Annotated in this window: 109 protein-coding genes, 2 tRNA genes, 2 pseudogenes and 1 riboswitch (1 of these 114 running past the window's edge); of the genes and pseudogenes, 60 read left to right on the forward strand and 53 right to left on the reverse strand. The window is 72.3% G+C overall.

What is annotated here, in order from left to right; translation table 11 throughout:
• The 3 genes and pseudogenes from ABZS77_RS20080 to ABZS77_RS20090 form a co-directional block, all read right to left on the reverse strand.
• A pseudogene (locus tag ABZS77_RS20080) lies at positions 1-593 on the reverse strand (transketolase); the annotation flags it as partial.
• 51 nt (positions 594-644) lie between these two features.
• A complete protein-coding gene (locus tag ABZS77_RS20085; RefSeq protein WP_354825042.1) occupies positions 645-1,049 on the reverse strand; it encodes a MarR family transcriptional regulator in 405 nt (134 codons plus the stop codon).
• A gap of 630 nt (positions 1,050-1,679) precedes the next feature.
• Positions 1,680-2,084: a YjbQ family protein gene (locus ABZS77_RS20090; RefSeq protein ID WP_354824709.1), complete on the reverse strand. Its 405-nt coding sequence runs from the start codon at positions 2,082-2,084 to the stop codon at positions 1,680-1,682.
• Between the two features lie 199 nt (positions 2,085-2,283).
• Between ABZS77_RS20090 and aceE the strand changes: the two genes are divergently transcribed.
• Positions 2,284-5,022, forward strand: coding sequence for a pyruvate dehydrogenase (acetyl-transferring), homodimeric type (gene aceE / locus ABZS77_RS20095; protein ID WP_354824712.1), 2,739 nt, complete (start codon positions 2,284-2,286; stop codon positions 5,020-5,022).
• Positions 5,023-5,193: 171 nt separating this feature from the next.
• Here the strand turns inward: aceE and ABZS77_RS20100 are convergent, their stop codons facing one another.
• A complete protein-coding gene (locus ABZS77_RS20100) occupies positions 5,194-5,640 on the reverse strand; it encodes an SRPBCC family protein (protein WP_139585931.1) in 447 nt (148 codons plus the stop codon).
• Between the two features lie 188 nt (positions 5,641-5,828).
• Here ABZS77_RS20100 and ABZS77_RS20105 point away from each other — a divergent pair, with 188 nt between their 5' ends.
• From ABZS77_RS20105 to gltX, 3 genes are all read left to right on the forward strand, one after another.
• The gene (locus ABZS77_RS20105) at positions 5,829-7,178 is read left to right on the forward strand and encodes a GH1 family beta-glucosidase (protein ID WP_354824716.1); all 1,350 of its coding nucleotides are present in this window, start codon (positions 5,829-5,831) and stop codon (positions 7,176-7,178) included.
• A complete protein-coding gene (locus ABZS77_RS20110; protein WP_354824718.1) occupies positions 7,175-8,449 on the forward strand; it encodes an MFS transporter in 1,275 nt (424 codons plus the stop codon). The genes ABZS77_RS20105 and ABZS77_RS20110 overlap by 4 nt, the downstream gene beginning before the upstream one ends.
• 87 nt (positions 8,450-8,536) lie before the next feature.
• The gene (gene gltX / locus ABZS77_RS20115) at positions 8,537-9,946 is read left to right on the forward strand and encodes a glutamate--tRNA ligase (RefSeq protein ID WP_354824721.1); all 1,410 of its coding nucleotides are present in this window, start codon (positions 8,537-8,539) and stop codon (positions 9,944-9,946) included.
• A gap of 64 nt (positions 9,947-10,010) precedes the next feature.
• Here the strand turns inward: gltX and ABZS77_RS20120 are convergent, their stop codons facing one another.
• Positions 10,011-10,613: a copper resistance protein CopC gene (locus tag ABZS77_RS20120; protein ID WP_354824724.1), complete on the reverse strand. Its 603-nt coding sequence runs from the start codon at positions 10,611-10,613 to the stop codon at positions 10,011-10,013.
• 252 nt (positions 10,614-10,865) lie between these two features.
• Here ABZS77_RS20120 and ABZS77_RS20125 point away from each other — a divergent pair, with 252 nt between their 5' ends.
• Positions 10,866-11,516, forward strand: a complete 651-nt coding sequence (locus ABZS77_RS20125) for a hypothetical protein (protein ID WP_354824727.1) — start codon at positions 10,866-10,868, stop codon at positions 11,514-11,516.
• A 40-nt stretch (positions 11,517-11,556) separates the two neighbouring features.
• Here the strand turns inward: ABZS77_RS20125 and ABZS77_RS20130 are convergent, their stop codons facing one another.
• Both ABZS77_RS20130 and ABZS77_RS20135 read right to left on the reverse strand, forming a co-directional pair.
• Positions 11,557-11,886 carry a hypothetical protein gene (locus ABZS77_RS20130; RefSeq protein ID WP_354824730.1) on the reverse strand — a complete coding sequence of 110 codons (330 nt, stop codon included), beginning with the start codon at positions 11,884-11,886 and terminating at the stop codon, positions 11,557-11,559.
• 101 nt (positions 11,887-11,987) lie between these two features.
• Positions 11,988-12,527 (reverse strand): hypothetical protein, encoded by a 540-nt coding sequence (locus ABZS77_RS20135; RefSeq protein ID WP_354824733.1) that lies wholly within the window; start codon positions 12,525-12,527, stop codon positions 11,988-11,990.
• Positions 12,528-12,728: 201 nt separating this feature from the next.
• On the opposite strand from ABZS77_RS20135, the gene ABZS77_RS20140 reads away from it, so the two are divergent.
• From ABZS77_RS20140 to fabF, 7 genes are all read left to right on the forward strand, one after another.
• Positions 12,729-13,922 (forward strand): histidine kinase, encoded by a 1,194-nt coding sequence (locus ABZS77_RS20140; RefSeq protein WP_354824736.1) that lies wholly within the window; start codon positions 12,729-12,731, stop codon positions 13,920-13,922.
• Positions 13,919-14,608, forward strand: a complete 690-nt coding sequence (locus ABZS77_RS20145) for a response regulator transcription factor (protein WP_354824739.1) — start codon at positions 13,919-13,921, stop codon at positions 14,606-14,608. Before ABZS77_RS20140 ends, ABZS77_RS20145 begins: the two co-directional genes overlap by 4 nt.
• 27 nt (positions 14,609-14,635) lie before the next feature.
• Complete coding sequence (locus ABZS77_RS20150; RefSeq protein WP_354825045.1) at positions 14,636-15,928, forward strand: helix-turn-helix domain-containing protein; 1,293 nt, start codon at positions 14,636-14,638, stop codon at positions 15,926-15,928.
• Between the two features lie 78 nt (positions 15,929-16,006).
• A complete protein-coding gene (locus ABZS77_RS20155) occupies positions 16,007-16,951 on the forward strand; it encodes an ACP S-malonyltransferase (RefSeq protein ID WP_354824743.1) in 945 nt (314 codons plus the stop codon).
• Entirely contained in the window at positions 16,948-17,892 is a 945-nt protein-coding gene (locus ABZS77_RS20160; RefSeq protein WP_354824746.1) for a beta-ketoacyl-ACP synthase III, read from the forward strand. The genes ABZS77_RS20155 and ABZS77_RS20160 overlap by 4 nt, the downstream gene beginning before the upstream one ends.
• Before the next feature lie 87 nt (positions 17,893-17,979).
• Entirely contained in the window at positions 17,980-18,219 is a 240-nt protein-coding gene (locus ABZS77_RS20165; RefSeq protein ID WP_053653162.1) for an acyl carrier protein, read from the forward strand.
• 2 nt (positions 18,220-18,221) lie between these two features.
• Positions 18,222-19,448 carry a beta-ketoacyl-ACP synthase II gene (gene fabF / locus ABZS77_RS20170; RefSeq protein ID WP_354824749.1) on the forward strand — a complete coding sequence of 409 codons (1,227 nt, stop codon included), beginning with the start codon at positions 18,222-18,224 and terminating at the stop codon, positions 19,446-19,448.
• 52 nt (positions 19,449-19,500) lie between these two features.
• Here fabF and ABZS77_RS20175 read toward each other — a convergent pair whose 3' ends face one another.
• On the reverse strand, positions 19,501-19,719 hold the full coding sequence (locus ABZS77_RS20175) for a hypothetical protein (protein ID WP_354824752.1): 219 nt from the start codon (positions 19,717-19,719) through the stop codon (positions 19,501-19,503).
• A 138-nt stretch (positions 19,720-19,857) separates the two neighbouring features.
• On the opposite strand from ABZS77_RS20175, the gene ABZS77_RS20180 reads away from it, so the two are divergent.
• Positions 19,858-20,523 (forward strand): lipoprotein, encoded by a 666-nt coding sequence (locus ABZS77_RS20180; protein ID WP_354824755.1) that lies wholly within the window; start codon positions 19,858-19,860, stop codon positions 20,521-20,523.
• Positions 20,524-20,544: 21 nt separating this feature from the next.
• On the opposite strand, the gene ABZS77_RS20185 is transcribed toward ABZS77_RS20180, so the two are convergent.
• Positions 20,545-22,281 carry a glycoside hydrolase family 3 protein gene (locus ABZS77_RS20185; protein ID WP_354824758.1) on the reverse strand — a complete coding sequence of 579 codons (1,737 nt, stop codon included), beginning with the start codon at positions 22,279-22,281 and terminating at the stop codon, positions 20,545-20,547.
• Between the two features lie 82 nt (positions 22,282-22,363).
• Positions 22,364-22,855 (reverse strand): DUF3145 domain-containing protein, encoded by a 492-nt coding sequence (locus ABZS77_RS20190; RefSeq protein ID WP_203175116.1) that lies wholly within the window; start codon positions 22,853-22,855, stop codon positions 22,364-22,366.
• A gap of 307 nt (positions 22,856-23,162) precedes the next feature.
• Here ABZS77_RS20190 and ABZS77_RS20195 point away from each other — a divergent pair, with 307 nt between their 5' ends.
• The gene (locus ABZS77_RS20195) at positions 23,163-23,492 is read left to right on the forward strand and encodes a hypothetical protein (protein ID WP_354824761.1); all 330 of its coding nucleotides are present in this window, start codon (positions 23,163-23,165) and stop codon (positions 23,490-23,492) included.
• 112 nt (positions 23,493-23,604) lie between these two features.
• On the opposite strand, the gene ABZS77_RS20200 is transcribed toward ABZS77_RS20195, so the two are convergent.
• Complete coding sequence (locus ABZS77_RS20200) at positions 23,605-24,246, reverse strand: carbonic anhydrase (protein ID WP_354824764.1); 642 nt, start codon at positions 24,244-24,246, stop codon at positions 23,605-23,607.
• A 148-nt stretch (positions 24,247-24,394) separates the two neighbouring features.
• On the opposite strand from ABZS77_RS20200, the gene ABZS77_RS20205 reads away from it, so the two are divergent.
• From ABZS77_RS20205 to ABZS77_RS20225, 5 genes are all read left to right on the forward strand, one after another.
• Positions 24,395-25,333 (forward strand): alpha/beta hydrolase, encoded by a 939-nt coding sequence (locus ABZS77_RS20205; protein WP_354824767.1) that lies wholly within the window; start codon positions 24,395-24,397, stop codon positions 25,331-25,333.
• A gap of 108 nt (positions 25,334-25,441) precedes the next feature.
• Entirely contained in the window at positions 25,442-27,559 is a 2,118-nt protein-coding gene (locus ABZS77_RS20210; RefSeq protein WP_354824769.1) for an AAA family ATPase, read from the forward strand.
• A 108-nt stretch (positions 27,560-27,667) separates the two neighbouring features.
• Positions 27,668-28,585 carry a cation diffusion facilitator family transporter gene (locus tag ABZS77_RS20215; RefSeq protein ID WP_354824772.1) on the forward strand — a complete coding sequence of 306 codons (918 nt, stop codon included), beginning with the start codon at positions 27,668-27,670 and terminating at the stop codon, positions 28,583-28,585.
• 142 nt (positions 28,586-28,727) lie between these two features.
• Positions 28,728-28,859: riboswitch (cyclic di-AMP (ydaO/yuaA leader) on the forward strand.
• 56 nt (positions 28,860-28,915) lie between these two features.
• Positions 28,916-29,929 carry a hypothetical protein gene (locus ABZS77_RS20220; RefSeq protein WP_354825048.1) on the forward strand — a complete coding sequence of 338 codons (1,014 nt, stop codon included), beginning with the start codon at positions 28,916-28,918 and terminating at the stop codon, positions 29,927-29,929.
• Between the two features lie 119 nt (positions 29,930-30,048).
• The gene (locus ABZS77_RS20225; protein ID WP_354824774.1) at positions 30,049-30,648 is read left to right on the forward strand and encodes a hypothetical protein; all 600 of its coding nucleotides are present in this window, start codon (positions 30,049-30,051) and stop codon (positions 30,646-30,648) included.
• A gap of 184 nt (positions 30,649-30,832) precedes the next feature.
• Here the strand turns inward: ABZS77_RS20225 and ABZS77_RS20230 are convergent, their stop codons facing one another.
• On the reverse strand, positions 30,833-31,300 hold the full coding sequence (locus tag ABZS77_RS20230) for an SRPBCC family protein (RefSeq protein ID WP_354824777.1): 468 nt from the start codon (positions 31,298-31,300) through the stop codon (positions 30,833-30,835).
• Positions 31,301-31,471: 171 nt separating this feature from the next.
• Between ABZS77_RS20230 and ABZS77_RS20235 the strand changes: the two genes are divergently transcribed.
• Together ABZS77_RS20235 and ABZS77_RS20240 are read left to right on the forward strand one after the other, a co-directional pair.
• Entirely contained in the window at positions 31,472-32,449 is a 978-nt protein-coding gene (locus tag ABZS77_RS20235) for a PfkB family carbohydrate kinase (protein ID WP_354824780.1), read from the forward strand.
• Positions 32,446-33,273, forward strand: a complete 828-nt coding sequence (locus ABZS77_RS20240; RefSeq protein WP_354824783.1) for a 5'/3'-nucleotidase SurE — start codon at positions 32,446-32,448, stop codon at positions 33,271-33,273. Before ABZS77_RS20235 ends, ABZS77_RS20240 begins: the two co-directional genes overlap by 4 nt.
• Before the next feature lie 8 nt (positions 33,274-33,281).
• Here the strand turns inward: ABZS77_RS20240 and ABZS77_RS20245 are convergent, their stop codons facing one another.
• Positions 33,282-33,644 carry an STAS domain-containing protein gene (locus tag ABZS77_RS20245; protein WP_354824785.1) on the reverse strand — a complete coding sequence of 121 codons (363 nt, stop codon included), beginning with the start codon at positions 33,642-33,644 and terminating at the stop codon, positions 33,282-33,284.
• Positions 33,645-34,006: 362 nt separating this feature from the next.
• On the opposite strand from ABZS77_RS20245, the gene ABZS77_RS20250 reads away from it, so the two are divergent.
• The 5 genes from ABZS77_RS20250 (at position 34,007) to ABZS77_RS20270 (ending at position 37,065) form a co-directional block, all read left to right on the forward strand.
• Positions 34,007-34,150: a hypothetical protein gene (locus ABZS77_RS20250; protein ID WP_167517312.1), complete on the forward strand. Its 144-nt coding sequence runs from the start codon at positions 34,007-34,009 to the stop codon at positions 34,148-34,150.
• Between the two features lie 133 nt (positions 34,151-34,283).
• Positions 34,284-34,682 carry a hypothetical protein gene (locus tag ABZS77_RS20255; protein ID WP_354824788.1) on the forward strand — a complete coding sequence of 133 codons (399 nt, stop codon included), beginning with the start codon at positions 34,284-34,286 and terminating at the stop codon, positions 34,680-34,682.
• Positions 34,683-35,276: 594 nt separating this feature from the next.
• Positions 35,277-35,963, forward strand: a complete 687-nt coding sequence (locus tag ABZS77_RS20260) for a BON domain-containing protein (protein WP_354824790.1) — start codon at positions 35,277-35,279, stop codon at positions 35,961-35,963.
• Positions 35,964-36,028: 65 nt separating this feature from the next.
• Positions 36,029-36,520 (forward strand): redoxin domain-containing protein, encoded by a 492-nt coding sequence (locus ABZS77_RS20265; RefSeq protein ID WP_354824792.1) that lies wholly within the window; start codon positions 36,029-36,031, stop codon positions 36,518-36,520.
• Positions 36,517-37,065, forward strand: coding sequence for a thioredoxin domain-containing protein (locus ABZS77_RS20270; RefSeq protein ID WP_354824795.1), 549 nt, complete (start codon positions 36,517-36,519; stop codon positions 37,063-37,065). Before ABZS77_RS20265 ends, ABZS77_RS20270 begins: the two co-directional genes overlap by 4 nt.
• Positions 37,066-37,077: 12 nt before the next feature.
• On the opposite strand, the gene ABZS77_RS20275 is transcribed toward ABZS77_RS20270, so the two are convergent.
• The gene (locus ABZS77_RS20275; protein WP_354824798.1) at positions 37,078-39,864 is read right to left on the reverse strand and encodes a LuxR C-terminal-related transcriptional regulator; all 2,787 of its coding nucleotides are present in this window, start codon (positions 39,862-39,864) and stop codon (positions 37,078-37,080) included.
• 144 nt (positions 39,865-40,008) lie between these two features.
• On the opposite strand from ABZS77_RS20275, the gene ABZS77_RS20280 reads away from it, so the two are divergent.
• The 5 genes from ABZS77_RS20280 to serS all read left to right on the forward strand — a co-directional run bounded on the left by ABZS77_RS20280 (position 40,009) and on the right by serS (position 45,318).
• Entirely contained in the window at positions 40,009-40,449 is a 441-nt protein-coding gene (locus ABZS77_RS20280; RefSeq protein WP_354824801.1) for a hypothetical protein, read from the forward strand.
• A complete protein-coding gene (locus ABZS77_RS20285; RefSeq protein WP_354824803.1) occupies positions 40,446-41,594 on the forward strand; it encodes an alcohol dehydrogenase catalytic domain-containing protein in 1,149 nt (382 codons plus the stop codon). Before ABZS77_RS20280 ends, ABZS77_RS20285 begins: the two co-directional genes overlap by 4 nt.
• A gap of 40 nt (positions 41,595-41,634) precedes the next feature.
• Positions 41,635-42,831, forward strand: coding sequence for a saccharopine dehydrogenase NADP-binding domain-containing protein (locus ABZS77_RS20290; protein ID WP_354824806.1), 1,197 nt, complete (start codon positions 41,635-41,637; stop codon positions 42,829-42,831).
• A gap of 42 nt (positions 42,832-42,873) precedes the next feature.
• Complete coding sequence (locus tag ABZS77_RS20295; protein ID WP_354825051.1) at positions 42,874-43,938, forward strand: MerR family transcriptional regulator; 1,065 nt, start codon at positions 42,874-42,876, stop codon at positions 43,936-43,938.
• Positions 43,939-44,034: 96 nt separating this feature from the next.
• Positions 44,035-45,318, forward strand: a complete 1,284-nt coding sequence (gene serS / locus ABZS77_RS20300) for a serine--tRNA ligase (RefSeq protein ID WP_354825054.1) — start codon at positions 44,035-44,037, stop codon at positions 45,316-45,318.
• On the opposite strand, the gene ABZS77_RS20305 is transcribed toward serS, so the two are convergent.
• The 4 genes from ABZS77_RS20305 to ABZS77_RS20320 all read right to left on the reverse strand — a co-directional run bounded on the left by ABZS77_RS20305 (position 45,304) and on the right by ABZS77_RS20320 (position 49,959).
• Entirely contained in the window at positions 45,304-46,227 is a 924-nt protein-coding gene (locus tag ABZS77_RS20305; protein ID WP_354824808.1) for a cytochrome c biogenesis protein CcdA, read from the reverse strand. The two genes, serS and ABZS77_RS20305, sit on opposite strands and share 15 nt — an antisense overlap.
• Positions 46,224-46,751 (reverse strand): redoxin domain-containing protein, encoded by a 528-nt coding sequence (locus ABZS77_RS20310; RefSeq protein WP_354825057.1) that lies wholly within the window; start codon positions 46,749-46,751, stop codon positions 46,224-46,226. Before ABZS77_RS20310 ends, ABZS77_RS20305 begins: the two co-directional genes overlap by 4 nt.
• A gap of 119 nt (positions 46,752-46,870) precedes the next feature.
• Positions 46,871-48,337: an NADH-ubiquinone oxidoreductase-F iron-sulfur binding region domain-containing protein gene (locus tag ABZS77_RS20315; RefSeq protein ID WP_354824811.1), complete on the reverse strand. Its 1,467-nt coding sequence runs from the start codon at positions 48,335-48,337 to the stop codon at positions 46,871-46,873.
• Entirely contained in the window at positions 48,334-49,959 is a 1,626-nt protein-coding gene (locus ABZS77_RS20320; RefSeq protein ID WP_354824814.1) for a hypothetical protein, read from the reverse strand. Before ABZS77_RS20320 ends, ABZS77_RS20315 begins: the two co-directional genes overlap by 4 nt.
• A gap of 279 nt (positions 49,960-50,238) precedes the next feature.
• Between ABZS77_RS20320 and ABZS77_RS20325 the strand changes: the two genes are divergently transcribed.
• Both ABZS77_RS20325 and ABZS77_RS20330 read left to right on the forward strand, forming a co-directional pair.
• Complete coding sequence (locus ABZS77_RS20325) at positions 50,239-51,684, forward strand: alpha-amylase family glycosyl hydrolase (protein ID WP_354824817.1); 1,446 nt, start codon at positions 50,239-50,241, stop codon at positions 51,682-51,684.
• 86 nt (positions 51,685-51,770) lie between these two features.
• Positions 51,771-52,682, forward strand: coding sequence for a L,D-transpeptidase family protein (locus ABZS77_RS20330; RefSeq protein ID WP_354824820.1), 912 nt, complete (start codon positions 51,771-51,773; stop codon positions 52,680-52,682).
• 93 nt (positions 52,683-52,775) lie between these two features.
• Here the strand turns inward: ABZS77_RS20330 and ABZS77_RS20335 are convergent, their stop codons facing one another.
• Genes ABZS77_RS20335 through ABZS77_RS20350 form a run of 4 tightly spaced genes read right to left on the reverse strand, consistent with a single transcriptional unit; the run spans position 52,776 to position 56,251 of the window.
• The gene (locus ABZS77_RS20335; protein WP_354824823.1) at positions 52,776-53,399 is read right to left on the reverse strand and encodes a response regulator transcription factor; all 624 of its coding nucleotides are present in this window, start codon (positions 53,397-53,399) and stop codon (positions 52,776-52,778) included.
• Positions 53,396-54,523, reverse strand: a complete 1,128-nt coding sequence (locus ABZS77_RS20340) for a histidine kinase (RefSeq protein ID WP_354824826.1) — start codon at positions 54,521-54,523, stop codon at positions 53,396-53,398. The genes ABZS77_RS20335 and ABZS77_RS20340 overlap by 4 nt, the downstream gene beginning before the upstream one ends.
• Positions 54,524-54,549: 26 nt before the next feature.
• The gene (locus ABZS77_RS20345) at positions 54,550-55,350 is read right to left on the reverse strand and encodes an ABC transporter permease (RefSeq protein ID WP_354824829.1); all 801 of its coding nucleotides are present in this window, start codon (positions 55,348-55,350) and stop codon (positions 54,550-54,552) included.
• A gap of 1 nt (position 55,351) precedes the next feature.
• Entirely contained in the window at positions 55,352-56,251 is a 900-nt protein-coding gene (locus ABZS77_RS20350; protein WP_354824831.1) for an ABC transporter ATP-binding protein, read from the reverse strand.
• 148 nt (positions 56,252-56,399) lie between these two features.
• Between ABZS77_RS20350 and ABZS77_RS20355 the strand changes: the two genes are divergently transcribed.
• Together ABZS77_RS20355 and ABZS77_RS20360 are read left to right on the forward strand one after the other, a co-directional pair.
• Entirely contained in the window at positions 56,400-57,263 is an 864-nt protein-coding gene (locus tag ABZS77_RS20355; RefSeq protein WP_354824833.1) for an alpha/beta fold hydrolase, read from the forward strand.
• Positions 57,264-57,303: 40 nt separating this feature from the next.
• Complete coding sequence (locus ABZS77_RS20360; protein WP_354824836.1) at positions 57,304-58,449, forward strand: site-2 protease family protein; 1,146 nt, start codon at positions 57,304-57,306, stop codon at positions 58,447-58,449.
• Here the strand turns inward: ABZS77_RS20360 and ABZS77_RS20365 are convergent.
• Together ABZS77_RS20365 and ABZS77_RS20370 are read right to left on the reverse strand one after the other, a co-directional pair.
• A complete protein-coding gene (locus tag ABZS77_RS20365; protein WP_354824839.1) occupies positions 58,434-59,708 on the reverse strand; it encodes an FAD-binding protein in 1,275 nt (424 codons plus the stop codon). The genes ABZS77_RS20360 and ABZS77_RS20365 overlap by 16 nt on opposite strands.
• On the reverse strand, positions 59,705-60,457 hold the full coding sequence (locus ABZS77_RS20370) for a hypothetical protein (RefSeq protein ID WP_354824842.1): 753 nt from the start codon (positions 60,455-60,457) through the stop codon (positions 59,705-59,707). The genes ABZS77_RS20365 and ABZS77_RS20370 overlap by 4 nt, the downstream gene beginning before the upstream one ends.
• Before the next feature lie 119 nt (positions 60,458-60,576).
• On the opposite strand from ABZS77_RS20370, the gene ABZS77_RS20375 reads away from it, so the two are divergent.
• On the forward strand, positions 60,577-61,002 hold the full coding sequence (locus ABZS77_RS20375) for a hypothetical protein (RefSeq protein WP_354824845.1): 426 nt from the start codon (positions 60,577-60,579) through the stop codon (positions 61,000-61,002).
• A 13-nt stretch (positions 61,003-61,015) separates the two neighbouring features.
• Here the strand turns inward: ABZS77_RS20375 and ABZS77_RS20380 are convergent, their stop codons facing one another.
• Positions 61,016-61,945 carry an LLM class F420-dependent oxidoreductase gene (locus tag ABZS77_RS20380; RefSeq protein WP_354824848.1) on the reverse strand — a complete coding sequence of 310 codons (930 nt, stop codon included), beginning with the start codon at positions 61,943-61,945 and terminating at the stop codon, positions 61,016-61,018.
• Between the two features lie 100 nt (positions 61,946-62,045).
• Here ABZS77_RS20380 and ABZS77_RS20385 point away from each other — a divergent pair, with 100 nt between their 5' ends.
• Both ABZS77_RS20385 and ABZS77_RS20390 read left to right on the forward strand, forming a co-directional pair.
• Positions 62,046-62,357, forward strand: coding sequence for a metalloregulator ArsR/SmtB family transcription factor (locus ABZS77_RS20385; protein WP_354824851.1), 312 nt, complete (start codon positions 62,046-62,048; stop codon positions 62,355-62,357).
• On the forward strand, positions 62,358-62,876 hold the full coding sequence (locus ABZS77_RS20390) for an SRPBCC family protein (protein ID WP_354824854.1): 519 nt from the start codon (positions 62,358-62,360) through the stop codon (positions 62,874-62,876).
• A 36-nt stretch (positions 62,877-62,912) separates the two neighbouring features.
• Here the strand turns inward: ABZS77_RS20390 and ABZS77_RS20395 are convergent, their stop codons facing one another.
• Positions 62,913-63,950, reverse strand: coding sequence for a hypothetical protein (locus ABZS77_RS20395; protein WP_354824857.1), 1,038 nt, complete (start codon positions 63,948-63,950; stop codon positions 62,913-62,915).
• Positions 63,950-64,219 (reverse strand): hypothetical protein, encoded by a 270-nt coding sequence (locus ABZS77_RS20400; protein WP_354824860.1) that lies wholly within the window; start codon positions 64,217-64,219, stop codon positions 63,950-63,952. The genes ABZS77_RS20395 and ABZS77_RS20400 overlap by 1 nt, the downstream gene beginning before the upstream one ends.
• Before the next feature lie 539 nt (positions 64,220-64,758).
• Here ABZS77_RS20400 and ABZS77_RS20405 point away from each other — a divergent pair.
• From ABZS77_RS20405 to ABZS77_RS20415, 3 genes and pseudogenes are all read left to right on the forward strand, one after another.
• Positions 64,759-65,961, forward strand: a complete 1,203-nt coding sequence (locus ABZS77_RS20405) for a hypothetical protein (protein WP_354824863.1) — start codon at positions 64,759-64,761, stop codon at positions 65,959-65,961.
• A 160-nt stretch (positions 65,962-66,121) separates the two neighbouring features.
• Positions 66,122-66,601 (forward strand): hypothetical protein, encoded by a 480-nt coding sequence (locus ABZS77_RS20410; protein WP_354824865.1) that lies wholly within the window; start codon positions 66,122-66,124, stop codon positions 66,599-66,601.
• A gap of 76 nt (positions 66,602-66,677) precedes the next feature.
• Positions 66,678-67,820, forward strand: a pseudogene (locus tag ABZS77_RS20415) (MFS transporter); the annotation flags it as partial.
• A 937-nt stretch (positions 67,821-68,757) separates the two neighbouring features.
• Here the strand turns inward: ABZS77_RS20415 and ABZS77_RS20420 are convergent.
• Entirely contained in the window at positions 68,758-69,546 is a 789-nt protein-coding gene (locus ABZS77_RS20420; protein ID WP_354824867.1) for a helix-turn-helix transcriptional regulator, read from the reverse strand.
• A gap of 63 nt (positions 69,547-69,609) precedes the next feature.
• Here ABZS77_RS20420 and ABZS77_RS20425 point away from each other — a divergent pair, with 63 nt between their 5' ends.
• From ABZS77_RS20425 to ABZS77_RS20435, 3 genes are all read left to right on the forward strand, one after another.
• A complete protein-coding gene (locus tag ABZS77_RS20425) occupies positions 69,610-70,443 on the forward strand; it encodes an SDR family oxidoreductase (protein WP_354824869.1) in 834 nt (277 codons plus the stop codon).
• Between the two features lie 136 nt (positions 70,444-70,579).
• Complete coding sequence (locus tag ABZS77_RS20430) at positions 70,580-71,524, forward strand: RNA polymerase sigma-70 factor (protein WP_354824871.1); 945 nt, start codon at positions 70,580-70,582, stop codon at positions 71,522-71,524.
• 82 nt (positions 71,525-71,606) lie between these two features.
• Entirely contained in the window at positions 71,607-72,794 is a 1,188-nt protein-coding gene (locus ABZS77_RS20435) for an FAD-dependent oxidoreductase (RefSeq protein ID WP_354824874.1), read from the forward strand.
• Positions 72,795-72,860: 66 nt separating this feature from the next.
• Here ABZS77_RS20435 and ABZS77_RS20440 read toward each other — a convergent pair whose 3' ends face one another.
• Entirely contained in the window at positions 72,861-73,022 is a 162-nt protein-coding gene (locus ABZS77_RS20440) for a hypothetical protein (RefSeq protein WP_354824876.1), read from the reverse strand.
• 69 nt (positions 73,023-73,091) lie between these two features.
• Complete coding sequence (locus ABZS77_RS20445) at positions 73,092-74,102, reverse strand: helix-turn-helix transcriptional regulator (protein WP_354824878.1); 1,011 nt, start codon at positions 74,100-74,102, stop codon at positions 73,092-73,094.
• A 542-nt stretch (positions 74,103-74,644) separates the two neighbouring features.
• Between ABZS77_RS20445 and ABZS77_RS20450 the strand changes: the two genes are divergently transcribed.
• A complete protein-coding gene (locus ABZS77_RS20450) occupies positions 74,645-74,959 on the forward strand; it encodes a PqqD family protein (protein WP_354824881.1) in 315 nt (104 codons plus the stop codon).
• 200 nt (positions 74,960-75,159) lie between these two features.
• On the forward strand, positions 75,160-76,143 hold the full coding sequence (locus ABZS77_RS20455; protein ID WP_354824884.1) for an AraC family transcriptional regulator: 984 nt from the start codon (positions 75,160-75,162) through the stop codon (positions 76,141-76,143).
• Positions 76,144-76,192: 49 nt separating this feature from the next.
• On the opposite strand, the gene ABZS77_RS20460 is transcribed toward ABZS77_RS20455, so the two are convergent.
• Both ABZS77_RS20460 and ABZS77_RS20465 read right to left on the reverse strand, forming a co-directional pair.
• The gene (locus ABZS77_RS20460) at positions 76,193-77,389 is read right to left on the reverse strand and encodes a serine hydrolase domain-containing protein (RefSeq protein WP_354824886.1); all 1,197 of its coding nucleotides are present in this window, start codon (positions 77,387-77,389) and stop codon (positions 76,193-76,195) included.
• Between the two features lie 120 nt (positions 77,390-77,509).
• Positions 77,510-78,589, reverse strand: coding sequence for an aldo/keto reductase (locus ABZS77_RS20465; RefSeq protein ID WP_354824889.1), 1,080 nt, complete (start codon positions 78,587-78,589; stop codon positions 77,510-77,512).
• A gap of 82 nt (positions 78,590-78,671) precedes the next feature.
• Between ABZS77_RS20465 and ABZS77_RS20470 the strand changes: the two genes are divergently transcribed.
• Positions 78,672-79,562 carry an AraC family transcriptional regulator gene (locus ABZS77_RS20470; RefSeq protein WP_354824891.1) on the forward strand — a complete coding sequence of 297 codons (891 nt, stop codon included), beginning with the start codon at positions 78,672-78,674 and terminating at the stop codon, positions 79,560-79,562.
• Positions 79,563-79,565: 3 nt separating this feature from the next.
• Here ABZS77_RS20470 and ABZS77_RS20475 read toward each other — a convergent pair whose 3' ends face one another.
• Positions 79,566-80,726, reverse strand: coding sequence for an epoxide hydrolase family protein (locus tag ABZS77_RS20475; RefSeq protein WP_354824894.1), 1,161 nt, complete (start codon positions 80,724-80,726; stop codon positions 79,566-79,568).
• Between the two features lie 171 nt (positions 80,727-80,897).
• Here ABZS77_RS20475 and ABZS77_RS20480 point away from each other — a divergent pair, with 171 nt between their 5' ends.
• Entirely contained in the window at positions 80,898-81,338 is a 441-nt protein-coding gene (locus ABZS77_RS20480; RefSeq protein WP_354824896.1) for a hypothetical protein, read from the forward strand.
• A gap of 53 nt (positions 81,339-81,391) precedes the next feature.
• On the opposite strand, the gene ABZS77_RS20485 is transcribed toward ABZS77_RS20480, so the two are convergent.
• Entirely contained in the window at positions 81,392-81,697 is a 306-nt protein-coding gene (locus ABZS77_RS20485) for a hypothetical protein (RefSeq protein WP_354824898.1), read from the reverse strand.
• A gap of 107 nt (positions 81,698-81,804) precedes the next feature.
• Here ABZS77_RS20485 and ABZS77_RS20490 point away from each other — a divergent pair, with 107 nt between their 5' ends.
• Complete coding sequence (locus tag ABZS77_RS20490; RefSeq protein WP_354824901.1) at positions 81,805-82,350, forward strand: AAA family ATPase; 546 nt, start codon at positions 81,805-81,807, stop codon at positions 82,348-82,350.
• 221 nt (positions 82,351-82,571) lie between these two features.
• Here ABZS77_RS20490 and ABZS77_RS20495 read toward each other — a convergent pair whose 3' ends face one another.
• The 4 genes from ABZS77_RS20495 to ABZS77_RS20510 form a co-directional block, all read right to left on the reverse strand.
• Positions 82,572-82,781, reverse strand: a complete 210-nt coding sequence (locus tag ABZS77_RS20495) for a HEAT repeat domain-containing protein (RefSeq protein WP_354825060.1) — start codon at positions 82,779-82,781, stop codon at positions 82,572-82,574.
• Positions 82,685-83,362 carry a HEAT repeat domain-containing protein gene (locus tag ABZS77_RS20500; protein WP_354824904.1) on the reverse strand — a complete coding sequence of 226 codons (678 nt, stop codon included), beginning with the start codon at positions 83,360-83,362 and terminating at the stop codon, positions 82,685-82,687. Before ABZS77_RS20500 ends, ABZS77_RS20495 begins: the two co-directional genes overlap by 97 nt.
• 228 nt (positions 83,363-83,590) lie before the next feature.
• Positions 83,591-83,950 carry a hypothetical protein gene (locus ABZS77_RS20505; RefSeq protein ID WP_354824907.1) on the reverse strand — a complete coding sequence of 120 codons (360 nt, stop codon included), beginning with the start codon at positions 83,948-83,950 and terminating at the stop codon, positions 83,591-83,593.
• A gap of 149 nt (positions 83,951-84,099) precedes the next feature.
• Positions 84,100-84,285 carry a hypothetical protein gene (locus ABZS77_RS20510; protein ID WP_354824910.1) on the reverse strand — a complete coding sequence of 62 codons (186 nt, stop codon included), beginning with the start codon at positions 84,283-84,285 and terminating at the stop codon, positions 84,100-84,102.
• A gap of 672 nt (positions 84,286-84,957) precedes the next feature.
• Between ABZS77_RS20510 and ABZS77_RS20515 the strand changes: the two genes are divergently transcribed.
• Together ABZS77_RS20515 and ABZS77_RS20520 are read left to right on the forward strand one after the other, a co-directional pair.
• Positions 84,958-85,212 carry a type II toxin-antitoxin system prevent-host-death family antitoxin gene (locus ABZS77_RS20515; RefSeq protein ID WP_354824912.1) on the forward strand — a complete coding sequence of 85 codons (255 nt, stop codon included), beginning with the start codon at positions 84,958-84,960 and terminating at the stop codon, positions 85,210-85,212.
• Positions 85,209-85,583, forward strand: a complete 375-nt coding sequence (locus ABZS77_RS20520; protein WP_354824914.1) for a type II toxin-antitoxin system VapC family toxin — start codon at positions 85,209-85,211, stop codon at positions 85,581-85,583. Before ABZS77_RS20515 ends, ABZS77_RS20520 begins: the two co-directional genes overlap by 4 nt.
• A 389-nt stretch (positions 85,584-85,972) precedes the next feature.
• Here the strand turns inward: ABZS77_RS20520 and ABZS77_RS20525 are convergent, their stop codons facing one another.
• The 3 genes from ABZS77_RS20525 to ABZS77_RS20535 all read right to left on the reverse strand — a co-directional run bounded on the left by ABZS77_RS20525 (position 85,973) and on the right by ABZS77_RS20535 (position 88,692).
• Positions 85,973-86,653: a hypothetical protein gene (locus tag ABZS77_RS20525; protein WP_354824916.1), complete on the reverse strand. Its 681-nt coding sequence runs from the start codon at positions 86,651-86,653 to the stop codon at positions 85,973-85,975.
• A gap of 351 nt (positions 86,654-87,004) precedes the next feature.
• Entirely contained in the window at positions 87,005-87,850 is an 846-nt protein-coding gene (locus ABZS77_RS20530) for a protein phosphatase 2C domain-containing protein (RefSeq protein WP_354824919.1), read from the reverse strand.
• Complete coding sequence (locus tag ABZS77_RS20535; protein WP_354824922.1) at positions 87,850-88,692, reverse strand: sigma-70 family RNA polymerase sigma factor; 843 nt, start codon at positions 88,690-88,692, stop codon at positions 87,850-87,852. Before ABZS77_RS20535 ends, ABZS77_RS20530 begins: the two co-directional genes overlap by 1 nt.
• A gap of 150 nt (positions 88,693-88,842) precedes the next feature.
• Here ABZS77_RS20535 and ABZS77_RS20540 point away from each other — a divergent pair, with 150 nt between their 5' ends.
• The 8 genes from ABZS77_RS20540 (at position 88,843) to ABZS77_RS20575 (ending at position 95,531) form a co-directional block, all read left to right on the forward strand.
• Positions 88,843-89,268 (forward strand): hypothetical protein, encoded by a 426-nt coding sequence (locus ABZS77_RS20540; protein WP_354824925.1) that lies wholly within the window; start codon positions 88,843-88,845, stop codon positions 89,266-89,268.
• A gap of 88 nt (positions 89,269-89,356) precedes the next feature.
• A complete protein-coding gene (locus ABZS77_RS20545) occupies positions 89,357-89,815 on the forward strand; it encodes a hypothetical protein (protein WP_354824927.1) in 459 nt (152 codons plus the stop codon).
• Between the two features lie 3 nt (positions 89,816-89,818).
• Positions 89,819-91,249 (forward strand): FtsK/SpoIIIE domain-containing protein, encoded by a 1,431-nt coding sequence (locus ABZS77_RS20550; RefSeq protein WP_354824930.1) that lies wholly within the window; start codon positions 89,819-89,821, stop codon positions 91,247-91,249.
• A complete protein-coding gene (locus ABZS77_RS20555; protein WP_354824933.1) occupies positions 91,246-91,860 on the forward strand; it encodes a DUF2637 domain-containing protein in 615 nt (204 codons plus the stop codon). The genes ABZS77_RS20550 and ABZS77_RS20555 overlap by 4 nt, the downstream gene beginning before the upstream one ends.
• Complete coding sequence (locus tag ABZS77_RS20560) at positions 91,857-92,501, forward strand: GGDEF domain-containing protein (protein ID WP_354824936.1); 645 nt, start codon at positions 91,857-91,859, stop codon at positions 92,499-92,501. The genes ABZS77_RS20555 and ABZS77_RS20560 overlap by 4 nt, the downstream gene beginning before the upstream one ends.
• Positions 92,498-94,216 carry a replication initiator gene (locus ABZS77_RS20565; RefSeq protein ID WP_354824939.1) on the forward strand — a complete coding sequence of 573 codons (1,719 nt, stop codon included), beginning with the start codon at positions 92,498-92,500 and terminating at the stop codon, positions 94,214-94,216. The genes ABZS77_RS20560 and ABZS77_RS20565 overlap by 4 nt, the downstream gene beginning before the upstream one ends.
• Entirely contained in the window at positions 94,213-94,401 is a 189-nt protein-coding gene (locus ABZS77_RS20570) for a helix-turn-helix domain-containing protein (RefSeq protein WP_354824942.1), read from the forward strand. Before ABZS77_RS20565 ends, ABZS77_RS20570 begins: the two co-directional genes overlap by 4 nt.
• 113 nt (positions 94,402-94,514) lie before the next feature.
• A complete protein-coding gene (locus tag ABZS77_RS20575; protein ID WP_354824945.1) occupies positions 94,515-95,531 on the forward strand; it encodes a tyrosine-type recombinase/integrase in 1,017 nt (338 codons plus the stop codon).
• A 14-nt stretch (positions 95,532-95,545) separates the two neighbouring features.
• On the opposite strand, the gene ABZS77_RS20580 is transcribed toward ABZS77_RS20575, so the two are convergent.
• The 4 genes from ABZS77_RS20580 to ABZS77_RS20595 form a co-directional block, all read right to left on the reverse strand.
• A tRNA-Ile gene (locus ABZS77_RS20580) sits at positions 95,546-95,622 on the reverse strand.
• A 122-nt stretch (positions 95,623-95,744) separates the two neighbouring features.
• Positions 95,745-96,983, reverse strand: a complete 1,239-nt coding sequence (locus tag ABZS77_RS20585; RefSeq protein ID WP_354824948.1) for an NAD(P)/FAD-dependent oxidoreductase — start codon at positions 96,981-96,983, stop codon at positions 95,745-95,747.
• Entirely contained in the window at positions 96,973-99,090 is a 2,118-nt protein-coding gene (locus tag ABZS77_RS20590; RefSeq protein WP_354824951.1) for an MMPL family transporter, read from the reverse strand. Before ABZS77_RS20590 ends, ABZS77_RS20585 begins: the two co-directional genes overlap by 11 nt.
• 158 nt (positions 99,091-99,248) lie before the next feature.
• A tRNA-Asn gene (locus ABZS77_RS20595) sits at positions 99,249-99,324 on the reverse strand.
• A gap of 261 nt (positions 99,325-99,585) precedes the next feature.
• On the opposite strand from ABZS77_RS20595, the gene ABZS77_RS20600 reads away from it, so the two are divergent.
• Complete coding sequence (locus ABZS77_RS20600) at positions 99,586-99,990, forward strand: hypothetical protein (protein ID WP_354824954.1); 405 nt, start codon at positions 99,586-99,588, stop codon at positions 99,988-99,990.
• Between the two features lie 78 nt (positions 99,991-100,068).
• Here the strand turns inward: ABZS77_RS20600 and ABZS77_RS20605 are convergent, their stop codons facing one another.
• The 8 genes from ABZS77_RS20605 to ABZS77_RS20640 all read right to left on the reverse strand — a co-directional run.
• The gene (locus tag ABZS77_RS20605; protein ID WP_354824957.1) at positions 100,069-101,076 is read right to left on the reverse strand and encodes a sugar phosphate isomerase/epimerase family protein; all 1,008 of its coding nucleotides are present in this window, start codon (positions 101,074-101,076) and stop codon (positions 100,069-100,071) included.
• 212 nt (positions 101,077-101,288) lie between these two features.
• Positions 101,289-101,783, reverse strand: a complete 495-nt coding sequence (locus tag ABZS77_RS20610; RefSeq protein WP_354824959.1) for an ATP-binding protein — start codon at positions 101,781-101,783, stop codon at positions 101,289-101,291.
• A 187-nt stretch (positions 101,784-101,970) separates the two neighbouring features.
• Positions 101,971-104,085, reverse strand: a complete 2,115-nt coding sequence (locus ABZS77_RS20615; RefSeq protein WP_354824962.1) for a ThuA domain-containing protein — start codon at positions 104,083-104,085, stop codon at positions 101,971-101,973.
• A gap of 75 nt (positions 104,086-104,160) precedes the next feature.
• Positions 104,161-107,016, reverse strand: a complete 2,856-nt coding sequence (locus ABZS77_RS20620) for a PQQ-dependent sugar dehydrogenase (RefSeq protein WP_354824965.1) — start codon at positions 107,014-107,016, stop codon at positions 104,161-104,163.
• A gap of 224 nt (positions 107,017-107,240) precedes the next feature.
• Positions 107,241-108,308 (reverse strand): polyprenyl synthetase family protein, encoded by a 1,068-nt coding sequence (locus ABZS77_RS20625; protein ID WP_354824968.1) that lies wholly within the window; start codon positions 108,306-108,308, stop codon positions 107,241-107,243.
• On the reverse strand, positions 108,305-109,726 hold the full coding sequence (locus tag ABZS77_RS20630) for a nucleotide pyrophosphatase/phosphodiesterase family protein (RefSeq protein WP_354824970.1): 1,422 nt from the start codon (positions 109,724-109,726) through the stop codon (positions 108,305-108,307). The genes ABZS77_RS20625 and ABZS77_RS20630 overlap by 4 nt, the downstream gene beginning before the upstream one ends.
• Positions 109,723-110,922: a metabolite traffic protein EboE gene (gene eboE, locus ABZS77_RS20635; RefSeq protein ID WP_354824973.1), complete on the reverse strand. Its 1,200-nt coding sequence runs from the start codon at positions 110,920-110,922 to the stop codon at positions 109,723-109,725. The genes ABZS77_RS20630 and eboE overlap by 4 nt, the downstream gene beginning before the upstream one ends.
• Positions 110,922-111,521, reverse strand: the 3' portion of a protein-coding gene (locus tag ABZS77_RS20640) for a TatD family hydrolase (protein WP_354824976.1). 258 nt of this gene lie beyond the right edge of the window; only the last 600 of its 858 coding nucleotides appear in the window; its start codon lies off the right edge, out of view — the gene reads right to left on this strand; the stop codon is at positions 110,922-110,924. The genes eboE and ABZS77_RS20640 overlap by 1 nt, the downstream gene beginning before the upstream one ends.

Below are 111,521 nucleotides of genomic sequence, written 5' to 3' on the forward strand. Positions count from 1 at the left end.
ACCACTCTCTTCCGATCCCCCTCCCCCGGGTCGCCGGCCGCCTCGCGGTCGCCGGCCGCCTCGCGGTCAGCGGCTCGCCTCGGTTCGGCGGCCAGGAGCCGGTCGGTGGCCGACTCCCGATCGGTGACTCGCCTCGGTTCGGCGGCCAGGAGCCGGCCGGTGGCCGACTCCCGATCGGTGACTCGCCTCGGTTCGGCGGCCGACTCCCGGCCTGCGGCCGGCTCGGGATCGGCCGGCGGCGTGTCGTCGGCGGCCTGGGCCGCCCGCACGCAGTAGAACGCCCCGGAGCGGTAGTGCAGCAACGCCGGGTCGGTGGGGCGCAGCGCGGCGGCCACCGCCGCGTTGCCCTCGTGCCCGGCCGAGCCGATGGTGTAGAAACCCTCCCCGAAACTGCGCAACCACCGACCGGCGAGGTCGAGCTGACGGCTGGTCACCTGCGCGTCGAACAGTTCCAGCAGGCGCGCGCCGGTCAGCGGGGCGTCTTCGGTGACCGGGTCGGCGGGGTCACGCCTCCGCTGCGCGGCCGGCAGCGCCGCCAGCGTCTCCCGGAACCGGTCGTCGAGATCTTGCGGGGTGGTCACGTCCGACAGCATTACCGACGCGGGCCATGCTCGCCCAGTGGGACACGGCCGGCGCCTGTCGACTCACGCCGGGTCGCACGGCTCCGGACAGCCGCCGTCGGACACCTTCCACACCAGGTCACGCAGGGTGGACAGCTCCCGGTCGCTCAGCCCGGCCAGGAGTCGGGAGTCGGACATCACCTCGGTCACCCGATCCCGCACCCCCCGGCCGTCACCGGTCACCACGAGCGTCTTCTGCCGCCGGTCGGCCGGGTCGGTACGACGCTCGACCAGGCCGGCCTGCTCCAGCTTGTCGACGAGCGCCGTCACGTTGGACCTGTCGCAGCCCAACCGCTCGGCGAGGTCGCGGGCCGGCAGCGGCCGGTCCGGGTCCAGTTCGTGAAGCGCCCGGGCGGTGGCCGGGGTCAACCCCAACTCGGTGAACGCGGCGCCCTGCCGGTGTCGCAGCGAGGCCGTCAGGTGTGCCATCCGGCGCACCACGTCGGCCGCGAGGTCGGACCGGTCCACCGGTCGACCCGCCGCGGAAACCACCTCCGGTGCCACCGCCACATCGTACGCACCACGACGGCCGCCCAGCTCAACGATCAGGTTGGACCCCGCCGCCCCTCGGCCGATCATCAAAAGGGGGCGGGCACAGCCGGCGGATCGCGCGCACCGCCTCGGCGAGGCATCGGCGCAGGCGTGGAATCGGCGCAGGTGCGGCCCCGGCCAGGTACGACCCGGCGCAGGTGGGGCCTCGGCACGCGCCGGGACCGCACTTCCCGGGACGTTGCGCGGATCTCGGGGCGGCACGGCGGCCATGATCGCGCTGCGACTTGAGGCGGCACGGTGGTCCTGATCGCGCTGCAGGTCGGGCGGCACGGCGGCCATGATCGCGCTGTAACAGGGAAATAGTGGCCTCCTCTCCGCCTGACACCACTACATCCAGGATCGAGCACGATCTTGGCCGGCGGAGCGCAGGCGCTGGTGGGAGCCTGAGGCGCCAGCGCGCGTGGAAGCGGGCGCGGGTGGAAGCGGGCGCGGGTGGAAGCGGGCGCGGGTGAAAGCGGGCGCGGAGCGGAAGGCGCCAGGCGCGAGCGGGAGCGGGAGCGTCAGGCGTCAGGCCGGGAGGAACGAGAAGCGGACCTGGCGGGTCGGGTTGTCGCCGTTGGTGTCGACCAGGCAGACGGACTGCCAGGTGCCCAGGGCCAGCCGACCGCCGAGCACCGGAAGCGTCGCGTACGGCGGGACGAAAGCGGGCAGCACGTGGTCGCGGCCATGGCCGGGTGAGCCGTGGCGGTGCCGCCAGCGGTTGTCGGTGGGCAGCAGCGCGTCGAGTGCGGTGAGCAGGTCGTCGTCGGAACCCGAGCCGGTCTCGATGATGGCCAGGCCGGCTGTGGCGTGCGGCACGAAGACGTGCAGCAGGCCGTCGCCTTCGCCGGAGACGAACTCCTGGGCTTCGGCGGTGATGTCGCGGACGGTCGGCCGGGAGCCGGTCTGGACGGTGATCACGTCACTGCGCATACGTCGCATTCTGCCGCAGTGCGGGTCGGACTTCGACGGCGCGGCCGACGCTCGGCGACCCACACCGACCGTCGCGTTAAGTTACCGACGGGTACCTGTGTCGCTCATCGCGTCGGGGGGACCTAGACGTGACGAGGGGTGCCACCAGGGGGCAGGATGGCGCTAGAGACCTATCCCACACACAACCGAGGGAACGCCTGTGGCTACGGAACGCAAGCGCCCGGTGATCAGCGACGGCCTACCGAGCCAGCTTCCGGACATCGACCCTGAAGAGACAAGCGAATGGGTCGAGTCGCTTGATGGTGTCATCGACGAGCGAGGCGCCAAACGCGCCCGGTACGTCATGCTGCGCCTGCTGGAGCGGGCTCGCGAACGCCAGGTCGGGGTGCCGCCCCTGACCACCACCGACTACATCAACACCATCACTCCGGAACGCGAGCCGTGGTTCCCGGGCGACGAGCACGTCGAGCGGCGGATCCGGGCGTACGTGCGCTGGAACGCGGCCATGCTGGTGCACCGGGCGCAGCGCCCGGAGATCGGCGTCGGCGGGCACATCTCCACCTTCGCCAGCTCGGCGTCGCTGTACGAGGTGGGCTTCAACCACTTCTTCCGGGGCAAGAACCACCCGGGCGGCGGCGACCAGATCTACTACCAGGGCCACGCCTCCCCCGGCATGTACGCGCGGGCGTTCCTTGAGGGCCGGCTCAGCGAGCACCAGCTCGACGGGTTCCGCCAGGAGCTGTCCCACCCGGGCGGCGGCCTGCCGTCGTACCCGCACCCGCGGCTCATGCCGGACTTCTGGGAGTTCCCCACGGTCTCGATGGGTCTCGGCGGTCTGAACGCGATCTACCAGGCCCGGTTCAACCGGTACCTGCAGCACCGCGGCATCAAGGACACCTCCCAGCAGCACGTGTGGGCGTTCCTGGGCGACGGCGAGATGGACGAGCCGGAGACGCTGGGCGCCATCGGCGTCGCCGCCCGTGAGGAGCTGGACAACCTCACCTTCGTGATTAACTGCAACCTCCAGCGGTTGGACGGCCCGGTCCGTGGCAACGGCAAGGTCATGCAGGAGCTGGAGGCGTTCTTCCGGGGCGCCGGCTGGAACGTGATCAAGGTGGTCTGGGGCCGTGAGTGGGACCCGCTGCTGGCCGCGGACACCGACGGCGCGCTCGTCAACCTCATGAACACCACGACCGACGGTGACTACCAGACGTACAAGGCCGAGTCCGGCGCGTACGTGCGGGAGCACTTCTTCGGCCGTGACCCGCGTACCCGCAAGATGGTCGACCCGCTGAGCGACGACGAGATCTGGAACCTCAAGCGGGGTGGGCACGACTACCGCAAGCTCTACGCGGCCTACAAGGCGGCCACCGAGCACACCGGTCAGCCCACGGTCATCCTGGCGAAGACGATCAAGGGCTGGACCCTCGGCTCGCACTTCGAGGGCCGCAACGCGACCCACCAGATGAAGAAGCTGACGCTCGAGGACCTGAAGACCTTCCGCGACCGGCTCTACCTGGACATCCCCGACTCGGCGCTGGAGGAGAACCCCTACCTGCCGCCGTACTACAACCCGGGTGAGAAGTCCGAGGAGATCCAGTACCTGAAGGAGCGGCGCCAGCAGCTCGGCGGGTACCTGCCGTCCCGGCGGACCAGCACCAAGCGTCTGGCCATCCCCGGTCCGGAGCGGTTCGCCGACGTCAAGCGCGGCTCGGGCAAGCAGAAGGTGGCCACCACGATGGCCTTCGTCCGCCTGCTCAAGGACATCATGAAGGACAAGGAGTTCGGCAAGCGCTGGGTGCCGATCATCCCGGACGAGGCCCGTACCTTCGGCCTCGACTCGATCTTCCCCACCGCGAAGATCTACTCGCCGCACGGCCAGCGCTACACCTCGGTCGACCGGGAGCTGTTCCTGTCGTACAAGGAGTCGACGACCGGGCAGATCCTGCACGAGGGCATCAACGAGGCCGGCTCGGTCGCCTCGTTCACGGCGGCGGGCTCCGCGTACGCCACCCACGACGAGCCGATGATCCCGATGTACATCTTCTACTCGATGTTCGGGTTCCAGCGGACCGCCGACGGGCTGTGGGCGGCGGCCGACCAGATGGCGCGGGGCTTCCTGCTCGGCGCGACCGCGGGCCGCACGACGCTCAACGGTGAGGGCCTTCAGCACGAGGACGGCCACTCCCTGCTGCTCGCCGCCACCAACCCGGCGGTCGTCGCGTACGACCCGGCGTTCTCCTTCGAGATCGCGCACATCATGGAGAACGGCCTGCACCGGATGTACGGGGACGCGCAGGAGAACGTCTTCTACTACCTGACGGTCTACAACGAGCCGATCCTCCAGCCGGCCGAGCCGGACGGGGTGGACGTGGAGGGCCTGCTCAAGGGCATCTACCGCTACTCGCCCGCGCCGCAGGTCGACGGCCCGAAGGCGAACGTGCTCGCCTCCGGCACCGGCATGCAGTGGGCGCTCAAGGCCCAGCAGCTGCTCGCCCAGGACTGGGGGGTGGCCGCCGAGGTCTGGTCGGTGACCTCCTGGACCGAGCTGCGCCGCGACGCGGTGCAGGTCGAGGAGTACAACCTGCTCAACCCGGGCGCCGAGGCGAAGGTCCCGTACGTCACGCAGAAGCTCGCCGAGGCCGACGGGCCCAAGGTCGCGGTCAGCGACTGGATGCGGGCCGTACCGGACCTGATCTCCCGCTGGGTGCCCGGCGACTACACGTCGCTCGGCACCGACGGCTTCGGCATGTCGGACACCCGGCACGCGCTGCGTCGGCACTTCCACGTCGACGCCGAGTCGATCGTGGTGGCCACCCTGCGGCAGCTCGCCCGCAGCGGCGCGGTGCCGGCCACCGTGCCGGCCGAGGCCGCCAAGAAGTACGCGATCGACGACGTCAACGCGGCCCCGGTCGGAGAGACCGGCGGCGACAGCTGACACCCGCACGACACGAGGGCCCGGCGCGGTGCGCCGGGCCCTCGTCCGTACCCCTCCCGTGCGCCCCGCCCGTGCGCGCGATCAAGGGGTTGTGGTGGGGGACGCGGTGGTGAAGTCACCTCGTTCCGGGCACCACACGTCCGTGACCGACGCGCACGGGGACGGGCAGGGTCAGCCCACGGCTGCCAGGTCGGTCAGGCGGGCCAGCGAGTCTTCCAGGTCGGCGCCCACCCGGCGCAGGCCGAGGCGCAGCAGTGCCGCCTTGACCGGGCCGGCCGGCCAGCGGACCACGATGAGCCGCACGATGGTCCCGCCCTCCTCCTCGTCGGGAGTGAGCTGGACGTAGATCTCGGTGCGCGCCTCCGCACGGGCACCGGCCCCCTTCGCCCGTTCCCGCCAGCCGATCAGCGTCGGCTCCTGATAGGCGATCACCTCGGCCTCATGCGCCGAACCGCGCCCCGCCTGGACCAACTGCCGCCGCCCGAAGCCCTCTCCGGAGAGCACTTCGGCCGCGCGGACTCCCGCCAGCCAGGCCGGCAACTGCTCGGCCCGCTGGACGACGTCCCAGACCACTTCCATCGGCGCCGCCACGTGCGCACTGCGTTCCACGAGGATCATTTCCGTCTTTCCTCCAGTGAGGACATCCCACGATATCGGCACTCTATGCGCTAAATCGGACTTACCTGGACGGGTTCGGAAAAAGACACGCCGATCAACCATTGCGGAATGCGCCAGCCCGGCCTATGGCGCATTCATCGACAGCGCCCTAGAGTCCCGAACACGTTTCACATTGACCGGGAGGGCGCATGCCGACCGCACCGATGCCCGAGTTCCCCGCCGGCTTCCGTTGGGGCGTCTCCACGTCCGCCCACCAGATCGAGGGCGCCACCACGGCCGACGGACGCGGACCGTCCATCTGGGACACGTTCGCGCACTCCCCCGGCCGGATCGGCGACGGCAGCAGCGGCGAGGTCGCCTGCGACCACTACCACCGGTACGCCGAGGACGTCGCGCTGATGGCCGGGCTCGGCGTCTCCGCGTACCGGTTCTCCATCGCCTGGCCCCGCGTGCAGCCCACCGGCGCCGGCCCGGCCAACGCCGCCGGCCTGGACTTCTACGACCGGCTCGTCGACGAGCTGCTGGCCGCCGGCATCGACCCGGTGGCGACGCTCTACCACTGGGACCTGCCCCAGCCCCTTGAGGACGCCGGCGGCTGGCTGAACCGCGACACCGCCGCCCACTTCGCCGACTACGCCGACCTGGCCGCCACCCGTCTCGGCGACCGGGTCCGGCTCTGGATCACCCTGAACGAGCCGTTCGTCCACATGAGCATGGGGTACGGCATGGGCGTGCACGCCCCCGGCCGGATGCTGCTCTTCGACGCCTCCGGCGTCGCCCACCACCAACTCCTCGGGCACGGGCTCGCGGTCGCCGCGCTGCGCGCCCGCACCAGCAGCCCGGTGGCGATCGCCAACAACTACTCCCCCGTGCGGGTCCTCGGCGACAGCGACGCCGACCACGCCGCCGGGGCCGCCTACGAGGCACTGCACAACCGCCTGTTCACCGACCCGCTGCTCGGCCGCGGCTACCCGGACCTGCCCGGCTTCGACCCGGGTCTCGTCCACCCCGGCGACCTCGACACCATCGCCGCCCCGATCGACGTGCTGGGGGTCAACTACTACAACCCCACAGGTGTACGGGCCGCCGAAGAGGGCTCGCCACTGCCGTTCGACCTGGTGCCGCTGGACGGCTACCCGCGCACCGCCTTCGACTGGCCGGTGGCCCCCGACGGGCTGCGCGACCTGCTCGGCTGGCTGCGCGACACGTACGGCGACGCGCTGCCGCCCATCGAGATCACCGAGAGCGGCTGCGCGTACGACGACGTACCGGACGCCGACGGTCAGGTGGCGGACCCGGAGCGGATCGCGTACCTCGACGGGCACCTGCGCGCCGTCCGGGCCGCCATCGACGACGGGGTCGACGTGCGCGGTTACTTCGTCTGGTCGCTGCTCGACAACTGGGAGTGGGCCGAGGGGTTCACCAAGCGCTTCGGCCTGGTGCACGTCGACTACGCCACCCAGAGGCGTACGCCCAAGTCGTCGTACACCTGGCTGCGGGACATGATCGCGGCCAGCCGGCCGGGGTCGGCGCGGTGACCACCCTCGACCCGACGGCGTCGCTGCCGGCGGCGCTCGCCGAACCGACCGTGCCGGTGCGGCGCGGCTGGATCGGTTTGATCTTCGCCGCGAACCTCGGCGTCTGGATGGCGTTCTTCACGCCCATCCAGGTGCTGCTGCCGCAGCAGATCGAGCAGATCGCGCCCGGCGACAAGGAGAACATGCTGGCCGTGGTCACCGGCCTGGGCGCGCTGGCCGCGGTGCTGGCCAACCCCCTGGCCGGAGCGCTGTCCGACCGGACCTGCCTGCGGATCGCCGGCCGCGAGTTCGGCCGTCGGCACGTCTGGACCGCGGGCGGGGCGCTGATCGGCGCGGCGGCGCTCGTCCTGCTGGCCCAGCAGCGCACCATCCTCGGGGTCGCCCTCGGTTGGGTCGCCGCGCAGGTGTGCTTCAACGCGATGCTGGCCAGCCTCAGCGCCGCCATCCCGGACCGGGTGCCGGTGACCCAGCGCGGTGGGGTCTCCGGCTGGGTGGGCATCCCGCAGGCGCTCGGGCTGGTGCTCGGCGCGGTGCTGGTCACCGCCGTGGTCACCGGCAACGCGGCCGGCTACCTGGCGATCGCGGTGGCCATCCTGCTGCTGTCGCTGCCGTTCGCGCTGTTCACCCCCGACGAGCCACTGCCGCGTACGCACCGGCCGGCGCTGCGCGCCCGGACGCTGCTGGCCTCGATGTGGATCAGCCCGCGCCGGCACCCGGACTTCGCCTGGGCGTGGATCACCCGGTTCCTGGTCCAGCTCGGCAACGCCCTGGGCACCCTCTACCTGCTGTACTTCCTCACCGACGGGGTCCGCTACCCCGACCCCGAGGGCGGCCTGCTGGTGCTGATCCTGCTCTACACGCTCGGCATGATGCTGACCGCCGTGGTCGCCGGCCGGCTGTCCGACCGCTCCGGGCGACGCAAGATCTACGTGATCACCTCGGGACTGATCATGGCGGTGGCGGCAGTGCTGCTCGCGGTCGCCCCGGTCTGGCCGATGGCGATCGTCGCCGCGCTCCTGCTCGGCGCCGGCTACGGCGTCTACCTCTCGGTGGACGCCGCGCTGATCACCCAGGTGCTGCCGAGGGCCACCGACCGGGCCAAGGACCTCGGCGTGATCAACATCGCCAACTCGGCGCCCCAGGTGCTCGGCCCCGCGCTCTCCGCGCCGCTCGTCGTCCACCTGGGCGGCTACCCGACGCTCTACGCGGCCACCGCCGCGGTCACCCTGCTCGGCAGCGCTCTGGTCGTCAAGATCCGTTCAGTGCCCTGACGTGTAAGGAAGGGCACCTTGTACAACACCAGGCGATAAGAAGGGGCCCTTCCTTACACGGTTGTCCGTCGCCGTAGGCTGGGGGACGTGACAGTACGTGTGCGTTTCGCCCCCTCCCCGACCGGTATGTTCCACGTCGGCGGCGCCCGCTCGGCGCTGCAGAACTGGATCTACGCCAAGCAGCAGGGCGGCGTGTTCGTGCTGCGCATCGAGGACACCGACGCGGCGCGCAACAAGCCCGAATGGACCGAGGGCATCCTCTCCGCGCTGGACTGGATCGGCATCTCCCGGGGCAGCTACGAGGGGCCGCACTTCCAGTCGGAGAACGCCGGCGAGCACCGCGCCGCCGCCGCCCGGCTCTACGAGTCGGGCCGCGCCTACTACTGCGACTGCACCCGCGAGGACGTCCAGGCCCGCACCGGCTCGCAGTACCAGGGCTACGACGGCTACCACCGCGACCTCGGCCTCGGCCCGGGTGAGGGCCGCGCGCTGCGCTTCCGTACGCCCGACGAGGGCCTGACCGTCGTGGTCGACCTGATCCGCGGCGAGCCCACCTTCGAGAACAAGCTCATCGAGGACTTCGTCATCGCCCGGGGCGACGGCTCGCCGGTCTTCCTGCTGGCCAATGTCGTCGACGACATGACCATGGGGATCACCCACGTGATCCGGGCCGAGGAGCACCTGCCCAACACACCCAAGCAGCAGCTCCTCTGGGACGCCCTCGGGGTCAAGCCGCCGGTCTGGGCGCACGTGCCGGTGGTGGTCAACGAGAAGCGGCAGAAGCTCTCCAAGCGCCGGGACAAGGTGGCCCTGGAGGCGTACCGGGAGGAGGGCTACCTCTCCGGCGCGATGCGCAACTACCTCATGCTGCTCGGCTGGGCGCCCTCCGGCGACCGGGAGATCGTCCCCTGGTCGGTCATCGAGGAGGAGTTCCGGCTGGAGGAGGTCAACCCCTCCCCCGCGTTCTTCGACGAGAAGAAGCTGCGCGCGTTCAACGGCGAGTACATCCGGGCACTGCCGGTGCCCGAGTTCATCGACGCCTGCCAGCCATGGCTGACCGGCACCGGGACCATCGCGCCGCCGCCGTGGCAGCCGCAGGAGTACGACGCCGACGCGTTCGCCGCCGTCGCGCCGCTGGCCCAGACCCGGATCGCGGTGCTCAGCGAGATCGTGCCGAATGTCGACTTCCTCTTCCTCGCCTCGCCGCTGATCGACGAGGCGGCCTGGACCAAGACCATGAAGGACGGCTCGGCGGAACTGCTGGACGAGGCCGTCGCCGCTTTCGAGGCGCTGGAGTCCTGGGACGCCGAGTCGCTCAAGTCGACGCTGGAGGCGGTCGGCACCGCCCGTGGCCTCAAGCTCGGCAAGACGCAGGCGCCGGTCCGGGTCGCGGTCACCGGCCGTACCGTGGGCCTGCCGCTGTTCGAGTCACTCGAGGTGCTGGGTCGCGAGCGCACCCTGACCCGAATCCGCGCCGCCCGCCTCCGCCTGCCCTGACCAGCCCTGACCAGCCCTGACCAGCCGCCGCGCCCGCCCGCCAGGGCGGGCGCGGCGGCTGGGCTTAGCGGGCTTGGCGGCGGCGGAGGATCAGGGCTGCCGTCAGTGCGGCGAGCACCACGAGGCCACCCAGCGCCCATAGCCACGGTCGTCCGCCCGAGTCGGACTGCTCCCCGGCTACCGGGGTCGTGGATGGCGTCGGGCTGGCGGGTGCGGCCGACGGCGGCACGGCGGACGGGTTCACCGCCGAGGGTGATCCGGCAGGGTTCGTCGGCGGGCCGGCGGCCGACGGCGTCGCGGACGGGTCGGCGGCGGTGCCGGTGGTGAGGGTGAACCGCACCTCGCCCTTGACCGGGTGCCCGTCGGCGGAGGCGAGCTGGTAGCCGACGATGTAGAGCCCCGCGGCGGCCGGTGTGAACGGCACCCGCACCCGGCTGCCGTCGAACGCCGGCGTCCCACCGGCGACCACATTGTCCGGTCCGGTTACTGTGATCTTCGTCGTAGTCGGTGCCGGCTTGGCCAGGAACCGTAGCTCGATCCGTGCCGGTGCCGTCGCGACGCGTGCGCCGTCACGCGGGTTGCTGCCGGTCAGCTCGTTGTGGGCGGCGGCCGGTGTCGCCGGCACCATCAACGACACACCGAACGCCACGCCGAACACCACTGGCACGACCCGTGCCAAACGTGTAACCCTGCCCCCCATGAACCCCTCCGTAAGGGTACGATCCGCCCGCTGATCAAACCGCTCCTCATTAGTCGAGCAGAGATCGCAGATAGTTCCAATTACTTGTTCCACAAGCTGCACTTCATCGACGTTCTGCGAGTGTGTGGGAGTGCGCCCGACCGTTCGGTCGGTGTCGCACCGGCAGACCGATCCGGACGTCACGACGAAGCCATCCATCGAACGGGGCGAGGAGGCGGGATGGTCCGACAGATGAGGCGGTGGGCCGCCGTACTGGCGGGCACGCTGGCGGCGGCACTGCTGTCGCTCGGCACCGCCGGACCGGCCGTCGCGGCACCGGCGCCGGCTCCCGCCGGGGTGGACATCGCCGGTGCGGGGCTGCCCGAGTCGCTGCGGCTGCGCGCGGACTCGCAGCCCGACCTCGTGGTCGCGGTGATCGACCAGGTCAACTTCCTCGGCCGTACCGGCGCTTCGGCCGGGCCGAAGGCGGCCGACCTCGGTCCGAAGTACACGGTCGTGGTGCTCGTCGGGGACACGCCGAAGCAGACGTACGACCTGTACCCCGAGGCGGTGGGTGGTCCGCGGATCTTCCGGCCGGCGAAGCAGCCCGACGGGCACAAGACCAGCGCCGGCTGGTTCCTCGGCCGGCTCAGCATGTCCGAGACGCTGCGTACCGCAGGGGTGCCGCTGGAGCGGCAGTTCGACACCGTCAGCGGTGGTGTGGGCGGCGGCGAGCGGGTGCTCCCGGAGGACACCCTCGATCCGGCCAGGGACCTCGACGAGGCACTTGGCGAGTTGCAGCGCCTGCTGCTGCTCAACGTCGCGGTGATGCTGACCATCACGGTCGGCCTCGCCGGGATCGCGCTGCTGATCCGCCGCCGCACCCGCTGAGTCGACCGGGCCGATCAGCCCACGTCAGCCGCTGGAGGGGTCAGCACCAGCGGCGCGGCGGGCGCTCGCGGCGGGTGATCCGCTGCCGGGGCCGGACCGGGCCGTGCCGGTGTGCGCCGGCCCACCCGGGCTGTTCGCTGAGGCAACCGGGCGGGACGTCCGCCTCCGACTCGGCGAGGGCCGCCGGCTCGCCGGAGCGCTGGCGCGGAAGCGGGGACTCGTCGTCGGGCCGGCCGGCGAGCGGCTCCACCGGGTGCGACGGCGCACCACCGACCGCCCGGCGGTGCTTGGCGGCCGACTGCGGGTCATGGTGCCCCGGCCGGCAGGGCTCGCCCTGGGCGCAGCCGTGCTCGGCCTCCCCGTGCGCCATCCCCGGTCTCCTCACGCTCACGCTCACCCGCGGGTGCTCCCCCGACGTGCCCTGCCACCGTACTGGCCGGGACCGACGGGCTTGCACGGCGTACCCCGGGGTCAGTGCTTCGCGCGGCGCGGGAAGATCGTCTCCCAGACGGGGAAGGCGACCAGCCAGATCACGATGGCGACGGTGAGCTTGTGGATCCAGCCCAGCAGCTCGCGGGTGCGGTCCGCGTCGCCCACCCAGAGGATCGCGGCGCCGAGCAGACCGCACGCGACGACCCAGCCGAGCAGCGCCTTGGCCCACTCGCGCCACTCGTAGCGGGTACGGGCCCAGCCGTGGCGGGGCGGCCGGACCGGCGGCGGGCCGCCGGCGAACCGGTGGGCGAAGCGCTGGTCCGCCCACCGCACCATCGAGTGACCGAACGCCACCGAGAAGCCGAGGTAGGCGGCGGCGAGACCGTGGCTGAACCCGGCGGTCGCCCCTCGACGCAGGTCGAGCACCGACGCGGCGAGCAGCGCGAGGTCGACGAGCGGTACGGAGACCAGCAGCGCCGCCCCGAGCCGGGGCCGTCGCAGCGGATAGCGGGCCACCAGCCCGGCGCCGAGCAGCACCCAGAACGCGATCTCGCATCCGATGATCACAGCGACCAGCACGTCGACCTCCCCGTCTTTGCGACCAGCGTGGCCGACCGGAGAGGCGTCGGCCTCGACGTGGGAGAGGAGATCGGGGTCCGCCCTTCGACGGACCCGCCTGATCGGCGCGCGGGCTCGCGTACCTCTTTCGGTGGATGGCGGGGCCGGCAGGTCCTCCCCCGGTGGGAGCCCGCGGGCCGGCGGCTGTGGTGGGATCGGAGCATGCGACCGCCATCGTGGCTCGGCTCCGGCACACCCGGCCGGGACCTCACGCTGGCGGGCGCGTCGCTGGCCGGCGGCCTGCTGCTGTACGGCCTGGGCATGCAACCGCAGATCAATCCGCACCCGGACGTGCCGCCCGCGGTCTTCCTGGCGCCCCTGTTGGCGGTGTGCGTCGCCGTCGGCCTCCGGCGGGCCGCACCGCGCGCCAGCCTGGCGGTGGGTACGGCGGCGCTGCTGGTGGACACGGCGCTGGGCAACTCGCTGGGCACGGTCGTGGTGTACACGCAGGTGCTCTACGACGCCTGCGTGTACGGCCCGCCCCGGCTGTGGCGGTGGCTGCTGCGGATCACCGTGGCGCTCAGCCTGGTCGGTGTCGTGGCCGGCGTGCTGGGTTTCGGTCAGTGGCGCGGTGCGGCGGTGGGGGTCCCGGTGGTGCTCGCCGGCCTGCTGCCGGTGCTGACGGGGATCAGCGTGCGGCAGTACCGCGACCAGGCGGCCGCCGAGCGGGCCCGGGCCGAGCAGACCGCCCGGCTGGTCGAGTTGGACCGTCGGCAGGCGGTCAGCGCGGAGCGGGCCCGGATGGCGCGGGAGTTGCACGACGTGGTGGCCAACCACCTGAGCGCGGTGGCCATCCACGCGACGGCCGCGCTGTCGGTGCCCGGGTTGGATCGTGTCCAGGTCGAGTCGGCGTTGCGGGTGATCCGGGAGAGCAGCGTGCAGGGCCTGGCCGAGATGCGGCAGATGATCGAGGTGCTGCGTGATCCGGGCACCGGTGGCGTGCCACCCGACGACGCGTTGGCCGAGACGGTCACCGCGCGGCTGGCCGAGGCGGACCGGCTGGTGGAGGGCATCCGGGCCGCCGGCCTCGCGGTGCGGGTCCGTACCGACGGGACTCCGGGTCGGCTGCCGGTGGGGGTGGACCTGGCGGCTTACCGGATCGTGCAGGAGTCGCTGACCAACGCGCTCAAGCACGGTGCCGGCGACGCGGAGCTGACCATCGCGTACCGGCCGGCGGAGGTCGTGGTGACGGTGGAGAACCCGGTGCGCCGCGACGGCGCCGGGCTGCCCGGCGCCGGTGCGGGGTTGATCGGGATGCGGGAACGCGCCACCCTGCTCGCCGGGCGGTTCAGCGCCGGGCCGCGGGACGGCCGCTGGCGGGTCCGGGCGACGCTGCCCACCGGGGTCGACGGGTGAGCGGGCCGGCCGGCGTCGGCCCGACGGAGCCTGCGGTACGGGTGGTGCTGGCGGACGACCAGCCGGCGGTCCGCGCCGGGCTGACGCTGATCCTGGCCGGCGCGCCCGGCGTCGACGTGGTCGGCGAGGCGGCCGACGGCGACGAGGCGGTCCGTCTGTGCCGGGAGCTGCGCCCGGACGTGGCGGTGCTCGACATCCGGATGCCGCGCCGGGACGGGATCTCCGCGACCCGGGCCATCGTCGCCGAGGGGCTCGCCGACGTGCTGGTGCTCACCACGTTCGACCTGGACGAGTACGTCTTCGGCGCGCTGCGCGCCGGAGCGGCCGGTTTCCTGCTCAAGCACACCGACGCGGCGGGACTTGTCGACGCGGTGCGGACGGTGGCGCGCGGGGACGGTGTCATCGCCCCCGCGGTGACCCGCCGGTTGATCGCTGCCTTCGCGTCGACCGCGCCGGGCGCGTCGAGGGCCGCCCACGCCGCGCTCGACACGCTCACCCCACGCGAACGTGACGTGCTGGCCTGCCTCGGGCTGGGGTTGTCCAACCAGCAGATCGCCGAGCGGCTGACGATGGCGGAGAGCACCACCAAGACGCACGTGAGCCGGATCCTGGCGAAACTGGACCTGCGCAGCCGGGTGCAGGCCGCGATCCTCGCCCAGGAGGTGGGCCTGCCCGCGCCGCCGTGACCGCGTCCACCCCGGCCCGACGGCGAGATCCAGGTCAGGGCGTGTCAGGCTAGGCCGGTGAGTACGCCGGGCGGTGGAGAGCTGACGGCCACGCTGCGCCGGATCGAACGCGCGGCCGGGGCTCTGGCCACCGCGAGCGTGGCCCGGATGGATGACAGCCTGCCCTGGTTCCGCGCGCTGCCGGCCGACCAGCGCTCCTGGGTGATGCTCGTGGCGCAGGCGGGCGCGCGGTCGCTCGTGCAGTGGCTGCGCGACGGCGGCGGCACGGCGGACAGCACCCAGGAGGTCTCCGACGAGGTCTTCGCCGCCGCCCCGCAGGCGCTGGCCCGGTCGATCACCCTTCAGCAGACCGTGGCGTTGATCAAGGTGACCATCGACGTGGTCGAGGAGCAGGTGTCCCACCTGGCCGCCGAGGGCGAGGAGCAGGCACTGCGCGAGGCGGTGCTGCGCTTCTCCCGGGAGATCGCGTTCGCCGCCGCCCGGGTGTACGCGCGGGCCGCCGAGTCCCGTGGCGCGTGGGACGCCCGGTTGCAGGCCCTGCTCGTCGACGCGCTGCTGCGGGGCGACTCGCCCGACGTGCTGGCCAGTCGCGCCGCCGCGCTGGGCTGGACGGACGCCCCGCCGGTCGCGGTGGCGGTCGGCCGCTCCCCCGGCGGTGAGGTCTCCGCCGTCCTGCACGTGGTCTACCGGCAGGCCCGCCGGATCGGCGTGGAGGTGATCGGTGGGGTGCACGGCGACCGGCTGGTGATCGTGCTGGGCGGCGCACCGGACCCGTTGACGGCGACGGCCAATCTGCTCGAGGCGTTCGGGGACGGTCCGGTGGTGGTCGGTCCGGCGGTGCCGAGCCTGGACGAGGCGACGGAGTCGGCGCGGGCCGCGCTGTCCGGCTTCCGGGCGGCACCCGCGTGGCCGACGGCCCCCCGGCCGGTGCCGGCCGCCGACCTGCTGCCCGAGCGGGCCCTCGCCGGCGACGCGGAGGCCCGCCGCCGGCTGCGGCACGACGTGTACGCGACGCTGGTGCGCGCCGGCGGGGAACTGCTGGGCACCCTTGACGCGTTCCTGGCCGCCGGTGGCACGCTGGAGAGCGCCGCGCGGGCGCTGTTCGTGCACCCCAACACCGTGCGGTACCGGCTGCGCCGGATCGCCGACGTGACGGGCTTCTCGCCGCTGGTGCCCCGGGACGCGTTCGCCCTCCAGGTGGCGCTGACCGTCGGCCGCCTGGATCCGGTCCCGGTGACGTCGGCGGTCCCGATTCAGACAATGACGCCGGGCACCCAGAAAACACCCCAAACAGATGACGACCGCCGACGATCTTTGTAGGAACCCTCCAAGGGTTCTAGTGCGGTTTGGTCGAGGCCGGCACCGCGTCGGCGGCGCTTATCCGGGAGAGTCATAGTCGTGCTCGCCGTACTTAGTCCCGGCCAGGGTTCTCAGAAACCCGGCTTCCTGACCCCCTGGCTCGACCTGACCGGCACCGAGGCGCGCCTGCGCTCGTGGTCCGCGCTGGCCGGGGTCGACCTGACGCACCTGGGCACCACAGCCGACGCCGACGAGATCAAGGACACCGCCCGCACCCAGCCGCTGCTCGTCGCCGCGGCACTGCTCGCCGCCGACCACCTCCCGCTCGACGGCGTGACGCTCACTGTCGGCCACAGCGTCGGCGAGCTGGGCGCCGCCGCGCTCGCCGGGGTGCTCACGGCCGAGGCCGCGATCACCCTCGCCGGCGTACGCGGCCGCGAGATGGCCGCGGCGTGCGCGCTGGAGCCGACCGGAATGGCGGCAGTCCTCGGCGGCGACCCGGACGAGGTGCTCGCCGCCATCGAGGCGCACGGGCTGCACGCCGCCAACCGCAACGGCGCCGGCCAGATCGTCGCCGCCGGCTCCCTGGACGGGCTGGGCAAGCTCGCCGCCGAACCGCCGACGAGAGCCCGGGTCATCCGGCTCCAGGTGGCGGGGGCGTTCCACACCCCGTACATGGCACCGGCCGAGACCGCGCTGGCCGCGGTCGCCGCCGGGATCACGCCCGCCGACCCGGCGCGGGTCCTGCTGTCCAACCTCGACGGCGCCGTCGTCGAGGACGGCCAGGAGATGGTGCGGCGCCTGGTCCGCCAGGTCACCGCCCCGGTCCGGTGGGACCTGTGCATGCGCGCGATGGCCGACCTCGGGGTGACCGGCGTGATCGAGCTGCCCCCGGCCGGCACGCTCGCCGGGCTTGTCAAACGCGAACTCAAGGGCGACGGAGCCCCGGAGATCGTCACCCTGAACACCCCGGACGACCTGCCCGCCGCCCGCGACCTGATCGCCCGGCACGGCACGCCCGCTCCCATCGGAGGTCTCTCATGACTGGCAGTCGCATCGTCTCGATGGGGCACTACCAGCCCGCGCGGGTCGTCACCAACGACGACATCGCCCAGCTCGTCGACACCAACGACGAGTGGATCCGGGACCGGGTCGGCATCGTCAGCCGCCGGATCGCCGACAGTGAGACCGTCGCCGACATGGCCGCCGCCGCCGCCGGCAAGGCGCTGGCCAACTCGGGCCTGAGCCCCGCCGACATCGACCTGGTCGTGGTGGCCACCTGCTCCTCGATCGACCGCAGCCCCAACGTGGCCTGCCGGGTCGCCGCGAAGCTGGGCATCACCGCCCCGGGCGCGTTCGACGTCAACACCGCCTGCTCGGGCTTCGCGTACGCGCTGGGCATCGTCGACCACGCCATCCGGGCCGGCTCGTCGCGCAACGCGATCGTCATCGGCGCCGAGAAGCTCTCCGACTTCACGGACTGGACCGACCGCTCGACCTGCATCATCTTCGCCGACGGCGCGGGCGCCGCGGTGGTGACCGCCAGCGCCGAGGACGAGCCGGCCGGCATCGGCCCGGTCGTCTGGGGTTCGGCGCCGGAGAAGAGCGACGCGGTACGCATCGAGGGCTGGCGCCCCTACATCCAGCAGGAGGGGCAGTCCGTGTTCCGGTGGGCCACCACCGCGCTGGCGCCGCTGGCCCTGAAGGCGTGCGAGCGCGCCGGGGTGGCCCCGTCGGAGCTGGCCGCGTTCGTGCCGCACCAGGCCAACTCCCGGATCATCGACGGCATCGCCAAGCGGCTCAACATCCCGGACGCGATCATCGCCAAGGACATCGTCGAGTCGGGCAACACCTCGGCGGCGAGTGTCCCGCTCGCCCTGTCCAAGCTCGTCGAGCGGCGGGAGGTGCCCTCGGGCGCACCGGTGCTGCTGTTCGGCTTCGGCGGCGGCCTGACCTACGCCGGTCAGGTCGTCCGCTGTCCCTGAGATCCCCTCGGGCGCGTACGCGCTCCAGGAGTGGCGGTCGGCGACGCCGGCCGCCGGACAACCCCCCGATGAAAGGAACCAACCGCAATGACCCGTGACGAGATCACCACCGGCCTCGCCGAGATCCTCGAAGAGGTTGCCGGAGTGAACCCGGACGACGTGGCCGAGGGGAAGTCCTTCACCGACGACCTCGATGTCGACTCGCTCTCCATGGTCGAGGTCGTCGTGGCGGCCGAGGAGAAGTTCGGCGTCAAGATCCCGGACAACGAGGTGCAGAACCTGAAGACCGTCGGGGACGCCGTCAGCTACATCGAGGCGCAGTCCTGATCATGAGTCGTCCTGACGTCGTCGTCACCGGGCTCGGCGCGACGACCCCGCTCGGCGGGGACGTCGCGTCGACCTGGGACGCCATGCTCGCCGGCCGCTCCGGGGTGAGTGCGCTCACCCAGGAGTGGGCCGAGCAACTGCCGGTCCGGATCGCCGCACAGCTGGCCGTGGAGCCGTCCGAGGTGCTGGACCGGGTCCGACTGCGCCGGCTGGACCGTTCCGAGGCGATCGCCCTCATCGCCGCCCAGCAGGCCTGGGCGGACGCCGGCCTCACCGACTCCGGCATCGACGGGGAGCGCCTGGCGGTCAGCGTCGGCTCCGGTATCGGCGGTGCCACCACCCTGCTCGCCCAGGACGACATCCTGGAGGCGTCCGGGCCGCGGCGGGTCTCCCCGCACACCATCCCGATGCTGATGCCGAACGGTCCGGCCGCGTGGGTCGGGCTGGAGCTGGGCGCCAAGGCCGGCGTGCACACGGTGGCGAGCGCCTGCGCCACCGGCGCCGAGGCGATCGCGCTGGGCCTGGACATCATCCGCGCCGGCCGGGCCGACGTGGTGGTGGCCGGCGGCACCGAGGCGGTCATCCACCCGCTGCCGATCGCCGGTTTCAGCTCGATGCGGGCCATGTCGACCCGCAACGACGAGCCGGAGCGGGCCTCCCGTCCGTGGGACACCGCCCGCGACGGCTTCGTCCTGGGTGAGGGCGCCGGCGTCGTGGTGCTGGAACGGGCCGACCACGCCGCCGCCCGGGGTGCCCGGGTGTACGCGCGTCTGGCCGGCGCCGGCATCACGTCCGACGCGTACGACATCGTCCAGCCGCACGCCGAGGGCGAGGGCGCCATCCGGGCCATCGCCAAGGCGATCGCGGACGCGGACGTGGCCAAGCGGGACATCGTGCACGTCAACGCGCACGCCACGTCGACTCCGGTCGGTGACATGCTGGAGATCGGCGCGCTGCACAAGGCGCTCGGCGACCACCCGGTGCTGGCCGCCACGAAGTCGATGACCGGTCACCTGCTCGGTGCGGCCGGCGCGCTGGAGTCGATCGCCACCATCCTGGCGATCCGCGACGGCGTCGTCCCTCCGACGATCAACCTGGACGACCCGGAGCCCGGCCTCACCCTCGATGTTGCCGCGCACAAGGCCCGGCACATGGAGATCCCCGCCGCGTTGAACAACGCGTTCGGCTTCGGCGGGCACAACGTGGCTCTCGTGTTCACGCGTCCCTGAGCCTGCACCGCGACGGGTCCCCTCCGCACCGGAGGGGGCCCGTCACGCGTTCTCATCCCCGGTTGCGGGGGTGTTGCCGCGCGACGCGCTCGTTGCCCCGGCGGTAGTTGCCCGTCCAGCGGGCCATCACCAACTGCGGGTCGTCGTCGACCTCGGCGAGGAACTCCGCCGCCCGGGCACCGCGCAGTGTGCTGGCCACCCGCCCGTGATGGGTGATCACCACCGTGCCGTCCGTACGGTGCACGAACCGGAATCCCTCTGCCACGCCCATCCGCTAAGGGTGTCAGAGCGACCGGGGGCGGGGCGACCCGATTCGGCCTCAGGCGCGGACCGCGTACCCGATTGACGTCCCCGTGCCGTACGGCTTTGATGGGCCCGACTGAAGATCGACTTACGGGGACTCGACACCATGGACACTCGTACCCGCGTCGCCGCGCTGGGCGCACTCACCCTCGGCCTGCTGGCCGGCTGCGGCGGGGAGGCCGGTGCGCCCGCCGGGCGGACCACCGGACAGCCGGCCCCGCAGGCCACCGGGGAGCCCTGGTACGACGAGGTGGCTCCGGCCCCGTCCAGCGGCACCGCCGGCGGTACCGGGTCGCCCTGCCCGGTGCCGGTCTCGTTTCCGCTGGCCGACGGGTGGACGGCGGAGGCGGTCACGGTCCCCGAGGGCGAGTTGGCCGAGCTGGTCGGCGCGGCGCTCACCAGACAGGGCGGCACCACCGCGCGCTGCGAGGTGGACGGGCGTCGTGCCGGCGGCGGATTCCTGCGGATCTGGGCGGCCGACTCGCCGACGGTCCCGCCGCGCGCCGTGCTGGAGGGGTTCGCCGCCGGCACCGGCGACACCGTCAGCGGCCAGCAGTTCCGCGACGTCCGGGCCGGCGCCTTCGACGCCACCGAGACCAGCTGGCTCACCACCAGCGAGCTGACCGGGGAGACCTCCCGGGCCTGGGCGCTCGCCGTCCGGTCGGCGGGGCAGACCCTGGTCTTCACGGTCAACGAGGGCCTCGTCACCGAACGGGACGACGTGCTGCCGGCGTACCGGCTCGCGGTGCGGGGCCTCGCGGCCACGACGTGAGGACGCCCGGGGCGGGCCGGCTCAGTCGCTGACGCAGGTGGTGGCGGGCAGGCCGGGCACCGTCACCGGTGAGCGGCCGCCCGGCCGGGCCTTGCCGGCCAGTACGGCGGCGAGCGCGGTCATCGACGCCCGGGTGGAGGAGTACGTGGCCAGCAGCGTCGGCGACGTGGCCTTGCCCAGCACGTACGGGGTGTCCATGGCGACAGTGACGGCGGCGTCGGCGCGCAGGTCACCGGCACCGTCGCCGTAGCCCACCAGGTGGACCACCGTGCCGCCACTGGGCTTGACCGACACGCCGGCCGCGGTCAGCGCGGCGGTGAGCGCCGCCCGGGTGCCGTTCCGGCCGTCCGAGGAGGTGACGGTCACCGGTCCGCGTACCGCGCCGCCGCAGGCGCCGCGCAGCACGGTGACGGCGCCGGCGGCCAGCGCCTCGGCGGCCGCGCGGTGCTCCGGGGTGTTGAGCGTGGACATCGGGGCGGCCGGCAGCGCGCCGAGCCGGAACTTCATGGTGAGCACCCGGGTGACCGCCTCGACGAGCCGGGCCCGGGGCAGCGACCCGCCGCGCAGCGCGGCGAGCAGACCGTCGTACGCCTGGCCGACGTTCGGGGTCATGAGGATGAGGTCGTTGCCGGCGTTCAACGCGCGGACGGCGGCCTCGCCGGGCGCCCAGCGCTTCGCGGGGGCCATGTTCATCCCGTCGGTGATCACCACGCCCTGGAAGCCGAGCTGGCCGCGCAGCACGTCGGTGAGCAGTTTGTGCGAGAAGGTCGCCGGGGTGCCCGGGTCGATGGCCCGCGCGTCCAGGTGCCCGGACATGACGGCCATCGCTCCGGCGTCCATGCCGGCGGTGAACGGCGGCCACGCGCCGCTCTTGAGCGCCGCCGCGGACTGGGTGAGCACCGGCAGGTCCTGGTGCGAGTCGTCGGCGCTGTGGCCGTGGCCCGGGAAGTGCTTGAGGGTGGCCGCGACGCCACCGGACTGGAGGCCCCGGACGGCGCCGCCGACCTGGGCCGCGGCGCGCTTCGGGTCGGCCCCGAACGACCGGGAGCCGATCACGGTGCTGCGGGTGGCGAGCACGTCGGCGACCGGGGCGAAGTCGACGTTGATCCCCATGGCGGCGAGTTCGGTGCCGGCGGCCCGCCAGGCGGCCTCGGTGAGCTTCGGGTCGCCGGCCGCGCCGGCCGCGAGGGCGCTGGGCAGCACGGTGACGCCGTCGCTGATGCGGGTGACCACGCCGAACTCCTGGTCGGTGCCGATCAGGAAGGGCGCCGGCCCGGTGGTGAGCCGGCCGGCGGCGGCGCGCAGTCCCGTGGTCAGCTCGTGCACCTGCTTCGGGTTGTCGACGTTCGTGGTCTCCTGGTTGCCCTTGGTCGGGTCGTCGGCGCTGAAACCGACCAGGATCAGCCCACCCAGCCGGTACTTGGCGATCATGTCGGCGGGGGTGTCGACACCCGCGAGGGCCCGGTTGCCGGCGGCCGAGCCCGGTGAGACCTTCGTCGCCGAGCTGCCGTACGCGTACGGCATCAGCACCTGGCCGACCAGATCCTCGTCGGAGAGCGTGGCGACAAGCGCGGCGGCGCGGGCGGCGGGGTCGCCGGACGGTGTCGTGGCGGGGGCGCCGGGGCCGGCGGACCTGCCGGTCGGGCCGGGCGTCGGCTCGGGACTGTCCGGGGTACCCGTGCAGCCGGAGACGAGCAGGGCGGTCAGGGCGGCGACGGCGACGCTGGCGCGTAGCGGGCGAATCGGCACGCCGACCATCCCACCAGTTCCCCCTTATCGGGGCAACTTGACCTTACCGGTCGGCGTCGGCGCCGCCCGGTGAGCGCCAGGGACGACCTGGTCAGCCGACCCTGGTGAGCAAGGTCACCGGCGCGCCGTCACCCGCGTACCGGTAGGGCTCCAGGTCGGCGTCCCACGCGGTGCCGAGCGCCTTGTCCAGGGCGTGCGCCAGCGCCTCCGGCGCACGGGAGCCGGCCATCAGCGCCCGCAGCCGGTCCTCGCCCAGCTGGATGTCACCGGCCGCGCCGACGGTCGCCCGGAACAGGCCACGGGCCGGCACGTACATGAACCGTTCACCGTCGGCGCCGGGACTCGGCTCCTCGGTGACCTCGAAACGGATCATGGGCCACTGCCGTAGGGCAGCAGCCAGCTCGGCGCCCGTCCCCGGACGACCGGTCCACCCGCATTCGGCCCGGCGGGCGCCGGGATCGACGGGCTGAGCCGTCCACTGCAGGTTGACCGGCGCGGCTAGGACGCGCGCGATCGCCCACTCGACGTGTGAGCACACGGCGAGCGGGGTCGAGTGGACGTATACGACGCCACGCGTTGGCACGGTGACCTCCCGGAGAGCGAGGTGCGTCTTCCCCTACGACCTCGTCCACCCGAGTGGTTGCTGCAACACATGATGACTCCTGTGACGGATGGTGCGCCAGGGAATCGGAAAAAACGCCGGGTGGAATAGCCGGACGGGTGGTCTCCGTTGCCTCTCAGGACACCGCGACGACCAGCCTGATGTCGTGGTCGTGTACAGTTCCACCGGCGGCTTCTGCCGCGTCACACCTTCGCGGGCCGAGTCAGAGTGGCCCGCACACAGCCCCCGGACGTTCAGTCCTCCCGTACGTCTTGCAAGGAGTACCTCCGTGGCGAGCAACACCTCTAAGACCGCGCGCGCGTCCGTCCGGGCCGGCCAGGCTGGCCAGGGTGGCGCCCTCAGCGTGCTGGGCGAGTTCAAGTACCTCATCCCGCTCAACGGCGGCAAGCACGCCTACGTGCGGAACCTGACCAACGGCAAGACCGCGCACCTGCGCACCGACTCCGACGCCTTCGTCGAGGAGATCCGGGTGCTGGCCGCCGCCGGTCACGCCGCCAAGATCCGGGCGGAGATCAACAACCTGGCCACCACCCACCCGAACGACGGCTGGGAGGCCACCGAGAAGCGTCTGGTCGCCGCCGGCGTCTTCGAGGGCTGATCTTCCCCCACCACAGCACCGCCGAACCGCCCGCCGGGATGACCCGGCGGGCGGTTTCGCGTCCGCGACCCGCCCCCGGGCCGTACCCGGAGCGGTCGACGGCCGCGCGGGTTCACGCCGGGTCGATCAGGGCGACCTCCCCGGTGGCCAGGTCGTAGAGGCCACCGACCACGGCCACCCGACCGGCGCCGATCGGCCCGGCCAGCAGGTCGTCGACCCGGAGCGCGTCCACCGTCCGCCGGACGTGCCGGCGGACCGCCAGGGCGAGCACCGCCGGGTCGTCCAACCCCACCTCCAGTACCGCCGGGGCGATCTCGTCCACCAGGTGGGCGAGCGAACCTCCGGGCCGCTCGCCGGCGCGCAGGGCGTCCACCGTGGCGCCCACCGCGCCGCACCGCTCGTGGCCGAGCACCATCACCAGAGGTACGCCGAGCTGACCGACCACGTACTCGATGGAGCCGCGCACCGCGCGGTCGAGCACGTGCCCGCCGGTGCGGATGACGCAGATCGCGCCGAAGGTCTGGTCGAAGATCGCCTCCAGCGGCACCCTTGAGTCGATGCAGCCGAGCACCACCGCGTACGGCTGCTGGTCGCCGGAGGCGGTCGCCGCGGCGGCCGTGACGTCGTGTCCGTGGATCGGCTGGCCGCTGACGAACCGCCGGTTGCCGCTGAGCAGGTCGGCCAGCGCGGCGCGGGGCGTGCCACCGGCCAGCCGCCCCGGCGTCGCGCCCGTGGGCGCTTGCGACGACCCCATGCCGTTCAGCTTGACCGCCGTCCGTGCTCCGCGGGCGGGGTCGGGAATGTTCGCCAGGGAGCGATTGACGTGGTCTGATGGCGGGTAGCCGGTGTTACCGCCGGGTATCCCGGTGCTGATGGTGGCGGGCGGCCCTGGGGAGGTGGCGATGCCGGAGCGTTTCGAGGTCGGTATGCCGGACGGTGTACGGCTGCACGTCGAGGCGACGGGGCCGGCGGACGCCCAGGTCACGGCCGTCCTGCTGCACGGTTGGACGCTTGACGGGCGCGCCTGGCACCGGCAGGTCGAGGCGCTCGCCGCCGACGGGGCGGTGCGGGTGGTTACCTACGACGCGCGGGGGCACGGGCGGTCCAGCTGCATGGAGCTGCCGACCGCCACGCTGGCCCAGCTCGGCGACGACCTGGCCGCGGTGCTCGACACCGTGGCGCCGACCGGGCGGGTCGTCCTGGTCGGGCACTCGCTGGGCGGCATGACGATCATGGAGTACGCGCACCGCCACCCCGCACACTTCGCCGCCCGCACGGCCGGGCTGGTCTTCGTCTCGACGACCGCCGAGGGGCACACGCACACGGCGTACGGGCTCTCGCCGCGCATCACCCGGCTGATCCGGCTCGCCGAGACCACCGGCGCCGGGGTGCTGGCCCGGTGCGGGTCCTGGCGGGCGCCCCGGGCGCTGCTGCGCGCGCTGCAACCGAGCATCCGGTGGATGCTCTTCGGCGACCGGTGCGAGCCGGCCGACATCCGGCTGGTCACCTCGGCGGTGGCCCGCGCCTCGCTGCGCTCGATCGGCGGTTTCCGCGCCTCCATCGGCGCCCAGCACCGCCTGGACACCCTCGCCGCGCTGGCCCACCTGCCGGCCGCCGCGCTGGTCGGCGATCGGGACCGGTTGACCCCGCCCCCGTGCGCCGAGTCGATCGCCGCGGCGCTGCCGGCCACCGAGCTGACCGTCTGCCCGGGCGCCGGGCACATGCTGATGATGGAACGCGCCGACGAGGTGAACTCCGCGTTGACCGGGGTCCTACGCCGCGTACTCGCCGGGGGGCCGTCCCCGACGCGGGGCGCGACTCCCGCCGGCGCGGGCGCCTGAGCCGCGTTCACGCACCTCGCGCGCGGCGGGCCGGGCCCGGGGCCGTACCCTTCTGCGGTTGGCCCGCGCGGTTCGCGCCGTCTGCCGGCGACATCGAAGGAGCGTGCGTTGACCGACCAGACCGCCCTGGAGCAGGAGATCGCCGTCGAGCAACGGCACCTCGACCGGGTGTACGCCCGACTGGCCGAGCTGCGCCGGTCGGCGGTACGCGCCGAGCGGGACGGCTACCGGATGGCGCGGGTGGGTACGTTCGGCGCGCTCGTCGAACGCGACGCGATGGTCTTCCACGCGGCGCAGCGGCGGCACACCCTGGACGCCGAGCACGAGGGGCTGGTCTTCGGCCGGCTGGACCTGCGGGACCGGCAGACGTTGCACGTGGGGCGACTCGGCATCCGCGACGAGGACGCCAGCACGCTCGTCGTGGACTGGCGGGCGCCGGCCGCCGCCGCCTTCTACCAGGCCACCCCGAACCAGCCGCTGGGCGTGGTGCGGCGACGCACCATCCAGTCCCGTGGGGAGCGGGTCACCCGCATCGAGGACGACCTGCTGGACCCGACCGCCGCGCCGGAGGGGATGACCGTCGTCGGTGACGGCGCGCTGCTGGCCACCCTGTCGCGGGCCACCGGCCGGGGCATGCGGGACATCGTGGCGACGATCCAGCGGGAGCAGGACGAGGCGATCCGCTCGCCCGGTTCCGGTGTGACGATCGTCGCCGGCGGTCCGGGCACCGGCAAGACGGCGGTCGCCCTGCACCGGGCCGCGTTCCTGCTGTACTCCGATCGCAGCCGGTACGCCGGCGGCGGCATCCTGGTGGTCGGCCCGTCGTCGGTCTTCGTCGAGTACATCGCCTCGGTGCTGCCGTCGCTCGGTGAGGACACCGCGACCCTGCACTCGTTGGGCACCCTCTTTCCCGGCATGACCGCCACCCGCACCGACCCGCCGGAGGTGGCGGCGGTGAAGGGTTCGCTGCGGATGCGCCGGGTGTTGGAGCGGGCGGTCCGCGACGCGGTGCCGGGCGGCCCGGGCGAGCTGCGGCTGCTGTACCGGGGTGCGCTGCTGCGGCTGGACCGGGCCGAGCTGGACGCGATCCGGGACCGCGCGCTGAACCGTGGCGCCCGGCGCAACGAGACCCGGCGGGCGGGCTTCGACGGGGTGTTCGCCGCGCTCTGGGCGCAGGCCCGCCGGCTGAACATGGGTCGGTTGCCGGAGCAGCGGGCCTTCGAGGACGAGATCGCCGAGCGTCCGGAGTTCCGGGAGTTCCTCAAGGCGTGGTGGCCGCGACTGCACCCACGGCACGTGCTCGGCTGGCTGGCCCGGCCGGACCGGCTGCGCCGCTACGCGGGCGGGATCCTCTCCGGCGCGGAGATCCGTCTGCTGGGCGCCGCGTACCGGGACCTGGACTCGGCCGGTCTGACCATCGCCGACGTGGCGCTGCTCGACGAGTTGGACGCGTTGCTGGGCAAACCGGTGCAGCCGGCGCGGGCGCGGCGCGACCCGTTCCAGCTCGCGGGCGGGGTTCGCGAGTTGAGCACCTTCGCCGACCGGCAGCGCGCCGCGCGGGCGGCGGCCCGGGAACGGCCGGCGGACTACCGGGAGTACGCGCACGTGGTGGTCGACGAGGCGCAGGACGTGTCGCCGATGCAGTGGCGCATGATCGGCCGGCGGGGCCGGTTGGCCTCCTGGACGGTGGTGGGCGATCCGGCGCAGACGGCGTGGACGGGTGACCCGGATGAGCTGACGCGCGCGCGGGACCAGGCGCTGGGCCGGCGCAAGCGGCACGATTTCACGCTCACCACCAACTACCGCAACTCGTCGGAGATCTTCGCGGTGGCGGCGGCGGAGATCCGCCGGCTCTACCCGGACCTGCCGCTGCCGACGGCCGTACGCTCCACCGGGGTCGACCCGGTCGAGTTGGTGGTGCCCGCCGCTGGGCTGGAGACGGCAGTCGTGGAGGCGGCCACCGGCCTGCTGGCGGAGGTGGACGGCACGGTCGGCGTGATCACGCCGGTCCCCCGCCGCGACGAGGTCGCCGGCTGGCTGGGCACGCTCGGCGCACCGCGCCTGCAGGTGGTGACCAGCCTGGAGGCCAAGGGCATGGAGTACGACGGGGTGGTGCTGGTCGCGCCGAGCGAGATCCGGGCGGATCCGGGTGCCGGGGTACGGACGCTCTACGTCGCGCTCTCCCGGGCCACCCAGCGGCTCACCACCGTCGACCCGACCGGCTGATCCGGCCCCGATGAGCACCGCCGGGGCGGCCGTCGCCGTACACTTGCACACATAGCAATGTGCGCATACATTTGACCGGGTCCCGGCTGGCGACGGAGGGTGGGTTTCGTGGGCGCAGGTCATGACCACCACCACGCGTCGGTCGCCAATGCCGCACACCAGCACCGGGGCCGGCTCTGGGCAGCGTTCGGGCTGCTCGCCGCCCTGATGGTGGTCGAGGCGGTGGCGGCCCTGCGCACCGGCTCGCTGGCCCTGCTCTCCGACGCCGGACACATGTTCACCGACGTGCTCGGCATCGGCATGGCACTCGCCGCGATCACCGCCACCCGCCGGGCCACCGGCGATCCGCAGCGCACCTTCGGGCTGTACCGCCTCGAGGTTCTCGCCGCCCTCGCCAACGCCGTCCTGCTCTCCGGCGTGGCGGTCTACGTGGTGGTCGAGGCGATCCGCCGATTCGGTGACCCGCACGAGGTGCTGGCCGGCCCGATGCTCGCGGTCGCCGTGCTCGGCCTGCTCGCGAACGTGGTCGCCTTCGCGCTGCTGCGCGCCGGCGCCCGGGAGAGCATCAATCTCCAGGGCGCGTACCTGGAGGTGCTCGGCGACCTCCTCGGCTCGCTCGGCGTGATCGGCGCGGCGCTGCTCATCACGGTCACCGACTGGTGGTGGGCCGACCCGCTGGTCGCGGTCGCCATCGGCGTGTTCATCCTGCCCCGCACCTGGCGCCTCGGCCGGGCCGCCGTCCGCATCCTCGTGCAGGCCGCCCCGGAACACCTCCAGGTCACCGCCGTACACGACCGGCTCGCCGCCGTACCCGGCGTGGTCGAGGTCCACGACCTGCACGTCTGGACGCTCACCTCGGGCATGGAGGTGGCCTCCGCACACCTGACCATGGAGCCCGGCGCGGAGGTCGGCACGGTCCTCAGCGCCGCGCGTACCGCCCTGCACGACGACTTCCGGATCGAACACGCGACGCTCCAGATCGAGCCGGCCGCCGCGCCCGGCGCCTGCGGTTCGGTCGAATGGTGACGGTGTTTCGAGAGGTACGCTCGCCTTTGTCCGAGTTTTTGGTGATGACGCACGCACCGTCCGTCACAACGGCTGCAGGCGCCCCACCGGCCCCGGTAGGCTCGGTCCCGGCCTCCACCAGGCGGCGCCCTCCCGGCGCCGGTGGCGGCCGCCGCCTAATCGCCCGAGCGGGCGAACCGGGGAACCACGTTCCTGGGGTGCATCCGCGTCAGCGGTAGGGATCTTCCGTCCCGAACCCGTCAGCTAACCCGGTCGGCGGCTGACGGAAGGACATGCGTAGTGGCACCAGCACGACCACCCGCCGCCCGCCTGGCGGCCCTGATCGTCGCGATGCTCGCCCTCGGCGTCGCACTCCCGGCCGGCGCGACGGCCGCTCCCCCGAACACCCAACGGGCCGCCGCGGCACCCGACAGCGACGAAGAGGGCGGCACCCCCGCGCTCCGCGCCCAACTGGAAGCCGCCAGCAAGGGATACCTGGACGCCAAGCGCGCCCTGGACACCTCCGTGCAGCGGCAGCAACAACTCACCACCCAGCTCAAGACCACCGAAGCCGAACTGGACGCCCGCAGCGGCAAGGTCGGCGAGATCGCCGGCGTCGCCTACCGCACCGGCCGCCTCGGCGCGATGTCCGCGCTGCTCAACAGCAACACCCCCGAAGGCTTCATGGACCGGGCCGCCGCCCTCGACGCGGTCGCCGCGAACGAGGACCGGGTGCTACGCGACCTGATCGCCACCAAGGACGAGGCCACCCGCACCCGCGTCGCCCTGGACGGCGAGATCCGCGAGCAGCGCAAGCAGGTCGCGGTGATGGCCAAACGCAAGGAACAGGCCGAACGGGCCCTGACCGTGGCCACCACACCCAAGCCGCAGACCACCTCCGACAGCGGCTCCAACCGGGGCACCTCAAGCGCGAACGCCACGGCCGCCCCGCGCAACTCCGACGGCTCCTGGCCCTCGGAGTCGTGCAGCGTCAACGACCCAACCCCGGCCAGCGGGTGCATCACCCCCCGCACCCTGCACGCGCTCAACCAGGCCAAGGCCGCCGGCTTCACCCGGTACGTCTCCTGCCACCGCTCCGGCGGCTCAGGTGAACACCCGAAGGGTCGCGCGTGCGACTTCGCCGCGCAGAAGAACGGCTTCGGCGGCGACGCCACCGGCGGCGACAAGACGTACGGCAACAACCTGGCCGCCTACTTCATCCGCAACGCCGACCGGCTCGCCGTCCTGTACGTGATCTGGTACCGGCAGATCTGGCTGCCCAGCAGCGGATGGAAGTCGTACAGCGGGGCGGGCGGCGACCCGTCCAGCGACCACACCAACCACGTACACCTGTCGGTGTACTGACCCCACCCGTGGCCGGCGTCCCGAACCGGGGTGCCGGCCACGGCTACGTCAGCGGGCGTACCCCGAATGCCGCCGACGGTCGGACGACCCGGCGGACGCCCGGCGGCAGCATCGTTCCCATGCGACTTCCGCCCACGGCCCGCAAGGCGCTGCTCACCCTGCACCTGGTCACCTCCCTCGGCTGGCTCGGCACCGACCTGGTGCTGCTCACCCTCGGCGTGGCGGTACAACGCGGCGCCGACCCGGCCGTCGTCTACCCGGTCACCGCGCTGCTCGGAACCGTGCTGTTCGCGCCGCTGAGCGTGCTGGTCTGGCTGATCGGCGTGGCCAGCGCACTCCTCACGCCGTGGGGACTGTTGCGCTACCGCTGGGTGCTGGCCAAGCTACTGATCACCACGGTGATGGTCGGGCTGGTCCTGTTCCTGCTCACCCCGAACCTGCGCCACGCTGGCATGCTTGGTGCCGCCCTCCCCGCCCGGGACCGCGCCGACCTGGTGATCGCCCCCGCCGTCTCGACCAGCCTGATGATCATCGCGACGGTGCTCTCCACCTACAAGCCGTGGGGCCGCCGCCCCACCGGCGCTGGTCGCGCCGGCCGGGCCGGCCGTGATCGCGCCGGCCGCGCACGACCCGCCACCTCTGCAGGATCCTTCGGACCCGCCGTAACCGCCGGTCCCACCGCGCCCGCCGACCATGATCGCGCTACATCCGGGATGTAGTGGCCTCGGCGTTGCGGGATGCCACTACTTCGTGGATCGAGTGCGATCTTGCGGGCTGCGGGTGTTCGCGGGGCGCGGAGCGGCGGGCGCGAGGGGCGCCGGGCCCGGGTGTTCGCGGGCGCGTAGCGGCGGGCGCGGGCGCGGAAGGCAGGCGCGGACAGCGGCCGCGGGCAGCGGGCGGGGGTCAGGCGGGGGTTGGGGGGTTGCTGGCGCGTTCCAGGGCCGCGCCGAGGCGGCTGGCGAGGGCGAGGTGGGCGGCGCGGGCCTGGCGGAAGGCGTACCGGAACAGCGGGGCGGGTGCGCTGAGGGTGATTTCGACGTCGACCCGGAGGAGGTTGTCCGGTTCGGCGCGCAGCCGGGTGTGGTTGTGCACGGTGGTGGCCGGCCACTGGCGCGCCACCATGATGATCTCGTCGGTGTCGCTGGTGAGCACGTCCGCCTGATACGTGGTCCGGAAGCGTAGCGGGCCGGCCACCAGCCGGTCGCTGATGGCGTAGCTGGCCAGGGCGCCGGGTCGGGGCGGCAGGCGGCGGACGTCGACGATCAGCGGATGCAGCTCGCCCTGCCGGGTCAGGTCGCTGAGCAGCGCGGCGGCGTCGGCGGGTGAGCACCGGGCTTGGACGGTGTAACCGAAGGTATCGCGCCTGAGCACACCGTCTCCCGCCGTCGCTGGTCGCCCGATCGTCCCGTACACCGATCGGGCTGGCAACGCCCGTCCCGACACCGACCGATGCCCGGTGATCAGCGACTTGCCCCATTAGGGTCGATTGATAGGGAATCACCGACGGTGACGGAGGGGCGGACTCGTGAGCGGTGACGAGCGATGAGTGGACACGTGATGGTCTTCGCGCCCACTCCTCAACTGACCGTGACCGTCGACCAGCCGAACGACCACACCGAACTGCACCTGCACCCCGGTGGGCAGGGGGTGTGGCAGGCCCGCATGGTGCTGTCGCTGGGGGTCGACGTGGTGCTCTGCGCGGCCCTCGGCGGCGAGATCGGCCAGGTGCTGGAACCGCTGCTGGTCAGCGAGGGGGTGGACCTCAAGGTGGTGGTCCGCGACTCCGGCAGCGGCGGGTACGTGCACGACCGCCGGGGCGGATCACGGCAGGAGATCGCCGACGTGCCCGGGCAGCCGTTGAGCCGGCACGAGCTGGACGAGCTGTACAACCTGGCGCTGGGTGAGGGTCTGCGAGCTCCCGTGAGCATCCTCAGTGGACCGAACGCGCCGTGGCTCGTACCGCCCGACCTGTACCGGCGCTTCGCCGCCGATCTCGGGGCCAACGGTGGTCAGGTCGTCGTCGACCTCTCCGGCGAACACCTCGGCGCGGTGCTGGACAGTGGGGTCTTCTTCCTCAAGGTGAGCCACGAGGAGCTGATCCGTGACGGCCGTGCCCGCAGCGACGAGATGCCGGACCTGACCCGGGCCATGTACGACCTGCACGCCTCCGGCGCCGAGACGGTGGTGGTGAGCCGGGCCGACCAGCCGGCGCTGGCGCTCATCGACGGCGAGTTGTTCGACGTGGAGATGCCCCGGCTGGAGGCCGCCGACCCGCGCGGCGCGGGCGACTCGATGACGGCCGGGGTGGCCGCCGTGGTGGCACGCGGTGGCGACATCCGGACCGCCATCCGTACCGGCGCCGCCGCCGGGGCGCTGAACGTGACCCGGCACGGCCTGGGCACCGGCCGCCTGGACTCGATCACCGGCCTGGTGGAGCGGGTGCGGCTGGTGCCGGCCGACAGCCGTCCGCAGGAGCGCACAACACCTGACGAGCTGGCCGACCGGGTGGTCGAACGATGACGCTGCGGGTCCTCGTCACCAACGACGACGGGATCGCCGCGCCGGGCATCCAGGCGCTGGCCTGGGCGGCGACCCAGCGAGGGCTGGACGTGGTGATCGCCGCGCCGCTGGAGGAGGCCAGCGGCACAAGCGCCGCGATGAGCGCGACGGAGCGCGACGGACGGGTGGTCGTGCACGAGCACCCGCTGCCCGACCTGGACGGCGTGCCGGCGTACGGGGTCGGTGGCACGCCCGGTTTCATCACGCTGATCGCGCTGCACGGGGCGTTCGGTCCGCCGCCGTCGGTGGTGCTCTCCGGCATCAACCGGGGCGCCAACGCCGGTCGCGCCGTGCTGCACTCCGGCACGGTGGGCGCCGCGTTCACCGCCGCCACGAACGGCTGCCGGGCGATGGCCGTATCCCTGGACGTCCTCACCGCCGGCGAGGCCACGGCCGCCAGCGGTGGCGCCGCCGTGGACGCCGCCGCCCGGGTACGTGACGCCGAACGGCACTGGAGCACCGCCGCGCGGGTCGCCCTCGACCTGCTCCCCCGGCTGACCGCCGCGCCGATGGAGAGCGTGCTCAACGTGAACGCCCCGGACCTGCCGCACGAGCGCCTGCGCGGGGTACGTCGCGGGACGTTGGCCAGCTTCGGTCAGGTGCAGATGACGGTCGCCGAGTCCGGGCACGGGTTCGTGCGTACCGCGTTGGAGGAGCCGGGTCAGGCCGCGCAGCCGGGCACGGACGTGGCGTTGCTGGCAGCGGGGTACGCGTCGGTGACGGCCATCCGCGCGGTGAGCGAGATGACCGACGTGGACCTGACCGGTCTGGAGGAGGAGCGCTGACGGGTCGCTCAGGCGCCGGGAAGCACCTCGGGGGTGGCGGCGCCGGCGAAGTAGGGCTCCGGGGCGCCGAACAGGCCGAGCAGACCCGTCACCCAGAGCTGCCGGTGCACGAAACGGCTCGGCTCGGTGACCACGAGCCTGACGCCACTGACCTCGGCGGTCTGGAAGCCGGCGACCATGGCGCTGATGCCGACGGAGTCGATGAAGGTGACCAGCCTCATGTTCAGTTCGATGCGGAGGGGGCGGCCCTTGGCCAGCACCTCCGCGATCGCCTCGCGCACCTCGTACGCGGTGTCGACGTCGATCTCACCTCGCGGGGCGATCTCCACCACACCACCGGACAGAACCGACTTCACGATCGACAGGCTCACGCGAGCACCTCCACCCGCCCGTCCCCCGGGCGCCTCATCAGTACGCGGGCCGCGACCGAGAGTATTCCTCCGACGGCCTCGGTCGCCACCCCTCGGGATGAGCAATTCGCGGATCTGGGCACATCAGGGCTCCCAGTTCCGAAATTTCTGTTATTCGATCATTCGGCGGCCGGTCGGAGCCGACGCGCCGCCGAACCAGGGTAGCGGTCCCGGTCCGCGCCGCCCGCCGACCCGCCGCCGCCCGCGTCCGCCCAGCGTGCCGCCGGCGTGTCGGGGGCCACGTGTCCGTACGGACGACCGCGGGGTTGCCGACCGCACCTAGCATCGGCCGGGGACACCCACCGTGACGGAGAGGACCTTCAATGATCAAGAGACTGGCCGGGCTGGCCGGCGTCGGCGTTCTGCTCGCCCTCGTACTGGCCTGCGGTTTCGGTGGCGGTGGCGACGATGACGACGACGATGACGACGACTTCGCCCGTGGCGCGGCCGTGGTGATGGTGCGCTGAACGGCGGCGAGCAGCGGACCGGGTTTGCGCCCGACCGGCACGGGGCACTGCCAGGAAGGCGAACCGTGACGCGCTGAACAGACGCCGAGGTCCGAAGTGGCCGGCGGATTCGGCACCCGAGGAGGTAACCACGATGTTCGGAACCAACCTGCTGGACCGCCGCAGCAAGCCGGAGCGGATCGCGGACCAGGCGTGGGAGCACCTGGTCTCCGCCGTCAGCTCCGCGGGGGACAGCGTCCGTGACACCGCCCGTTCGGCTCGTCGCAGCAGCGGCGACCTCGCCGACGGGGCCGGTGACCTGGTCGGCTCCGCGGCCGAGGAGGCGCGGCGCCGTGCCTCGCTGGCCTTCGACGCGCTCGCCGGGCGTCAGCCGGCGCTGCCCTGGACGCTGCTGATCGGCGCCGCGCTCGTCGGCGCGGCGGTCGGCTGGGCCGTCGGCTCCGCCGCCCGGGCCGCCGGCAGCCGGGACGACCGCGCCGTCGACGACGTGGAGTTCGTCGACGTGGACCGCCCCAACTCCCCCGCCGTCTGAGACAGGCCTTCCGCACGACACGCGTGAGCCCCGCTGCGACCACGGTCGGAGCGGGGCTCGTTCGTGCCCCGCTCCGACCCCTCCCCGGTCGCGAGCGGAGGGGGACGCGACGCGGGTTGGTCGGATGGGCCGGTCCGCCGGGTGCCGGACCCCTCAGGCGGCCCGGCGGACCGGTGATCTGGGTCGGTCCCGGCACACGGACGCGCTGACGAGACCTCTGCGCGGTTGGTGTCTTCTCGGAATGAGGGCCCGGGGGACGGGTCGAACTCCGATGGTGGCGCCGTGGCCCGGGGGACGGGCACGGCGGCGGGGGCACGACGGGGAAGGCACGGAGCTGCCCTTGCTCCCACCCGACGCGACGGCTCCCGATGTGGAGGAACTCGTTCACCGTAACCGATCGGCAACAACTTTGGAAGCGCTCCCACGATCGATGTCCATGACCGTCGTGGCCGCCCCACCACCGGCTGTGGGCAGCGCCGTCACCCACACCGGGCGAGGGCGGCTCACCCCGTCCGGCGGCAGGATCACATCCCGGCGGGCCTGCGGCCACGGTCGTCGGCCGGTCCGCCACCCGACGCACCGGAGGAGGGACAGATGGCCACCGCGACGATCAGCCGCACCGACCAGGACATCCAGTCCGCCGTACTCGACGAGCTGACCTGGGAACCACGCGTGCAACCGCACGAGATCGGCGTGACCGTCGGCGAGGGCGTCGTAACCCTCACCGGCCGGGTGGACAGCTACGCGAAGAAGTGGGCCGCCGAACGGGCCACCCACCGCGTCGTCGGAGTCCGGGCGGTCGCCAACGACCTGGCCGTCCACCTGCCCGGCAGCGCGGAACGCGCCGACCCCGACCTGGCCGCCGCGGCCGGCCACACCCTGGAGTGGGATGCGTTCGTACCCGTCGAGAAGCTCCAGGTGACCGTCTCGGCCGGCTGGGTGACGCTGCACGGCGAGGTCGAGTGGGAGTACCAGCGGCGCGCCGCCGAACGGTCGGTCGGTCGGCTCACCGGCGTACGCGGGGTGAGCAACGGAATCAGTGTGCGCCCGGCCGCGCCGCCGGACGGCCAGAACCTCGCCGACCGGATCGTCGACGCGCTCGCCCGCGCCGGAGCCACCGAGGCCGAACGGATCACCGTACGGGTGCACGGCGACACGGCGGTGCTCGCCGGGCTGGTGCACTCGATGCCCGAACGGGCCGAAGTGGAGCAGGTGGTCTGGTCGGCGCCGGGCATCCGTGAGGTGCAGAACCACATCGCCGTCGCCCCGGTGCTGCGCTGAGGCGTACGCGGAACCACCCGGGACGGGTGAGCCGACCTCACCCGCCCCGGGAGCAGGCTGGGGGCATGAGTGATCCGAACGGGCTGATCCAACCGGGGAGCCCCGCCCCCGGCTTCACCCTCGCGGCTACACCGGACGGGCACCAGATCGGGCCGGAGCAGTTCCGCGGCCGGCCGGTCGTGCTCGCCTTCTACCCCGCCGACTGGAGCCCGGTCTGCGGCGACCAGATGGCGCTCTACCAGGCGGCGGCGCCGGTGTTCGACCAGTACCAGGCAGCGGTCCTCGGCATCTCGGTGGACAGCATCTGGTCACACCGGGCGTTCGCGGAGGCCCGGGGCATCGAGTTCCCGCTGCTCGCCGACTTCGAGCCCAAGGGCGAGGTGGCCCGCCGCTACGGCGCGTACGCCCCGTCGGGTGAGGCGCAGCGCGCCCTGGTGGTGCTCGACCCCGCCGGGACGGTGGCCTGGAGCCTCCTGTCCCCGCCGGACGTCAACCCGGGCGCGGACGGCATCTTCGACGCCCTGGACCGGCTCCAGCAGGGGGTGATGGCGCGATGAGTACGCCACTTCAGGTCACCGCCCGACTCCGGGACCCGGTGACCGCCGAGGACCACGCCCGAGGGCCGGTCGACGCGCCGGTGACAGTCGTCGAGTACGGCGACTTCCAGTGTCAGTTCTGTGGCGCGGCGTACCCCAACCTGCACGAGATGCTGCGGCAGCGGGCCGACACGGTACGGCTGGTCTACCGCTACTTCCCGATCGCCAACGTGCACCCGTACGCCGAGCGTGCCGCCGAGACCGCCGAGGCGGCCGCGACCCGGGGACGGTTCTGGGAGATGCACGACTGGCTCTACGAGCACCAGGACCAGTTGGACCCGGTGCACCTCTCGCTCGGCGTCGAGCAGGTGGGCCTGCCGCCGGACGAACTGAACGCCGAGGTGCAGAGCCGGGCACACGCCGACCGGGTCCGCCGCGACTTCGTCGGCGGCATCCGCAGCGGCGTGAACGGCACCCCGACGCTCTTCGTCAACGAGATCCGGCACGAGGCCGGGTACGACCTGCCCGACCTGTTGGCCGCGGTGGACGCCGCCGCGAACGCCTGACCGCCCGACGGCTCAGAGGAGCCGCAGCTCGCGCGCCCGCCGGACAGCTTCACGCCGGCGGGTCGCGTCGAGTTTGCGGTAGATGTTGCGCACGTGCGTCTTCACCGTGTTGACCGACAGGGACAGTTCGCTGGCGATCTCCACGTTGGACAGGATGCTCTGTAGGTACCGCAGGATGGTCAGCTCCCGCTCGGTGAGCGGCTCGTCGAGCGTGCCTCCCGGCTCGGCGGGTGGTCGGGTCGGGGCCGGTTCGGCGTCCCGTACCAGGTCGCTGACGAGGGAGAAGTGCGCGGTGCCGGCGTCCAGGTGTGCGGCCAGCAGGTCGCGTACCGGCGTCTCGGCGCGGGTGAAGACCCGCCGGCAGCCCTGCGGGCCGGCGAGGTCGAGCACCTGTTCCAGGATCCGACCGGCGCGTCGGAGGTCTCCGCCCCGCTCGGCGAGGACCGCGTCCAGCAGGCCGGCGTCCAGGCGTACCGGTAGAGGCCACGCCTGGGCGTGCGGAGCCTGCCAGTCCGGCAGCGCCCGACCCGCGGCACCGGCGTCGCCGGCCCGCAGCTCCACCCGCGCCAGGCCCACCGCGAGCGTCGGGTCGTCGCCGGCCAGCAGCTCGCGGGCACCGTCCAGGTCGCCCCGTTCGGCCCGCAGCTCCGCCTCGGCGGCCCGCAGCAGGGCGGCAAGTTCGGCGGCGTCCGGCAGCTCGGTCAACGCCTCCCGCGCCCGCACGAGCAGCCGTTGGCCGGCCGCCGGGTCACCGGCGTCACCGTGCAGCCGCGCCCGGCACAGCGCGGCCACGGCCGCCGCCACCGGCTCGCCGTCCTCCGACTCCGGGCCGCCGGTCGCCGGGGTGGCCAGAGCGAGGTTCGCGGCCACCTCGTCGGGCTGGTCGCGGTGCAGCGCCACCACGGCCAACGCCAGGTACGCGTAGCCGCAGTCGAGGCGGCAGGACCAGCCCCGGCACGGCGGCATGCCCAGCGCGTCCCGGGCCGCCCGCTCCGCCGCGCGCAGGTCGCCGCGCACGGCGAGCAGCAGCGCGCAGCGGCTGGCGTCGACCAGTTCGGTGCGGGCCCGTCCGGCGTCCCGGGCCGCCGAGCGGGCCCGGACGAAGCGCACGTGGGGCAACGCGCCGGCGGCCAACTCCATCAGCCCCAGCGCGGTGCCGGTGAACGCCCGCAGGTCCGCGTCGTCGGGTGCGCCGCCGCCACCGCTCGTCGGCGCGGCGTCCGGCGTCCCGCTCGGGTCGGCCCCGGCGGGACGGGTCCGCAGCAACCGGGCTGCGGCAGCCCGCGCCCGCACCGGGTCGGCTTCCAGCCGGGCCACGGTCAACTCCAGCGCGGTGGCGAGCCGCAGGAACCGGTCCCGGCGGGGCACCGGCAGACCCCCCGCGTACGCGGCCGCGGTGCGCAGGTGGCCGGTGGCGGCCGGCAGGTCACCGGCGTACGCCCGCTCGGCTGCGCAGGCCAGGGCCACCTCCGGGTCGGCGCGGACCACCTCCGGCGGTGGAGACGGCGGCGGCGCAACGGCCGGCGTGTCCCGGTCGTAGCGGGTCAGCTCCGGCCAGTACGCGACGAACAGGTCGCCGGCCAGGTCCCATCGGCCGGCGGCCAACGCGTGCCGCAGACCGTCGGCCGGCCGACCGGCGTGGGCGTACCAGTCGGCGGCCCGCACGTGCAGCTCGCGCAACTCGTCGGCGGGCAACCCGGCCAGCTCGGCCCGGAGCAGGTCGGCCAGCAGCGGTTCGAGGCGGTACCAGGGTGGGCGGCCGTCCTCCCGGCGCAGCACACCACCCGACCCGGCCAGGTCGGCCAGGACCCGGGCGGCATCGGTGCGGCCGGTCAACGCCTCGGCCAGGTCGGCGCAGACCGTCTCGGCGAGGGTTGTGCGGCGCAGCAGGTCCCGATCGGTCGGGTCGATCGCCGCGAGCACCTCCTCCTGGAGGTAGCCGGCGATCTCCGGCTGGTCACCACCGAACTGGCCCACCCAGCGTTCCGGGTCGGCCTGCCCGCGTACCGCCAGGGCGGCGATCCGCAGCGCGGCCGGCCACCCGCCGGTGCGTTCGCGCAGCCGGTGCACCGCGCTCGCCGGCAGTGCCGCTCCGTGCGCGGTGAGCAGGTCGGCCACCTCGTCGTCGGTGAACGCCAGGTCGTCGGGGCCGATCTCGGTCAGCTCGCCCGCGAGGCGGAGCCGGTGCAGCGCCAACGGCAGCCCCGCCCGCGCCCCGACCACCAGGCGTAGTCGCTGCTCGGCGTGCCGCAGCAAGAACTCCAGGCCGGCCAGCGCCGCCGGATCGGTGATCCGGTGCAGGTCGTCCAGGACCAGCAGGACCGGCCGGTCCGCGGTGGCGAGGGCGGCGGCGAGGGCCTCCAACTGGTCGGGGCGGGGCGGCCGGTCGGGCACCGGGCCGTCGTCGTCGGGCCCGGTGGCCGCCCGCAGCGCCGCCGCGAGGTACGCCCACAGCCGCTCGCCGTCGTCGCCGGTCTCCACCGACACCCACGCCGGCTCCGGTCCGGCCACCGCCGGGGCCGCACCGGCGTCGGGCACCACCGGACCCGGCCCGGTCTCCTGGGCGGCACCGGTCAGCCGCACCCACGAGGCGAGCAGCGTCGTCTTGCCCCAGCCGGCCGGCGCGGCGACCAGGGTGACCGGCCCCGTGCTGCCCTCGTCCAGCAGGCGCAGCAGACGGGGGCGGGCCACCACCGACCCGGGTGGCGCGGCCGGCGTCAACCGGGACGCCAGCAACGGCCGGTCCGCCGTACGCCCCGGTGCCGTGCCGACCCGCGCGTGATCCTGCTGTTCCGGCACCCGGCCCCACCCCCAGCGACGCGTCCCACCCCCGGTCGGCGAGCGGTTACCCGACCGGGGCCGGTTCACCCCTTCCGGGCGAGCCCGCTTCACCCGGACGGGACCGACGATCGGGAACGTGGAACGGGAGGACGGGTGGGACCGATGCGACGGCTGACGCGGGTGGGAACCGCCCTCGTCGGCTCGACGCTGCCGGGGGCGGCGCGTCTGCTGCGCGTACCCCGGCGTCGCGGCCGGTCCGGCGCGGACGGCGACCCCGCCGCTAAGGGCCGGTGGGAGGTCGTGACCGTCGACCGGCCGCCGGACGAGGTGCTGCCCGGCGGCCGGTGGCCGGAGCCGCTGCGCCGCCTGGACGGCGCGGTCGAGGTGCGGGTGCGCCCGGCCCCGGGTGACCGGGGCACCGAGCTGGCCGCCCGCCCGCTGGTCGGGGCTACGCCGACCGTCGGGCTCGCCGCGCACCTGGTGGGCGACGACCCGAGGCTGCTGGTCCGCCGCATGTTGCGCCAGGTCAAGCAGCACGCCGAGACCGGCGAGGTGCTGCGCGCGGACCGCTCCGCGCTGGACCGGCCCGAGGCCGCCGGGTGAGGGCGCTGTGCTGGGTGGACGCGGGCGAGCTCGCGGTACGCGAGGTGCCCGACCCGGAGCTGCGCAACGAACGGGACATCATCGTCCGGGTTCGCCGGAGCGCGACCTGCGGTGCCGACCTGCCGTTGCTGGCGGGGCGGGATCCGCTGCTGCGCGGTGGCGACGTGCTCGGGGCGGAGTTCCTCGGCGAGGTGGTCGAGGCCGGCCCGGAGGTACGCCGGCACCGCAGCGGCGACCGGGTGGTGGTCGGCGCGGGTGTCGCCTGCGGCGGGTGCTGGTACTGCCGCGCTGGCCTGCACGCCTGCTGCGACAACGGCAGCGCCGACCCGGCGACCGTCGACGCCGGTTGGGGACGGTCGGACGCCGGCTGCTTCGGGCGGCCCCGCGCGGCGGGCGGCTTCGCCGGTGGCCACGCCGAGTACGTGCGGGTGCCGTACGCGGACGTGACCGCCTTCCGGGTGCCCGACGTGGTCGGCGACGACCGGGCGCTGTTCGCCGCCGACGCGGCACCGGCCGGCTGGCTCGCGGCCGAGCTGGGCGCGGTGCGGCCCGGTGACGTGGTGGCGGTCTGGGGCGCCGGCGCCGTGGGCCAGTTGGCCGCCCGGGCGGCGACGCTGCGCGGCTGCGCCCGCGTGGTCGTCGTGGACCGGCACGAGGAGCGGTTGCGGATGGCCGAGCGGCACGCCGACGCGGAGCCGCTCAACTACCGCCGCACCGACGTGTCGGCCGAGCTGCGGGACCGCAGCGGAGGGCGTGGACCGGACGTGTGCGTGGTGGCGGTCGGCGAACCGCACGCCCGGTCGGTGGTCGACCGTTTCGGCGCCCGGACCGGTGACCGCCCGGACGCCCTGCGCGAGGCGGTGTACGCCTGCCGCAAGGGCGGCACGGTGGTGGTGCTCGGCGGGACGGACGGGTTCGTCGACGCGTTTCCGCTGGGCGCGGTGACCGACAAGCGGCTCGCGGTGCGCGGGGCGCGGCGGCCGGACCTGCGGGACGTGCCGATGCTGCTGGACCGGATGGCCCGCGACGAGCTGCGGACCGAGCATCTGGCCACCCACCGGCTGCCACTGGAGGACGCCCCGCACGGGTACGCGCTGTTCCAGGAGCGGGCCGACGGTTGCGTCCGGGCGGTCTTCAGCCCGTGACCGTTGGGCCATCGGCGCGGGCGGATGGCAGACTCGCAGGATGGCTGGGGAGCGAACGTACGACGTGGTCCTGTTCGGGGCGACCGGGTTCACCGGTGGGCTCACCGCCGAATACCTGGCCCGCAACGCCCCACCCGGGCTGCGCTGGGCGCTGGCCGGGCGTAACCCGGACCGGCTCGCCGCCGTACGGGACCGGCTCACCGCGATCGACCCGGCCCTGGCGGACCTGCCGCTGCTGAACGCCGACGTGACCGACACCGACTCGCTTCGGGCGGTGGCCCGCGACGCGCGGGTGGTCGCCAGCACCGTCGGCCCGTACGTCCGGCACGGTGAGCCGCTGGTCGCCGCCTGCGCCGCGGCCGGCACCGACTACCTGGACATCACCGGCGAGCCGGAGTTCGTCGACCTGATGTACGTCCGCCACCACGCCGAGGCCGCCCGCACCGGCGCGCGGCTGGTGCACGCCTGCGGGTTCGACTCCATCCCGCACGACCTGGGTGTCTGGTTCACCGTCAAGCAACTGCCCGCCGACGTGCCGATCACCGTGGACGGTTACGTGCGCGCCGGTGGCCGGTTCTCGGCCGGCACGTACCACTCGGCGCTCACCGCGTTCTCCCGTACCGGGCAGGCCAGCCGGGCCGCCCGGGACCGCCGGGCGGTCGAGCCGCGCCCCACCGACCGCAGGGTGCGGGCGGTGCCCGGCCGGATGGGCCGCTCGGCGGAGCTGGGCATCTGGACCGTGCCGCTGCCGACCATCGACCCGCAGGTGGTCCGCCGCTCGGCGGCGGCCCGCCCGGAGTACGGCCCGGACTTCCGTTACCGGCACTTCGCCGCCATGAAGCGGCTGCCGACCGTGCTGGCCAGCGCGGTGGGGCTCGGCGCGGTGGTCGGCCTGGTGAAGCTGCCACCCACCCGACGGTGGCTGCTCGGTCGGCTCGCTTCCGGGCAGGGGCCCACCGCCGAGCAACGGGCGGCGTCCTGGTTCAAGGTCCGCTTCGTCGGCACCGGCGGCGGGCGGCGGGTGGTCACCGAGGTGGCTGGCGGTGACCCGGGCTACGACGAGACGGCGAAGATGCTCGGCGAGTCGGCACTGTGCCTGGCGCTCGACGAGCTGCCGCCGACCAGCGGCCAGCTCACCCCGGTCGCCGCGATGGGCGACGCGCTGCTCGACCGGCTCGTCCGGGCCGGGCTCACCTTCCGGGTGCTCAAGCAGGAGACGCTGGCACCCTCGGCTTGACCCTCGACCGGGTCGAGGGGGCAGGATGCCGGCGTGAGCGACCTGCACAGCATCGGTGAGCTGGCGAGGGCCAGTGGCCTGACCGTCAGCGCACTGCGCTTCTACGACTCGGCGGGGGTGCTGGAACCGGCCCTGGTCGACCCGGTGACCGGCTACCGCTGGTACACCGACGAGCAGATCGCCCCGGCCCGGCTGGTGGCCGGGCTGCGCCGGATCGGCATGCCGGTGCCGGAGATCGCCGCGGCGGTACGCGCCGAGCCGGCGGCGGTGCACCGGCTGCTCGACACCCACCTGCGCCGGTTGGTCGACGGGCTCGCCGACGCCCGCCGTGAGGTGACCCGGCTGCGGGCCATGGTCGACCCGGCCCGACCGGCCACCACCACGCTGCTCCTCTCCCCCGCCGACCTGGCCGGCGCGCTCGACGCGGTGCGCTTCGCCGTCGGCGTCGACCCGGAGCTGCCGATGCTCTCCGGCGTGCTCCTCGACGTGGAGCCCGACGGTGTCCGGCTCGTCGCCACCGACAGGTACCGGCTCGCGCTGGCGCGCTCCCGGGCCGATGTCGACGGTCCGCCGGTGCGGGTGTTCGTCCCCGTTGCCCTCGTCGACCAGCTCCGGCCGCTGCTCGACGCCGCCGACGCCTGGCCGGTGTCATTGACCGTGGCTGGCGCTGACCTGCGGGTGGTGGTGGCCGACCGGACGGTGACCGGCACCGCCCTGCCGTACGACTTCCCGGACTACCGCCGGCTGCTGCGCAAGGCTGTCGGCGAGCGGCCCACCGCCCGCCGGATCCTGGTCGACGTGGCCTCGCTGCGCGCCGCGTTGGCCGACCCGGCGGCCCCCACCGTCGCCCGCGACCACGACGGGACGGCCCACGAGGTCACCGTGCTCGGCGTCGACGACCAGGGCGGGCTTCGGCTGCTCCCCGCCGCCGACCTGGGCGCCGACGCGCTGCGGGTCGGCGTCAACGGCGGCTACCTGCTCGACGCGTTGGACGCGGCCGGCGCCCCCCAACTGGTGCTGGAGTTGGACGGGCCGGTCGCCCCGCTGGCCGTCCGGCGGCCGGACGACGCGGACACCTTCTCCGTGCTGATGCCGATCCGGCTGTAGAAGCGCGGTCGTCACTCCCCGTCCCGGGCCGAAAGGGGCACGACGGTAGCATCTGGTGGTTCACCTGTGACCCCGGACGGAGGCGTACGGAGCAGCATGCTCGACATGGAGTTGATCCGGAAGGATCGCGAGGCGGTGGCGACCGCGCTGGCGAAGCGTCTGGATCCCGCCGAGGTCACCCGTGCCCTGGACGAGATCCAGCGGCTCGACCAGGAACGACGCGCCCTCATCACGGAGATCGACGCCGAGCGGCAACGCCGCAAGGCCGAGGCCCGGGCGTACGCGCAGGCCAAGCGCGCCGGCGAGGAGCCGCAGGCCGCCGCGCCGGACGCCGAGCGTAAGCAGCTCGCCGAGCTGGAGTCCCAGCTGGACGAGGTGCAGGCCCGGCTGCGCGAAGCGATGAGCGAGCTGCCCAACCTGCCCAGCGACGACGTGGTGGCCGGCGGCAAGGAGGCCAACCGGGTCGTCAAGACCTTCGGCGAGCCACCGGCCATCGAGAAGGTCCGCGACCACGTGGAGCTGAGCCGCGCACTGGGTCTGGTCGACTACGAGCGCGGCGTCAAGCTCGGTGGGTCCGGCTTCTGGATCTACACGGGGCTCGGCGCGCGGCTGGAGTGGGCGCTGCTCAACTACTTCGTCGACCAGCACATCAGGGCCGGGTACGAGTTCCTGCTCCCGCCGCACCTGCTGCTGGACTCGGCCGGCTTCGCCGCCGGGCAGTTCCCCAAGTTCTACGACGACGTCTACCACCTGGACGCGGCGTCCGCCCCGCGCGGGCAGTTCCTGCTGCCCACCTCGGAGACGGCGATCCTCGGCGCGTACCAGGACGAGATCCTGGAGACCCCGAAGCTGCCGCTGAAGGCGTTCGCGTACACCCCGTGCTACCGGCGCGAGTCGGCCGGGTCGCACTCGGACGAGCGCGGCACGGTGCGCGGGCACCAGTTCAACAAGGTGGAGATCTTCCAGTTCACCCTGCCGGAGCAGGCCGACGCGGCACTTGAGGAGATGCTCGCCCACGCCGAGAGCCTGGTCGAGGGGCTGGGCCTGCACTACCAGCGCACCCTGCTCTCGGCCGGTGACGCCAGCGCGTCGATGAAGAAGACCCTCGACATCGAGGTGTGGATGCCGAGCACCGGCAAGTACAAGGAGGTGTCGTCGGTCTCCTGGGCCGGCGACTACCAGGCTCGTCGGGCGGCCATCCGTTACCGCGAGCCGGGCGGCAAGCAGACCCGCTTCGTGCACACCCTCAACGGTTCGGCGCTGGCCACGAGCCGGCTCTTCCCGGCCATCCTGGAGCAGTACCAGCAGGCCGACGGCTCGGTGCTCATCCCAGAGGTCCTCCAGGACCGCCTGGGAACAGACCGCCTAACCCCCCGCTGACCCACCCACCCCGCCCGTCGATCCTGCAGTTTCGGACCCGTTCTCTGCTGCTCTTGTCGCGGCAGAAACTGCAAGATCGCGGGATGGGGGGCGGGTTCGGGCTGCGTGTAGGAGCAGCAGGGCAACTAGGGCCGCCAGGAGCAGCGCCGGGCCGAGGCTGTCCAGGAACTGCGCCAGGGCGTGTTGCAGTCGGGACGCCGCCTGGATCACCGGGTCGTGCAGGGCGTCGCGGCGGCCGGCGGCCAGCCTCGCCTCGTACCAGCCGTACCAGGCGACGTAGCCCCCGGCGAGCAGCAGCACCAGGCCACTGAGCCGAGGCACCAGCGCGCCGGCGCCGCGCAGCCGGGCCACCAGGCCGTCGCGCAGCAGGGCCACGCCGAGCGCGGCGACCGCGACCACCAGACCCATCCCCAGGGCGTACGCCCCGAACAGTGCCAGCCCTCGCCCGGCCGACCCGGCCTGGAGGCTGGTCACCACGATGGCCAGGAACGGCGCGATGGCGCAGCCGAGCGACGCCAACGCGTACGCCGCGCCGAACAGCGCCATGGACGGCCAGGACCGGGTCAGCCGGGGCGCGCGGGCCGACCAGCCGGGGGCGGGCAGCCGCCGGCCGGCGAGCAACCAGCAGCCGGCCACCACCAGCAGCACCCCGAGCGTCACGGTCAGCCACGGCAGCCGGGGCCGCAGCCAGCCGGCAAGCGGCGCGAGCGCCAGGCCGAAGGCGCCGAAGACCAGCACGTACCCCAGGGTCAGCCCGGCCGCCGCGGTGAGCGCGCGGCCGACCGCGCCGCGCGTGTCCGTGGCACCGGCGACCAACAGCGAGAGGTACGCGGGCAGCAACGCGAAGCCGCACGGGTTGACCGCGCCGAGCATGCCGGCGGTCAGCGCGAGCAGCAGTGCGGCGGTCACGCCCCGGCCAGCGCGGCGACCTTGGCGGTGAGCGCCTCACCGTCCAGGAATCCCTGGTGCACGACCCTGCCGTCCCGGTCGATGATCACGAAGATGCTCTGTTCGGTCACCTTGAACCGCTTCCAGAGGGCGCCCTTGCGGTCGTCGATCTGCGGCGTTCCGGCGAGGTCGAACTCGGCGACGAAGTCCTTCATGGCCCGCTGTTCGCCGAGCCCGGCGACGCCGATGATCGGCACGGTGTCCCGGTAGCGGGGTGCGACCTCGGCAATTGTCCAGGCCTGGCTGGCGCAGGTGGCGCACCACGGCGCCCAGAACCACAGCACCACCGGCTTGCCGGCGAGCTGCGCGGCGTCGAACGCGGCGCCGGTGAGGGTGGTGCCTGTGAAGCGCAGAATGTCCGGGACCTGCGCCGCGGCGGCGCTCGGAGCGCCGGACAGTGCGGTGGTGGCAGGTGTCGCGGTGCCGGCGGCTGCCGGAGGGGGTGCCGCGGTGCCGGTGCAGGCGGCCGCGGCGAGCAGGGCCAGGAGCGGCACGACCGCGGTGCCTCGGCGTGGCCACCTTCGTGAGCGGCGCATCGGTCTCCCTCCACAGTCGTAAGGAAGGTGCCCTTCCTATACATGAGGCGTTAGAAAGGTGCCCTTCCTTACTCGGCCTTGGCGAGGCGCAGAGCGAGTTCCGGGCACACCTTGACCGCCTTCAACGCGCCCTCCCGCAGCCAGGTCGGCACGGGGGTGGGCGGGAACGCGGGGTATCCGTTCGCGTCGAGCCGGATGAAGTCCGGTACCACGTGCGCGCAGAGCCCGTGCCCGTCGCAGCGGGACCAGTCCAGGGTGAGTTTCTGCGGGTTGGCGTCGGGTGCGCCCGGCAGCCCCATCACGCCCTTGACCCGCCGGCCACAGCCGTCGCCGGTGCTGTGCAGCCGCAGGTCCTCGGTGAAGACCTCGATGGCGGAGAGCGCGAAGCGGGCGGTGCCGTCGGGGTGGCTGCACGCGCCCCGGCCCTTCACCTCGCCGGCGGCTGCCCGCACCACGTCCGCCGGTTGGCTGCCGGCCACGGCCAGGTCCACCGCGCGGGCCAGGTCCGGCAGGCCCATCTTGCACGGTCCGCACTGGCCGGCGGACTCGCCGGCGAGGTAGCGCACCACCTGGGCGGCCTCGCCGAGCGGGCAGGTGTCGAGCCCGAGGGGGACGATGATGCCGGCGCCGAGGGTGCCGCCGACCGCGGCGAGTCCCTTGCGGGACACCTCGGCCTTCTCCGCGGCCTCCGGGGTGATCCACTTGCCGTGGTAGCCGCCCATCAGGATGCCCTGGACGTCCGGCACTTCGCACAGGTCGAGGACGTCGCGCAGCGGCATGCCGGCGGTGCACTCCACCACGGCGGGTCGGCCCGCCGCGCCGGTGACGGTGAGCAGCACGGTGCCCGGCTCGTCGTCGGTGCCCAGCGCCGCGTACTCGTAGGGGCCCAGTCGCGCGCCGACGGCGAGCTGGGCGTACGTCTCGGCGTTAGACAGCAGGGTGGGCAGTCCGCCGACGCCGGAGTCGCTGGAACGCTTCTTGGTGCCCGGCGGGATGTGCGGCAGCCCGTTGATCCCGTTGACAAGCGCGCCGCCCTCGCCGGAGATGAACCGGTGCGGCACGGTGACGATCGTCGTCTGCACCGGCATCCGACGCTCCTCGAGGGCCTCCATCAGCGAGTCCCGGCCAACCCCGTCATCGGCGACGCCGATCACGATCTCGTCGGCGTCGAGCGCGTACGCGGCGAGCGCCGCGCCGTCGAGGATCAGGTGCGGGGCGCGGGTCAGCAGCACCTTGTCCTTCCAGCTGGCCGGCTCCCCCTCGGTGGCGTTGACCACCACGACGGCGGCGAGGTCCTGCCGCTCGCAGGACTCGAGTACGGCGCGCAGCTTGCGGGCGAACGGGAAACCGGCCCCGCCCTTGCCCTTGAGCTGCATGCCCTCGGCGAGCCGGAGTAGCTGCGCCGGTTCCATCGGGCCGACCGGTCCGTGCACCTCCTCGTGCGCGGCCAGGTCGAGCCGCCCGAACTCGGCGAAGCCGGCGGTCAGCCGGGGTTCGCCGACGCAGGCGACCGGGGGCACGGTCGTCCGCATCACTTGGCCTCACCCCGCAGCCCGGCCCAGTACGCCCCGTCCACGGCGTCCGCGTTGGCCTTGCGGCGTTTGGCGGAGCGGCCCTCGGCGCGGCGGGCGCGGCGGGACGCCAGGTCGACGAGGGTCGGGGTGTCGTCGACGGGAGGCGCGATCTCGTCCGGCACGTACCGGGCCGGCGGGCGCCAGTAGTCCGGCTCCTCCGGCAGGTCCTCCTCGACGCTGTGCCGACCGCTGCCGCTACGGGGCGCGGCCGAGATGGGGCCGGCGGAGATCGGCTCGGCGGAGACCGGGCCGGCCGAGATCGGGTCGGCGGCCTGCCACCGGCGCGGGCTGTCCCACGGCTCCTCGGGCTCGGCGACCGTCCGTTGTGGCGGCGCCGAGTAGCGGGTGCCGTCGTCCTCGGAGCGGGATCGGCGGCTGGCCCGCTCGGCGGCCGGCTCCTCGGCGCGGCGCCGCCGGGGCGGGGCCGTCTCCTCGTCCCGGTCGCGGGTACGCGACCCGCGTCGCCGGGTCACCGGCTCCTGCTCTTCCTCGTCGCGTCGACGGGTGACGGTCTCGTCCACGGCTCGGCGGGCCGAGCGGCGGGCGGCGGGTTCCGCCTCGTCGCGCCGGCGGCGGCTGGGCACCGGCTCCTCCTCGCGGCGGCGGCTGGGCCGCGCGGGCTCGGCGAGGGAGCCGGGTTCGGGCACCACCGGGACGGTGAACCGCTCGGGGTCGCGCCGCCGGGCGGCCGGTGGGGCGGTCCACGTGGCGGTGGTGGCCTCCGCCCAGGCGGGACGCTTGTCCGCGGTCGACTCACGGCGGCGGCCCAACCCGGCCAGCAGCGACCGGCCCCGGCTCTCCGTGCCGGGCCGGGCGGCCATGGCGGCGTTGCGCAGGGCCGCCTGGTGCTGTTCGCGGCTGCGCCGGCCGATGGTGACCGAGAGCCGTACCAGCAGCGCCAGCACGACCAGCAGGATGCAGCCGAGGTAGCTGAGGACCACCCAGGACTTCGCGGCCCGCCCGGCGTTGAGGCCGTGCAGGATCGCGAAGGGCCAGGACAGGTACGCGGTGGAGTGCAGGGTGCGCCACAGCCACTTCGGACCGACGCCGGCGAAGCGGGCCCGGATGATGCCGGTCCAGATCACGCTGACCATCAGCAGGGCGGCGACCGTGCCGAGCCCGACGTAGAGCCCTCGGCCGCCGACGAACGGCACCAGGGCGTCGGTGGCGGCGGCCCGTCCGGTGGCGATCTTGGTGAGGACGTGGAAGCCCAGCCCGGCAACGCCGAGTACGCCGGTGGCCCGGTGCGCCGACTGCATCAGCACCCGGTGCGAGATGCCCAGCACCAGCCGGTCGGTGGCGAGCAGGCCGAGCATCACGGTGAGGCTCAACGACACCAGGGCGATCACCCCGGCGAAGAACTCGGTGAAGAAGAAGCCGTACGCGTACGCCGTCTGACCGGCGCCGGTCAGCATGGTCGCCGCCCAGACGGCGGCGAGCGCCGACGCGATGAGCGCGGCGGTCGCGGACCGCGACCGGGTGCGTACGCCCCGACTGCTCTCGCTGGTCCGGACGGTGGCCGCCTTCTGGTTCTGCTGTGCCCGGGCCATCTGCTCCTCGATCGTCTCGCGGCGGCGTACCACCGGCCGACCCCTGCTCCCCCATCCAGTACGGACGGGCGGGGTCGGCGGATCACCGGTGGGTGAAAAATTCTGGGTCGCGATCGAACCGAGGGGCGTCGCCGTGCGTTGTGTCCGCCCAGGCGGTCGGGACTGGACAGCGACGGATGTCCATGCATTGACAGCCGTTGCAACACGCTTGTAATCTTTCGGCAAATTTCAGTCTGGGTTGCAAGATTCCGGCAACGTCAGGCTCTCCCCCGCAGCGCCCCACCCCCACCCCCGCTCCCGTCAGGAGTCCCGATGCACCGACGTCGACGCGGCTCGGCGATCCTCGCCCTCGGGCTGATCGCCAGCCTGCTCGTCCCCACCGCCGTGACGGCACCCCCGGCCGTCGCCGCCCCGTCCGGCACCAAGAAGGTCATCGTCCAGCTCTTCGAATGGAACTGGCCGTCGGTGGCCAGCGAGTGCCAGAGCACGCTCGGCCCCAAGGGCTACGGCTACGTCCAGGTCTCACCCCCGCAGGAACACGTGCGGGGCAACCAGTGGTGGCTGGCGTACCAGCCGGTCAGCTACCGGATCGAGTCCCGCAAGGGCACCCGGGCCCAGTTCCAGTCGATGGTGAACACCTGCCACGCGGCCGGGGTCAAGGTGATCGTCGACGCGGTGGTCAACCACATGTCCGGTCAGGACAACGGCGGCACCGGCTGGGCCGGGTCGCCCTACTCGCACTACGACTACCCGGGCATCTACCAGACCCAGGACTTCCACCACTGCGGCCGCAACGGCGGCGACGACATCGCCAACTACAACGACAGGTACGAGGTGCAGAACTGCGAACTGGTCAACCTCTCGGACCTGAAGACCGAGTCGGACTACGTGCGCACGAGGATCGCCGCGTACCTCAACGACCTGCTCTCCCTCGGCGTGGACGGCTTCCGGATGGACGCCAGCAAGCACATGCCGGCCGCCGACATCGCCGCGATCAAGAGCAAGCTGTCCCGCTCGGCGTACATCGTGCAGGAGGTCATCTACGGCGCGGGCGAGCCGGTCCAGCCGACCGAATACACAGGCATCGGTGACGTGCACGAGTTCCGCTACGGCAAGGACCTGGCCCGCGTGTTCCGCTCCGAGCGGCTGGCGTACCTGAAGAACTTCGGCGAGGGCTGGGGCCACCTGCCGAGCGCACCGGCCTCGGTGTTCGTCGACAACCACGACACCCAGCGCGACTCCGGCGGGGTGCTCACGTACAAGGATCGCGGGATCTACGCCCTGGCGAACGCCTTCATGCTGGCCTGGCCGTACGGGTCGCCGACGGTCATGTCCAGCTACACCTTCAGCAACCGGGACGCCGGCCCGCCGTCGGACGGCGCCAACAAGACCCTCAACACCACCTGCTACTCCGGCTGGGAGTGCGAGCACCGCTGGCCGGTGATCGCCAACATGGTCGGGTTCCGCAACGCCACCGAGGGCGCCGGCGTCGCCAACTGGTACGACAACGGCAACAACCACATCGCGTTCAGCCGCACCGGCAAGGGTTTCCTCACCGTCAACGACGAGGACTCCGCGGTGAACGGCCGCTCCTACTACACCGGCCTGCCTGCCGGCCGGTACTGCGACGTCATTCACGGCACGTACAGCGGTGGCACGTGCAGCGGCCCGGTGATCACGGTGGACGGTAGCGGCTGGTTCGCCGCGAACGTGCCAGCCCACGACGCGATAGCCGTCCACATCGGCGCCCGCGTCTAACCCCGCGCAAGGAAGGGCACCTTCTTATCGCTTTTTGTATAAGAAGGTGCCCTTCCTTGCATCCCTGCGTCCGATACAGTTGTTTCGTGTCGTTTGACCGGATTACTCCGTACCGCCGCCGCGCCGGCCTCATCGCCGCCGCCATCGCCGTACCCGCGCTGCTGATCGTCGCGCTGCTGGTCGGCAAGGCTCTCACCCCGCGCTCGACGGCCCCCGACGACCGACGCGTGGTGGCCGCCGATCCGACGCCCAGCAGCGTCGAGCAGAGCCCGGAGGAGTCGGTCCCGCCGGCCGCGCCCGCCCCGGACGGGCTGCCGGTGGTCGACTACGACCCCGCGCCCAAGGGCTTCCCCGCCGACCCGGCCACCATGGACACGACGCCGCTGACCGAGGGCGTGCACCCGACCCGGCGCGTCGCCGCGTACGACGCGCCCGGTGGACGTCCGCTGGCCTTCCTCGAACCGACGCTCGCCGGTGTCGAACTGACCGTGCCGGTCGCCGAGAAGCGGGCCGGTTGGACGGCCGTCCTGCTGCCGTCGGCCAACCGGCGGCTGGCCTGGCTGCCGCCCGGCGGGTTCGCCACGGTGCCGCTGCGCGACCAGATCGTGGTGGAGCGCAAGGTCCACCGGCTCACCTGGTACCGCGCCGGCAAGGCGGTGCGCTCCTGGAAGACCAGCCTGGGCCAGGAGGGGCAGGAGACCCCGCTCGGCCGCACGTTCGTCCTGGGCCGCACCCCGCCGCCGGAGCAGGTGTACGGCGGCGTGGACATCTACGCCCTCGGCTCGGTGCCGGACGACCCCGAGGCGGTGCCGACCGGGCTGCGCGGCGCGCACATCGGCCTGCACACCTGGTACAACGACGATGAGCTGGGCGAGAACACCACCAACGGTTGTATCCGGGTGACCCGCAGCGGCCAGCGGGAACTGCTCGCCGAGGTGCGTCCGGGCAGCAGCCTGGTGGTGGTCGATCAACTGCCCACGCCGCCGCCAACGGCCTGAGCGGCGCCGCCAACGGCCTGAGCGCCGCCCCGACGGCCTGAGCGCCGCCGCCGACGGCATGAGCGGCGCCCCCGACCGCCTGAGCGGCGCCGTTCACTCGCCGAGCAGCCAGCCGTTGCGCTCGGCGACGCGGACGGCGTCCGCCCGGTTGCGGCCACCGGTCTTGCCGATCGCCGCCGAGAGGTGGTTGCGCACGGTCCCCTCGGACAGGTGCAGTGTCGCGGCCAGGTCGGCGACGGTGCCGCCGCCCCGCGCCGCGCGCAGCACCTCGGTCTCCCGCTCGGTCAGCGGGCTGGCGCCGGTGGCCAGGGTCTCCGCGGCCAGCGTCGGGTCGACCACCCGCAGGCCGGCGTGCACCCGACGGACCGCGTCGGCGAGCTGCCGGGCGGGGGTGTCCTTGACCACGAAGCCGTTCGCGCCGGCCTCCATCGCCCGGCGCAGGTAGCCGGGCCGGCCGAAGGTGGTGACCACCAGCACGCGGCAGGTCGGCAGCGCGGTCCGCAGCGCGGCGGTCGCGGCGATCCCGTCCAGGCCGGGCATCTCGACGTCGAGCAGGGCCACGTCGGGCGTGTGACGCAGCGCCTCGGTCACCACCTCGTCGCCCCGGCCGACCTCGGCCACCACGGTCAGGTCCGGTTCCAGCGAGAGCAGCGCCGCCAGCGCGCCCCGGACCAGCGCCTGGTCGTCGGCGAGCAGCAGCCGGATCGGTGCGCTCACCGGGAGTCCCCCGGCGCGTGAACCCGCAGCAGGAAACCGCCGGACGGTCGGCGACCGACGGTCACCACGGCGTCCAACCGCCGCGCCCGCTCGCGCAGACCCACCAGCCCGTGGCCGGTGGTGTCGGGAGTGGACGGGCCGCGGCCGTCGTCGGCCACCTCGATCCCGTCCTGGTCCACCCGGACCGTGCAGCACCGCGCCCCGCTGTGCCGGACCACGTTCGTCACCCCTTCCCGCACCGCCCAGCCGAACAACCGGTCCCACTCCGCCGGCAGCGGCGGCACGTCGGCCGGCAGGTCCGCCGCGATGCCCGCCGCGGCCAGCGCGGAACGGGCGCCGGTCAGCTCCGCGGCCAGGGTCACCTCGCGGTACGCGCCGACGGTCTGCCGCACGTCGGCCAACGCGGCCCGGGCCAGCCTCTCCACCTCCGCGATCTCGGCGGCGGCACGGCCGGTGTCCACCTCGATCAGCCGCCCGGCCAGCTCGGCCTTGATCGCCACCACGGTCAGCGAGTGCCCGAGGATGTCGTGCAGGTCGCGGGCGGCGCGGGCCCGCTCCTCGGCGACGGCGAGGCGGCCGATCTCCCGCTGGGCGGCCTGGAGTTCGCTGTTGCGCTGGGCCAGCCGGGACACCCCGAACATGGCGAACGAGGCGAGCAGCACCGCCCAGACGATGCCGGTCTCGGTCCGCCACCCCGGTACCAGCCAGGAGGCCAGCGCGGGGGTGACCGCGCAGACCACCACGGCGGCCAACGCCTCCCACGCGGGCAGCAGGAACACCGCCGCGGCGGCCACGTAGACCAGGGTGGCCAGCCAGTCCCCACCGGTGCCCGGCATGCTGGCCAGGCCCACCGCGAGCAGCAGCGCCAGCCCGGACCGCGCCCGGCCCACCGGGATCGGCAGCAGCGACTGGCGCAGCCGGCGGGCCCACTCGAACAGCAGCACGTAGCCGACGCTGAAGGCGATCAGCGCCGCGACCCCGACGAGCCGGCGCCACAGCTCCGCCTGGTGCAGTGCGGTGGAGAGCGGCACGTTGAGGAAGAACAGCCACACCGCGGCGAGCAGCCAGCCGGTGAGCCGCCAGTGGCGGCTCACCGGCCGGGGCTGCCCGGGCGAGAGGTCCATCGGGTTCACGCTAACCGTCCCGCCGGTCAGACCCGCGCGGTGTCCCGGCGGAACAGCCGGGCCGCGCCCACCCCGAAGACCAGTGCCCAGACGACCAGGTTGGCCACCGCCGCGAGGCTCACCCCCTCGCCGGTGAGCGGGGCACGGGCCAGCTCGCCCATGCCGTACACCGGGGTGAACGTCGCGACCTGCTGGAGCACGTGCGGCAACACCTCGACGGGTACGAAGAGCCCGCCGAACATGGCGAGCACGGCCAGGATCGGTCCGAGGAACTGCATGACGTTCTCCGCCGGCACCAGGTAGCCGATGAACAGCCCGAACGCCGCGAACACCAGCGATCCGAGCCAGGCGGCCACACCGGACAGCAGCCAGACGTACGCCGGGATGCGGACGCCGGCCACGGCGCCCACCAGGAACTCGACGGCGACCGCGAGCAGGCCGAGGGTCATCGCGGTGATCAGCTTCGTCGCCACGTACGCGGTCGGGCGCAGCGGGGTGAGCCGCAGCTGCCGGCTCCAGCCCAGGGCACGTTCGGTGGCCACCGCGCCGCCCGCGCTCGTCGTCGCCACCATGGCCGCGTACACGGCCAGGCTGATCATGATGTACGCCGTCACGGGCCGGCCGTTGTCCAGGTTCTGCCCGCCCTGCGGCAGGCCGAAGATGAGGAAGAAGACACCCGGCATGATCAGCGTGAAGGCGAGGGTACGGCGGTTGCGCAGCACCCGGCGCAGCTCGATGCGCAGGACGCGCGGGGAGAAGCCGCCCAGCACGGGCAGCCGACGGTCCGGCTCGACGGTCGGGGTGGGCGTCGCCGACAGGGTGGTCATCTCAGGCTCCGGTCTGCGCGGTGGTCAGGGCGATGAAGGCGTCCTCGAGGTTCCGGGAGGTGATCTCCACGTCCCGGGCGTCGGTCCTGGTGAGCAGGTGCCGGGCGATCGCGTCCGAGTCGCCGGTGCGCACCAGCACGGTGTCACCACGTACCTCCACGGCGTCCACGCCCGGCAGCGCCGCGAGCGCGGCCTGGTCGGCGCCGGGCAGGGTGGCGCGTACCGTGCGGCCGGCGGCCAGGTTCTTGATCTGGGCGGTGGTGCCGTCGGCGACGACGCGTCCCTGCCGGACCAGCACGATCCGGTCGGCGTACGCGTCCGCCTCGTCGAGGTAGTGGGTGGCGAAGACGACGGTCCGTCCGGCGCGGGCGTCGCGGCGCAGTGCCTGCCAGAAGTCCCGCCGACCCTCGACGTCCATGCCGGTGGTCGGCTCGTCGAGCACCATCAGGTCCGGGTCCGGCAGCAGGGCCAGCGCGAACCGCAGTCGCTGCTGCTGACCGCCCGAGCAGCGTCCGACCATCCGCCCGGCGATGTCGGCGATGCCGGCCCGCTCCAGCACCTCGACGGCCGGCCGGGTGTGCCGGTAGAAGTGGGCGGTCATCTCGACCGTCTCGCCGACGGTCAGGTCCTTGAGCAGTCCGCCGGTCTGGAGTACGGCGGCGACCCGACCCCGGGCCACCGCCTCGTCCGGCGTACCACCGAGGACGCGGACGGTGCCCGCGTCCGGCCGCGCCAGCCCGAGCAGCATGTCGATGGTGGTGGTCTTGCCCGCGCCGTTCGGGCCGAGGAAGGCCACCACCTCGCCGGGCTGCACCCGCAGGCTCAACCCGTCGACGGCGGTGACCGCGCCGAAGGTCTTGGTGAGGCCGTCCAACTCGACGGCCGGATGCGTACTGGTCATGTCACTGATGCTCCGGCGGCGCGTACCCCCGTGCCCGGAGCGGCCGTCACGTCCCGACCGTGACATTTGTCAGGGGCGGTTCCCCGGGGTTTTTCGGCCCCGCAGCGGGTAACCGCCGGGCCGGACACGCGACACCGGGGGGAACGCGATGGGTGCCACGCCGCAGGGCCGGGTCGACACGGTCGTGCTGATCCACGGACTCTGGATGACACCGCGCAGCTGGGAGGGGTGGATCGAGCGGTACACCGCCCGCGGCATGCACGTGATCGCGCCCGCCTGGCCCGGCATGGACCGGTCCGTGGAGCAGTTGCGCGACGACCCCGGACCGATCGCCGAGCAGGGCATGGCCACGATCGTGGCGCACTACGACAAGATCATTCGGGCGCTGGCCCGACCGCCGATCATCATGGGGCACTCGTTCGGCGGCCTGTTCGCCCAGGTCCTCGCCGACCGGGGCCTCGGCGCCGCGGTGGTGGGGGTGCACCCCGCGGCGATCAAGGGCGTGCTCAAGGTGCCGCTGAGCCAGCTCCGCTCCGGCTTCCCGATCCTGCGCAGCCCCGCCAACCGGAGCAGGGCCGTCCCCTTCACCCCTGACGACTTCGCCTACACCTTCGGCAACACGATGAGCCGAGCCGACTCCGACCGGGCCTGGGAGCGCTACGCGGTCCCGGGCGCCGGGCGGGTGTTCTTCGAGGGCGCCTTCGCCAACATCGACCCGCGCTCACCCGCGCGGGTCGACGTCGGGCGCAACGACCGCGCCCCGCTGCTGCTGATGGCCGGCGGACTCGACCACGTGGTGCCGGCGTCGGTGGTCCGCTCCAACGCCGGGCTCTACCAGAAGTCCCGGGCGCTCACCGCGTACGAGGAGTTCCCCGGGCGGTCGCACTTCACCGTCGGGCAGGCCGGCTGGGAGGAGGTCGCCGACTACGCGCTGGACTGGGCGCTGCGCGCTGCGGCCCTGCCCCGGGAGGCGACCATCGCCAGCGAGAGCCCCCGCAGGTACGGGGCCTGATTCACGGCATGCCCGCGACCTTTGGGGGTATCTCCGTGGGATGAGGGCGAGTTTCCGGCTTGGCCGGGTCGCGGGGGTGCCGGTCGGCGTCAACTGGAGCGTGCTGGTCATCTTCGCGCTGATCGCGTGGGGGCTCTCCGCCAACCAGTTCCCCCGCTCGTACCCCGATCGCTCACCCGTGGCGTACGCCCTCGCGGGTCTGGCCGCCGCGGTGGTCTTCTTCGTCGGCCTGCTGGCCCACGAGGTGTCGCACGCGATCGTCGCCAAGCGCAACGGGCTGGAGGTCGACGGCATCACGCTGTGGCTGTTCGGCGGGGTGGCGGAGCTGCGCGGCGAGCCGCGCGACCCGGGGGCCGAGCTGCGGATCTCCGGCGTGGGCCCGCTGGTCAGCCTGGTGATCGGGGCGTTCTTCGGTGCCATCGCGCTGCTGCTGGCGTTGGCCGGGCAGGGCGGACTGCTCTTCGGGGCGGTGGCGTGGCTGGCCGGCATCAACGTGCTGCTCGCCGTCTTCAACGTCCTGCCGGCCGCGCCGCTGGACGGCGGTCGGCTGCTGCGCGCCGCCGTGTGGAAGGCCACCGGCGACCGGACCCGGGCGTCGGTGGTCGCCGCGCGGGCCGGCTGGGTGCTGGGTGTACTGCTGATCGGTCTCGGGCTGTGGCAGTTCCTGGCCGGGTTCGGCTTCGGTGGCCTGTGGCTGGCGCTGATCGGCTGGTTCCTGATCGGGGCGGCCGGCATGGAGGAGCGCCAGGCCCGCGCCGGCAGCGCGCTGCGCGGCATCCGGGTCGGCGAGGTGATGACCCCGCAGCCGCAGACCGCGTCGGCGGACATGACGGTCGGCGACTTCGTCGACCACTACCTGTTCGCGTACCGGCATTCGGCGCTTCCGCTGACCGACCAGGGCCGGCCGACCGGGCTGGTCACCCTGGACCGGGTACGCGGCGTGCCGGCCGACCGGCGGGGGTCGACCAGTCTGGCCGAGGTGGCCTGCCGGGCCGACCAGCTCGTCCTGACCCGGCCCGACGAGCAGCTCAACGACCTGCTGCCCCGGCTCAGCGAGTGCGCCGACGGCCGCGCCCTGGTGGTGGACGACGACGGCCGCTTGGCTGGCATCGTCTCCCCCAGCGACATCAGCCGCGCCGTCCAACGCGGCGCCATGCGCACACCGACCGGTCAGCGGGGCAGGTAGCGGTCCAGCAGGTCGGTGCGGAACTTGCCGGTGGGGTCCATGCGCGTCAGCAGGGCGGCGAAGTCGTCGTACCTGGGGTAGCGGGCGGCCAGCTCCGCCGGATCGGTGACGAAGACCTTGCCCCAGTGCGGGCGGGGAGCGAACGGCGCCAGCCGCTCCTCCACGGCGGCCAGGACCGGGAGCACCCGGGCGGCGTCGTCGATCCAGGTGAAGTGCACGACGAAGCTGTCCCGCCTGTGGTTCGGGCTGAGCCACAGCTCGTCCGCCGCGACCGTCCGCAACTCGCACACGTGGAGCACCGGGGCGATCAGGTGCGCCACCTCGTCCAGCGCGGCCAGCGCCTCGGTGGCCACCGAGCGGGGCAGGTGGTACTCGGACTGGAGTTCGTCGCCGCTGCTGGGCGTGAAGCCGAGCTTGAAGTGCGGCAGCCGCTCGTGCCACGGGCCGGGCACACCGAGCTGCGGTGTGCAGTTCTCCGCCGGCATGCCGAGCACCGGATGCCGGGGCTCGTCGGCGGCGGTGGTGCCGAGCCAGTCCGCGTCCGGTGGCGCCTGGTCCACCGCCTGCTTGCGCCACACCTCCCGCAACCGGGGCGTACGCCAGTCGGTGAAGACGCTCACGCTGTACGCCGAGCCCAGCGCCTCGTCCAGCGCCTCCCGTGCCAGGTCGAGGCGGACGTACTGGCGCAGCTCGAAGGCCGGCACCAGGTCCAGGGTGACCCGGGTGACCAGGCCCAACGTGCCGAGCCCGACCACCATGCCGGCGAACATGTCCCCGTCGGTGTCGCGGTCCACGTGCAGCAGGTCCCCGTCGGCGGTGACCAGTTCCAGGGCGGCGACGGAGGTGGCCAGGTTGCCGTGGGTCTGCCCGGAGCCGTGGGTGGCGGTGGCCACCGCGCCGGCCACCGAGATGTGCGGCAGCGAGGCGAGATTCGCCAGCGCGTACCCCTGGGTGTGCAGGTTCTGGGCGACGTCGCCGTAGCGCAGCGCGCCGGCGACGGTGACCCGCCGGCGCTGCGGGTCCACGTCGATGGTCGGCGGCAGACCGGCCAGGGAGACCAGGTCACCGTCGGTGTCGCCGAAGCGGTTGAAGGAGTGCCCGGTGCCGACCGCCCGGATCCGGTCGCTGCCGGCGACGAGTCGGCGCAGCTCGTCGGTGGACGTGGGCCGGTGGAACGCCCGCGCGCCGTAGCGCACGTTCCCGGCCCAGTTGCGGCGCGGCGCGTCGGCCGACGTGGCGTCCTGTCCCTGCGCGATCATGTGGCGGTCTCCCGGTCGGTGGACTGGTGGTCGGCCAGCACTGTGGCGAGGGCGTCCAGGGCGGCGTCGGCCTGGTCGGTGCCGTACCCCCGCTGGGCGATCGGCAGGCCGGCGGCGCGGACGCGGTCGATCTCGGTGCGGGCCGCCCGGCGGGCCGACGCGTCCTCAGACACCAGGGCGTCCTGGCCGCGCCGGATCAACCGGTCGACCTGGTCCATCCGGTATCCGCGCAGGCCGGTGGCCAGGTCCGGGTCGGCGAAGGCCGCGCGGCGCAACGCCTGCAGGTCCAGGAAACGGTCGCCGGCGTAGTGGGTGAGCGCGGCGGACACCTGTTCGGGCTGTTCGCGGACCTGGTCGAGGACGAGCAACTCGACGGCGGGCCGGCCGTCGAGCGGGTGCCGGGCGGTCGCCGGCCCGATCGTCACGTCCGGCGCGGGCACCAGCAGCAGCCGCGGCGGCTGCGGACGGCCGTCACGTCGGGGCGGCTCGTCGAGGACCAGCGCGCCGACCTCGGCCCACGGCAGCGTCCGGCGCAGGCCCGGCCGCCGGACGGTGAGCCCGTCCGCGCCGATGCCGAACCGGAACGGCCGCAGGGCGCTGACCAGCGCGACGCCGCCGAGGGCGATGGCGCCGACCGCGACGATCGTCCGGAGCAGGGCCCCGTCGCGGGGCAGGGCCAGCAGGACCACCCCACCGAGTACGCAGACCAGGGCGAGCACACGGGCGCCCCGACTCCGGCGCAGTTCCACGCTCGGACCCCCGTTCATGACCGTGGCGTCGGTCCCAGCATCCTCCGACAGACCGGGCGCCACGGACACCGGACGATCGGGCACGGTTGTTCTCGCCATCGTCGGGGAACCCTACGCCCATGAGCAGCTACCGCGATCCCGCCCCACGGGGCGACGTCTTCCCCTCGGAGGAGGAGCTGGACCCGACCGGCAGCGGGGTCGAGCAGGCCAGCGCGCCGCCGGCCGACGTGTCGGCGAGCCATCCGGCGCCCACTCCCGGGCCACGACCCACGCCGGCGCCCGCGCCCGCTCCGACGCCGGTGCCGGCGCCCGGACCGCCGCCGCGCTCGGGCGGCGGCGGCTCGCAGTCCATCGTGACCCGGCACCTGGACGGGTCGGTGGAGGTGGTCACCGACCTGGACGGTGACGGCGTGGCCGACATCGTCCAGATCGATGTGGACGGCGACGGGGTTCCGGACATCACCTACGTGGACAGTGATCGGGACGGCCGGCTGGACACCGTGCTGAGCGACCCGGGCGCGGTCGGCGCCCACCGGGGCGCCTGACCGGCCGCTCGGCTCAGAGCTTCGCCATCACCTCGCTGGCCACCAGTTCCAGGTGCGCCAGGTCGGTGAGGTCCAGCACCTGGAAGTAGATGCGCTGGCTGCCGGCCTCCGCGTACCGGCCGATGGTGTCGATGACCTCGGCGGGCGTACCGGCGACGCCGTTGGCGCGCAGTTCGTCCGGCTCCCGGCCGATCGCGGCGGCCCGACGGGCCACCTCGGCGTCGTCCCGCCCGCAGCAGAGCACCAGCGCGTTGGACCAGATCATCTCGGCCGGGTCGCGCCCGATCTCGGTGCACGCCGCGCGGACCCGGTCGAACTGCGCCACCGTGTCCGGCACCGACGCGAACGGCAGGTTGAACTCGTCGGCGTAGCGGGCGGCCAGCCGGGGGGTGCGCTTCGGTCCCATCCCGCCGAGCAGGATCGGCGGGCGGGGCTGTTGGACGGGCTTGGGCAGTGCGGGTGAGTCGACGACCGGGTAGTACCGGCCGTCGTACTGGAACCGCTGCCCCGCCGGCGTGTCCCAGAGCCCGGTGATGACGGCGAGCTGCTCCTCCAGGCGGTCGAACCGCTCCCCCAGCGCCGGGAACGGGATGCCGTACGCGGTGTGCTCCTCGGCGTACCAGCCGGTGCCGATGCCCAGCTCCACCCGGCCGTCGCTCATCTGGTCGATCTGCGCCACGGTGATGGCCAGCGGGCCGGGCAGCCGGAAGGTGGCCGCCGTCATCAGCGTGCCGAGTCGGATCCGGTTGGTGTCCCGGGCCAGGCCGGCCAGGGTGGTCCAGGCGTCGGTGGGGCCGGGGTCGCCGCTGACGTCGCCCATCTTCAGGTAGTGGTCGGATCGGAAGAACGCCCCGTAGCCGGCGTCCTCCGCGCAGCGGGCCACGGCGAGCAACTGGTCGTAGCTCGCGCCCTGCTGGGGTTCGGTGAAGATCCGCAGTTCCATGATCCCGAGCATAGGTAGCCGACCCGGCGCGCCGCTCCCGGACGGCGGGCCTCGTTCATATACCTTGACGGTCATATGAACGAGGAGGCATATTGGCCGGGTGTCCACCGACGCCTTCACCGTCCTCGCCGAACCCACCAGGCGCCGGATCCTCGACCAGCTCCGCGACGCCGAGCGCAGCGTCGGCGAGCTGGTCGACGGGCTCGGGGTCAGCCAGCCGGCCGTCTCCAAACACCTACGGGTGCTCCGCGAGGCCGGCTTCGTCACCTGCCGCACCGCCGCCCGGCAACGGATCTACCGCCTCGATGTGGGCCCACTGCGGGCCGTCGACGGCTGGCTCGACCCGTACCGCCAGCTCTGGACCCGGCACCTGGACGCCCTCGAACGTCACCTCGACAGTCAGGAGCAGTGAATGGACCGCGACGCGTTCCGCCCGAGCCCACCCGCCGACGCGCACGCCGACGGCACCACCCTCGTCCTCGTCCGCGACCTCCGGCACCCGCCGAGAACCGTGTGGGAGGCGCTGACCGACCCGGAACAGCTCGCGCGGTGGGCACCGTTCCTCGCCGACCGTGACCTCGGCGCCCCCGGCGCCGCCGTGCTCACAGTCGTCGACGGCGAGACGACCCAGCAGACCCCGGCGACGGTACGCCGGGCCGAGCCACCCCACCTGCTGGAGTACACCTGGGGCGACGACCTGCTGCGCTGGGAACTGGACCCCCTGGGCACCGGCACCCGGCTCACCCTGCGGCACACCGTCACCGACCGGGGCATGCTGCCGATGGTCGCGGCGGGCTGGCACCTCTGCCTCGACGTGGCCGACCGGCTGCTCGACGGCGACCCGGTCGGCCCGATCCGTGGCAGCGAGGCCAAGGACTTCGGCTGGTCCGAGCTGCGCGACGCGTACGCCGAACGGCTCGGCGAGGGCTGACGGCGGCCCCGGGCGAACCGGAGCCGCCGGGACCGCTCAGACGTACGGCCGGGTGGCGTACGCCGTCCGCAGCGCGGCCAGCCCGGCCGACTTGGGCGAGAGGGTGCCCCACCCGGAGTTGAAGTAGTTGGTCCGGACGATCCGCGGCCCACGCTCGGCGTTGAGCTGGGCGATGGCCGCGGGAACGGTGGCGATCCAGGCCGGCTGGTCGGGGATCTCGGCGGAGCGCACCCCCCACTCGGCGATGATCGCGGGTCGGGACAGCGCCACCGGCCCGAGGTCCGCCACCGCCCAGTCCTTGGTGCGGCGGAACCGGGACAGCGCGGTCTGCCCGGCGGCCGTGGCGTAGACGTTCCACTGAAGGAAGTCCAACCGGGACATCAGGGCCTCCGGGTGGGTGCGCTGGAAGCAGGCCCGGTCGAAGCCGGCGACCCCGACCGAGAAGGTGGTTCTGGGCGGCAGCGTCCGCGCCTTGAACCAGGTCAGGATGTAGTTCATCGCCTGCACGGCCCGCGCGTCCGACTCCGCCCAGGTGTACGCCTTGCCGTCCTCGGTGGTGCCGAACTCGTGATCGGTGTCCAACTCCGAGGCGAGCTGGATGTTCACCCCGAAGCCGAGGAACCGGTACTGCGCCAGGGCGCGGTGCAGCAACCCGTCGCACTGGCCCTTGAGCACCTGGCCGTACCCGTACGCCTTGGGCCAGGTGGTGCCGGGGCGCTGCTGGATGGTCATCGACGGCGCCGGCACGGTGTAGTCGGTGACGTCCACCCGGAAGCTCTGCGGCCCCGCGTTCGGGGCGCCGTAGTGCTTCAACTCCAGCACCATGTTCATCTGCACCCCGGCCTTACCGAGTTCGATCAGCCAGGGCCGGTTGTAGCCGGGGAAGATGTAGCCGTCGGCGAAACTGCGGTACTGGGTGAGCGAGCGGAAGTTCCCGCCGGCCATGTCGGCGGTCGGGTCGGCACCCCCGGAGAGGTAGTAGCCGCCGAGCACCGGCTGACTCAGGGCGTACTCGGCGGCGGCGCTCGCGGTGTGTCCGGCGGAGTCACGGACCTGCACGGTGACGCGCGGCATCACGCCACCGCCCGGTACTCGGCCACCGAGCCGCTGTCGGAGACCCGGGTCCAGGTACGCCCCGAGTCGTCGGTGACGGTCACGGTCAGCGGGTCGATGACGGCGGCGACCTTGACCGGTGCGCTGCTGTTGCCCTGCGCGTCGGTGACCACGATGGTGACGGTCAACGGCGTGGTGTCGGCGTCGGAGTAGGTGACGGTCAGCAGCATCTGGTCCCCCGGTGCGTACACCGGTTCGTTCAGGGCTGCGGTCACTGTCGGATTGGCCATGTCGGACCCTCTCTGCTTGGGTCCGCCGTGGGTCGGGGCGTACGGATGGACGACGCCGACCCCACGCGGAGTCCACGGTGGCGAAAGGCCGGCAGGCGCGGGGTGCGGCGGCGTGACCGCGAACGCGGCGGAGCCTGACTGCCGGGGTGATGACGTCCTTGTCCGGGTGGGCGGTGGCACCGCCGCGGACGCGCCCGCAGCGGGTGGAGGGCAGGCTGGGCCGGGGCGGACGATGCTGTCCGCGGCGTGCCCGAGGAATGGGATGTGACCCGACATCCGTCCGCCTCTACCCCCGCCTCAACAGTGCTCCACCAGGGGCTTTACCGTCTTGTCCGGTTTGCGACACTAGTGCCGACTTGTCGATAAAGGAGGGTCGACGGTGCGGCGCGGCGCCCGACCGGCGGACACATTCGTAGACTTGGACGGCAACTCGGCTGGATTGTGACGCTTTCCGTCGCCGATACCATGCGGTCGTCTCCGTCAGGCGCGACCGGAAAAGGTGCCGAGTGCTCAGGACGGCGAGAAGAGTCACCACGACGATGAGCATCTGGCGGCAGGGCCTCTGGCGGTACCGCCTGACCACCGCCGGCGTCGGCCTGGCCGCCCTCAGCGTGGCCACCGCCATGCAGAGCCCACCGCTGGCGCTCAGCGTGGTGGCGGCCACCGCCGGCGCGGTGGTGTCGACGCTGGAGATCCTCGCCAACCGTCGGCGGGCCCGACAGTTCCGCTTCCACCCCCGCGACGGCGACGACTACCGGGACATCGCCGAGCAGGTCCCCGAGCCCAGGCGGGTGCTGGAGAACGCGCACAGCACCGGCGTGCTGCACCCCGAGGTGAACGCCCGGCTGCGCGGGCAACGAATCCGCTGCGCGGTCGCCCCCACGGGTTACGTGCTCGGCCGTGACCTCCGGCGCTGGTCGTTCGACTTCCTGGCCCGACACGCCCGCACCGCCGCCATGCACAACGCGGCGGTCCTGGGCCTCGCCAGCGACCTGCCCGGCGGCTCCGACGACCCCGTGGTCACGCTGCGGCCGGCGCAGTACTTCGACTTCTTCTGCAGCAACCTCCTGGCCCCCTACGACGTGTACGAAGCCGGACGGGACACGTTGGCGATGCGCGGCCGGGACCTGATCCTCGACCATCGGGGCCGGCTGCGGAGGTTCGCCGACAGCCGCTTGGCGAACGTCGTGGGGGTGTCCACCCTCGCGTTCACCATCGACGGTCGCCTGCTGCTGGTGGCGCAGACCCGCGACAACGTGGGCAGCCCCGGGCTCCTCGCCCCGTCCGGCTCGGGCTCGCTGGAACCGCAGGACGCGACGGGGACATCCACGGCGCCGAGCCTTCAGGAGGTCATCGTCGGCGGTGCGCTGCGGGAGCTGCGCGAGGAGTGCCACCTCGAACCGCACGAGATCGCCGAGAGCACGGTCCTCGGGTTCGGACGATGGATGAGCCGCGGTGGCACTCCGGAGTTCTGCACCGTCACACTGCTCAAGGTCACCGCCGAACAGGTGTTGCGGCGCAGCGTTCGATGGGCCGAACGGCCGTACGTGGGCGAGGTGCTGGCGGTCCACGTGCCACCCACCGACGAATGGGACGTGGACACGCCGTTGGCGCTGCTACCCGCCGAGAAGCGGCACACCGCCTCCTGGCCGCTGGCGTTCAGCCTGGCCTGCCTCGCCGAGTGCATGACCGACGAGACGTGGCCGCAGCGCACCGCCGTGGCCGCGCTCGTCGACCAGTGACCGTCCCCCCGGGCACGCCGTGCGGGCGACCCTGGAACGGCAGGACCCCGTTCCGCCGCTCGGTGAGCACCGGCGGCGCCGATCGCACGGCGCTCGCGCCAGCGAGGATCCGGTCGACGTCTTCATGATCCGAAAGCCGATGTCAACGTAACGTTGACATGTGATGGCGGAGCTGGCCGAGCTGGCCGACGTCCAGGCCACCCGCGTGGGCCTGGACGAGCGGGAGTTGGACCTGATCGACCGGGCCCGGCACGGCGGTGCCACGTGGGCGCAGGTGGCGGCGGCGCTGGGTCTGGGCAGCCGGCAGGCCGCCGAGCAGCGCCGTCAACGTCTGGTGGTCGCGCGCAGGGCGCGACGGCAGCACCTCGACCTCGGCCTCCCGTCGCAGATCGTGGTGCTGCGCACGGCGGTGGCCGACCTCGACCGGTGGATCGCCGCGGACCGACGGTGGGACGGCCGGTTCCGGCGTGCGGCGCTCGTCCGCGGCACCGTGGACGCCGCCCTGGATGCGGCTCCGGGTCCGCTGTACGCGTTGGCCCTGCACCTCGTCGCCGACCTGGCCGGGGCGCACCAGCGGCTGCCGCCGCCGGTCCAGGCCGTCGAGGCACAGCTCGACGCCGCACTGTCAACTCTTCGTTGACAGCACCGCTGGCGTATTGCCCTCACCAGACTCAAGAGCCAGGGTGTGAGTCATCCCGGCTCACCCTGGAGGGCTCGTGCGCCGTAACGCGGGGGTGTTCGTGGCGATCTCGCTCCTGTCCGGCTTCGGTGGCAGCGCCATGTCGCTGGTCGCCGGCATCTGGATCCTGGACCTGACCGGCTCGACAAGCCTGGCGGCGCTCGCCGGCCTCTGCGTGTACGCCCCGGTGCTCGCCGGCCCGTGGCTCGGCGCGGTGGTGGACCGGGTGCCCCGGCGTCCGCTGGTCATCGGCGTCAACCTCACGCTGGCGGCCGTCCTGCCGGCACTCCTCGCGGTTCGCGGGCCGGGCCAGACCTGGCTGATCTTCGCAGTGTCGTGCGCCTACGGCGTCAGCTACGTCCTCATCGACGCCGGCGAGACCGCACTGCTGCCGTCCGCGCTGTCACCGTCGGAACTCGGTGACGTCAACGGGTGGCGCTCCAGCGCGCAGGAGGGCATGAAGCTCGTCGCTCCGCTGGCCGGTGCGGGCCTGTATGCCTGGCGCGGCGGTCACGCCGTCGTCGTGCTCAGCGCCGCGACGCCGGTCCTGGTCGCCCTCCTGTACGCGGCGGTCCGCCTGCGCCGGACGCCACCGGAGGGGCCGAGCCGCCCGGACCGGGGCCTGCGGGCCGGCCTGGCCGTCCTGGCCCGGCAGCGGGTCACCCGGGTACCCGTGGCGCTCGCCGCCGTGTCGATCGCCGTGTCCGGCTTCTCGACCGCGGCGATCTACGCGATCGTGGTCTCCGAGCTTCGCCTACCCACGACGTTCCTCGGGGTGCTGGCCAGCGCGCAGGGCGCCGGGTCCATCGCCGGTGGCCTGGTCGTCGGGCGGCTCATCAGACGTCGGGGGCCGGTCGGCGTCGGCGTGGCCGGTACGGTGCTGTTCGCCCTCGGCTGCCTGGCGCGCGGCCTGCCGTGGTGGCCGGTCACTGTCGGCGGGGCGGTCCTCGCCGGCGTCGGCCTGCCCTGGACCCTCGTCGCCGCGGTGACCGCCGTGCAGACGCACACGCCGACGCCACTGCTGGGGCGGGTCGCCGCGACGGCCAACACCGCGATGTTCGGACCGCTGGTCGTGGCGATTCCCCTCGGCTCAGCGGCCGTCCACCTCGGCGCCCGCCCGACGCTGATCGCCGCCGTCGTGATCTGCCTGACGGCCGCGGCCGCCGCGTCCCGTCGTCCGTGGCGCGACGGATCCGGAGTCACCGGCTGGCGGATCCGACCGGTCGCAGCGGGCGGTCCGGATTGGTGGCGAGGGCTACGCTGTGCCGCACTGGCGTCAGGAGGGCCAATGGTGACACGCGGTCTGCGACAGGTCGCGGTGGGCGTGCTCGGCGCGGTGCTGCTGGGAACGGCCGGCCTGAGCCTCGGTTCCTGGTACGGGGGCCGTGGCGTCACACCGCTCAGCCCCGACCAGGCGAAGAGCACGGCCGGCGAACTGCTCCCCGGCAGCGAGCCGATGGGCTCGTCCATCACGCGTGGCTACGGTTACGGCATCGTTCCGGCCGCCACCGACTTCGGATCGACGTCGATCGACTTCGACTACGACGGCGCCGCCGACTGCGCGCTCGCGGAGTCGTTCCACCGCAACGCCGCAGCGCACGGCTGGCAGGATCTGCGTCGTCAACCGGGCGAACCCTGCGACGGTTGGCAGGCCCGGCGTGGCGGACAGACCGTCACGCTCGACCAGCGCGACGACCTGACGAGGGTACGGATCGAGCCGGCGCCGCCGGACGGGTTCCGTGCCGCCACGCTGATCGGCATCGTTCTCGGCGCTGCCGCCGGTGCCGCGCTGTTCTGGTTCCTGGCGCGCCGACGCCCGCCGCTGTCCCGGTTCACCGGCACGCTCGTGGCGCTCACCCTCCTCCCCGGCGCGGTCCTCACCTGGCAGGCCCTGCTGCTGCACGGGCTCTCCCGGCCGGTGTGGCCGATCTGGCGGTCCCTCGCCCCCGTACTGGTCCCGTTGTCAGTCGTGCTGCTGCTGGTCGGGCTGCTCGTGCACCTGACGCGACGGGTCCCGGACGACGCCGGGGAGACCGTCCCGGCCGAACCCGCCCCACCCGCCCGGACACCGGCGGTGGGAAGCGACGCGTAACCGCGTCGGCCGGCTGGGCCACCCCTCAGAGGAGTCTGGCCAGGGCCTGCGCGGCGGGGGTTCCCGGAGCCGCCTGATAGGCGATGATCACCTGGCCCTCGGCGCCGGCGACGGCGAGCGTTTCCCGCCGCAGCGTGAGCGGCCCGACGACCTCGTGGTTGAAGCGCTTGACCTCGTCCCGCGTCGGCCGTACGTCGTACCCCGCCCAGACCTCGCGAAAGAGGCTGTCGGCCAACAGCGAGGAGATGAGCGCGGCCGTCGCGGGGTCACGCGGGTCGGCTTCGGCGCGCAGCGCGGCGGCGCTCTGCGCGGCGATCTCCGTCCAGTCGGGAAACAGCGTCCGCACGGCGGGATCGAGGAACATGCCGCGGACCAGGTTCCGACCGGGCGTGTACAGCGGGGACAGCGCCATGGCGAGCTTGTTGGCCGCCAGCACGTCGAAGCGGCGGTCACGGACGTACGCGGGTGTCTGACTCCACGAGTCGACGAGCTGCCGCACCGCGTCGGAGACCGCGGTGTGCCCGACCCCGGGCGGCGGCGCGGTGGTGGCGAGAGCGGTGAGATGTGCCCTCTCGTCACGATCGAGCCGTAACGCGTTCGCCAGGGCGTTCAACACCTGCGGTGAGGGGTTGCGGTCCTTGCCCTGCTCCAGCCGGGTCAGATAGTGCTGGCTCACACCCGCCAGGCGCGCCAGTTCGTCGCGGCGCAGCCCCGGTACGCGTCGACGCCCGAACGACGGCGCCCCGGACTCGTCCGGCCGGACCCGCCCGCGACGTGCCTTGAGGAAGTCGCCGAGCGCGTTCTCGCCCTTCATTCCCGCCAGCCTAACCCCGTCAGGGTGCTGGCAGCCCGGGGTCGGCCGACGCATGGTCGAGTCATGAAGACATGGTTCATCACCGGCGCGTCCCGCGGCTTCGGCCGCATCTGGGCCGAGGCCGCGCTCGCCCGCGGCGACAAGGTCGCCGCCACCGCACGCGACGCGAAGGCACTACAGGATCTGACCGAGGTGTACGGGGACCGCGTTCTGCCGCTGACCCTGGATGTGACCGACCGCCCGGCCGTGTTCGACGCGGTGTCCCGGGCGGCGGAGGCCTTCGGCCGGCTGGACGTCGTCGTCAACAACGCCGGCTTCGGACTGTTCGGCATGGTCGAGGAGACAACCGAGGAGCAGGCCCGCGCGCAGTTGGAGACGAACTTCTTCGGCGCCCTCTGGGTCACCCAGGCCGTCCTGCCGGTGCTGCGCGCGCAGGGCAGCGGTCACATCCTCCAGGTTTCCAGCATCGGCGGGGTGGGCGCCTTCCCCACCCTCGGGCTGTACAACGCGTCGAAGTGGGCACTGGAGGGGCTCAGCGAGGCGCTGTCCGCCGAGCTCGCCCCACTCGGCCCGAAGGTGACGATCGTGGAGCCGGGACCGTACGGCACCGACTGGTCCGGCGACTCGGCAGTGCACACCGAGCCGATCGCGGCCTACGAGCCGGTACGGCAGGCACGCCGGGCCGGGGCGACCGCCCGCACACCCGACGATCCCGCGCTGACCGCCGGAGTCGTCCTGCAACTTGTCGACACCGAGGAGCCGCCACTGCGCCTGTTCCTCGGGCCGTACCCGTACCTTCTCGCCGAGACGTTGTACCGGGACCGGATCGCCACCTGGAACGACTGGCGCTGGCTGGCGGAGCAGGCAGCGCCGGGCCGCGAGAACAACCCGGCCTGAGTGCCGCTCCCGTTCACCCCGTCGTGGCTGGCCGGACCGCCAGGGTCGCCCGGCGTGCCGCGCCCCGGGCTCCGGCCAGCGCGCGACTTCACGATGGCGTTCGGCATGCCTGGCGCGGGTGGTTAACTATCAGGCCATGCCGCTGCGTACGGACGAGGTCGAGTTGTTCGAGCGCTCCAGGCCCCGCCTGGAGGCGATCGCCTACCGTCTGCTGGGCTCGGCGAGCGACGCCGAGGACGCCGTCCAGGACACGTTCCTGCGCTGGCAGGCCGCCGAACGGGAGCACGTGGAGACGCCCGAGGCGTGGCTGACGAAGGTGCTCACCAACGTGTGCCTCAACCAGCTCACCTCGGCGCGCGCCAGGCGGGAGACCTATGTGGGCACCTGGCTGCCCGAGCCGGTCCTCGCCGGGGACCGGATGCTCGGCCCGGTCGACACGGTGGAGCAGCGCGAGTCGGTGTCGATGGCGGTGCTCACCCTGCTGGAGCGGTTGTCGCCGAACGAGCGCGCGGTGTACGTGCTGCGCGAGGCCTTCGGCTACCCGCACACCGAGATCGCCGACATCATCGGCGTCACCGAGTCGAACTGTCAGCAGATCTACCGCCGCGCCAAGCAGCACGTCGCCGCGGGCCGTGCCCGCACCGAGGTCGACGAGGCCGCCGCCCGCCGGATCGTCGCGGAGTTCCTCGCGGCGGCCAGCAGCGGCGAGACCCAGCGGCTCGTCGCGTTGTTGACCGACGACGTGACGAGCATCGGCGACGGTGGCGGCAAGATCCCGGCCCGGACCGCCCCGATCGTCGGTGCGCTGGCGGTGGCGAAGTTCCTGCGGGGCCTGTTCAAGCCCAGCGACGTCAAGCGGGACCTGGTGGGAGGCCGGCCGGCCCTCTACGTCCAGGTGGCCAACGGCAGCCCGGCGGTGGTGGTCGTGCTGGACGACCGGGTCGTCGGCGTCATGTCCCTGGAGGTGACACCGCAGGGCGTCGCGGACATCCGCAGCCAGGTCAACCCCGACAAACTCGAACGGGTCACCCGCCACTGGTCCGCCTCCGAGCACGGGGAGCCCCTCCTCCAGGTCTGGTGACCCAGGTCTCAGCCGACTCCTGTCAGCAATCGCGTCGCTGTCCGGTTCAGGAAGCGACCACGACCGAGACAGGAGTGCCACCATGAAGCACCGCATCGTCGTCCTCGGGGCCGGATACGCCGGAGCCACCGCCGCCGGTCGCCTCGCCCGGCGGCTGCACCCGGACGACACCGAGATCACCGTCGTGAACGCCGACCCCGACTTCGTCGAGCGGGTCCGCATGCACCAGCTCGCCACCGGGCAGGGCCTCAAGACCCACGAGCTGAGCAGGGTGTACGCGGGCACCGGCGTGCGGGTCCGCCAGGCCCGGGTCACCGCCGTCGACGTCGACCGCCGGACCGTCGCGCTCGTCGACGGCGACGGCGCCGACGAGCTGGCGTACGACACTCTGGTCTACGCCCTGGGCAGCGCCGCCGCCGACCACGGCGTGGCGGGCGTCGCCGAGCACGCGTACGACATCTCCGGCAGGTCGGCGGCGCTGCGGCTGCGCGACCGCCTCGCCCACCTCGGGGCCGGCGGGACCGTGCTCGTCGTCGGCGGCGGCCTCACCGGCCTGGAAGCGGTCACCGAGATCGCCGAGGCCCGGCCCGACCTCGACGTCGCGCTCGCCGCCCGCGGCGGTCTCGGCGACTGGCTCACCGCGAAGGCGCGGCGGCACCTGCGCGGGGTCTGTGACCGCCTCGGCATCACCGTCCACGAAGACACCGACATCGCCCGGGTCGACGCCACCGGCGCGGTCACCGCCGACGGCCGGGTGATCCCGGCCGAGGTGACCGTGTGGACGACGGGCTTCGCCGTCCACCCCATCGCCGCCGCGACGACCCTCACCGTCGCGGACACCGGGCAGATCGTCGTCGACGCCACGATGCGCTCCGTCTCGCACCCCGACGTGTACGCCGTCGGCGACGCCGGACTCGCCGAGGGGCCGGGTGGCCGGCCGCTGCGGATGTCCTGCGCCTCGGGCGTCCCGATGGCCTGGCAGGCCGCCGACGCCATCGCCGCGCGCCTGACCGGGCAGCGGAAGTACGCGAAGGCGCCGCTGCGCTACTTCAACCAGTGCATCAGCCTCGGCCGCCGCGACGGCATCATCCAGTACGTGACAGCCGACGACAGGGCCAAGCCGTCCTTCCTCGCCGGCCGGCTGGCGGCCCGCTACAAGGAGGTCGTCTGCAAGGGTGCGGCCTGGGGCATCGCCCACCCGGTGCTGTACCCGGTGCGCCGCCGCCGCATCGTCGCGACCCGGACGGAGACCGTCCCGACGATGTCGTGAGGTGTCAGGAGAACGTCCGGCGCGCCCACGTACGGAAGTCGGTGGTGGGCAGGCCGAGGGCGCGGGTCATCTCCGGTCGGGCGGACTGCCGTTCTCGTTGATCTGCTCGACCGCGGTGACCATGGCGGGCAGCAGGCCGTGCTCGACGGCCTGCTGCGGGGTGAGCACGGGCGCGGTGACCGCCCGGCCGGCGACCTGGCCCTCGCCCTGGAGGGAATACGCGGCCACGCCCACCGAGCGTGATCAAGACGGACGCGGTCAGTCGCGGCGCTCGACCCACAACGGAGCGGGGACTGCTCACGCGTCCCGTTCCGCCGACCTCGGCGCTCCGGCGGCCCGGAGGGTCTCGTTGGGGTGGCACCCGTACGCCTCGTGGTACGCCTGCGCGAACCGGCCGAGGTGCGCCCAGCCCCAGCGTCGGGCTGTCTGCGCTACCGTCTGGCCCGGTTCGGGATGTCGCAGGTCCCGGTGCGCCTGGCGCAGGCGGACCGAGCGCAGGAACGCCATCGGGGACTGACCCTGGTGCCGCCGGAACGCAGCCTGCAACGCGCGTTGGCTGATCTCGCAGGCGGCGGCGATCTGACCCACGGTCAATGGCTCGGCGGCGTGCGCCTCGATGAACTCGGCAGCCCGTCGCACGACGACGTGGCCGACATCCGACTGACCGGGAAGGTAGTGGATGGTCATTGTCGTGTTGGGAAAGACCGCGACGGCAGTGTTCGCCACGAGGTCCACCAGACCGGAGCGGGCCAGCGGGCTGGCGAGAACGGCGTCGACACCGAGTTGCTGCCGCGCGAAGGAGGCCACCGACTGCCACAGCAGGTCCATCTCCGAGGAGAGGGGCGCCAGCGCGGTGAACCGGAAGTTCGTGACGGGCAGACCCGTCCGGGCGGCGGCCCCGGCCGCGATCCTCGTCATCGGCATCCGGACCACGACGGACGTGATGTCGTCCACCATGTGCGACGCCCCCACCTCCGGGTAGCGGCCGGTCATGCCCGGTCCGAGGTGCAGTTCCTCGTTCATGGTGCGGACGGCGTACCTGCCGTGCGTCACGGTCACCGTGGCGAAGTCCGGATAGGGCGAGGACTCGGTACGGTTGCGCATCGTGTAGCGGGTCTCGCTGATGTCCAGGTCGTCGGCCCGCAGGGTGACCCGCCGGTATCGGAAGCCGGCCCGGGGCCCGGTGATCCGGGCCCGGTGTTCCCGGAACCTGAGGGCGATCAGATGGTGCCCCCTCTCCGGATCAGAGGTCTCCACCACGTCACGCGTCACAGCCTCGGGTCTGCCCTGGTCTGCCATCGCTGGCATCAGCCGTCACCTCCGGTGGACCGTCGCGGCCCAACCTGATTGAACGTGGCGATGAGGGTTGCGACCGTCCGAGTCGACGCGACACGCCGATCGACGACCCGATCCACTTTCCGTACGGGCCTGGCCGTTTCACGAAGGCGGGGTCGGACACACGACATTTCCGCGTAACAATCGCAGTCGATGCCCTCGCCTCTCTCGCTACCTCGGAGCCATCCGCCCGTCGACGGATCGGTGACTGCGTCGTCCGGGTTACCTGCCACCGGGCCGGAGCAGTCGCGTTCCCGACACAATGGCACGCCGGGCGGGCTCCGCCTCTCGGCCCTAACCTCTGCCTGTCCGAGCCACTCACCCTGGCACGGCGCACACGGCCGGCCGATCGGGGTCCGCGACGCTGCGACCCGATCGGCCGGTCCCATGTCCGTTGGTTCCGCGGGTCCGGTTGCCCGTCGGCCACGTTCGGGGAGGCAGACGTGCGGAGGTCCGAGAGGGCGGGGGCGGGATCGCCGAGCGGCAGCGAAAGTCCCCACCATGGAGGTGCCGAAGTGAGCTCCGAGCCATCGACCGTGTATCGCGTCCGAGGTGAGCGCGTCACCTGGCGTGCGGCCGGTGACCAGACAGTGCTGCTCGACATCCGCAAGTCCGTCTACCTGGCGCTGGACCGTTCCGCCGCCATGCTGTGGCCGCACCTCATGGCCGGAGCCACCGAGACGGACCTGGTCAAGGTGCTCACCGACAGCGGGACTGTGGAGCCCGCTCGCGCCCTCGCCGACGTCCGGGGGTTCCTCGCCGAACTTCAGGACATCGATATCATCGAACGCCTCGACGCCAGCCCCGGGGGCGGTCCGTCGCCGGCCTGACCAGGTCAGCACGGCCGCGTCACTCCCACCTGGGCGACAACCAGTCCACATGTCGACAATGCCTGGTACGCAGGGACCACGTCGGCCGACCCCCGGCTTCGTTGAGAGGAAGCAGCGCCGTCACGTCTCTTCCGCCCGGCTCACGTGGCCGGATGGATGTCACTGGTGGCGCTGTCTTGTCTGGGCAGGAGGGAGACACCGTGCAGCAGAACGCCGACACAGCACCCTCGATCATCCAGCACAGATTCTCCACAGACGAGGTGTCGCAGGCGCACGACGTGATAAGTCAGCGATGCGCGGGCCTCGCGCTACGACTGCGGGGCGTCGCCACGCCGTTCTCGTTCCGGGAGGAACTGATCGACGCCGGCCCGGTTCTGACCAGTCGGGTGCGGTGCGGCATGGACTTCGAGTTGCAGCTGGAACCGCTGAAGGACCTGCTGCTCGTCGCGGTCGTGAACGGCCGGACGGTGGTGCGGGACGGCCGGGATGAGGCACAGGCCGGCCCCGGAGGCGTACTCCTGCAACGGACCGGCCGGCCACTCACCAACGTCTGTGACCGATCCGAGCTCTACAACATCAGCCTGGACGCGCGCACTGTGACCGAGGCGGCCGTTGACAAGACAGGCATCGCGCAGCACCTTTTCCGGTTTGAGGCGATGACACCCGTCTCGGAGGAGATGGGCCAGTTCTGGCACGACACCGCGACACATCTGCATCGCCTGCTCACCGGCCCGGCGGAGCCGCTGCGAAGCCCGCTGGTGATCCACGCCGCCGCCGACCTGGCCGCCTCGGCCGCGCTGGCCGCGTTTCCGCACTCCGCGATGACCATGACGCACCGGCTACGGGTGGGCCAGTTGCCCGTCGGGCCGGTACGCCGGGCCGTGTCGTTCATCGAGACGCACTGCCGCGAGGCGATCACCCCCGTACAGATCGCCGAGGCGGTCCGCGTCACCCCCCGCGCGCTGCGGACGGCGTTCCGCCGGCATCTAGGCACCACACCCCGGGCGTACCTGTGGCGGGCGCGACTCGACGGCGCACACCAGGACCTACTCGCCGCCGATCCGGCCCGGGGTGACACCGTGGCCGCGATCGCGCACCGCTGGGGGTACCTGCGCCCGAGCCGGTTCGCGTCCGCTTACCGGGAGGCGCACGGCCGATCCCCCAGCGACACCCTGTACTCCTGATCCGGTCGGCCCGACTGCCTGGTGGCGCACCCGCCACCGGGCAGTCGCCTCAGCCATCGGTGGCGCAGAGCGCCGTCTCGACGCTCCGGTTCACCGCGCCCAGCATCTCCTCGCCGGTCGGCAGGCCGGTCACCGCGACGACGGCACTCCGGCCGTCCCGGGTGGCGAGGTTGCGGGTCTCGAAGCCCTGGATGTCACCACCGTGGCCCCAGGCGTAGCCGCCGCAGGGCAGCTCGTACCGGGCGACACCCAGCCCGTACGCGTACTCCCCGGTCGGCTCGAAGCCGGGCGCGGGCACCGTCGTCGTCAGGGCCGCCTGCTGCGCGGGCTTGAGCAGCCGGCCGCCCACCAACGCGTCGAAGAAGGTCCGCAGCTCGTCCGGGGTCGACACCAGTTGACCGGCGGACCAGCCCAGGGACGGGTCCATCTCGGTGACGTCCACCCACGGCGCGCCCGGAGCCACGGCGACGTAGCCGTGCGGGTGGGTGCCGCGCAGGCGCTGTTCACCGACGCCCGGCCAGTAGGTGTTTCGCAGACCGAGCGGCCTGATGATGCGGTTGGTGATCTCCTCGCCGATCGGCCGTTCGGTGACCTGCTCGACGACGAGCCCGGCGAGGACGTAGTTGGTGTTGCTGTACTCCCACTTCTCCCCCGGCGCGAAGTGCGGTGCGCCGGTGAGCGCCGCGTCGACCAGCCGGCGCGGCTCGTAGTACGAGTGGCTCTTGTCGACCAGGTCCTGCGGCCTGGTGAACAGCACGTCGTCGTAGTCGGGCAGGCCGCTCGTCTGTTGCAGCAGCTGCCGTACGGTGATCCTGCCGCCGTCGTTGCCGTTGCCGCGCACGACCCCGGGCAGGTAGTGCTCGACTGTGGTGTCCAGGTCGATGCGGCCCTCGCCCACCAGTTGCAGGACGACCACCGCGGTGAAGGTCTTGGTGTTGCTGCCGATGCGGACCTGGCCGTCGCTGGGAACCGGGCGGCGGGTCTGGAGGTCGCCGACCCCTGCGGTGTAGTCCCGGACCCGCCCGTCGGCCCCCCGCACCGAGGCGAGTACGCCGGGGAAGCCGCTCTCGCGGACCAGGCCGTCCAGGTGTCGCTGCACGACGTCGCGCGGGCCGCCGCGCCGGCCGGTGTCGGCCAATGCCGACGGGCCGGTCAGGGCGGCGCCGACCGTGACGGCGGCCACCGCGGCGGCGGCCATCCGCGCGGTGCGACGGCGGCGGGAGGGATCGGTCGGTGTCACAGGCATGATGACTCCTCGGTATCGGCAACGCTTGACACCATCAATGGTTCAAGAAGTCCGATACCTGGACGATCCCCCCTGCTGCCCTCCTTCGGTACAGCCTGCGCTACCCCGGCCGGCCGGTGATCAGTACCTGACCGCGTCGGGGGTGAGCCAGGGCGACGCGCCGCTCTGCCGGCCGTCCACTGTGGCTCCCGCGAAGGCGAGCCTCGGCGCGAGGAGCCGGTTGTTGTCGGCGGGGAAGTTCAACGCGGGTGTCGACACCTCGTCGAGTCGTTCCGTCTGCCGCGGCGACAACCGCACGTCCACCGCGTCCAGGTTGGCCCTGAGCTGGTCGAGGCGCCGCGCGCCGATCAGCACCGAGGTCACGCCGGGTCGAGCGCCGACCCAGGCCAGCGCCGCCGCCGCCGGGGTCACTCCCGCCTCGGCCGCCACCTCGTGCAGCACGTCGATGACCTGCCAGTCACGCTCGGCGGGGCCACCCACCAGCGCGCCACGCTTCGTGTCCACGGCGTCCTCGCCCCGGACGAACTTGCCGGAGAGCCAGCCGCTCTTGAGCGGGCTCCAGGGCAGCACTCCGAGGCCGTGCTCGGCCGCCATCGGGATCAGCTCCCCCTCGACGGTCCTCTCGAGCAGCGAGTACTCGAGCTGCAACCCGATCGCCGGCGTCCACCCCCGGAAGTGGGCGACGATCTGCGCCTCGGCCGCCTTCCACGCGGGCAGATCCGACAGGCCCACGTACCGGATCCTGCCGGCCGTGACGAGGTCGTCGAGGGCACGCAGCGTCTCCTCGACAGGTACGCCCCGGTCCCAGTTGTGCAGCCAGTAGATGTCCAGGTGGTCGGTGCGCAGCCGGCGCAGCGACTCCTCCACCTGGGCCACCACGGCCTTGCGCCCGGCGCCTCCGCCGTTGGGATCGCCGAGGAACAGGTTTCCGAAGAACTTGGAGCCGAGGACGATCCGGTCGCGCAGGCCGGGCCGGGCGGCCAGGTAGTCGCCGATGATCTTCTCGGAGTGGCCGTTGGTGTAGATGTTGGCGGTGTCGATGGAATTGCCGCCACGTTCCAGATACTCGGTGATCATCGCCTCCGACTCGGCGACCGAGGCTCCCCACCCATGGTCCTCCCCGAATGTCATGGCACCGAGGGTGTACGGGCTGACGCGCAGGCCGGAGCGGCCCAGTGTGACGAAGTTGTTCAGTGGCATGCGTCCAGTGCACACCCGCGTGCGCCGATGCGGGTAGATCGATGCTGCCAGCGCGTTGCCTGATCCTGCCAAACTGGGCAGGATGGGCACCATGAGTGCGCTGCCCGAGATCCGCGACCTGGTGCGGCGCCACGCCGGCCGGCCGACGCCGGCCGGGCTCGCCCTGCACCGCAGCGACTCCCCCACCGAGCCGGTGCCGGCTCAGACCGCGCCGACCTTCGCCATGGTCGCGCAGGGCGCGAAGCGCGCGGTCCTGGGCCGGAACGTCTTCGCGTACGCGGCCGGGCAGTTCGTCGTCGCGTCGGTGGAACTGCCGGTGATCGCCCACGTCACCCGGGCCACTCCCGACGAGCCGTACCTGGTGCTGGGCCTCACGCTGCGCCCGCCGCTGATCGCGGAACTGCTGCTGGACGCACCGCCGGCGCGGGGCGAGCAGGCGGCGGGCATCGCGGTCAGCACCGCCGGCGACGACCTGCTCGACGCGGTGGTACGGCTGCTGCGACTGCTCGACCGTCCCGAGGACCAGCGCGTGCTGTGGGCCGGCCTGGAGCGCGAAGTGGTCTGGCGGCTGCTCACCAGCGAGCAGGGTGGCACGGTCCGGCAGATCGGGCTGGGCGACGGTCACGTCGTGCAGATCGAGCGGGCGATCCGCTGGATCCGCGACCACCACGCCGACCTGTTCCGGGTCGAGGACGTGGCGCGCGTCGCCGGGATGAGCGTGACGTCCCTGCACCGCCACTTCCGGGCGATCACCACGATGACGCCGATCCAGTTCCAGAAGCTGATCCGGCTCCAGGAGGCCCGGGCTCGGCTGCTCGTGGAGCCCGGTGACGTGGCGGCCGTCGGCTTCGCGGTCGGTTACGAGAGCGCGTCGCAGTTCAGCCGCGAGTACCGCCGACTGTTCGGACTGCCGCCGGGCCAGGACGCGGCCCGCCTCGCCCGGCTCGACCCGTCGCAGCTCGCCGACGTATGAGCCTCATCGCAGCAGTCGGAAGAAGGCCCGCAGGTCCGCGATCAACAACTCCGGCACTTCGAGCGCCGGGAAGTGCCCCCCACGGTCGTGCTCCTTCCAGTACCGGATGTCCGGGTAGCGACGAGCCGCCCACCGCCGGGACGGCCGAGGCAGCTCGGCCGGGAAGATCGACGCCCCGACGGGTACGCGGATCTGAGCGGTGTCCTCGCCACTGATCCACGCCGACACCTGCTCGATGCTCTCGGCGTAGAGGCGTGCCGAGGATGCCGCCGTGCCGGTCAGCCAGTACAGCGTCACCTGGTCGAGGACCTGGTCCCGGGTGAGGCCACCGGGTCCGGAGGGCGTGGGGTCGGCCCAGGTGAGCAGCTTCTCGGCCATCCACGCGCACAGCCCCACCGGCGAGTCCGTGAGGGCGTACCCGGCGGTCTGCGGGGCGGTGCGGTGCACCTCGGAGTACGCCGAACTGGTCCGTCCGCGATGGTGCAACTGCTCCAACGCCTCGCGCTCGGCGTCGGTGAGGTCCCCGTCGGCGGACGGGTCCGGCCCGGCGAGGGGCGGGACGAGGTGGATGCCGGCCACGTGCTCGCCGTCCCGGGCCGCCACCATGCTGGAGATGCTGGTGCCCCAGTCGCTGCCCGTGGCGCCGTAACGGCTGTACCCGAGTGCCGCCATGATCTGTGCCCAGGCGGCGGCGATCCGGTCGATCCCCCAGCCGGGCCGGGTGGGCTTGCCGCTGAAGCCGTACCCGGGCAGCGACGGGATCACCACGTCGAAGGCGTCCCCGGCGGTGCCGCCGTGGCGCACCGGGTCGGTGAGCGGGGCAACCAGGTCGACCAGTTCCAGTACCGATCCCGGCCAGCCGTGGGTGAGGACCAGCGGCATCGCACCCGGATGCGGTGACCTGGCGTGGAGCACGTGGATGTCCGCTCCGTCCACGCCGACGAGGTACTGCGGGAACGCGTTCAGCCGCGCCTCGGCCGCTCGCCAGTCGTACCCCTCGGCCCAGTACCCGCACAGATCCCGCATCACGGGCAGGGGTATGCCGTCTGCCCACCCGGGGGCCGGCGCCGCCTCCGGCCACCGCGTACGCGCCAGCCGGTCACGCAGGTCGGCCACCTCGGCACCCGGTACGCGTACCCGGTAGGGGCGGAACTCGATCGACACGGGTCTCCCTTCGTCAGCCCTCCACTGTGCCCGGTCCGGGCCGAGCAGGCACCAGTCCCGGCCGCGGCGTCGTCCCCGCCCCACCCTCTGCCTTACCAGGCGGTGAATGCGTTCGCGGGGTGTCGCCGCGGTGTGGCAGGGTGGTCGTCATGACTGACCCCCGAAAGGTCCATGGCGCGTAGATCGCCAGGTGCGCTGCGCGCACTGTCCAGGACGCCCCGGTGGAACGCCGGCAGGATCCGCCCCATCGATGGCCTGTCCAACGGCGCGAACGCGGCGATCCTCAGGTTGGAACGCGAGAACCCCGGCCTCGGCTCGACGGCGGCAGCCCTGGCCGACTACCGCCATGCGGTTCGGCGATCGGGACGGTGGCTGGATCTACCGCCGGACTACTGCACCTGTGACACCTGCGACGTCGTGGACCAGCGGGATGTCCTGGGTGTCGCGTTGCGCCGACTGCCGCCCGCCGCCCGCCGGGAGTTGCAGCGTCTCGTCGACCCGTTGGACGAGGAATTCCTCCGCAAGACACTCCCTGACCCCCTGGCCGCTGTGCGGAGCGATTGGCACGCGCAGGCGTGGTGGCGACAGCGGCTGTGGGAACGCGACCAGTAGGGCCGTGACGACCAGACCCGTACCCCGTTTCAGGCCGGGCGGCGGTGGTCGTCTCACTCCGGGTGCCCGCCCGTGGACGGCCCCTCGGACCGGGCCTGCTGACGGGCCAGCCAGATCGCGTGCCCCTTCAGCAGATAGCCGACCCAGTAGATCGTGAACAGGATCAGGAAGCACATGAAGAAGACCCCGGAGACGATCACCGCGAGCACGAGGGCCGTTCCACCGTCTGCCATTCCATTTATCGCGAAGCCGACCAGGCCGAGCAGGAAGAAGAGGACCATGTACAGCGGGAGCGTCGAACTGTCGGCGGGATGAGGCACGCGGGACAGCCCGGGTACACCGCGGTCGTTGTCGATCATGCCGCGAGTATCCCGGACGTATTCGAACAAGTCACTGGAAGAGATCGTCACGCCTCAGAATCCCGTCCATGACGCCGCCCGGTTGCTCAGCCGCGTTAATGTGCCCCGTGATCGTATGGCTCAACGGCACCCATGGCGCGGGCAAGACGACGACGAGCGCGCTCGTGCAACAGCTGATCCCGGATTCACGGGTGTTCGACGCCGAGAAGGTCGGCGAGACACTCATGGACATCACGCCGGGGCTGCCCGAGACCGACAACTTCCAGCACTGGCCGCCGTGGCGGCAGCTCGTCGTCGAGACGGCCCGCCGCGTGCTCGACTACACCGGCGGCACTCTGGTGATGCCCATGACCGTTCTGGTGGAGCAGTACTGGCGCGAAATCGCCGGCGGCCTCGCCCTGCACGCCATACCTGTGAGGCACTTCGTCCTCCACGCCGACCAGGACACCCTCCGCAGGCGCATCGAGGGGGGACACCCCGTCCCTTCCTCGTTCCGCCTCCAATACCTTGAGCCCTACGCCGAGGCGGCCCGCACGTGGCTACATGCCGAGGCCGAGGTCGTCGACACCACGCACCTCGCGCCCGCCGAAGCAGCCCAGCAGATCGTCCTCCGAGTTGCCGGGGGTGGCTCAGACACTCCGGGCCAGATCTGACGACTGCTGTTGGCGATCGTTGCTGCGGCCACAGCCCCTCGAACTCGCATCACACCGATACCAAGGCTGCCAGTCAGCGTGGCTGGCCGGCCCGGCCGATGCCGGCCGGAGGTCGCCAGCGGGCCCGAGGCCAGGCCCGTGCGGCCGTCCGCGGGGACGCCTTGATGAAGACGACACCTGCCCGTGGTTAATGGATCGACCCGGCTCTCTCGCGGGTACGGCTACCGCGGCTCGCGATCGTGGATCCGGCGCAGGGTCTTCAGCGCCGTCTTCGCCGCGGTGCTGACACGGGCACCGGATCGGGTGGTGCTGTGATCGTCCGAGGCCAGGCGGGTCAACACCTCAGCAGCCCGCTCGTCACCGCTCGCGCCGAGAGCCCGGGCAGCCCAGAACCGCATCTCCGGATCGGGATGGCTGGTCGCCCGTACCAGTCGCTCGAAGACAGCTGGACCGAACGAGGCCAGGACGGACGCGAGATAGCCCGCCCGCGCGAATAGCTGGGACTCGAACGCGGCCCACAGGGAGCGAGAGCATCGTCGCTTCCGATGTCGGCCAACGCCTCACTCGCGGCGGCCCTGACGAACTCCGCCGGATCGTCGAGGCGGCGCGTCAGCGGCTGGATCGCCGCCGAACTCGACAGGCTCCCCAACGCCTGACATGCGCTTTCCCGTGTCAGCCCATCCGGATGCTCCAGCAGGTCGATCAGCAGCGGCTCGGCTGCGCTGATCCCGAGCTGTCCGCAGGCTCTGGCCGTCCACGCCTGGCAGCCGTACTGCTCATCGGCCAGAGCGACGAGCAGCGGCTCCTCAAGCGTCGCGTCGCCGAACAGCCACAGCCTGTTGAGCGCGCGGGTGTAGATCTCCGGGTCGAACTGCCGGTACCCAGCAACGACGGTGCGCAGCGCCCGCACAGCGCGCTCGTCGCCGCCGGCCGCGAGGTCCACGAGTCTGTCCAGTGCCTCTCCCCGCAACACCCGATCCGGGCCGGTGAGCTGTTGCAACTCCTCTGGCACCCGACCAACCTACGACCTGTCAGCGGCCCATCCCAGCGCCGCACGGACCTTTTCAGCTAGGGCCGCCAGCCGGCCTGCAGATACGCGGGCCCTTGGACCCTCCGTTCGGGTGTCCGCTTTGGTGGGGTCCTAGCAGCGGAAACGCCTCTCGACATCTCACACCACTCCCCCCGTCCGTCGACCTCCTGCGGACTAGATGCGGACCGCACGTCCAACTGACGGCCGGCGCTACTCCTCCGCCGGCAAGTCGTCAAACCACCGCCGGGACGACGCGGGCACCAGCAACAGGCCAACGAGGACTGACGCACCAACGATCTGCAGCAGCCCGAACGCATCAGCCCTGGTGATCGCGACGACGCCGTACACAATGCCGGCGGTCGAGAAAACGGTTGTCCAGAACCGGGCCCGTCCGCTACCACGCCACAGGCCGTAAGCCAACGCTAGGAGAAGAAGTACCCCTATCAACCCGGCGGCCATCGATGGACCACTCGAAAACATCATCGTCGCCGCGAGCGCGGCCGCCACGAGCAAAATCACCGAGGCGGCGGCAACCGGCATAGGCACGTGTCGCTGACTTTGCTCGATCATCGGCTCATGGTAGGCATCGTTCGCCCGGTCCACGAGCCCACTGGCCGCCCGCTTGGACCAGGCGCTGAGTCACGTGCCAACGGAGCACCTGACCCGCGTTGGATTTACGGCTCTGCCGACGGCAGCAGGGGCAGGGTGTTCAGGTCCAACTATGTGATGCCCCTGGCGAACAGCGCCACCACGGTCGGGTTGTGCGTGCTGAGGCCGATTCGCTCGGCCCAACGTCCGAGGCCGACCAGTCCGATCTCGTGGGCCTCTTGTTCGGTGACGGCCGCGACTGCCGCGCTCAAGGTGGTCGCACGATCGCCAAGTTTGGAGATGGCGATCGGGTTCACCCGTGAATCATCCGTGTCACCGTCACCCTCGCACCAAGCGGGCGACACTCCGGCGTACTCCACTGTCATGACCCACGTCAGGGTGGCAGCTGATTCCATGGCTGTCCTTTCCGGCTTGGTCCTCGCACTCCCGCCGAACACAACCCCGGCGTGGGCGCAGCAGGGACCAGTGTCGCGGATCTGTGTCTGGTCAGAGCTTGGGTTCGACCGGTGAGGGCAGTTGCCACGGGTCGGGCACGCCGAGATGGTGTTTCTTACGCACGGCCAGGTGGGCGAGCTGGCGGCAGCGGCGAAGCCGCACGGGCTGATCTATCCGCGTGCTCGCCTACACCGGTCTGCGCTGGGGTGAGTTGGCGCCTGGACCTGGTGGCGGATCGCCTCGACCGGGCGGCGGGTCGTGCGGCTGCGGACTCAGTGCGGACTGAGAGCGTCGGTCTGGACCTGGATGCGGTGCGTCCGGGTCGTCGGCAGCATGACTGACCAGGTAAAACGGTTGGTGGGCCGGAGGTACCACCATGCGAACCACGCCGCCACCATCCCTGGTGATCCGCTGATCCTGACTCTTCCCAGGGCGCGGCGTCTGGCGACCTCGACCCCGAGCAGCCCAAGGCCGCTGACGCATGCGGCCAAGCAGGCTAAACTAATCCCTTAGCTAAGCGAGGAGGTCGCGTCATGTCGGCTGAGGCCGTGCACTACAACATGCATGATGCCAAGACCCATCTGTCGCGCATCATTGAACGGGTGGAACGCGGCGAGGAGATCATCATCGACCGGGCGGGCACCCCGGTGGCGAAGGTCGTACCGCTGGTCCGGCGGGCCAACCGCACCGCAGTCGGCTCCCTCGCCGGACAAGTGGACCTCTCCGGTGACTGGGACTCAGCACAGACCAACGCCGAGATCGCCGACGACTTCGGCATCGGCGCATGAACCTGCTGCTGGATACTCACGTCGCGCTCTGGGCCATCACTGGCGACCCGACTCTCGGTGCCGAGTTGCTCGACCGACTACGCCACGAGCCGGACATCTTTCTCTCCCCGGTCACCCTTTGGGAGATCACCATCAAGCAGAGCACCGGAAAACTCACCGGACCCCCTGACCTCGCAGAGCGGGTAAGGGACATGGGCTTTCGAGAACTCCCGGTGACCTACGCCCACGCCATAGCCGCCGGACGCCTGCCATCGCATCACCGCGATCCCTTCGACCGCATGCTGGTGGCACAGGCAATTACCGAAGGTCTGACCCTCGCCTCCCGCGACGCGTCGATAGCGTTGTACGACGTGGACGTCCTCAAGGTCTGACAGACAACTCGGTCCACGCCTGATACCTGCGAGAGGCCCAGGCCCAACTCGCCCACTGGCCGCCGAGCGGCGTCGGTCGCTTAGCCCCGGCGCACGCCGTGGCCTGCATCTTCTCGGGTCTCCGACCCCTCCGATTGGGTATCCGTTTCGGTGGGGCGGGCGGGACTCGAACCCGCGACCGAGGGATTATGAGATCAAGATGGGCGACCCTACGACCTGCCCGATTGAGCTCCTAGCAGGGGAAACGCCTCTCGTCATCTCTCACCACTCCCCCGCCGCCGGTCAGCCTCTTGCGGACTAGATGCGGACTGCGGGGTCGGATGGTCGGGAGCGGCGAGTAGGCGCAGGCGATACCAGGCCACCGTCACAGTCGCCCCGATCTGCACTGGCTATGACCCGCTGACGACCCCACCAAAGTTGTCGTCCAGAGCCCCGGCCCTCACGATGGCGCCAGAGTCGCGATCACCGCGTCGCCTGGCACAGACGGCAAACGCGAGGACCAAAACGGTGGCCGTCGCGGCGGCGCCCCAGACGGTCAGCATGACCGAATCCGCCACGGGGCTCTCCGCTGGCGGTGGCAGCACCACCATGTTGAGAGCTGCACCGACGGGAGCGACGAGTGTCGCGAGAATCCCGACCGGGCCGGGACGCCGGATGATGGCCCCCACCGCTCCGAGAGGCAATCCCAACACCACGCTTGCGACCAACCAGAATGGCATTTGCCCCCACCCGAAGCCTTGGTGGAACGGGAACAGCATGGGAACGACTTCGTAGACGACCGTGGCGTCGATAAGCGCGACGCATCCCGCCAGTGCCCCGGCGAGCACCCCAACCACCGGTCGGAGGCCCCTGCTCACCAGCCAACCCACGGCCACAGCCATAGTGGCCCACGCCCAACCTGAGTCGAGGATCAGGCTGGCGAACTCGGCCGTTTGCGACCAGGCGCCACGGTCCGCACGCGCCCTGCCACCCTCACCGAGCAGCAGCGGCACACTGTTGACGACAGCCGCGGCGGCACCCATTGCCGCACCGACGGCCAGACTGGCCGCCATCCCCCGAATCAATCGCATTCGATCACTCTAGATGCCGTCAGAGGCCATGCCGCTGATTCCCGCCCACGCAACGGCTCCTCCGCCTAAAGCCCATCTCCGCCGTGAGTCCGCACATCGTGGAACGGGCCTGTTGCCCGGTGTCAACACAACGATCCACCGTGTTGACACCGGGCAACAGGTCTGTTCGGCTTCGCCCGGACTCACGGTGGAGGTGGGCGGCCCCATCTCTGTCGAAGATCCCCGCCGGAGGCATCGCCTGGGCACTTGGCGCATCTGCGAGTATCGGCCGGCGCGCCGGCCGATGCCGGCGCTTGCGCCGCCAGCAGGCCGAGCGCGGCCCGCTTGCGGGCCGCCTTGATTCTTAAGGGGTCAATTCGGCAGTAGTAGCCGCTCTCGCAGCTGAGTGCAGTGCGCGAGGGTTGCGTCATCGTGAGTCTTGCCGCGCGGCCACTGTGCACCGTAGGGATCGCCTGTCTCTGCTTCCCGGACGCGGCGAATGATCTCGGTCGGGCCAGCAGCGTCGAGTAGCGCGAGGACCTCAGGCCATTCAGCGAGTCCGAATCGATCGGTGATGCGGCTGGCTCCGTCACTGAGGAGGACCGCGCTGGCGAGGTCTCGGATGCGGCGACTCCCGGTCAGCGCTTCGGATGCTGCTTGTGGGTTGTCTGCGGCGACCCAGAAACCGCCGGGCTGGTTGCGATGGGCTCGGAGAGCTTCCACGTACTCGCGCCGGGCCTGGTGGTGCTCTGGGGTGTCATTGACGGCGGCATCCATGGCTGCGCGGTAGCGGCGCCCGATCGTCGCTTCCCGGTCATCGGCGATAGCGAGCGGTACGTCTCCGGCTTGATCGAGCACGAGGACCGAGTCTGCGAGCACGAGGTAGTCGGCGCGGTCGTCGTTGACGCGGAAGATGATGACGGTTGCGGACGGGCTACTCGGGTCGCTGATGTCGCAGGTCCCTCGGTGCGCGCCGGCCACTTGGTCGATGGCCTGGCCGAGAACGGTGGTGAGGTCCTGGCTGTCGTCGGCCGCCAGCTGGGCGAGCAGCGCCCCGCCAAGTCGGCGCGTGTACCACGCGACACCATGAGTGCAGGTCGACTTGGTCCCGGACAGGCCAGCGCCGTCGAGCAGAACAACGGCATTCGGTACGGCGCCGGTGAAGTCTTCGTTGGGCTGGTCGGGCTTCGCAGGACTGGTTGCCATGCTGACCTGCATCAGGCTTCCTCCAACTGGTAAAGCGGGGTCAGTAGCTCAACCTGGCGGGGCTCGTTGGTACCTGGCTCGTATTGGGTGCCGACCAAGACGGAGAAGTTGCCGGTGTTGACCTGCGCGTAGAGCTCGCTGATCTGGGTGCAGATCAGGTGAACGGCACCGAGTGAGCCAGGCGGATGGATGCCGGTAAACACGATGAGTGACCCCTGCCCGTCGGGGCGGGGCAGTCGGCCAAGGTAGGCCACGTCAGAGGTAGTCGGCGGATTCTGATCCTGGCCGGAGCGGTAAACGGTGTCGGTCCTGCGGTCGACCAGCGTCCAGGGGCCGTCGCTGGCTCGCTCGAACTGGAGTACCGGGTCCTGGGCGAGGACCTGGGCGACGGGTTCGGAGATGCGCGGCCCGCAGATCACCACGAGGTTCGGGCGGTTCAGGTCGATGGCGCCACCGACCGGGACGTGCTCGAACGATGGTTCCAGCCCGAGACTTCTAGCCAGCTCGCCCAAGCGTTGGGCTGCGGCGACATCTTCAATCGCCACCACGGGTCGGGCCTTGATCGCTTCTTCCTTGAGTGGCGTGGCGATGATGACGCTGCCCGTACCGAGGAAGGCACCTTCGGGTGCTGGTCCGCCGTGGCGGATCTGGTGGATGCGCCCGCGCGTCAGGCCCACCTTCTGGGCTATATGCGCGTACGACATGCCCTGGTCATGCAGCTCTTGGATGACCCGACGGCGAAGGCGGGCAAGTTCGGTCACTTCCTCCTGAGCTGCCGACATGCGAGTTGTCGCCTGTCGTAACAACTCGAACGGATCGCGTAGCGCCGCGATCCTGTCCACTTCGCCCGTCATGCCGGTCCTCGCAGTTGACGTAGGAGTGTCTAGCCCCCTTGACGCTCTCACGGTACCGCCGTAGCTTCTTGTCTATCCCCCTATACATCACTCACGAAGCCAAGCCGCGACTGTCTAGGGGGGTAGACAGGCGGCCGGAAGGACAGAGCGATGTCGATCCCCAATGCGATCAAGGTGCCGGTTCCGTTCGAGTACGTGTTCCCGCAGGGGGCGCTGTGCCTGGGTGTGGAGCCGGTGACAGATTTCGACAAGCGTGGCCAGGGCGACGACCAGGCCCGTGACAAGGACACCGGCGAGCGCCTGTGGGTGGTCAAGGTCCTCGACCTCGACCCGGAGGCCGGCAAGTTCGGCGGCACCAAGGAAGTCAAGGTGAAGATCGCCGCCCCGGTGCAGCCGGTGCCTCCGGCGTCGAAGATCCCCGGATACCCGCCGGCGGTGACGTTCACGGACGTGACCCTGACGCCGTACGTCGACAGCCAGCGGTGCAAGGGCTCGGGGAAGTGCCGGGCGCGTCAGGCGTGGTCGGTCCGCGCCGGGGCCATGACCGAACCCGCCGCCGTGAAGCAGGCGGCCTGACCAGATCTGGACGCGCGGGGCGGGAATCGTCTTGGCGGAGGAAGCCCGCCCCGCGCATCACCCGTTCTCCCTGGAAGGAGTTGGGCTGATGCCCACGCTAGCTGACGCTGCCCGCATCGTCGGGAACCCGCGCCCCGCCCCCGCCCGTCGCACTCACCGCCGCACGGTGATGCGCCTCGCCGGTCCTGGTATCCGGGCCGCCCGCGAGGTCTACACCACCGTCCCGTCCGACGCGGTGCGCGTGGCCGCGCTGGTGGAGATCTCCGCCGCCGCTGCCGCTCTGGCCCGCACGGTGGTGAAGCTGCGCCACCTCGACCCGGACCTGATCGCCCCGCACGTCTCCGATCGGGTCGACCTTCGAGCGGTCCTCGGTCGGGGCCGGTGGCTGCCGACCATGACCCGCCACGTCCCTGCCCCGGACTCCGGCCCGGTGGACCTGGCCGCGTTGCTGCCTGCCCGCCCGCCGGTGCGTCGTCGGGTGGTGCGTCGTCGTCCCGGTACGCCGGGTCAGGCCGTCCTGTTCGCCGCTGCGGGTGGGGAGGGCTGAGCCGTGCCGCTGGTCAACGTGATCCGGGGTGAGCGGATCGACTCGGCTCCGATCAACGTGCGGACCCCGTTCGTACGTATCCCGATGTGGCTGGCCCTGACCTGGTGGACGCTCAAGGGCCTGGCCCGGCTGGTGTTCGTGGCGGTGCGGTTCTGGTACGTCACCGCCCCGGTCGTGTTCTTCGCCTGGCTCTACGGCCGGTTCGGGTGGGCTGGTCCGGTCGGGTTCGTCGCCCTGGTCGCCGCCGTCGCCGCTGGGTGGGCGTTCGGGCATCGGCCGTCGTTCCTGCGGTTCGGGTGGTGGCCGGTCCTGTCCTGCTACCGGCGGATGCTCTACCGGCGGAAGTGGATGGCGGCGATGGTGACGGCCAAGCTCGCCGTGTCCTTCGACTCCCACACCGTCCTGCCGGTGCTGCGTCGGGTGCGCTGCGGCGGCGGTATCGACGTGGTGGTCGTGCGGATGGTGACCGGGCAGATCCCCGACGACTTCGCCAAGGTAGCGGAGAGGTTGGCGCACACGTTTGGGGTCCGGCAGGTCAAGGCCGCACCCGGTCCGCGCCCCGATGTGGTGCTGCTGCACCTGTTCCGCGGTGACCCCCTCGCCAAGCTCGTCCGCCCGATGCCGGTCCCGGCCGTGCCGGAGTTCACCGCCCTGCCGGTCGGTCGGCAGGAGGACGGCGACGGCTACGAGCTGCGCCTGTTCGGCACACAGGTCCTCGTGGTCGGCGCGACCGGGTCGGGCAAGGGCTCGGTCATCTGGTCCGTGGTCCGCTCCCTCGCCGCCGGCGTCACCTCCGGGCTTGTCCAGGTCTGGGGCCTGGATCCGAAAGGCGGCATGGAACTCGGGATGGGTGCGCCGATGTTCACCCGGTTCGCCCGCAAGGACTACACGGCGATGTGTGAGCTGATCGAGGAAGCCGCGACCGTTGCCAAGGACCGGGCCGGGAAGCTCTACGGCCGCACCCGCCAGCACACCCCGACCCCGGATGAGCCGCTGATCGTCCTGGTGATCGATGAACTGGCCAACCTGACCGCCTACCTCACCGACCGTCAGCTCAAGGACCGCATCAAGGCTGCGCTCTCGATCCTGCTCAGCCAGGGTCGCGCGGTCGGCGTGCACGTGGTCGCCGCGATCCAGGACCCCCGCAAGGAGGTCCTGCCGTTCCGCGACCTGTTCCCGACCCGCATCGGCCTGCGCCTCGCGGAAGCCGCACAGGTCGACCTCGTGCTCGGCGAGGGGATGCGCGATCGCGGGGCGCTGTGTGACCGCATTCCGCAGTCCCTGCCCGGTGTCGGCTTCGTGGTCATCGACGGTGACCCGACCCCGATGCGGGTCCGCTTCTCCTACCTGACCGACGCGGAGATCCGCGACATGGCCCAGACCTACGGCCGGCTGCGCGTGATCGACGGCGAGATCCTGGACGGTGCCGCATGAAGCCCCACCCCGCCAACACCCGCGCCGACCGCATCGACGCCCTGGTCCTCGTCGTCATCCTGCTCATCGTCGCCGGCTTCGCGGGCGCCGCGTCGTTCACCCACGTCAAGGACTGGACCCTCGACAACTCCCCGGCGGGCACGGGCGAGTGGTTCGGCTGGGCCAACGCCGTCATCAGCGAACTCATCCCCGCCGCCGCGCTGCTGACCATCCGCCGCCGACGCCGCAGCGGCGGGCCGATCGGCTACCCGATGTTCCTGCTCGTCGCCGCCGTCGCCCTGTCCCTGGCCGCGCAACTCGCCGTGGCGAAGCCCGGCCTGTCCGGGTGGCTGCTGTCCGCCGTCCCGGCGCTGGCGTTCATCGGCCTGTCCAAGCTCGTCCTGTCCACCGCCCCGCCCTCCGCCGACCCCGCGTCGGTCCGCCCGTTCGAGCAGCCCGCCCCGGCCCGCCCGGTCGAGCAGCCCACCGCGCCGGCTCCTGCGCCGGCCGTGGCTGAGCCCGTCGGCCTGGTCCCCGTCGAGCCGACCAACCCGGCACCGGTCGTTCCGGTGGCTCCGGCTGCCTTCGTTCGCCGCAATGGTGTTCCGCTGATGGGAGAGGTGACCCGATGACTGACGCACTCCTGTCTGGCCTGTTCCTCGTCGGCGTCCTTGCCCTGCTCGCCTGGGATCAGTACCGGCTCTACGTCGCCCGCTACGAACTGGCCGCCCTGCAACGGACCACCCTCCGGGACCCGCTGACCGGCCTGGCGAACCGCGCCGGCCTGGCCGACGCATGGACCCAGCTCGCTCCGCTGCGCCCGTGGGTGGTGGTGGTCGACCTGGACGGCTTCAAGCCGGTCAACGACACCCACGGCCACGCCGCCGGGGACCTGGTCCTCACCGCCGTCGCCTCCCGCCTCCGCACCATCCACGGCGTGCCCGCCCGCCTCGGCGGAGACGAATTCGCCGCACTGCTCCTCGACCCGAACCCGGCCGCTGCCGCCCGGCAGCTCGCCGCCACGATCGCAGCCCCCGTCCGGCTGCCCTCCGGGATCACGGTGGCAGTGACCGCCAGCATCGGCCTCGCCCCCGCCAGCCCGGCCGGACTCGCCGCCGCCCTGGCCGACGCTGACGCGGCCATGTACCGGGCCAAGACCACCCGAGCCGGCGTCGTCGCGTTCGACCCGCTGCGCGATGACCACGCCACCACCGACCCCCGTCCGGTCGTGCGGGTCCGCGATCTCACCCCGACTGTGGGGGTGGGCCGATGACGCTCACCCCGACGCTGCCCGGCCTCGAACCCGCCCCCGTGGTGGAGCCGAGGCCGGGCTCCCGGGCCGCCCGGATGCTCATGCCCCGCTCCGTCGACGTGGTCAAGGACCTGGCCGCCGACTACGGCGTCTGCACCCGGCCGGTGTCCCTGCGCCGCACCGACCTCGACTCGGGCCAGACCGAAGTCGTCGACATGCCGTGCGGCGCTACCCAAGAAGCCAAGTGCCCCGCCTGCGCCACCAAAGCGCGCAGGCTGCGCCAGCAGCAGATCCGCGAGGGATGGCACCGCGACGACGAACCCGACCCCGGCCCGGAGCCCGCCACTGACGCGCAACGCGGCCTGATCGTCGCCCGCGCTCACCTTGAGTTCGCCCGGGATGAGGCGGCCCGTGTTTCCCAGTGGGATCAGGTCGCGGACCTGGACGACGCGATCGCCGAACTGGAATCACAGATCACCACCGAGGGCATGCGCGGTCGCCCCGCCCCACCTCACGCCACCGAGGACCAGGAGGACGACGACGGCAAGCGGCGAGTTCGGTCGACCAAGCGTCGGCAGGATGCCCCGGACCTGCCTCGACTCCCGGTGGAGAACCGGACCGTTGGGCGGACCTTCGAGGGTCGCGGCGGACAGGTGTTCCGGCCGTCGATGTTCCTCACGCTCACTCTCGGCTCCTACGGCCGCGTCCACAGCGATGGCACGCCGGTCGACCCGGACAGCTACGACTACCGGCGGGCCGCCTGGGACGCGGTGCACTTCCCCCGGCTGCTCGATCGGTTCTGGCAGAACCTGCGCCGCGCGGTCGGCTGGAACGTCCAATACGCCGGTGCCGTCGAGCCACAACGCCGGCTCGCCCCGCACGCGCACTTCGCCATCCGGGGCACCATCCCCCGCGCCCTCGTGCGGCAGGTCGCCGCCGCGACCTATCACCAGGTGTGGTGGCCCTCGGTCGACGTGCGGGTCTACGAACCGGGGCGCGCGCCGCAGTGGGACGCCGACGCCACCGGTTACATCGACCCGGAGTCCGGCCGGCTGCTGCCGTCGTGGGATGACGCCCTGGACCTGGTCGACGCCGACCCCGACGCTGCCCCCGTGCACGTCGCCCGCTTCGGCGCCCAGATCGACGCCAAAGGCGTCATCGCCGGCACGAAGGACGCTGATCGGTGCGTCGGTTACATCACCAAGTACCTGACCAAGCAGGCGGCCGACTGCCACGAGGTGACCACCGGACGGCAGCGGGCGCACCTGGAACGGCTCTGGCAGGAACTGCGGCACACGCCCTGCTCGGAGCGGTGCGCTAACTGGCTGCTCTATGGCGTCCAGCCGAAGAAGGCCAAGCAGGGGCTGCGGCCGGGCAACTGCAAAAACAAGGTCCACAAGCGGGAAACCCTCGGCATCGGCGGCCGACGTGTCCTCATCTCCCGCCAGTGGTCCGGCAAGACACTCACCGACCACAGGGCCGACCGCCGCGACTGGGTCAAGGCGCTGCTCGGCGTGACCACCGACGCCGACACCGCCCCGGCCGGCGGCGAACAACGCCACGCCTGGGAGTTGGCCAAGCCGACCGACCCGGACGTTGCCCCGCTCGGGCATCGAGTCCTGCGGGCCATCTCCGAACGCATCCAATGGCGCGTACAACTCGACGCCGCAAGACGGGCCGCCGCCGACCCGCCCGATGTTTCGGCAACCGCGACTACTCGGGAGGGAGCCGCATGAAGGCCCGGACGATCGAACCGCTGTGGACGGCCGAGGACGTGTCGACCTTCCTCGGCATCCCGGTCAGCACTCTCTATCAGTGGCGGTACCGCAGGATCGGGCCGAAGGCGTCTCGGGTGGGCCGGCACCTGCGGTACAACCCGGCCGACGTGCGGGCGTGGCTCGACGAGGCGGCAGACCGATGAGCGTGGTCAAGCGCCCGAACGGGAAGTGGCGTGCCCGGTACCGGGATGCTGCCGGCAAGGAGCACGCTCGGCACTTCGACCGAAAGGTCGACGCTGACCGGTGGCACGCCTCGATGAAGACGGCACTCGCCCGCGGTGAGTGGGTCGATCCGGCTCTCGCGCGGGTCACGGTTGGGGACTGGGCCGCTCGGTGGTTCGCCAATCAGGTGCAGCTCAAGCCGTCGACTCGCCAGCGGTACGGCAGTCTGCTGCGGAGGCAGGTGCTTCCGGTGTGGGAACGCGTCCCGCTTTCGGCAGTCACGCACGCCGACGTTGGCGAGTGGGTGCGCCGCATGACGCAGGCCGGTCTTGCGCCCTCCACCGTTCGGCAAGCCCACCGGGTGTTCTCGCTGCTGCTGGCCCTCGCCGTTCGGGATGGCCGGTTGACTCGCAACGTCGCGGCGGGTGTGCGGCTGCCCCGAGTCGGACGGTCGGAGAAGGTGTTCCTGACGCACGGCCAGGTGGGCGAGCTGGCGGCGGCGGCAGAACCGCACGGGCTAATCATCCGGGTACTGGCCTACACGGGGCTGCGGTGGGGCGAACTGGCCGCGCTTCGGGTCCGCCGGGTGGACCTGGTGAAGCGCCGGCTGTTGGTCGCGGAGTCGGTGACCGAGGTCAACGGTCGGGCGGTGTTCGGCACGCCCAAGACGCACCAACGCCGGTCGGTGCCGCTCCCCCGCTTCCTGGTCGAGCCGATCGCCGCGCAGATCGCCGGCCGCACAGGTGACGAGCTGGTATTCACCTCCCCGGCCGGCGACGTGCTGCGCAACAACAACTTCCGTCGCCGCGTCTTCGATCGGGCTGCGGAGTCGATCGGGCTCGCTGGCCTAACTCCGCACGAGCTGCGGCACACGGCGGCAAGTCTGGCGGTGGCCGAGGGCGCCAACGTCAAGGCGGTGCAGCGGATGCTCGGCCATGCCTCGGCAGCCATGACGCTGGACGTGTACGCGGACCTGTTCGAGGACGACCTGGACCAGGTGGCGGACCGCCTCGACCGGGCGGCGGGTCGTGCTGCTGCGGACTCAGTGCGGACTGAGGGCGTCGGTCCGGACCTCGACGCGGTGCGTCCGGGTCGTCGGCAGCATGGCTGACCAGGGAAAACGGTTGGTGGGGCGGGCGGGACTCGAACCCGCGACCGAGGGATTATGAGTCCCCTGCTCTAACCGGCTGAGCTACCGCCCCGAAACACCGCGCCGGATCTTATCCCGCCCGGCGGTCAGCAGCCAGCACCGCGCCGGTCGGCGCCCACGCCTGCACCAGCACGAAGGGCTACAGGAATATAACAGCGTGCTCGGGTACGGCGGTCAGCCGGCGCGCAGCCCTTCCAGCACCGCTCCGGCGGCGCGCCAGCCGCTGGCGAGGGCGCCCTGGATCGATGGGCTGTCGCGGTGGTCACCGGCCACGAACAGGCCCTCCCCCAACGAGACGGGCTTGCGCAGCCGTCCCTGCGGTGGTGGTGCGGCGGGCAGCGCCTGCGATACGGCGACTGTGGTGAGGTGTGTCCAGTCGGCGGTGGATCGACCGTACAGGCGGGTCAACTCGGCCCGGATGGTCGGCTCGGGTGGGGCCGTCGGACCGACCACCGACGTGGCGACGAGGTGCCGTCCGGCCGGCGCGTACGTCGGGGCGGCGTTGCTCAGCACCACTGTGTTCGCCACGATCTCCCGCCGGTCGCCGTCGACGAGCAGGATCGGTTCGGCGAGGGGTGGTTCGGGCGCGCTGTGGTAGTAGGTGGTGTAGCTGTGCATGCGTACCGTCGCCAGGGCCGGCAGCAGCGCGGACGCGGCGGGTGGGTCGACGGCGACCACGACGGCCCGGCAGCGGATGTCGCCGGCCTGGGTGCGGACCCGGCCGGGGACGACCTCGGCGACCGGCATGTTCAGGTCGAGCAGGTCGGCGGGGAGTGGGTCGGCGATGGCCCGGGGCAGCGCGGCCATCCCTTCGGCGGGCAGGCCGATGCGACCGCGGGCGAAGGACCGCAGCACCATCGCGAGGACGTGGCTGGAGGTGGCCAGTTCCCGGTCGATGAACACGCCGGACAGGAACGGTCGCAGCAGCTCCTCGATGATCGCGTCGGAGAGGCCGGCGCGGCGCAGCGCCGCCTCGGCGGTGGTCTCCGGTGCGGCGAGCAGCCGGGAGGCGGGCAGTGTGGCGCAGCCGGTGGCGAGCGCCGCGAAGCGCAGCCGGTCGCGCAGGGAGCCGATGGCGGCGAGCGCGGTGCCGGGGGCGCCGGTGGGTTCGCGCAGCGGGTTGACCAGCCGCAGCAGGTCGTCGCCCTTGCGGACGAGCACGCCGGAGGTGAAGTGGCCGAGGTCGAGCCGGTCGGTGTCGAGCAGCGTGCCGAGCCGGGGGTAGGCGGTGTTGAGCACCTGGAAACCCCTGTCGATGAGGTAGCCGTCGACGACGTCGGTGGCGACCCGGCCGCCGAGTCGGCCGTCGGCCTCCAGCAGCCGCCAGGGCACGCCGGCGCGGTGCAGCCGCCGGGCGGCGGCGAGCCCGGCCAGGCCGCCGCCGACGATGACGACGTCGGTCTCAGCCAGCATCGCGCGCCTCCCGCTCACCGTTCGCCCGGGACAACCGGCCCGGCCACCACACCTTCGGCCCGATGTCGTACGCCAGTGCCGGCACCAGCAGCGACCGGACGATGATCGTGTCGATGAGTACCCCGATGGCGACGGCGGTACCCAGTTCGACGAGTACCACGAGGGGCAGCACGGCGAGGGCGGAGAACGTCGCGGCGAGCACGATGCCGGCGGAGGTGATCACGCCGCCGGTGACGGCGAGGCCGGCGAGCACACCGGCGCGGGTGCCGCGCTTGACGGACTCTTCACGGACCCGGCTCATCAGGAAGATGTTGTAGTCGATGCCGAGCGCGACCAGGAAGACGAACGCGAACAGCGGGAACGACGAGTCGACGCCGGGGAAGTCGAAGACGTGCCGGAACAGCAGCGCGCACAGGCCGAGGGTGGCCGCGAAGCTGAGCAGCACGGTGGCGATCAGCAGCAGCGGGGCGAGCAGGGCGCGCAGCAGCAGGGCCAGGATGACGGCGATGACCACCAGCACGATCGGGATGATGACGTTCTGGTCGCGTGTCGCGGCGTCGGAGGTGTCCACGTTGATCGCGGTGAAGCCGCCGACCACGGCGTCCGCGTCGGGCACCCGGTGGACGGCGACCCGCAGCTCGCGGATGGTCCGCTCGGCGCCGTCGCTGTCCGGCGGGTCGGCGAGGGTCGCCTCCAGTTGCACCCGCCCGTCGACGACCTTCGGTGCGGCGTTCTCCCGGGGTGGGCCGGTCTGCGGGCCGGCGGTGAGCGGGCGGACGTCGGCGACACCGGGTACGCCCTGCGCCACCTGGGCGACCTGCCGGGCGGCCTGTTCGGTGGTGAAGATGGTGGCCGGGCTGCCGGTGCCGGCCGGGTAGTGCCGGGCGATCACCTCCTGCCCGTCGACCGAGTCGGTGCGCTGGGTGAACAGGTCGGACTGGCCGAGGGTGGTGGCGCCGAGCTGGGTGAGGCCGAGCGTGAGCAGGGCCAGCACGACGGCGGTGCTCAGCCAGATCGGCCGGGCGTGCCGGGCCACGAAGCCGGCGATGCGGCTCCAGATGCCGTGTTCGGCGCGCGGGTCGGCCTGGTCCTCGCGGGGCCGCCGGGGCCAGAACGCCCACCGTCCGCCGAGCACCAGCAGCGCGGGCAGGAAGGTGAGCATCACCAGCAGGGTGGCGGCGATGCCGATGGCGGCGACGGGGCCGAGCGCCCGGTTGGAGTTGAGGCTGGACAGCAGCAGGCAGAGCAGGCTGACGATGACGGTGCCGCCGGAGGCGATGATGGCGGGTGCGGCGCCCTTCCAGGCGGTGCGCATCGCGTCCCACGGTCGGTCGTGCCGGTGCAGCTCCTCCCGGTAGCGGGCGATGAGCAGCAGCGCGTAGTCGGTGCCGGCGCCGAAGACCAGCACGGTGAGGATGCCCTGGGCCTGCCCGTTGAGCTTGATCACGTCGGCGTCGGCGAGCAGGTAGACGAAGACCGAGGCGAGCGCGTACGACATTCCGGCGGCGAGCAGCGGGAAGATCCAGAGCACCGGGCTGCGGTAGACGATCAGCAGGATGATCAGCACCACGACGAGGGTGACCAGCAGCAGTGGCCCGTCGATGGCGGCGAACACCTCGATCAGGTCGGCGAGCAGGCCGGCCGGTCCGGCGACGTCCACGGTAAGCCCGTTCCGGCCGCCGCCGGTGATGTCGCGGAGCTGTTCGACGACCGTACCGATCTCCTCGCCCTCGGCGTCGTCCACCGGGACGACGACCTGGAGGGCCTGGCCGTCCGCGCTGGGGATGGGCGGGGGCAGCGGGGTGACCACGCCGGGCACCTGGGCGAACCGTGCGACGTCGGCGGCGGCCTGCTGCCGGTCCGCGTCGGTGATGCCGGAGGGCCGCTCGTAGACCACGAGCGCCGGGACGGTCTCCCGGTCGACGAACCCGCCGGCGAGGTCCTGGGCGCGGGTCGCCTCGGCGTCGGTGGGCAGGAACGCGGCGTTGTCGTTGGTGGCGACCTCACTGAGACGCCCCGCGTACGGGCCGGCCACCCCGCCGATCACCAGCCAGGCCAGCACGACCGCCACCGCGATCAGCGTGGCCCTGCCGCCTCGTCCGGCCATCCGCACTCACCCCAAGAATCGACGCATCAATCGACGCAGCGGGAGTCTAGGTCGACATCGACCATCCTGCCGGGCGAGCGCGGCGCGGGAGGGCGAAACCGGGGCCATACGCAACGAAAACGCCCGTCGGCCGGGGCCGACGGGCGTGGGTGGAACTCTGGCTCCCCCGATTGGACTCGAACCAATAACCTGCCGGTTAACAGCCGGCTGCTCTGCCAATTGAGCTACAGGGGATCGTGCACCGCCCGGAACCGGATCTCACCGGTGCCCTGCGACGGGACAAGAGTACAGGACATACCCGGGTGGTGGTCCAGTGGGTTCCCTCCCGACCCGGACCTCGACAATCGGGGTAAATCGTCATCCCGGCACAAGCATGCTTGAGCGGAGAGCAGGATGGGTAGTTAGCTGCGGACAGAGGACGCAGGCGCGAATTGGTCGCCTTCCGACGGGGCAACCCGCCGGGGTGACGGCGCGTCAGGTACGGAAGGAGCCGCCATGCGCGGAAAGATCATGTTTCTTGGCGGGCTGGCTGCGGGATTCGTCCTGGGCGCCCGTGCCGGCCGGGAGAAGTACGAAGAGCTCGTGGTCCGGGGCCGCAAGGTGCTCGACCACCCGACCGTCCAGGAGGCGGCGGGGGTTGCGCAGGCCCAGGCCAACAAGCTCTACAGCGAGGGCAAGGACAAGCTCGGCCAGAGCAAGCTGGGCGAGAAGCTGGGCACCGGCAACGGCAGCACCGGCAAGCAGGAACTGACCGCCGCCGACGACGCGTTCGCCGGCACGCCCGCCACCGTGGGCGCCAAGGCGGGCAGCAGCCCGGTCGGCACGACCTCCGGGTCGCCGTCGGCCACCAACCCCCGCACCAAGCCGTCCGGCTCGGGCACCAACGCCAGCACGCTCTGATTCATCGCACGTAGACCCATCGCACGTCGACGGGCCGGTCGCCGAGAGGCGACCGGCCCGTGGTCTGTCCGCGTACGGTCAGTCCTTGCTGCTGAACGCCGCGTCGAAGGCGGCGCTCGGAGCGTCGAAGGCGAGCCGACGGACGAACTGCAGCGCCTCCGGAGCGCCCAGCAGACGGTCCATCCCGGCGTCCTCCCACTCGATCGAGATGGGACCGGTGTAGCCGATCGCGTTCAACGCGCGGAAGCAGTCCTCCCAGGGCACGTCACCGTGGCCGGTGGAGACGAAGTCCCACCCGCGGCGCAGATCCGCCCAGGGCAGATGGGAGGCGAGCCGGCCACGCCGGCCGTCCCCGGTCCGCACCTTCGCGTCCTTGCAGTCCACGTGGTAGATCCGGTCGGCGAAGTCGAAGATGAAGTTCACCGGGTCCAGTTCCTGCCAGACGAAGTGCGACGGGTCCCAGTTCAACCCGAACGCGGGCCGGTTGCCGATCGCCTCCAGCGCCCGCTTGGTCGTCCAGTAGTCGTACGCGATCTCGCTGGGGTGCACCTCGTGCGCGAACCGCACCCCCACCTCGTCGAACACGTCGAGGATCGGGTTCCACCGGTCGGCGAAGTCCTGGTAGCCGCGCTCGATCATCGACGGCGGCACCGGCGGGAACATCGCCAGGGTGTGCCAGATCGACGAGCCGGTGAAGCCGACGACGGTCTTCACGCCGAGCTTCGCCGCCGCCCGCGCGGTGTCCTTGATCTCCTCGGCGGCCCGCTGGCGTACGCCCTCGGGCTCCCCGTCGCCCCAGATCCGGGCGGGCAGGATGTCCTGGTGCCGCTCGTCGATCGGGTGGTCGCAGACCGCCTGACCGACCAGGTGGTTGGAGATCGTGAAGACCTGAAGGTTGTGCTTCGCGAGCGTCTCCCGCTTGCGATCGACGTACGAGTCGTCGGCGAGCGCCTTGTCGACCTCGAAGTGGTCGCCCCAGCAGGCGATCTCCAGACCGTCGTAGCCCCACTCGGAGGCGAGCCGGCAGACCTCCTCGAACGGAAGGTCGGCCCACTGGCCGGTGAAGAGCGTGATGGGTCGCGCCATTGTCCTTCTCCCCTGTTGTGATGGGGATTCCATGTGCGGGACCAGGGCGAGGGTGACCGGTCGGGCCGGTGCGCGGCGTCGGGGCGGTCACCGGTGGGTGCGGAGCACACCTGGGCCCGGCGGGTTGCGCCTCCCACCGGATCACCGGCCACCGTCACGGTCGCCGGTCCCACCCTATTTGCGGCGCACCCCATCGGGGAAGCCCCGGAGCGTCACTGGACCGCTTCTTCGGGTGCCGGCAGGACGGCCCGGACGGTGAAGCCGCCCTCGGGTCGCGGGCCGGCCGAGAAGGTGCCGCCGAGGCGTTCGGCACGTCTGCGTACCGCGATCAGCCCCTGGTCGGCGTCCCACGGCTCCCCCACGGCGTCGGCGCCGTCGACGCCGTCGACGCGTACCTCGATGGTGATGCCCTGGGTGTCGTAGCGCAGGCGGACCGCGACCGGCGCGCCCGGGGCGTGCCGGCGCGCGGTGGTCAGTGACTCCTCGATGATCCGGTACGCCGCCACGTCGACCGCCTCGGGCAGCGGACGGGGCGCGCCGGCCAGCGCCCAGCGCACCGACTGGCCGGCGGCGACGTCGTCCACCAGCGCGTCGAGACGGTTCAGGCTGGGGGGCGGCCCGGTCAACGGATCGGGCTCGTCGGCCCGGTGCAGCAGCCGGTGCCCGTGCGCCAGCACCATCCGGCGCCACTGCGCGAAGACCCCCACGACGTCCACGGTACGGCAGCGACCTGTGCGCCGGGCTGCGCCCTCACCCCGCCGATCTTGCACTCTGTGGTGCCGAAACGGCCGGTGTTGCGGCACTGATCCCCGCGGAAAGTGCGAGATCGGCCAGGAAGGGGCCAGGCCCGGCCGAGCGGGGCACGCTCGGCCGGGCCTGGTCGCGCTCAGCCGGTCAGGGCAGGGTCCACTTCTGGTTGGCCGCGTTGAGGCAGGTCCAGAGGTGCACGATCGTGCTGTCTGCCGAGTTGTTGCCGGAGACGTCGAGGCACTTGCCCGACGACGGGTTGCGCAGCGTGCCGTCGGACTGGGCCGCCCAGTTCTGCGCCCCCGTGCCGTTGCAGGTCCACAGCTGGATCTTGGTGCCGTCGGCGGTGCCGCTGCCGGACACGTCGAGGCACTTGCCGAGGGCCTTGATCGTGGAGTTCGGCGTCACGGTCCAGGTCTGCGCCGCGCTGCCGTTGCAGGTGTAGATCTGGATCTGGGTGCCGTCGGCCGTGGCGCCGTTGCGCACGTCCAGGCACTTGCCGGCCAGTCCCTTGACCGGGCCGACCCCGGTGCCGCCACCAGTCCCCTTGACCAGGGTGAAGTCGTCCACGTCGAAGAGCCCGGTGCCGCTACCGGAGAAGGTGAGGTAGAGGTTCTGGGTGCCGGACGGGACGTTCGACAGGGCGGTGGTGACGTTGGCGAAGGTGGTCCAGCTGCCGGTGTTCGGCACCGCGACCGAGCCGAGCACCGTGCCGGTGGCCGAACCGGTACGCACCTGGATGGTGCCGCCCGCGCCGCCCGAGACGACCCGGGAGGTGAACGAGGTGACCCCGGTCAGGTCGACGCCGTTGTACGCGGCCCAGTCGCCCGGGTCGATGTAGCCGACGGTCTGCCCGCCGTTGGCACCCGCCTTCGTGAACGCGGAGACGCCGTTGGCCGAACTGAACGCCTCGGCCTGGACCGTGGTGTTGCCGGTCGGCGGCGGCGTGGTGCCCAACTCCTTGATCCGGATGTTGCGGAACGAGGCGTCGTCACCGGTGCCGTGGTTCTGGATACCGATGTGGCCGGCCAGCGACCGTACCGGGTTGGTGTTCGTGAAATCGTTGATCTTCACGCCGTTGAGGAAGATCTGCAGCCGCTCACCCTCGACCAGCAGCTCGTACGTGTTCCACTCCCCCGGCGCGTTGAGCGCCGCGTCGCGGGCCGCGATGTCGGCGGACTTGAACGTGTAGACCGCCCCGGTGGTGCGGTCCACCGCGTCGGTGGCGTCGATCTGGATCTCGTAACCGTTGTCCACCGCCGACCACGGGTCACTCGACGGCGGGAACCCGATGAAGATGCCCGAGTTGTCGTCCCCGGCGAGCTTCCAGTCCAGCTTCAGCGAATAGTTGGTGAACTGCTTGGCGTTGTACCAGAACAGCCCCATCCCACCCACCGAGGTGAGGGTGGCGTCCGAGTTGGTGAAGCTCCCCGGACCGGCCTGCGACCAGCCGGCCGTCGAACCGTTGAACAGCGGGGTGTAGCCGGTCTCCGGACGGCAGTCGGCCTTGCTCCGACCGGCCGCGTACCGGATGCCGCCGAGCAGGTGCGCCCGGAACGCCGGCTCCGCGTACGACGCCTGGGTGTGCCCGGCACCGGTGTAGAAGGACCGGCCGCCGCTGTAACCCTTGCACCAGCTCAGCGGATGGTCCGCGCCCATGCCGCCACCGGAGTACGACGACTCGTCGAGGGTGGCCAGCACGTGCGCGGTGGACCGGGCGTTGGTCCGGTAGTTGTACCACTCGTCGGTGCGGGTCCAGGTCTGCGGCAGGTGCGCCGTCGCCGCGTGACCCCGATCCTCGACCTTCATGTTGGCCTGCTGGATCGCCGGGTGCGAGGCGAACCACGCTCCGACCAGGTTGCCGTAGAACGGCCAGTCGTACTCGGTGTCGGCGGCGGCGTGCACACCCACGTACCCGTGCCCCGAACCGATGTACGACTCGAACGCGGTCTGCTGGCTGGCGTTGAGCACGTCACCCGTGGTGTTGAGGAAGACCACCGCCTCGTACTGGGCGAGGTTGGCGGTGGTGAACGCGGCGGCGTCCTCCGTGGCGGTCACCGTGAAGTTGTTCGCGGCGCCCAGGTCACGGATGGTCTGGATGCCGACCGGGATCGCGTCGTGCCGGAAGCCGGCGGTCTTGGAGAACACCAGCACGTCGTACGGGGCGTCGGCGGCGCTGGCGGGGGTGGCCGGGGTGGTGCAGGCGAGAACGGCGAGGGCGGCCATCGCCGTGCCGAGGACGGGTCGCAGGAGTCTGCGCATATCGCTCTCCTAAAAACTGTTAGGAAGGGCCCCTTGTACAACGTTAGGCGTTAACAAGGGGCCCTTCCTTTCCACTCAGGGCAGGGTCCACTTTTGGTTGGCGGCGGCGGTGCAGGTCCACAGGTGGACCACCGTGCTGTCGGCCGAGTTGTTGCCCGAGACGTCCAGGCACTTGCCGGACGCCACGTTGCGCAGCGTCCCGTCGGCCTGGGCGGACCAGTTCTGCGCCCCGGTCCCGTTGCAGGTCCAGAGCTGGATCTTGGTGCCGTCGGCGGTGGCGCCACCCGAGACGTCCAGGCACTTGCCCAGCGACTTGACCGTCGAGTTCGGCGTGACCGCCCAGGTCTGCGCGGCACTGCCGTTGCAGGTGTAGATCTGGATCTGGGTGCCGTCCGCGGTGGCGGCGTTGCGCACGTCCAGGCACTTGCCGCCCAGACCCTTGATCGCGCCCGTCCCGCCGGCCGGTGGCGTACCGGTGACGAAGGTGAACGCGTCCAGGTCGAAGAGCGCCCCGGTGCCCGAGCCGGCGAACGTCAGGTAGAGCGTCGTCGTACCGGTCGGCGGGTTGCTGATCGCGCCGGTGACCGTGGTGAACGTCTCCCAACCGCCGGTCACCGGGACCGTCGCGGAGCCGAGCACCGTGCCGGTGGCCGAGCCCGACCGGACCTGGAGGGTGCCACCGGAGCCGGCCGAGGAGACCCGCGCGGTGAACGAGGTGACGTTGCCCAACCGGTACGGCTGGAACGCGATCCAGTCGCCGTTGTTGATGTCGCCGACGGTCTTGCCGCCCTCGGCGGGGGTCTTGCTGAACACGTTGATCCCGGACGAGGTGCCGTAGAACTCGGCCTGCCGGTGCCGCGGCGGCAGCGTGTGCTGGGTGTGGGTGGTCAGACCACCGGCGTCGGTGTACTCGGCGTCGAAGATCGCGAAGATGTTCGCCGCGTCGTCGTGCTCACCGTCGACCGGGATGGTGATCGAGCCGGAGCAGCCGGTCTTCGAGGTGATCTGGTGCCCGTGCTGGTCGTGCCCGAGCACGTAGGTCATCTTGACCTTCGTGCAGTCGATCGTGCCGTCCTCCGGGTCGGTCACCGTGATGCTGAACGGCACCGTGTCACCGAAGCTGAACAGCTGCCCGTTGCCCGGGTTGTTGATGGTCACCGTCGGCGCGGTGTTGCCGACGCTGATCCGTACGCTGCTGCTGCCGGTGGCGCCCTGCGGGTCCCGCACCGTCAGCGTGGCGGTGTACGTGCCGTTGGTGGTGTACGTCTTGGTCGGGTTGGCGGCGGTGGAGGTGGTGCCGTCACCGAACGCCCACGAGTAGGTGAGCGCGCCGCCCTCGGGGTCGGACGAGCCGGCCGAGGAGAAGGTCACCGCGAGCGGGGCCGCGCCGGAGGTCCGGTTGGCGCTGGCCACCGCCGACGGCGCCCGGTTGCCGCCGCCGACGTAGTCGAAGCGGTAGAGCGCCGAGTTGGCGTCGCCGTTGAAGTAGCCGGTGCCGTAGTCGAGCACGTAGTACGCGCCGTCCGGGCCGAACGCCGAGTCCATCACCTGCTTGCCGACCCACGGGAAGGTGTCGATGGCGCCCCGGGTGCCGTCGGAGTTGACGTGGATGGGCTTGATCCAGCCCCGCCCGAACTCGGTGGCGAAGAACTGCCCGTCGAAGGACTGCGGGAACTTCGTGGTGGACGTCGACGAGGCGTTGTACCGGTAGACCGGGCCACCCATCGGCGACTCGGAGCCGCCGCCGAACTCGGTGGGGGTGCCGGCGTCGCCCGCGTACCGGATCCAGGCCGGCTGGGCCGGCGGCAGAGTGGTCAGGCCGGTGTTGCGAAACGAGTTGTTGGTCGGCCCGCCGGTGCAGTTGTACTTCGCCCCGCTGGCGTTGGTGGCGAAGTCCCACTCGTTGTACGTCTCGGTGGTGGTGTTGGTGCCGGTGCAGTACGGCCATCCGTAGTTGCCCGGTGCGGCGACCCGGTTGAACTCGACCTGGCCGGACGGGCCGCGGGTGGCGCTGGTGGAGCCGGCGTCCGGCCCGTAGTCACCGACGTAGACGACACCGGTGGCCTTGTCGACGCTGATCCGGAACGGGTTGCGGAAGCCCATCGCGTAGATCTCCGGGCGGGTCCTGGCCGTGCCGGGCGCGAACAGGTTGCCTGACGGGATGGAGTACGTCCCGTTGGCGTTCACCTTGATCCGCAGGATCTTGCCGCGCAGGTCGTTGGTGTTGCCGGCGCTGCGCTGCGCGTCGTACGCGGGGTTGCGGTTGGTCCGCTCGTCGAGCGGCGAGTAGCCGGCGGACTCGAACGGGTTGGTGTCGTCGCCGGTGGACAGGTAGAGGTTGCCGGCGGCGTCGAAGTCGATGTCTCCGCCGACATGGCAGCACAGGCCCCGGTCGGCGGGTACGTCGAGGACGTCGACCTTGCTGGCCTGGTTGACGGTGAAGTCGGCGTTGAGGGTGAACCGGGAGAGGCGGTTCACGCCCTGCCAGGCCGAGAAGTCGGTGCCGGTGGCGGGCGCGTCACCGCCGGGGGTGGAGAGCGGCGGCGCGTAGTAGAGGAAGATCTGCCGGTTGCTGGCGAAGTTCGGGTCGACCCCGACGCCCTGCAACCCCTCCTCGTCGTGGTTGTAGACGGACAGGGTGCCGATCACGGTGGTGGTGCCGGCAGCGTCGGTGCGGCGCAGGGTGCCGTTGCGGGCGGTGTGCAGGACCGAACGGTCCGGCAGGACGGCGAGCGACATCGGCTCGCCCATGTCGGCGACGCCACGGGCCAGCTCGACCTGCTGGAAGTCGCTCGCGGTGATGGTGTGCGCCTGGGCGGGTGCGGTGCCGAGCGCGAGTGCGACGGTGCCGCCCGCGATCGTGAGCAGCAGTGCCGATCCGGCGGAGAACCATCGTCGGGACCGGTGGGTGGGTGAGTCCTTCATGGACATCTGTGCTGTCCCTTCCTGACGGATGCCAGGCCGGGCGCGCGCCGTCGCGCCGGATGCCGTAGCGGTGGTGGTGGGGGGGGGTCGATGGGTTACCGCGCCGCCGGTTCACCTCGACGAAACAATGTCGTGTTGGTCACGACACTAAATTGCGGCGTGTCGATGTGTCCATACCTTCCGGTGATCCGGCGACAACTTTCGTCGATCTCACCGAAAGTCGGCGGAATTCAGGCGCGGCGGTCGATCGCCTGCGCGGCCAACGCGATCAGCGCGGCCCGGGCCTCGTCGGCCACCTGAGCGCTCTCCAGCGCGGTGAGCGCCGCCTCGGTGCGTACCCGGATCATCTGCTCGATCCGCTCCCGCGCGCCGGTCCCCTCGATGATGGTCCGCAGCTCGGCGGCGCCCTCGGAGTCCAACGCCGGGTTGCCGAACAGCTCCCGCAGCCGCGCGGTCTGCGTCCGGTCGGCGGCGCTGCGGGCCAGCGCCATCATCACCGTCGGCTTGCCCTCCCGCAGGTCGTCGAGCACCGACTTGCCGGTGACCGCCGGGTCACCGAAGACGCCGAGCACGTCGTCGCGGAGCTGGAACGCGTCACCCAACGGGTCACCGAACTCGCCCAGCGCCTCGATCAGCTCCGGTTCCGCGCCGGCCAGCGCGGCGCCGATCTGCAACGGGCGGGTCACCGTGTAGCGGGCCGCCTTCATCCTTATCACCGTCAGCGCGCTGGCCACCGAGCCGTCGCCCACCCCGGAGACCAGGTCCAGGTACTCCCCCGCGATCACCTCGGTGCGCATCAGCGCGAAGACGCCGTAGCCCCGGTGCACCTGCTCGGTGTCCAGCCCGCACTCGTGGAACATCTGGTCCGACCAGGCCGCGCAGAGATCTCCGCAGAGCAGCGCCGTGTTGCGCCCGTACGCCTCCGGGTCGCCGCGCCACGACGAGCGGGTGTGCAGGTCGGCGAAGAGCCGGTGCACCGACGGCTCACCCCGACGGCGGTCGCTGCCGTCGAGGATGTCGTCGTGGATCAACGCGAACGCGTGGAACAACTCCAGGGCCGCCGCCGCCACCACGATCGGGGTGCCGTCGGCGGCGCCCGCTCCGCGCCAACCCCAGTAGCAGAAGAGCGGACGCAGCCGCTTACCGCCGGCCAGCACGAACCGTTGCAGCGCGGTGAACACCCCGCGCGGCGCGCCGTCCGGCCAGTCCGGGCCCTGCCGGTCCAGGAAGGCTGCCAGCTCCGCGTCGAAGCGCGCCCGCAGCCCGCTGGCGTCGGTGGGCGTGACGGTGACCGTCACGACCCCTCCCCCGGCCGCTCCACCGCGCCGTCGCCGCCGCTCAGCCCGGCGAGTTCCAGTAACAGACCCTTGACCTCGGTCGCCGCGATCCGGTCCCGGGCCGCGGCCGGGTCGGAGCAGAGCAGCACCGGCGCGTCCGCCGGGTCGTCCGGCAGCCGCCCGTGCGAGCCGCGTACCGCCCGGGCGCCGGCGTCCAGGCCGACGGCGTTCATCAGGTACCGCATGCCGACCTTCTTGCGGGCCAGCGCGGCGGCGGCCCGCAGCTTCGCCGCGCCGGGGTTGGCCGGGTCGAAGAACAGCTCGGCGGGGTCGTACCCGGGCTTGCGGTGGATCTCGACGAGCCGGGCGAAGTCCGGCGCGCGGGCGTCGTCGAGCCAGTAGTAGTACGTGAACCAGGCGTCCGGCTCGGCCACCAGCACCAGCTCACCGGCACGCGGATGGTCCAGCCCGTGCGCGGCCTTGCCCTCGGCGTCGAGCACCTCGGCGACCCCGGGCAGGCCGGCGCAGAGCTTCGCCACCGCCGGCACGTCGGCCGGATCCTTGACGTAGACGTGCGCGACCTGGTGGTCGGCGACCGCGAACGCCCTGGACGTCCACGGGTCGAGGTACTCCATGCCGGCCTGGGTGTGCACCCGCAGCAGCCCTTCGGCGCGCAGCAGGCGGTTGACGTCGACGGGGCGGGACACGTCGGTGATGCCGTACTCGGACAGCACCACCACCGTGGCGTCGCGGGCGCGGGCGGCGTCCAGCAGTGGCCCGAGCACGGTGTCCAGCTCCGCCGCCGCGGCGGCGGCCTGGGCCGACGACGGGCCGAAGCGTTGCAGGTCGTAGTCCAGGTGCGGGACGTAGACGAGGGTGAGGTCGGGCGACACATCTGCCAGGATCTGCTCCGCGGCCTGGCAGATCCACTTCGACGATGCCAGGCCGGCCGTCGGCCCCCAGTAGGTGAACAGCGGGAAGGTGCCGAGCCGCCCGGTGAGCGCGTCGTGCAGCTCCGGCGGGTCGGTGTAGCAGTCCGGCTCCTTGCGCCCGTCGGCGTAGTACACGGGGCGCGGCGTGACCGTCCAGTCGACGTCGGCGCCCATGGCGTACCACCAGCAGACGTTGGCGACGGTGTAGCCCGGCTCGGCCTTTCGGGCGGCCTGCCAGAGCTTCTCCCCGCCGACCAGCGCGTTGTGCTGCCGCCACAGCAGCACCTCGCCCAGCTCCCGGAAGTACCACCCGTTGCCGACGATGCCGTGCCCGCTGGGCGGCTCGCCGGTGAGGAACGTGGACTGCACCGAGCAGGTCACGGCGGGCAGCACGGTGCCCAGCTCGGCCCGGAACCCGCCGTCGGCGACTCCGCGGAGCCGGGGCATGTGCGCCAGCAGTCGCGGGGTCAGCCCCACCACGTCGAGGACCACCAGTCGTCGGCTCATCGCGTCACTCCCGTGTTCACGGTGCTCTCCGGGGTCAGCCCGAGGCCGACCAGTTCGTCACGGGCGAAGGCCAGTTCGGCGGCGATGCCGCCGGCCAGCTCCGCGTCGGTGCCCGGCCGTCGCGCGGCCGGCAACACCCCCCAGGTGTACGTCTCGACGTCGAGGTGGTCGCACCCGGCGGTCGGGCCGCTGTAGAGCGCTCTCAACGCGGCGCGCAGAACGGGCAGGGTCGAGCCGAGCGGCTCCTCCGGCGGGGCGTGCAGGGGCACGTGGTAGTGCACCCGCCACGGGCCGGGCAGCGCCCGGTCCAGTGCCTCGTCCAGGTCGTCGGCGGCGTACGCCTCGTCGGCGGGATCGCTGCCGCTGGCGCACCCGGCGCCCCTGGTCTGGTGCATGAAGCGCGGCTCCACCCAGCGGTGCAGCGCGTCGGCCCCACCCACCGGGTCGGCGGCCTCGACGGCCGCGGAGACCTGCACCTTCACCACCGGCAGCCCGGCCGCCCGCAACCGTTCCAGCGCGTCCACCGGGTCCTCCCAGGCGCACGCCAGGTGGGCCAGGTCGAGGCAGACGCCCAACCGCTCGGTGTCCATACCGGACAGCAGCGCGGCGGCCTGACCGGTGCTCTCCACCACGCAGCCGGGTTCCGGCTCGAAGGCGACCCGCACCTCACGGCCGGTGTCCCGCTGCACGGCGGCCAGACCGGCGGCGAGCTGGTCCAGTCGGCGTCGCGCCGCTTCGGCCCGGTCGGCGTCCCACGGCCGCCGCCAGGCCAGCGGAAGGGTGGAGATCGAGCCCCGGGCCGCGTCGTCGGGCAGCAGGTCGGCGAGCACCCGGGCCAGGTCCAGGGTGTACGTCAACCGCTGCCCGGTGGTCCAGTCGGGGTGGTAGACGTCCTTCTTGACCACCGGGGCCTGGAAGGCCGCGTACGGGAAGCCGTTGAGAGTGACCACCTCCAGCCCGCGCGCGTCGAGTTCGGCGCGCAACCGGCGACGCAGCGTCGGGTCGGCTGCCAGCTCGGCGGCGACCGGGGCGGCCAGCCACAGGCCGAGGCCGAGCAGGTCGCTGCCGAGCGCTTCACGGACGGGGAGGGCGTAGGTGTCCAGTTGAGCGAGGATGCCGGCGAGGTCCTCGGCGGGGTGCACGTTCGTGCAGTAGCCGAGGTGGACGGTGTCGCCGCCGGCATGTCGTAGCCGCATCAGCTGCCGCCGCGCAGGATCGAGTTGCCGGTCTGCGGGTCCACGGCGGCGGGGTCCTCCAGGTCGCTGAGGTCGAGCCGCCCGGACTGCCCGTAGAACTCCACCGGGTTGCGCCACAGCACCCTGTCGACGTCGTCGTCGCTGAACCCGGCGTGCAGCATCGCCTCGCCGGTGGCCCTGGTGAGCAGCGGGTCGGAGCGCCCCCAGTCGGCCGCCGAGTTGACGAGCATCCGCTCGGTGCCGTACTCGCGCAGCAGCTCGACCATCCGGGACGGGGTCATCTTGGTGTCCGGGTAGATGGAGAACCCCAGCCAGCAGCCGCTGTCCCGGACAAGTTTGACGGTCACCTCGTTGAGGTGGTCGACGACCACCCGACCCGCCTCGATGCCGGATTCGGCGACCACGGCGAGGGTCCGTTCGCATCCGCGCGCCTTGTCCCGGTGCGGGGTGTGCACCAGCGCCGGCAGGTCGTACGCCACGGCGAGGGCCAACTGGGCGGCGAACGCCTCGTCCTCCTCCGGTGTCATCGAGTCGTACCCGATCTCGCCGACCGCCACCACCGCGTCCTTGTCCAGGTAGCGGGGCAACAGGTCCAGAAC

It is taken from the genome of Micromonospora sp. NPDC005298 (genome assembly GCF_040607375.1).
Classification (GTDB): domain Bacteria; phylum Actinomycetota; class Actinomycetes; order Mycobacteriales; family Micromonosporaceae; genus Micromonospora.

Coding starts and splice junctions, on each gene's coding strand:
- ABZS77_RS20085 (WP_354825042.1), bottom strand. CDS start 1,049: ATGGCACACCTGACGGCCTCGCTGCGACACCGGCAGGGCGCCGCGTTC.
- ABZS77_RS20090 (WP_354824709.1), bottom strand. CDS start 2,084: ATGCGCAGTGACGTGATCACCGTCCAGACCGGCTCCCGGCCGACCGTC.
- ABZS77_RS20100 (WP_139585931.1), bottom strand. CDS start 5,640: ATGATCCTCGTGGAACGCAGTGCGCACGTGGCGGCGCCGATGGAAGTG.
- ABZS77_RS20105 (WP_354824716.1), top strand. CDS start 5,829: ATGCCGACCGCACCGATGCCCGAGTTCCCCGCCGGCTTCCGTTGGGGC.
- ABZS77_RS20125 (WP_354824727.1), top strand. CDS start 10,866: ATGGTCCGACAGATGAGGCGGTGGGCCGCCGTACTGGCGGGCACGCTG.
- ABZS77_RS20130 (WP_354824730.1), bottom strand. CDS start 11,886: ATGGCGCACGGGGAGGCCGAGCACGGCTGCGCCCAGGGCGAGCCCTGC.
- ABZS77_RS20140 (WP_354824736.1), top strand. CDS start 12,729: ATGCGACCGCCATCGTGGCTCGGCTCCGGCACACCCGGCCGGGACCTC.
- ABZS77_RS20160 (WP_354824746.1), top strand. CDS start 16,948: ATGACTGGCAGTCGCATCGTCTCGATGGGGCACTACCAGCCCGCGCGG.
- ABZS77_RS20165 (WP_053653162.1), top strand. CDS start 17,980: ATGACCCGTGACGAGATCACCACCGGCCTCGCCGAGATCCTCGAAGAG.
- fabF (WP_354824749.1), top strand. CDS start 18,222: ATGAGTCGTCCTGACGTCGTCGTCACCGGGCTCGGCGCGACGACCCCG.
- ABZS77_RS20175 (WP_354824752.1), bottom strand. CDS start 19,719: ATGGGCGTGGCAGAGGGATTCCGGTTCGTGCACCGTACGGACGGCACG.
- ABZS77_RS20180 (WP_354824755.1), top strand. CDS start 19,858: ATGGACACTCGTACCCGCGTCGCCGCGCTGGGCGCACTCACCCTCGGC.
- ABZS77_RS20185 (WP_354824758.1), bottom strand. CDS start 22,281: ATGGTCGGCGTGCCGATTCGCCCGCTACGCGCCAGCGTCGCCGTCGCC.
- ABZS77_RS20200 (WP_354824764.1), bottom strand. CDS start 24,246: ATGGGGTCGTCGCAAGCGCCCACGGGCGCGACGCCGGGGCGGCTGGCC.
- ABZS77_RS20205 (WP_354824767.1), top strand. CDS start 24,395: ATGCCGGAGCGTTTCGAGGTCGGTATGCCGGACGGTGTACGGCTGCAC.
- ABZS77_RS20220 (WP_354825048.1), top strand. CDS start 28,916: ATGCTCGCCCTCGGCGTCGCACTCCCGGCCGGCGCGACGGCCGCTCCC.
- ABZS77_RS20225 (WP_354824774.1), top strand. CDS start 30,049: ATGCGACTTCCGCCCACGGCCCGCAAGGCGCTGCTCACCCTGCACCTG.
- ABZS77_RS20235 (WP_354824780.1), top strand. CDS start 31,472: ATGAGTGGACACGTGATGGTCTTCGCGCCCACTCCTCAACTGACCGTG.
- ABZS77_RS20240 (WP_354824783.1), top strand. CDS start 32,446: ATGACGCTGCGGGTCCTCGTCACCAACGACGACGGGATCGCCGCGCCG.
- ABZS77_RS20250 (WP_167517312.1), top strand. CDS start 34,007: ATGATCAAGAGACTGGCCGGGCTGGCCGGCGTCGGCGTTCTGCTCGCC.
- ABZS77_RS20255 (WP_354824788.1), top strand. CDS start 34,284: ATGTTCGGAACCAACCTGCTGGACCGCCGCAGCAAGCCGGAGCGGATC.
- ABZS77_RS20260 (WP_354824790.1), top strand. CDS start 35,277: ATGGCCACCGCGACGATCAGCCGCACCGACCAGGACATCCAGTCCGCC.
- ABZS77_RS20265 (WP_354824792.1), top strand. CDS start 36,029: ATGAGTGATCCGAACGGGCTGATCCAACCGGGGAGCCCCGCCCCCGGC.
- ABZS77_RS20270 (WP_354824795.1), top strand. CDS start 36,517: ATGAGTACGCCACTTCAGGTCACCGCCCGACTCCGGGACCCGGTGACC.
- ABZS77_RS20280 (WP_354824801.1), top strand. CDS start 40,009: ATGCGACGGCTGACGCGGGTGGGAACCGCCCTCGTCGGCTCGACGCTG.
- ABZS77_RS20290 (WP_354824806.1), top strand. CDS start 41,635: ATGGCTGGGGAGCGAACGTACGACGTGGTCCTGTTCGGGGCGACCGGG.
- serS (WP_354825054.1), top strand. CDS start 44,035: ATGCTCGACATGGAGTTGATCCGGAAGGATCGCGAGGCGGTGGCGACC.
- ABZS77_RS20325 (WP_354824817.1), top strand. CDS start 50,239: ATGCACCGACGTCGACGCGGCTCGGCGATCCTCGCCCTCGGGCTGATC.
- ABZS77_RS20340 (WP_354824826.1), bottom strand. CDS start 54,523: ATGGACCTCTCGCCCGGGCAGCCCCGGCCGGTGAGCCGCCACTGGCGG.
- ABZS77_RS20345 (WP_354824829.1), bottom strand. CDS start 55,350: ATGACCACCCTGTCGGCGACGCCCACCCCGACCGTCGAGCCGGACCGT.
- ABZS77_RS20350 (WP_354824831.1), bottom strand. CDS start 56,251: ATGACCAGTACGCATCCGGCCGTCGAGTTGGACGGCCTCACCAAGACC.
- ABZS77_RS20355 (WP_354824833.1), top strand. CDS start 56,400: ATGGGTGCCACGCCGCAGGGCCGGGTCGACACGGTCGTGCTGATCCAC.
- ABZS77_RS20360 (WP_354824836.1), top strand. CDS start 57,304: ATGAGGGCGAGTTTCCGGCTTGGCCGGGTCGCGGGGGTGCCGGTCGGC.
- ABZS77_RS20365 (WP_354824839.1), bottom strand. CDS start 59,708: ATGATCGCGCAGGGACAGGACGCCACGTCGGCCGACGCGCCGCGCCGC.
- ABZS77_RS20375 (WP_354824845.1), top strand. CDS start 60,577: ATGAGCAGCTACCGCGATCCCGCCCCACGGGGCGACGTCTTCCCCTCG.
- ABZS77_RS20380 (WP_354824848.1), bottom strand. CDS start 61,945: ATGGAACTGCGGATCTTCACCGAACCCCAGCAGGGCGCGAGCTACGAC.
- ABZS77_RS20390 (WP_354824854.1), top strand. CDS start 62,358: ATGGACCGCGACGCGTTCCGCCCGAGCCCACCCGCCGACGCGCACGCC.
- ABZS77_RS20395 (WP_354824857.1), bottom strand. CDS start 63,950: ATGCCGCGCGTCACCGTGCAGGTCCGTGACTCCGCCGGACACACCGCG.
- ABZS77_RS20400 (WP_354824860.1), bottom strand. CDS start 64,219: ATGGCCAATCCGACAGTGACCGCAGCCCTGAACGAACCGGTGTACGCA.
- ABZS77_RS20405 (WP_354824863.1), top strand. CDS start 64,759: ATGAGCATCTGGCGGCAGGGCCTCTGGCGGTACCGCCTGACCACCGCC.
- ABZS77_RS20420 (WP_354824867.1), bottom strand. CDS start 69,546: ATGAAGGGCGAGAACGCGCTCGGCGACTTCCTCAAGGCACGTCGCGGG.
- ABZS77_RS20425 (WP_354824869.1), top strand. CDS start 69,610: ATGAAGACATGGTTCATCACCGGCGCGTCCCGCGGCTTCGGCCGCATC.
- ABZS77_RS20430 (WP_354824871.1), top strand. CDS start 70,580: ATGCCGCTGCGTACGGACGAGGTCGAGTTGTTCGAGCGCTCCAGGCCC.
- ABZS77_RS20435 (WP_354824874.1), top strand. CDS start 71,607: ATGAAGCACCGCATCGTCGTCCTCGGGGCCGGATACGCCGGAGCCACC.
- ABZS77_RS20445 (WP_354824878.1), bottom strand. CDS start 74,102: ATGCCAGCGATGGCAGACCAGGGCAGACCCGAGGCTGTGACGCGTGAC.
- ABZS77_RS20460 (WP_354824886.1), bottom strand. CDS start 77,389: ATGCCTGTGACACCGACCGATCCCTCCCGCCGCCGTCGCACCGCGCGG.
- ABZS77_RS20465 (WP_354824889.1), bottom strand. CDS start 78,589: ATGCCACTGAACAACTTCGTCACACTGGGCCGCTCCGGCCTGCGCGTC.
- ABZS77_RS20470 (WP_354824891.1), top strand. CDS start 78,672: ATGGGCACCATGAGTGCGCTGCCCGAGATCCGCGACCTGGTGCGGCGC.
- ABZS77_RS20480 (WP_354824896.1), top strand. CDS start 80,898: ATGGCGCGTAGATCGCCAGGTGCGCTGCGCGCACTGTCCAGGACGCCC.
- ABZS77_RS20485 (WP_354824898.1), bottom strand. CDS start 81,697: ATGATCGACAACGACCGCGGTGTACCCGGGCTGTCCCGCGTGCCTCAT.
- ABZS77_RS20505 (WP_354824907.1), bottom strand. CDS start 83,950: ATGATCGAGCAAAGTCAGCGACACGTGCCTATGCCGGTTGCCGCCGCC.
- ABZS77_RS20515 (WP_354824912.1), top strand. CDS start 84,958: ATGTCGGCTGAGGCCGTGCACTACAACATGCATGATGCCAAGACCCAT.
- ABZS77_RS20520 (WP_354824914.1), top strand. CDS start 85,209: ATGAACCTGCTGCTGGATACTCACGTCGCGCTCTGGGCCATCACTGGC.
- ABZS77_RS20525 (WP_354824916.1), bottom strand. CDS start 86,653: ATGCGATTGATTCGGGGGATGGCGGCCAGTCTGGCCGTCGGTGCGGCA.
- ABZS77_RS20530 (WP_354824919.1), bottom strand. CDS start 87,850: ATGCAGGTCAGCATGGCAACCAGTCCTGCGAAGCCCGACCAGCCCAAC.
- ABZS77_RS20535 (WP_354824922.1), bottom strand. CDS start 88,692: ATGACGGGCGAAGTGGACAGGATCGCGGCGCTACGCGATCCGTTCGAG.
- ABZS77_RS20540 (WP_354824925.1), top strand. CDS start 88,843: ATGTCGATCCCCAATGCGATCAAGGTGCCGGTTCCGTTCGAGTACGTG.
- ABZS77_RS20545 (WP_354824927.1), top strand. CDS start 89,357: ATGCCCACGCTAGCTGACGCTGCCCGCATCGTCGGGAACCCGCGCCCC.
- ABZS77_RS20555 (WP_354824933.1), top strand. CDS start 91,246: ATGAAGCCCCACCCCGCCAACACCCGCGCCGACCGCATCGACGCCCTG.
- ABZS77_RS20560 (WP_354824936.1), top strand. CDS start 91,857: ATGACTGACGCACTCCTGTCTGGCCTGTTCCTCGTCGGCGTCCTTGCC.
- ABZS77_RS20565 (WP_354824939.1), top strand. CDS start 92,498: ATGACGCTCACCCCGACGCTGCCCGGCCTCGAACCCGCCCCCGTGGTG.
- ABZS77_RS20570 (WP_354824942.1), top strand. CDS start 94,213: ATGAAGGCCCGGACGATCGAACCGCTGTGGACGGCCGAGGACGTGTCG.
- ABZS77_RS20575 (WP_354824945.1), top strand. CDS start 94,515: ATGAAGACGGCACTCGCCCGCGGTGAGTGGGTCGATCCGGCTCTCGCG.
- ABZS77_RS20585 (WP_354824948.1), bottom strand. CDS start 96,983: ATGCTGGCTGAGACCGACGTCGTCATCGTCGGCGGCGGCCTGGCCGGG.
- ABZS77_RS20590 (WP_354824951.1), bottom strand. CDS start 99,090: ATGGCCGGACGAGGCGGCAGGGCCACGCTGATCGCGGTGGCGGTCGTG.
- ABZS77_RS20600 (WP_354824954.1), top strand. CDS start 99,586: ATGCGCGGAAAGATCATGTTTCTTGGCGGGCTGGCTGCGGGATTCGTC.
- ABZS77_RS20605 (WP_354824957.1), bottom strand. CDS start 101,076: ATGGCGCGACCCATCACGCTCTTCACCGGCCAGTGGGCCGACCTTCCG.
- ABZS77_RS20615 (WP_354824962.1), bottom strand. CDS start 104,085: ATGCGCAGACTCCTGCGACCCGTCCTCGGCACGGCGATGGCCGCCCTC.
- ABZS77_RS20620 (WP_354824965.1), bottom strand. CDS start 107,016: ATGTCCATGAAGGACTCACCCACCCACCGGTCCCGACGATGGTTCTCC.
- ABZS77_RS20630 (WP_354824970.1), bottom strand. CDS start 109,726: ATGAGCCGACGACTGGTGGTCCTCGACGTGGTGGGGCTGACCCCGCGA.
- eboE (WP_354824973.1), bottom strand. CDS start 110,922: ATGCGGCTACGACATGCCGGCGGCGACACCGTCCACCTCGGCTACTGC.